The sequence below is a fragment of the Leptospira ellinghausenii genome (assembly GCF_003114815.1).
In the GTDB taxonomy this organism is placed as follows: Bacteria; Spirochaetota; Leptospiria; order Leptospirales; family Leptospiraceae; genus Leptospira_A; species Leptospira_A ellinghausenii.
In genome coordinates this window covers 114,641-229,983 of the sequence record NZ_BFAZ01000005.1, presented here as the reverse complement: position 1 = coordinate 229,983, position 115,343 = coordinate 114,641, and the positions used below count along the sequence as shown (strand labels likewise).

Here is a 115,343-nt window from a genome sequence, read left to right as displayed (position 1 = left end):
AATGTTACTTGTATCAAGAGTTAATGTAGGAGAAAATTTACTCCAATATTTTAATGATACTTTAGGTTGTTTGGTGGAGGCAGGATTTTCCTATAAACAAGCAGACCAAATGATCATTGCCATTGATGCCCATATTTATGGATTTACACTACAGGAATTGAATTTTCCATTTAAAATAGAAGAGTATTCGGAAAAAGCGAGTGAATACTTACCAATGATCTCAAAAGATCAGTTGCCATACTTTTACCAACTAACAAAAGCTGTGGCAACTAAGAAATACAATGGAAAACATAATTTTGAATTTGGGTTGGACTTAATCTTGGATGGATTCAATCCAGATCCCAAATCTTAATTACTTAAATAGCAAATACAGTTTGAAAGGTGAAAAAACTTGCATTTGGTTTGAAATCATACCTATGGTAAGGGTCAGCCTGGTAAGGATTGTTTTTTTGGTTTCGAATCGCATCTCCAGCATAAAGTGAACTTGCTCCAAACCAAAAGGATACGTTTTCAAATGGTGTAATGATATAAATCAGATTGATTTCTGTAGCAACGTGTTTTCCCAGTTTTGGTCGATTCGGATTGTAAGCTTCTGTGTTATAAAAATCTTCCGTAGATGCGGTTTCACCCGTTGCCTTACTTCCTGCCACATAGTTATTGTTTTCATAATAACCATCTTGTAATTTTGTTTTGTAATACCAGTGAGGGTTGATGATAAACGTTCCCCATTTTGGTGATTCGTATTTGATGTGAATGGAATAATCTTTTATATTTTGCCAAAACACTAAACCCGAATTTCCATTTCCTGCAAAAGGAATGGCTCCCCCCGCCATCCTTCTTGTGGCAAATAAAGGGTTGTATGTGGCAACACTTCCATCGTTACGATTTGGATCACCAGAAGCTTGCACATACTGAATCCCAATTCTAAATTCTTTTACAGGAGTGTAACCTAACTGAACTGCTACGATATTTGCCTTATAACGAACTGGATCAGAAAAAGGAGGAAGGGCACCTGTTGTTTTATTGGTTTTTAAAGCACCGTTTTGATTGATCCAATCGGGTGATACTCTTTCTCCGTTAAAACCTGTTTGCCAAGCCGCTTCCACCATCCAATCAATCCCAGTTTCTTTTGGTAATGAATTACTTTTTGTACGATTCGTTAATCGGAATCCTGTTGTATTCAATTGGTCAGGATCGCGGTAATAAATTTCAGATCCATACGGAGTTGTATTGGTTGCCTTTAACCTTTGTTTGTATAATGTAAAGTTATATACTTCTATACCCAACCATTCCCAAGGTTTGACACCATAATGTACGCCATAATAGGATGCATTCCCTGGACCATTTAACCTAGTCGAATTATTGGAAACCATACTGTTTGCATTGTTTTCGGAACTGACTATGGCTCCAAACACATCTAATGTTTGTTTTTGAATGGTAAGAGTTGTTCTTACAGCATCAAAAGAGTTTCCATTTAAACTGTCATTCCGTGCACCAAGGATTCTACCATCACCGAAGTCTAAAATTTGACGTCCGGTTCTCACACGAAACATTTGGTTTGTTGTTTTTAGGTCTAAAAAGGCTTCTCTAAATCCAGTATAATTGTTTAAAGTAACTTCTCTCTGCCTAGTTGTATCAATTGTTGTTCCACCATTTGAAATCACACCAAGTCTTTGTTCAGCTGTCCCATTTGTGATTTCACCTCCCCATAACCTTACATCTTGGAAAGTGAGTTTAAATGTGATATTAGGTGATACGTCTCCAACCAAATAAAATTGTGTTTGGTTTGTCACCGTGTTTCTGTTATCCGCCGTCGAACGATCGAAATCGGTATTGGTCAAGGAATCTGCCTTGGGGCGTAAACCAAATCCCACACGGAAACGATCGGCAAACCATAAACTTTTGTTTTCTTGGATGGCTTTTTTTTGTTTATTCGTGATCTGAAAACTTCGGAAATATTCCCCCGATAGATTCCCTTTCATGGGACTTACATACTCGGCTGGTTCTTCTGGAACAGCTGGAGTTTCTTTTGTTGGTTCCTGAGGAGGTGATACCTGTGGCGGAGCGGGTGGCGGATTCTGTGGTTCTGGTGTTTCTTTTTTAACAGGTGTAATGAACTGAGCTTCTATCTCTCCTGTACCAAAAAAGAGAGTTGTGCTGATAAATAGTCCGATGATGAGTTTATAAAATTGCCTGTACATTTGGTACTCCCGTGATTTTTGCCAGTGAATATGAGACCTAACCTGTTTCCTATCCATAAATTTATAGATGCGTAGGACACCTTATTTTAAAGTTGGAATTTGTACAGTTTATTGAAGATTTTGGATACTATTTTTTTAGTTTTGCTAAGAGACATACTAATGATTGAAAATTAGGCAGAGGGGGGAAAGCTTCGTAAAACCACTAATATTTGGTTTACTCCACTTTTGTTCCCAAAAATCATTCTCTTAGTTGTATTTTATGCCAACTTCTTATTCTTCCTATTTTTATCCATTGCTGAAAAAACATACTACCGAATCAGAAATAAAGTGGTTGGACTCGATTCCGAAAGACAATCCGAATGCACTGATGACTGCCTTTGTTAAAGCACCAAGGTTTCTCTCGAAAACCATCATCCAAGAAGATGTAGAAGATCAAAACTTGATTCCAAATCTCCCTGGATTTCAAGTGAATCATTGGAATTTAGTTCGTTTAAGCCGTGTTTGGTTCCTCGGTTTTCTAGTAACACTTTCAAAAGACGAATTGATCGAAAAAATTGAGACCTTATTTGATACTGCGGAATTAAATGAATTGGTTGCCTTGTTTTCTTCCTTACCGATTCTCCCATACCCACAAGTTTGGTTACCGAGAGCAACGGATGCAGTTCGATCGAATATGGGATTTGTTTTTGATGCAATTGCTTTACATAACCCTTTCCCGTACCAAGAGTTTCCAGAGTTAGCTTGGAACCAATTGGTTTTAAAAACGATCTTCAATGAAAAACCAATCCAAATGATTTATGGATTGTCAGAAAGAAAAAACCAAAATCTATCAATCAGTTTAATCAGTTTTGTGAAAGAAAGGTGGTCAGCAGGAAGAGAAGTGCCTGCCAATGTTTGGCAATTACTGGTTCCTTATCTTTCAGAAGGAGAACTCTACCTTGTCGAAACCTTATTCAAATCAAGAAGAGAAGAGGATGTGCTGGCAGCTAGTTTAATTTGTTCACAATCAGAATTGAACTCATACCAATTATTAGGAACAAAACATCCAAAATTCCTCGAAGAAATTAAAAATGGGAAATGGGATTGGTCTAAATTAGGAAACAATCATTAATTTTTTATGTGTGAAAAAAAATCAGATCTAACAACGAATCCTTCCCACTTTGAGAATCAAAACAAAACAAAAGATACACCAACGCATATGGATTTGCAATGGAATGACTATAAAGATAAAATCAAAGGATTCAAATTTTTTGACCCTCATATTCATATGGTTTCTCGGACAACTGATGATTACCAAAATATGGCACAAGCAGGGATCGTTGCTGTCATTGAACCAGCATTTTGGGTAGGTCAGCCTCGCACAGGGCTCTCGAGTTTTAAAGACTATTACAGTAGTTTAGTTGGTTGGGAACGGTTTCGCTCTTCTCAATTTGGAATCAAACATTATTGTACCATTGGTCTAAATTCGAGAGAAGCAAATAACGAACGATTGGCGGAAGAAGTCATGGAGATTTTACCACTTTATATTTATAAAGAAGGTGTGGTTGGGGTTGGTGAAATCGGATTTGATGACCAAACGGAATTAGAAGAAAAATACTATCGTTTACAATTGGAATTAGCAAAAGAAGCCAAATTACCGGTGCAAATCCATACCCCTCATCGAGATAAAAAAAGAGGAACTGAAAGGAGCATGTCGATCGCCATTGAACATGGATTAGATCCTTCTTGGGTCATTGTGGATCATAATAATGAAGAGACCGTTAAGTCGGTGTTAGACCAAGGATTTTATGCTGCCTTCACAATCTATCCATTTACTAAAATGGGAAACAAGAGAATGGTATCCATTGTAGAACAATATGGTGCTGAAAGAATTATGATCAATTCAAGTGCTGATTGGGGCATATCGGATCCACTTGCCATTCCAAAAACTGCTGCACTTATGGTAAATCGTGGGATACCACATGATGTCATTCGTAAGGTGACGTATGAAAATGCAATAGAAGCATTTGCCAAAAGTGGTCAAATCCAAGTATCCGATTTTGAATCGAGTACCCCTTCGGATCCGAATGAAAAATTCCATGGCAATTCTGTTTTGCGAGGGGGGCAACTTCCCAAATGGAATCAAAACTCTCTCTACATCGATTAAATGAATTTTAAAAGTTATCTCATTTTATTAAGACCAGCAAATCTTGTCACTGCCGTTGCTGATATTTTAGCGGGTATGGCCATCGTTTCCTTCCCTTGGGTAAAAGGAGGGAGTTTATTAATACTCGCTAGTATCTGTTTGTATGCTGGTGGTGTAGTACTTAATGATTATTTTGATCGGAATATCGATTCAATCGAAAGACCAGAAAGACCCATCCCATCAGGAAAAGTACCTTCCAAACATGCATTGTATATGGGAATTTTCTTATTTGGTATGGGACTTCTTTTCTCTTTCCTATACAGTGAAATTAGTTTTATCATTTCAATTTCGATTGTGGTATTTGTCATTACTTACAATCGATTTGCGAAACACCATTTGGTTTTGGGTCCCTTCGTAATGGGATTATGCAGAGGCCTTAATTTGGTATTAGGAATGACAATCCTAAAATCAATTCCATTGACGTTTGTTAGTTTATCGGTTTTGCCGATTTTTTATATAGCTGCAATTACAACCATTAGCCAAAATGAAGTTTTTGGTGGTGGTAAGATTCGATTTTTTATCGCGGGATTTTTGTATCTGGGTGTTTTTTGTTCACAAATTATCTATTCCATTTACAATCACTACTTTCTTTATACATTTCCTTTTATCACACTACATTCTTTGATTTTATTCCCAACACTTTGGCGAGCCATCCAAAATCCTTCACCTACTTTGATCGGGAAGTCAGTAAAAACGGGCGTATTAACATTAATTCTTTTGAACGCCAGTTTTGCTGCCGCTTCTGGGGTGATACCAATTGCAATTCTCATTCTTTTTTTGTTACCTTTGTCATTTTTAATCGCAAAGTATTTTGCAGTCACGTAACAGAAAAAATGGAAAATCGATTTAAAAGGCTTCAATCTGAGTTTCAAGTATCATATCGATATGAAGTATTTTTCACAAAACATTTGTTTGCTTTAGAAAATTTGGTTCTACGAAATTTCTTTGGTTTACAAGAACAAAAAGGATCCAAAAAGAAAGTTTTGGTTGTTGTAGATGATGGAATTCTGTTGCATCAGAAACACTTTCGAGAGTCCATACAATCCTATTTTGAATCAAATGTAACATCTGTTCAATTGGTAAAAAATATTTTGACAATCCCTGGCGGAGAAAATTCCAAAAACAAAAATGAATTTTGGGAATTGGTTTCCTCTGGCATCAGTGAGTATGGGATAGATAGGCACTCCTATGTGATGGCGATTGGGGGTGGTGCCTTTCTTGATATGGTAGGATTTGCAACTGCAGTATCTCATCGTGGCATTCGTTTGTTAAGAGTTCCAACAACTGTCCTTTCTCAAAATGATTCGGGAGTCGGAGTTAAAAATAGCATCAATTACTTTGGGAAAAAAAACTTCTTAGGTACTTTTGCACCACCCATTGCTGTGTTTAATGACTCATCGTTTCTTATTTCTCTGGATGATAGAGATTGGCGTTCTGGGATAGCAGAAGCTGTAAAGGTATCTTTGATTAAAGAGGAATCTTTTTTTCGTTGGATAGAATTGAATGTGAATTCACTCGTGAACCGAAACATTGATGTGATGGAACAGTTAGTCTTCGACTGTGCGAGGCTTCACATGGAACACATCCGTAGTGGGGATCCTTTCGAATTTGGTTCTTCAAGGCCTTTGGATTTTGGGCATTGGTTTGCACATAAATTAGAATACCTTTCCAATTTTTCCATTCGACATGGAGAAGCAGTGGCGGTGGGAATTGCACTCGATTCGATCTATTCCTTTTTGTGTGGTGATTTAAAAGAATCCGAATATTTACGGATTTTACGTTTGTTATTGGGACTCGGGTTTACCTTGAATTTCCCGATTTTATTAGAGAAAGGAAAAGAAAATTTAGAAATTGCCTTAGAAGAGTTTAGAGAACATCTAGGTGGTAAACTCACATTGTTAATGTTAGATGAAATAGGGAAACCGAAAGAAGTGTATTCCATGGATATATCAATTTTAATGTCTGCTTTTGATACTTTGGTCAATTTCCGTTGAAAACAAAATATGGACACATAACCTATTGTTCCAATATCCATGTTGGAGAATCATGGGAAGACCATTTTCAGGAATTAAAAAATTATCTTCCTAAAATCAAAACACAAATTTCACCGAATGAACCTTTTGGAATTGGTCTACGTTTATCCAATGAAGCTTCGCTAAACCTTTCTCAAAAAGAAATTCTTTTAGAATGGAAAAAATGGCTCAAACAGGAATCGATGTATGTGATTTCAATCAATGGATTTCCGTATGGAGGATTCCATTCTGAAGTAGTGAAAGAAGGTGTTTATCATCCCGATTGGTCAACGAACGAAAGGTATGAATATACAAAACGATTGTTTTTACTATTAAATGAAATGTTGCCTCTAGGAGAAGAAGGAGGTGTTTCCACCCCTCCGCTTTCGTATCTCTATTTTGAGTCCAATGAAACGGATTTTTTAAAAAGGAAAAATAAGTGTAATCATTTCATCATTCAAACACTAGTCGACTTGATCCGAATTAAAAAAAAGGAATCACGAATCCTACACTTAGACATTGAACCAGAGCCGGATGGTTTCCTCGGAACTTTTGCAAATTTGGTCCATTGGTATGAAAATGAACTTTTGCCTATGGCACTACCAATTTTAAAAAAAGAGTTTGGATTTGATCAAACAATTGCCATTCAAAATACCAAAGAACACATTCGATTTTGTTTGGATGTGTGCCACCTAGCAGTCACACACGAGATGAATGATGTATTGTTTTCAGAGTTAAAACGGACTGGAATTAAAGTGGGAAGGATCCAAGTGAGTTCCGCTTTAAAGGTGGAATTTTCTGGATCGATCGAAGAAAAACTCAATTTATTAAAACCTTTTGATGAAAAAAAATACTTACACCAAGTTGTGTCAGTGAAACGAAATGGAGCGATACTCTCGTATAAAGACTTAGGGGAAGCAATCCTTAATGGTGCTGAGATGGGCGAAGAATGGAGAATCCATTTTCATGTTCCGATATTTTTAGATTCGTATGGTGAGTTTTTGTCTACACAAGAAGAATTGGTTACAGTCTTGAAAATTCAGAAACAATCGCCCTTTACAAATGTATTGGAAATTGAAACATACACTTGGAATGTCCTTCCCACACCCTTACAAATTTCTTTAGAAGCATCCATCGTAAGAGAACTTGATTGGTTACAAACAATGATGAGCGATAAGATAAACGATCCAAAATGAAACAAACAAAATCAAAATTGCAAAAAACAGTAGTCATCAATATAGTGGGGCTTTCGAAAAGTGTAATTTCGGAACACACTCCCTTTTTAAAACAATATCTCAAATTAAATAACCATACTCTCATTGAACCAATGTTACCTGGTGTCACTACAAGCGTACAAAGCACCTACCTAACTGGTAAATGGCCAAATGAACATGGAATTGTGGGGAATGGATGGTATGACCGAATTGATTCCGAAGTGAAATTTTGGAAACAATCCAATCATTTGGTCTATGGAGAAAAACTTTGGGAAAAAGCCAAAAAAATTGATCCTACATTTACATGTTCCAAAATGTTTTGGTGGTACAATATGTACTCTTCTGCAGATTATTCTGTTACACCAAGACCACAATACCATGCAGATGGAGTCAAGGCACCTGATTGTTATTCCCATCCACCTGAATTAAGAGACGAACTACAAAATAAATTTGGAGCTTTCCCACTATTCCATTTTTGGGGACCAAATGCAAATATTCGTTCTACAAAATGGATCAAAGATGCCACTCTATATGTAGACCAAAAATATGATCCTACATTGACACTAGTGTATTTACCCCATTTGGATTATGGGTTACAAAAGGTTGGTTCTAACGTATCCAAACTAAAAAAGGAACTATCAGAACTGGATCAGATTGTAAAAGAGTTAGTGGAATCCTACCAAAAGAAAAATGCCAAAGTGATTTTACTTTCTGAGTATGGAATTAGTGATGTTCACACACCCATTCATATCAATCGAGTTTTAAGAGAAAACAATCTAATCCAAGTAAGAAAGGAACGTTGGTACGAACTTTTAGATCCAGGTGCATCCCAGGCTTTTGCAGTATCTGACCACCAAGTCTCACATATTTATTGTAAAGATGTGGAAACCATACAACGTACAAAAAAAATCGCCAAACAAATACCAGGTGTTGCATTAGTCCTTGATAAAAGAGAACAAAAAAAATACCACATTCACCATGAAAGATCGGGAGATCTTGTTTTAGTTGCAAAAGACGGCTTTTGGTTTACTTACTATTATTGGATGAACGACAAAGAAGCTCCAGATTACGCTCGCTTGGTGGACATCCATCGAAAACCTGGGTATGATCCTGCAGAACTCTTTTTAAACCCAAGTCAAAAGTTTGTAAAATGGAAGGTGATTTGGACATTAATCAAGAAAAAACTTGGCTTTCGTTACTTAATGGATGTCATTCCATTAGATGCTGGTTTGGTAAGAGGTTCCCATGGTGGATTTCCAAAGAGTCCAGAATTTTACCCTATTTTTTCAGCAGAAATCCCTCTCCCTAAGAAAAATATTTCTGCTATAAAAGTGTACGATTTCATCTGGGAGCAGATGACTTCGGAGATTTAAATGTTTGACTCGTACCTTTATAAATCATTTTTTTTAATTCAGTGTCCGTAGAAGATATCAAAATTGTAACATACTCGAAAGGGGCAGCCATTGTTGTCCAAAATTCCGTCAATACTGGGAATTTTTTCATCGTTAAATCGGGCCGGGTTTCGGTTGATTCCGAACACATCGTAGTAGACCATGAACTAGCTTATTATGAAGCAGGGGATAGTTTTGGTTTGGTTTCTGCACTCACTGAACATAGGTTCCTTGTCACATTGTTTGCTGATACAGATGTAGAATTGGTGCAAATTCCAATCCGCCTGCTTGGTTCTTACCTAAAAGAACGTAAAGAACTTGCAATGAAGATTTTAGGTCTTTATTCCAGAGAATTAAGAACCCTTCAAAAACATCTATCAAAAGCAAATAAACCAGCGGATCGCGAATACCATCCTGAACGTTTGGTACAAAATGCACGGACTTATCTTTCTTGGCAAAAACCAAATCTGGCAGCTTATTCACTACAAGCCTTTCTCAAATGGTCCAAAGAAAACAATTCCACAGACAATGTACAGGAAGCGTCCGACTTATTTAAGTCAGTTGCAACTTCCTATAAACCATTTCCTTGGGACAATATGCAGTCCACGTTGGAAGCAGGCGAAGTTCTTTTTGTCGAAAGCGAAAAGAGTAACGAGATCTACGTTGTGTTAGAAGGGAATGTAAAACTATTTGGAATTGTCCGTGGATTTGAATACGTAATCGATGTCCTCGGGCCAGGTGAGATTTTTGGCGAAATGTCCCTCATTGACAATGCTCCGAGGATGGCATCTGCGATCACCGAGACCAAGAGCAAAATGCTAAGAGTGACTCCAGAGAATTTATTTGAGTCAGTAGGACCGTCGTTACTGCAAAAGATTTTTGAAAGTATCGCACGTCGAATTTGGTTTTCCCACCAAAGACTGGTCATATTGCGTTTGAAAACTCCAGTCACCAGACTTTACGCGTATTTGTACAATTCAATCCGTGACCAGGACATTCGACTCGGTCGAAATTTAGATGTAAGTTTATCCACTCCCCATACGATATATATCCAGATGGAAGAGTTGTGTAATATGTGTGGGATCATCAAACTAAAACAGGAAAGTATCGATGAATTCAAAGCAGATACAAATCTTGTGATCGAACCCAACCGAATTACCATCAAAAGCAGAAAACGTTTGGAAGAAAAATTGGGCCACTTCAAATCAAAAGAGGGTCAAATTGTTGCCTAATCCTTCTAAAATTTGTATCAATTTTTCCAATCTGTGATTTAGTTCGGTGATGAAAAAGTTTTTCGTGTATTCCCTCGCTTTGTTTTATATAGTCGCAGGCACAAACCATTTTTTTTCACCTGAATTTTACCTGGAAATGATGCCTGACTATCTACCGTTTCACGAATTACTCAATGTCACCAGTGGACTTTCTGAAATCACTCTTGGCCTTCTTGTTTTATACGAAAGGATGAGAAAATTGGCATGTTATGGAATCATCCTACTCCTCCTCGCGATTTATCCTGCTAATATCAATATGTTATTAGAAGCGTTAGACGGAAAGGACTTTGGATTTCCGATTTGGGCATTATATGTTAGGTTACCATTTCAATTTTTGTTTATATATTGGGCATGGGCCGTTCGTGATTTCAAATTGTCTGAATCTACATAATCGAAAATTAAGGTTCTAAGATCGAATGACAAAAGACTTAAAACGGAAACCGAAAGAAAGTCCTAAAAAATTAGGACAATGGACGTTTTTATCAAATCACGCTCACGTACTCATTTGTTTGAGTAAGGACCCAGAAATGCGTCTGAAGGATGTAGCAGTGCTTGTTGGGATTACGGAAAGAGCTGTCCAAACCATTGTGAAAGATTTAGTGGATGCGTCTGTATTACAGAAAAGTAAAGATGGGCGCCGGAATCAATACATCATCCAAACGGATCAGAAACTTAGACACCCTGTCGAAGCCAATCATACAATCTCCGAACTTTTGAAATTAGGAAAGTAATTCCCAAATCTGTTACGAGGGGAATTCACTTTCTATTTTCAATACTTCATTCACAATCCTTTCATTCGCGGGAACTGGTAATCCGATTTTAATGGCTTCACTTACGACTTCGCCATTGATAAATTCAATTTCTGTTTTTCGTTTATGATCTAGGTCCTGGACCATTGAGGTTCTGATTCTAAAATACTTTAATCCCAGTAAGATCAGAACCAAATGGCGAATCCAAAGTGGTAATGATCCTTTCCCTCCACCAAGTTTTTGGATGGGAAATGAACCAGGAACCACTCCTTCTTTGATTTGCAACTTGGACATCAATTCTTTGATTTCAGTGAGAACCGTAATTGCTTGGTTGCGTCCTTTTCGATTTAAAAATAATTGTCCCAAACTCAATTGTTTGGAAGCCGCAAGTCCATTGATGATGGAATTGATGGCAAGTTTATGCCACCTAAATCCAGTAATGTGCTCGGTGAGTACAACATCGATCCAAGGATTAAGTAGTGTTTCCCAGATCGAATTTGGTTTGGTTTGGTCCGATCCACCGAGTACTAAACTACCTGGATTGGACTGAAAGTAGATTCCATTTTCTAACAGTTGTGTGTTCCATCCAACAACCCCAGAAATGATTTTGTTTTTAAGATTCGAAAAATGTTCTTCGGGTAAGCCGTTTTGAATTAAGAACCATTTCCCGTTTGGGTTTAAATGGTTTTTTGTGAGTGTAAGGTAATCTTTTAATAATTGATTTTTACATCCTAAGATGATGTAGTCAAATGTTTCGGTGTTATCTTGAATTAATATTAAATGGTCTATTAAGTCTATATCGGTAGTAACACCATTTGGACCTTTGAATTGGATTGGTTTTTCCTTTAAGGAAAAAAGTCTGTTTTGGTCTTTGCAAAGGATTTTATAAGGAACTTTGTTTTGGTGAAAGGCATGTACTATGGTAACAGTAACAGAGCCAATTCCACAAATTGCAATCGAAGGATATCCATCGTTCATATTTAAAACGATTCTATGCCATCATAAAGAAAAATCTGCTCTTTTTTATTGACTCTTTTTTGAATTTCAGTAAAAAAAGAAATCCATCAAAAAGGGGTTTAAAATGAAAAAGTTTCTGTTTCGCATTTTACCATTGTTGTTAGTTGGTTCCTTACTTGGGAATTGTGTCTATTCAGAGTTACGTACGCCAGGTCTTGCTGCCAACATGACTCAGTATGTTATGAATTCTGATGACTACCAAATCATTGGTCCGGTTGAAACCCAAGGTGAATTCGTAACTTGGTTTTTAGTCGTTTTAACGGGAGAAACTGGTTACAGTGATTTATTAAAACAAGCGAGAGAAAAAGGTGGAGATGATATCATCAACTATCGGTTTGAAATTAGACAAAAAAGTATCTTGCTTGTTGTTTGGAATCGAGTGATATGGAATGCATCCGCACTTGCGATCAAATACCGAGATAAAGTTAAAAAATAAGATTCAGAAAGCCTTGGGGGAAATTTATTTCCCTCTTAAGGTAATGACAAGTTTTGGGTTTTGTAATTCTTTTCCAGTTTTCTGAAAATAACTTTCCTTCAATTCTGCTAGAACCTTTTCCTCCAGAGAATCATTGAGTTCTATGTCAACAATCTCTCCTGAAGTTTCATCCAGTGCATGGTGGTGGACACCCATATTCGAGTCAAAATGAGTGACACCTGCCTTTAGTTCTAAAGTTCCGAGCAAACCTCTTTCCGCGAATAATTTTAGGTTATTGAAAATGGTAGCACGTGATGCATGGGGAAAGTGAGTATTCACCAAATGGAAAACTTCTTCGGCAAACAAATGTTGGTGTTTCTCAAGGAGTAGGTGTGCCATTTCCAATCGTTGGGAAGTAGGCCGAATTCCATGGGATTCCAAAAGTTCCTTTGTTCTTTGGTAACTTAAATCCATTACCATTTCAATTTCTCTCCCTACCTAATTTTGTCAATAATTAGACTAAGTCTAAATGTAAAAGTCGCCTCTTTTCATGCGAATTTCTTGCCAACTTGTGAAATTTACTACAAAACCACTGTACCTTTCCGAGACCCATTCGGTTTGAAAAGGATTTGGAAATCTTTCCGATTGGACATCTGAATTTAATATTCGACTAACATTGGTTAATGCAAACAATCGCGTATGATTATTTGTGATGGTTTTTTGGTGAGTGGGGATTCAATTTGTGAGTCTGCCAAGTGGAAAAAAATCCTTGCACTTCCCAAGAATCACATTTCAATCCTCTCGGTGTTCCAACCAAGTACCATGATGAAGTACCTTTTGTGTGTATTCTTGTTTAGTGTTTCCCTTTCGGCGGAAATGATTCCCTTGGAATCTGGTTGGACATTCCAATTAGAAGGAGAATCAAATCCTAAACAAATTCAGGTTGGAGTACCACTTGTCGAACAAGGATATAAAGTACCACTGAAAGGGAAATACCATCTAACAATTCCCATCACAAAATTACCAGAATCTTCATTATCAGTGTATTTAGATCGTGTCCATTCCGCAGACCAAACTTTTTGGAATGGAAAACGAATTGGTACGACGGGTGGTTTATCACCAAATTATTATGCGTATTGGCATAAGGTTCGTTATTATGAAATTCCAAATTCAATTATATTGTTAGGTGAGAATCATCTAGAGGTGGAAATTGAATGTAGAGAAACCCAATTCCGTTGTGGATTGTTCAGGTCAACTCCCATGTTTGGTACTCAAAATGAGATCAAAGACAAAATGATTTACGAAGATGTAAATCAGATAGTTATGGCGGCCTTATTTTTTGGCATTTTTTTACAACAAGCAATTGGATATGCCTTAAATCGTTCTTCTAAATCTGGATTGTATCTAGCGGGAACTGCTATTTTTTTTGTATGTTGGCGTTTACCTGCCTTAAACAAAATTCACTTTTTAGGGATCAATCCAGAAATATTGGTGAGGTTACTTTTCTTTTGCCAATTTATCTTCCCCGTATTTATCATGTTATTCGTTCATACATTATTTGAACGAAGGATTACAAAGATTGCCTTCCTAACCTTTTTATTCGATTCTATTTTGGCGTTGATCCAATTATTGGAACTCAATCCGGATGTTCGGTTTTATTTTGTGTATGTTTGGTATATTTTACTTGGAATTAAAGTACCAATTTTAGTCCAACTGCTTGCTCGAAATTATAATAAATCACCAGAAGCGATTGTTGTCTCATTGGGTGCACTACTTGCTACATTTTTTGGAATTGCTGATGTATTAACAGATTTCATCACAGGAAAAAATGCATACTTAACCCAATATGGAATATTAACATTTTTATTTTCCGGAGTTCTTGCCATTGCCTTACAAAGTTCGAGAACCAAAAGAGAGCTACGTAATTTAAATGAATCCTTGGAGATGATTGTAACTCTCAGAACACAAGAATTACAAAAACAATATAAACTTTTACATGATGATTTGGTCATGGCAGCAAGTCTACAATCCAAGTTAATCCCACCTATGGAATTTCAATACCAAACTCTAAATGTAGCCTCTATGTTTATGCCTATGGAAAAGATTGGTGGGGATTATTTTGATTACTACATTCACGAGGATGGTTCACTTACTTTTTTGTTATGCGATGTTTTAGGGCATGGGATTGCTGCTGCACTCATTGCAGGGATGTTAAAAGTGAATTTTCTGGAAATTGCACCAAAAATAAAAGATCCATCTCAATTTTTAACTGAATTAAATTTAAAGATGTTACCAGTTGTTGAGAAAAACTACATCACGGCAGTAGCAAGTCATTTTGACTTGAAAAATCAAGTGTTTCAGTATTCTGTTATGGGACATCCAAGTCCATTCCACCAAAATCGAAAGGAAAACACATTGGAGGCATTAGGTGGTCGTGGGCCAATCATGGGTTGGAAAAAGGATGTGTTTTTAGAAACATTTACACATCCACTACTACCAGGAGATCGATTCTTTTTTTATACGGATGGAATCACAGAAAGTCATAACCGAACAAAGGAAATGTTCGGAGAAGCCCGACTTCGATCCCAACTGATAGAAGGAATTGCATTAAGTCCTAAGGAACTAAACGAAAAAATCAAATCGGAAATCAAAAAATTTACTTTTCGATTGTCAGATGATGTAACTTACTTTACGATCGATTTCCTATGAAATTGGTTTTCCGAAAAATTGGGTTACGGTATTTACTCAACTTAGGAGTCAATCACCAATTGGACCTACAAACTTCGGTTAGGGTACAGTTGGCCAATTTAATCGCTATTTTAGGCATTTTATCCAATATCCAATATTCCATTTTCTTTGTAGTCGCTGGTGCACCAAATGTTTGGATTATGAACTGCATTCATCTTTCCGTTATCTGCATATTTTCTTATATACTATATTTGAATTATAAAGAACGGTATTCACTTGCTAGGATTTTCTTGATTTTTACAATTTCGATTCCGCTGGTATTTGTTTCTTTTATTAGTTTTGGGAATTCAGGTGGTTTTTATTATTATTTTTTGGTTTTTGCTTTAGCCCCATTTGTCTTGTTCTCTTACGAAGATAAGTTTTGGATCCTTCTTGTTTTTTTGACCAATAATCTATTTTATATTTGGTTTGAATTTTTTGGAACACCAGGAAAATTCCAAGAAGGCACATTATTGTATGATCCCAAAATCCAAGAATTGTTTCGAGTCAATTCGGTTGCATCTTGTTTGTTCTTTGTTGCCCTCATCATGTTTTATTTCTTACGCAACACCAATCGTATCCAACAAGAGATGATACGAACTAACGAACATAAAGATCGAATTTTTTCGATATTAGCCCATGACTTAAAAGGTCCGATGGGAACAATGAATTCCTATTTAGGATATTTAAACGAAACATTGCCGGACCGTGAAGAATTACTAATTGCACTTAAAGAATTAAAAAAAAGTACAAACCAATCTTATTTGGTCTTAGAAAATTTACTTGATTGGGTAAGAAATGAATCCAAAAAAATTCCCACTCATTTAGAATTCATCAACTTATGCGCAGTGACCCAAAATGCAAAAGACATTTTGGAATTACAAGCAACGGATAAGGGAATCCAATGGCAGATCCAACTTTCAGATCCTTTAATGGTGTACTGTGATGAGAGAATGATTAGCACAGTCATTCGGAATTTATTTTCCAATGCGATTAAATTTTCCCATCCCAAAGGAACAGTTACCATCACCAGTGTGACGGGACCAAAATTTGTAGACTTGAGTATAGTCGACATGGGAATTGGAATGTCAATGGATCAAATTCGGCAGATTGGGGAAGGGAAACCATTTCCAACAGCATTTGGTACCCAAGGTGAAAAAGGAACTGGACTAGGCCTTTTAGTTTGTACGGAAATGTTAAGGAACCAGGGATGTACGATGAATGTGACAAGTTCAACAAATCATGGGACAAAAATCACAATCAGAATTCCTAACTCACCTTAAATTAGTTTCTTTTTTTTCGAACCACATGTCCAATACAATGGTATGTGGCCACAAGTTTATTTTAATTGGTTAAAAAACTCATCTCCCACTGGTGAAGTGGAAATTTACCCAGAATTATCGGACTCCTATGAAACAAATTTACCGAATGTATTTGTGATTGGGGATTTAACGGGTGTTCCGCTTTTGAAAATGGCTACAGAAAGTGGTGTACAAGTATGGAATCACATTCCTAATTTTAAAAATGATCGTTATGATGTAGTGATCATTGGTTCAGGTCCTTCTGGTGTGTCTTGTGCTTTAGAAGCAAAACGATTGGGTAAAAAGTATATCGTTTTAGAATCGAATTTACCTTTCCAAACCATTCAGAGTTATCCCAATGGTAAACCAATCTTTGCTGAACCAAGTGATTTTGTTGGAAGTTCTGCAATCAAAATTGTAGATACAACGAAGGAAGGTCTTCTAAAAGATTTAAACCAGTTTTTAAAACAAAATCCAATTCAAATTGAAACAAACCAAAGAGTTGTCCGCATCCAAAAAGACCAGATTGGTTATACTTTGGAAACAGAATCTGGCTCTAAATACCAAACGAATTCTGTTGTGATTGCGATGGGAAAATCTGGTGATCCAAAAAAATTAGGAATCAAAGGAGAAATGGGTTCGAATGTTTTATACCGTTTGATTGATCCAAAAGATACCAAGGACCAATCAGTTGTCATTGTAGGCGGAGGTGATACGGCATTAGAATCTGCCATTATGTGTTCTGAATATGCAAAAGAGATCACACTTATTCATAGAGGGAATGAATTTAATAAAGCAAAATCTGAAAATGTTAAAAAGATATTAGCCCTTGCAACACAAGGGAAAATTAAAATCCTCTATAACGCAACACTAACAGAAATTAACCAAACGAATGTTTTTGCGAAAGTAAAAGAATCAGCTCTCAAAATCAAATCGGATCTAGTATATATTTTAATTGGTAATTTGCCTCCTCTTCATTTTTTTCAAAAAATTGGTGTTAAGTTACAAAACCAAAAGAATTTTTTGGATTGGTTGGGATTTTCGAGCCTTATGAGTTTTGCATTCACTGCTTATTTTGGAAAAGCCTCTTTTTATGGTCCTTTTTGGTTTTCTGCAGTGGCCTCCACATTTGCCGTTTATTCAGTATTGAGTTTGATTTTATATGTTACTATTTCTCTTACCAAAAACAAACAAAAGTTTGATAAATGGAAAATGTTTAAAGTTACTTATTTCCTTTTTGCCTTTTTGTATTTTTTGTCAGTTTATTTTTTGGCAACCTACCAACAGTTCCAATTGTTTGGTAAATTTCCTTCCTTCCATTATACATTATTGTATTCACTCACAATTCTGATCTTTGGAATTAGAAGGATGATGGTTCGAAAAACACAATACATATTATACCAAACATTGTCTTTAATTGGAATCCAGATTTTCTTTTTATTTCTATTGCCTGAATTGATATTGCCAATGTTAGGCGATCTTGGGTACTTGGGTGGCCCAGAAGGGTTTATGAGAAGGGAAATTTTTCCTTCTGATGCGTATTGGAAGGCGTATGGATTTATTTTAGCATGGCCTCTCAGTATAGGTGTTTTGTATGACGGTGGGATCACCACATTTTGGTTGTTTTATGGATTGTCCTTTAGTTTTGTTTTGATTCCTTTATTAGTGTATCATTATGGAAAAGGTGTGTATTGTGGTTGGATTTGTTCTTGTGGTGGGCTTGCCGAAACTCTAGGAGATGAACATCGTCAAAAAATGCCACATTCCACAACGGCGTATCGATGGGAACATACGGGTCAATACATTCTCTTGTTAGCCTTTCTACTTACATTCTTAAAACTCTTAAGTGTATATGGGAAGTCGTTGTTTCCTTTTTTGACATTAGGAGAAATGATTGCTGATTCCATCAAATTGTATTATGACATTTTTGTTGATATTGGACTCGCTGGTGTTGTCGGTGTTGGTTGTTATTTTTTATACTCGGGCCGAGTTTGGTGTAGGATGTTTTGTCCGCTTGCATCGCTTATGCATATTTATGCGAGATTTAGTAAGTTTCGAATTTTTTCAGAAAAAAAGAAATGTATATCATGTAATATCTGTACAAAAAATTGCCACCAAGGAATCGATGTGATGGGTTATGCGAGTCGTGGGATTCCCATGGACAGTGTACAATGTGTAAGATGTTCTGCTTGTGTTTCTTTGTGTCCAACTGATGTATTGAGTTTTGGTAAACTTAATGGAAATCAAATCACCTTTGACCTACTGGATGCAAAAACTAGGAAATAAGAATCTTGAAAACGATTCGAGATGACATTCTTTATTTATTCCAAGAGGGGATAAAAGCGGCAAGTCCGAAGGAATTGTTCCGGTTATTTAGTATAGAAAACATCAACTTGGTGGAAAAACTATCTGACAAGTCAAAAAAACAATTTGTATTTTCATTGGGTAAGGCAGCTTACTCCATGGCTGAATCTTTCTCTGATTTATTTCCAGTAAACAAAGGTTATGTTCTTACGAAGTACAATCATTTACCATTTGAACTTAATGAGATGGGGAAGGATAAAATTTGGACTTATCGAGAGGCTTCTCATCCTATACCCGATGAGAATTCAATTCGGTATGCTCTCGAAGTTTTAGACCAATTAAAACAATTGGGTAAGGATGATCGACTTGTGGTATTACTTTCTGGAGGAGGATCTAGTTTATTCGAAATTCCTGTTGATGGCCTGTCAATACAAGAACTTACGAACATTCAAAATCAATTATTAAAGAGTGGGAAATCCATTCGGGAAATCAATTCAGAAAGAAAAAAATATTCGAAAGTGAAAGGAGGAAAACTTTTAAAAGAACTAAACCAAAACTTGGAAGTGTATACCTTGGTCATTTCGGATGTAATCGGAGATGATCCAAATTCGATTGCTTCAGGACCAACCTACCCAAGTAAAAATTATTTTATTATAGGAAATCTTACTCGTTCCATCCATCATATTTTAGAAGTAGGAAACAAATTAGGATACCAGACTAAATTGTTAAGTGATACTTGGTCAGGTTCTTCAGAAGAAACATCGTATCTCTTTGAAAAGGAATTTCTATCAGCTTTAGATTCACCGATGAGTCAAATGATTGTGTTAGGTGGTGAAATGGTTTGTCCTGTTTTGGGCGATGGTATTGGTGGACGAAACCAAGAAACGTCACTTCGGGTTTCGATATTACTCAAGGAACATCCTACGGAACGGGAATGGATGTTTTTGTCTGGTGGAACGGATGGAACAGATGGTCCAACCGAGGTTGCAGGTGGACTTGTTGGGAATGATTCCATTCATAAAATGGAAAATAAAGGTTGGAATCCAAAAAAAGAATTACTCAATTCCAATTCTTATCCAATTCTTAAGGACATAGATGCCTTGGTATCTACTGGACCCACTGGCACCAATGTAAATGATATTTTGATACTGTTAGTTGGACGTGCGAAATCCTAGTTTTCGATTTTGGCTATTCCAATAGAGTTGAAAAATAGGATTTTGCCATCGGCTCTTACCTATTTTTGCATCAATTAATTCATCATCTATTTTTTTCAGAATGTTAACATGGTCCTTCAAAAACCTCCATTGGATCTCCTCCTTTTTTTGCATGGAAAGAGAATCTTTAGTCAGTGAATAAATGGAATCTTGTAGTCCAACAAGTGTTGGAAGAAGAATGGATCTTACACCTTGGTAATCAAAATTAGATTTTCTTGCTATTGATTCATGTAACCACCATAATGTGTCTGAATAGTTTCCATTGGAATCTAAACTAGATGCATTGATGAAGTTTTTTGTACCAAAAAAGAATGGTTTGAATAAACTCAAACATGGAGTCGAAGTACCAGTGTAAAAAATTCGTAATGGGTCTTGGTTAGTTTCTGAAGTATCCCATTCAACAACCAAACTTCCATTTGTTTGGTTAGGTGTTGTTGGACCTGTTGCATGTAAACAGAGTGACTTCATGGATGAAAAACATGGTTCAAATTCATTGGTATCTATGAGATGTGTTTTTAAAGTTTCGATTGCCAATTTTGAATCGTAAGTAGAATGAATGTTTTGAAACTGTTCTGCGGTTTTTTGGTGTAACTGTCTCCTTTCATGGCAATGGCTCATATAAGTGTAAAAAGAATCACTAAAAAAAGCTTTGAAGGAAAAATCTTCTTTGGATTTATATTTTAATTTTTCAATTAAATTTGTAGAACAATATTCGAAATCTGTTTCGATCGTTAGTCCATTGGAAATTGCGTAGTACGAATCAATTTTTTTTGCTACCCAATATCGATCTGCAGTTTCTAAAACATAGCCATCAGTTCTGTCAGCAATGATGAAACTATTGTGGTAGAAAAATGATTTGTTTTCATATCCACCACAAGCGTCCTGACCATATGTTTCTAAAAGTTCTGTAATCAAAAATAAGGCATCTTTTGCTGTTTTTGATCTTTCTAAAGCCAAACGAATTAAATCCATTCCCGTTAAGCCATTATTCTTCTTATGAATTTTGAGATTTGTAAATACGGCTTCGTTTCCAATACAAACCCCAAATTCATTTACACCCATTTCGGCGCCCCACATATGGAACGGTTTTGATAAAAAAACTTCATAAGTAACGGATGTTTGTGGTATTTCAATGAAGGTGGTTTTAAGGAGTGAATCTTTTGGATACTCCATTCGAGGCATATGAAGAATCGATTGGGCTTCATTTGGTTCCCTATCTGAGTTTTTCGCAAAGATCCTTTTTTGCGTTTTTGTAAATTTTTCAGTCGCAAGAGATGTATCGCACATTCTAGAATGTTAATCTGAAATATTAAAAATTCAAACCAAAATTCGAACCAAAATGCAATCAATACCAAAACAAATTTCTGAATACATCACAATGGGTCTCTCCTTAGACATGGTAAAAAAGAACCGTTCAGTCTATGGGGCAAACGAAATTAGCTCCTCCAAAAGAATTGGTTTCCTTCGAATGTTGTTTGGAGTAGTGACAGAACCAATGATTCTGCTTCTCATTTCCATTAGTATCGTATATTTACTATTGGGAGACCGAGGTGAAGCCTTGTTATTGTTAGGTTCAGTTATCGGAATTGTTTGTATCACATTTTACCAAGAGAAAAAAACCGAAACAGCAATTTCTGCATTACGGTCTTTAGCAAGCCCACGAACGAACGTTATTCGAGATGGCCAAATCATTCGAATTGAAGGGAAAGATGTTGTGTATGGAGACTTACTCATTCTAAATGAAGGAGACCGAATTCCAGCTGATGCCGAATTGTTATCTGACAGATTGTTTTCATGTGATGAATCGTTATTAACGGGAGAATCGATCCCAGTGAATAAGGGAATGGGTCAATCGGTATATTGCGGAGCTCTTGTGGTTGGCGGGGAAGGTGTTTGTAAGGTAAACGCAGTTGGAAATCATACTGAAATTGGTAAAATAGGAAGAAAGATAGCAGATGAAACAGTTGGAAAAACACTGCTGGAAATTGAGGTAGCGAGGTTAGTTCGAAATTTATTTCTCGTTGCTGCTGGTTTATGCATCTTACTTGCTCTTTATTTTGGAATTGTGAAATCCCTTTGGTTACAAGGCTTATTGTCTGGGTTAACGCTTGCTATAGGTTTAATGCCGGAAGAATTGCCGTTAGTAATGACAATCTTTTTTGCTTTGGGTGCTTATCGGTTGAGTACTAAAAATGTATTGGTAAGAAGATCATCAATCATTGAAACTTTGGGTGCTGCAACGGTATTATGTTCTGATAAAACAGGCACAATTACAAAAAATAAAATGAAAGTTGGAAAAATTACAACAAAGGGGGTCGAAGAAAATTTAGAACATGTAAATGAAGTCTCTGATATTTCAAAGACCATAATACAAATTGCATACTTTGCTTCAAAACATCCAAGTTTTGATCCTATGGACATCGCTATAACTGATTGTATGAATGTTTTTCATCAAAATGGTAATTTATCATTATTGTCTATAAAAGATTTTCCGTTAACACCTGAACAATTAACTATGATTCGAGTTTTAAAAGAAGAAAACGAATTTTCATGTTATGCGAAAGGATCACCTGAGGCAGTGTTTGAGTTATGCCAATTGGATACGGAAAATGTGCAATATTGGACAAACAAAACAAATAAATTAGCAAAAGAAGGGTATCGTGTACTTGCAGTCGCAAAATCTAAAATACCTTTGAAAAATATTCCGGAAGAAAGAAATGGCGCTCTGTATGAAATGTATGGTTTAATATCTTTTTTGGATCCAATTAGAGAAATTGTACCAAGTGCCGTAAAAACAGCTTATGAGTCTGGAATCCGCGTGATAATGATCACAGGAGATTATCCAGAAACAGCAAAGAATATTGCTAAACAAATTGGATTGAAGAATTCAGATTTAGTTTATACTGGAAAAGATTTTTCAAATTTAGAGGACAAGGAATTCAAAAAAGTATTAAAAGAATGTAATGTTTTTTCCAGGGTTAGTCCAGAGGATAAATGGAAATTGGTTAGATTTCTAAAGTCGGAAGGTGAAATAGTAGCGATGACAGGAGATGGAGTTAATGATGCTCCCGCATTAAGAACTGCAAACATTGGTGTAGCAATGGGAAAACGTGGAACCGATGTCGCAAGGGAAGCTGCCGATATAGTATTGTTAGATGATTCCTTTTCCTCTATATTAGAATCTGTTCGTATTGGTCGTCAAATTTTTGATAATTTGAAAAAAGCTCTTGGGTATTTAATTGGAGTGCACATCCCGATCGTTGGAATCACATTTTTACCAATCTTATTGAATTGGCCAGTGGTTGTACTTTCAGCAATTCATATTGTATTTATGGAAATGGTAATCGATCCAACATGTACGATCGTTTTTGAAAAAGAGGATGCCGAATTTGATTTAATGAAACGGAAACCAAGAGTATCTTCGGAACCTCTATTGGATAGAGAACTGTTCGTTACATCATTAATCCAAGGAGCTTTCTCCTTGTTGTCAGTTGTTTCTACTTATTGGTTTATTCATATGTTTTTAAATCATGATTCTAACAACCAAGTGGTAAGTACTGCCTCCTTTGTTACTTTAGTATTTTCGAATTTGTTTTTAATATTAGCGAATCGTTCCTTGCATGAATCGATGTGGAGTCGGATGAGAATTCGAAACTCAATGATCAATATTGTATTTATTGGAACCATTGCGGTTTTACTTCTGTCGATCTATTTGCCTGGATTGAACAGTTTGTTTCGATTTGTCCCACTCAATTTTCTACAATTTTCTTCAGCGATACTGGTTGCTTTTATAGGAGTTTTGTTTTATGATATAACAAAAGTATCCGTATCAAAATGGTTTCGAAACGTTTAAAAAGGTATCTTAAATTCTACTTATGATTGAACTGATTTTTCCTAAAAAATATTCGGCGTTATGTTTAAAGTCTGCTTTTTTTGGTTTTTTTGCTCACACGGGTTTTGTAAGAGGTTTGCAAGAAATTGGTTTTAAGCCAGCCATTGTTACTGGATCAAGTTCAGGTGCCATGATTGGTGCACTTTATGCCACTGGAAGAGAGATGGTAGATTTTGAATCCGTTGTATTGGGTCTCAAAAAGAAAGATTTTTGGGAAGGTAATTCATTAACCTTGCTTGGTCGTCTCTTAAAAAAGGGATGGAACCAATCTAGCGGAGTTTTGACAGGGAAAGCAACTCGTAAAATTTTATATCCATACTTAGGGAATAAAAAATTTTCTGAATTACCTATCAAATTGGGGATTGCAGTTTCTAATTTATCAAAAAACAAAAGAGAGTTAATCACTGAAGGAAATGTATTAGATGCGGTAATGGCATCAATTGCTTTTCCATTCCTTTATGAAGTGCAAGAATTCCAAGGACAAGAGTTTTTAGATGGAGGTATTGGTGATGGAGAACCTATTAAAGAATTAATTTTAGATCCAAGCATCGATCGAATTGTTATTCATCAAATTAACAATAATAGGCCAGTTAGTAAAAACATGATGAAGCGGGCGTTAGATGCTTCAGTACAAATCATTGAAACCGAAACGGAGGATTTAAAAACACTTTTGGCGAAAGAGAAAGGTAAAAAATTAATCCGATTAGAAACAAATACTCCTTATTTATCCCCCAATGATTTTTCGAAAGGCAAGTTTGCTTTAGCAGAAGGTCGAGGTACTGCATATAAACATAAAGCCGAGATTTTAGGAGATATGGAATTGCCCATATTTGGATTGTTTAATTAAAAATTTCTATTATGGATAACCAAAGAAAAATAAATGTCTTAGTTGTAGAAGATTCAGTTGCTTCTTACAAGGCTATTGTATCTGTATTAGAAAATTTTGGATTCATCGTCTCGTCAGAAAGAGTCGAATGGAAAATTGAATTTGAAAAGTCCATTTTAGATAAGTCCTGGGATCTTGTGATTTCAGATTATTATTTACCAGATTTTGATGGCAAGTATGTGATTCATCGCATCAAAGAATTAAATCCTGAATTGCCAGTCATACTCGTTACAGAATTCATTCCTGAAGAAGCTGCTTCAGAATATTTAAATTTAGGAGCAGTTGAATTCCTTCCTAAATCATCCATTATCAAACTTCCGTTTGTCGTCAATCGAGAGTTAGAAGCTCTTAGGTTAAAACAATCTCAGAAAAAAGCTTGGGAGATGTTGGTTCATGGTGAAGAAATTTTAACTAGATCACAAAAGATTTCTCATTTAGGACATTTTGAAGTGATATTTCCTGAAAATAATACCCTTTGGTCATTAGAACTGTATCGTATTTTGGGTTATGAGTTTAATGAAATTCCTTTGATGGAAAAGGTATGGAATTTATTAGATTTCGATGAAAGGAAAAAAATTGAATCAATTTGGCAAGAAGTAACCAGCGAAAATACTTCAAAAGAATTTATATTGCATTTAAATACGAAACACGGTCGCAAAAAAGTAAATTTATGGTTGGAAGCAGAGCGATTTGATGAAAATCGTTTTCGTATTTTTGGAACCATTCATGACATTTCTGATGTATCTGACTTAGAAAATTCTATCCAACTCAATGAACAATTATTCAAGGGGATCTTCAATAATTCATCACAAGCTATATTTTTATTAGATCTGCAAGGTCACATCATACGTATGAATCGAAATTCAGTTTTATCCTTTGAACGTAATGAATCAGATGTTCAAGGTTTAGAATTGATTAGTTCTATCTTCTCCGATTCAAATGAAGATTCTATCAAAAAATTAACTTATGGGATGAAGTTAGCATTAAAAAATCAAACGTTTGAAGTATTTGTATCTTATCGATTGAGAGATGGACGTGAAAAATACTTTGATTGCGATTTTTATCCATTAAATGATGCTAATGGCAAAATAATATACATCGTGTTAGAAGCCAAAGACATCACCGAAAAAATTGTATTAGAAAGAGCGTATGCACAAGCTCAAAAATTGGAAGCTCTTGGTACATTCGCAGGTGGAATTGCGCATGACTTTAATAATTTATTAACACCTATGATGGCTTATATTTCCTATTTGAATGCGGAGTGGTCAAAAGAATCCTCAAATGAAATGATCGAAAGGTCCCTCCCCGCGATCGAAGGAATTTCCAAATCTTTGGAACGAGCAAAAAATTTAATCCAACAAATTTTAACTTATTCTAAAATTGAACATGTTTCTTCCAAACAATTAGATTTGAGAGAACAACTTTTACAGGTGTTAAACGAAGTTAAATTTGTTTCTGCTAATAAAGTGACTCTATTCACTGATTTAGGAAACGAATCTGCATTTATTGAAGCTGATCCAATTCAGATTTTTCAGATTTTGTCAAATTTATATGAAAACTCTTTATTTGCATTACAAGATTCACAGAATCCTAGAATCACAATTTCGTTAACAAAAGTTTCATATGAGAAATCAGAACTTTTTCATGTTGGCTTTTTGAAAAACACAGAATATTGGAAACTGAGTTTTATTGACAATGGAAACGGGATACCTAAGGAAATATTGGAAAAAATATTTGATCCATTTTTCAGCACAAAAGGTGGAAAAGGGACTGGACTTGGTCTTTCCATCATTTATGGAATTTTAGCCAAAATGGGAGGAACCATATTAGTTGATTCCAAGGTAGGGGTTGGAACACAATTTGATTTGTACTTCCCAGCTTGGAAAGCTATTGTTTAAACAATTGACAAAATAGTTCATTCGAATATGAAAATAGATCCAACCAATTGATTAGAGGTTTTGGAATTAGTTGCGAACCAACCAACCAACAAACCAATTGATTTGATTCGAATGGACCTACATATTCCAGAAATGGATGGTTATAGTGCAACAAAGGAAATCAGAAAAGAATCACGTTGGAAAAAACTTCCGATTATCGCATTAACTGCATCTGCGGAGCTCGAGACAAGAGAACAAATCAGAGCTGTCGGTATGAATGACTTCATATCAAAACCATTTAATCCTAGTGATATTTTAAACCAACTTCACGTTTGGCTCGGAACATGGGCTTTCGTTTCTATTCATTCGAAATTATTTTCTGTATCCAATGATAATGCTAAAATCGTAATATCATCATCTGATCGTTTGGTTTTTTGAAATTTTTGAACTTCTTCGATTACAGAATCACAGATGATTTGTGGGTGTTTTTTGGCAAGAGTTTGGATTAAACTGTAAAATCGTTCTTCACCGAATAGTTCTCCGGTATTGATATTTCTTGCTTCGATGACACCATCAGTAAATAAAATGAAGGTTCCTTCTTTTGGAAGTGGGAAACTTTTTTCGATCATATCTGATTTAATGAATTCATTGATGGCTCTACCGTAACTTGTATACGTAGTGATTTTTCCCTCTCGGTCTAGGTGAAGGAGGGGTAAATGGCCTGCATTTGCAATGCGGAGTGTGTTTTCTTTTGGATTGATATATACAAAAAATGCACTCAAAAAATGGCCAGATAAAGAACTTAATAGAGATTTTCTGATTTTTTCAGCAGCTAATGCTGGTTTGTCTAGTGTATCATTCCAAATTTCTAATGAAACTTTGGTCATGGAAGCAATCATCGCTGCAGGAATTCCATGCCCTGATACATCGCACAAAAATAATCCAAGTTCATTTTCTTTTACAATGATTTCGACAAAGTCTCCACCAATATCTGTTGCGGGTAAATATCTAAAACCAAGTGGGTATTCTAGTGCATGAGTTCTTTTTTTAGGTAACAATCCATTTTGTAGTTTCTGAGCGATTTTAAGTTGTAAGTCAATTTCTTGTTTTTGTTCGTTTGACTTTCTATAATCTGATACCCTTAAAACGAGTGCAAGTGAGAGAAAAAATACTTCCATTGCTGAGCCCAACGGCAATGAGTAAGATGCAAAATGAAATGGTTTGATAAAACCTTGAACAGTAAAAATATAATAGGATGCTCCAATTAGTAATGATCCAAAAGCCAAAAGGAATAATATTACTTCTATTTTCCTATTACTTTTCAACAGAGTCATGATTGAGATGATGATTGTGAAAAAAAGCGATATGGTAACTAATACAACCGTAAGTTGCATGAAAAATCGTAAATCCAAAACGGAAATTGTTGGGATTACGATTAATAAGAAGAGAATGTAACTTGATGTTACTTTGAATAGTTTTGTGTATTTGTTTTTGGTTTCTAAAAATTCTAAAGTAAAAAGTAATCCGAAAATCGATGAAAAATAAATTGTAATCGGGAACAAATAATTTTTCCAAGCATTGGAATTACCGAATTCTAAGTATTGTATGAATCCTGTAGAGTAAGTGTTTAGAAATAAGACTGTCGCAAGATAAAAGAAAAAGTAAAAGAACTTTTTATATCGTAGGGTATGTGCCAAAAATAGACTAAAAAGGAACATCATAAATCCTGCTCCAAAATAAGCGGCGAAGAATATATCTTGTTTTTTGGAATAAGCGATAAAGGTTCTCGAATTATAAATGGATGCAAAACTAAAGATTGGATTGTCCGATCTGATCTTTAGATAAATAGTCCTAGTTTCATTTGCTGACAACGTAATCGGGAAGGCTGATAAATGGGAATAAATTGGCTTATTCTTTTGTAATACCTGTTCACCTGACCATTGTGTGTTCCACTTTCCATTGATTTCTGTATGCAATTCGAAAAGGTCCACTACAGGATTGGATAGATGTAAAAAGAAAGTGTGAGGAAAGTTGCCATAATGGATCAATGTCACTTTGATCCAAACTGGGTTTTTGGATCTTGGGAATGAAATTACATTTTTAGGATTGGTTCTCCAAATTGTTTCCTGTTTTAAAATTTCATCTAGGGTAACTTCTGGGTTACTTGGGATCGTAAACTCAAAATACCTTCCAATGTCTCTATAATTCTTTGTTTCCTCGATGGAGAGGGGTAGGGCTCCTATTGGGATCGTATAAAGGAAAAGAATTACAAACCAGTATGTTTTTCTAAAAAAAGGCACTAAAATCCCATCTCCTAATTTTGTGGTTCCAGTTGTTACAAGAGGTTTGGTTCCAATCTTCCTGCTGACTTCACTAGAATTGGACGAAGAAAGCATCTTAGAAAGCCCTTTTCAAAAAAAACTTGTAGTAAGAACGTAAAATTAGCAGTCTAAGACTCAGAGTGCTAAAAGTGAGGAAACACTATGAAACAATATGACTCAAACGTCCAAGGAGCTTTGGACATTGCACAGACAGAAGCAATTCGCAGGCAAAATACAGAAATCACTCCTTATCATTTGGTTTGGGGATTTATGACCTTACCAACTTCTGTTTCAGGAAAAGCGTTATTGAAATATAAATCTACAGTTGATGAATTTTTAAAGAAACAAGCACGGGCATCAGGAGAGATCCCTTTCGAATCACTTCGTACATCTCCCAAACTTGCCCAATGGTTTACGATGGCATCTTCTAGAGCTGCGGAGAATGGAAGGGAAGAACTGAAAGAGGCAGATTTTCTAAAATTTTTACCTCAGATTTTACCTGAGTTAAAGATCAACTATGAAGATTTGAACATCAAAGAGACTGATGAAGAAGTACCAAATTTTCTTGTGAATCTCAATGATTTGGCAAAAGAAGGAAAATTGGATCCTGTGATTGGCCGAAGTAAAGAAATCAGATCAGTAATGGAAATTTTGGGTAGAAGGTCCAAAAACAATCCGGTGTTAGTTGGTAGTGCTGGAGTTGGAAAAACAGCGATTGTCGAAGGTCTTGCTGAACAAATTGTAAAGGGAAGAGTACCAGATGTATTAAAAGGAAAAACAATTTATTCACTTGATATGGGCCAATTGATGGCTGGAACAAAATACAGGGGAGAATTCGAAGAAAAACTAACAGCACTTTTGCGGTATATCAAGGGACAGGCTGGTGAAGCAATTTTGTTTATCGATGAAATCCACCAATTGGTAGGAGCAGGGAAAACAGAAGGCGCAATGGATGCAGCCAATCTTTTGAAACCAGCACTCGCTAGAGGTGAACTCCATTGTATTGGCGCAACGACAGGTGATGAATTTCAAAAGTACATTCTTGGTGACCAAGCGTTAGAAAGAAGATTTCGTGCCGTACCTGTAAACGAACCAAGTAAAGAGGATGCCATTGAAATTCTAATGGGAATACGTGATAAACATGAAATTCATCATGGGATTAAAATTTCTGACGAGGCTATTTATGCATCAGTTCTTTTGTCCGACCAATACATCACTGATAAGTTTTTGCCAGACAAAGCGATCGATTTAGTTGATGAAGCTGCATCTGCTTTAAAACTTTCCGCAGAAGCAATGCCAACAGAACTTGTGGAACTAGAGAGTGAAATCCGCTCAAAAAAAATCTACGCTCAAGTAGAAAAGAAAAACGAGGATATTCTTAAGGAAATTGAAGTTTTAGAGAAAAAGTTCCATGAAGGAAAACAAGTTTGGGAAAAAGAAGTAAATTCATTAAAACAAATCGCTTCGATTAAAAATAAAATAGATCGAGTGAAATTTGATTTAGATGCCGCACAACAGCGAGCAGATTATACGGAAGCTTCTCGATTAAAATACGCAGTTTTACCTGAATTGGAAAAAGAACTGAGTGGATTTCAGAATAGTTGGATTTTAGAACGTAATCATATCGCTGCTGTTATCGCTAGGCAAACTGGGATTCCAGTAGAAAAAATTCTAAAAACCAAACAAGAGAATTTACTCCACTTGGAAGATGATTTAAATTCAGTTGTGTATGGTCAAAAAGAATCAATTCGTGAAATTGCCGATACTTTGTTAACTTCCTATGCAGGTATCTCTTCGGAAACAAGGCCTCTTGGATCATTTTTGTTAAAGGGTCCAACGGGTGTAGGTAAAACTGAAACAGCTAAGGCAATTGCGAAGTTTTTATTTGACCAAGAAACCAATTTGGTACGTTTAGATTTGAGTGAGTATTCAGAAAAACACTCTGTTGCGAAACTGATTGGTGCTCCTGCTGGGTATGTAGGGTATGATGAAGGTGGAATACTAACAGAAGCCATTCGAAGAAAACCTTACTCAGTTGTGTTATTCGATGAAGTAGAAAAAGCACATCCAGACTTTTCCGATATATTACTTCAAATTTTAGATGAAGGTAGACTTACCGACAACAAAGGTAGAACCATCAATTTTAAAAACACAATTGTGATTCTGACTACCAATTCAAAAAATATTGAAGCCGACTTTAAACCAGAAGTACTTGGTAGGTTGGATGCAATTCTAACCTATCATTCGTTGGATTCTTCCATCATGGAAAAATTGATCGAAAAACAACTACGTTTGTTAAACGAGCGATTGAAAGTGAAGGGAATCACTGTCGAACTTTCGGAAAGTACAGAACATATTCTGAGAGAGCAGGGTTTTGATCCAAAATTTGGGGCACGACCATTAGGTAGTGTCTTCAATCGAATTGTGAATCGACCTTTAGCGAAAGCAATCCTATCGGGAACACTGGCGGAGGGAAGATACCGAGCAGATTGGAATGGCGATGATTTGCAATTTGCTCCAATCCCTGAGTTCGTAGGATCCAAAAAATAAATCCAAATTAAAAATTTGAACCCTACCATGGCAAACCTATGGTAGGGTCTTTTCGTCTAAGACATACACATGTCTGAATTAAAAATTACTTCAACAATTGCGACAAACCAATCGATTTCTGTACCCTTACTTGGCTTAGGTGTTTGGAAGTCTCGACCCAAAGAATGTTATGAAGCAGTAAAAGTCGCTCTGGAATCAGGTTACCGTCACATTGATACTGCTGCTATATATGGAAACGAAGCAGATGTTGGAAAAGCCATTGGAGATAGTGGTATCCCTCGAAGTGAAATATTTTTAGTCACAAAATTATGGAATGCAGACCAAGGATTTGACGAAGCTCAAAAAGCGATTGATGTATCGTTAAATAAACTGGGAACAGATTATGTAGATATGTATTTGATCCATTTTCCTGTTTCAGGGAAACGGAAAGATTCTTGGAAAGCTTTGGAGAAAATCCAAAAAGAAGGGAAGGCAAAGTCAATTGGGGTAAGTAATTTTATGATCCCTCACTTAGAAGAATTATTACAAGATTCCCAAATTGTTCCAGCCATGAACCAAGTCGAATACCATCCCTTTTTACAAGACTTACCGTTAAAAGAATACTGTGAAAAAAATGGGATATTGTTAGAAGCATATAGTCCTCTAGCACATGGACAAAAATTAGAAGATGAAAGGGTCACGAGATTAGCGAAAAATTACAATAAAACTAATGCACAGATTCTGATTCGGTGGTCGTTACAATCCGGAAATGTTGTCATACCAAAATCAAAAAATCCAAATCGTATCAAAGAAAATGCAGATGTGTATGATTTTAGCTTAACACCAGAGGATATGAAAGAGATCAATCATTGGAATGAAAACTTTAGAACTTGTTGGGATCCAACAACTGTAGTGTAGAATCCCTTTTTGCAGTTTTATTTTTTTTCAAACACAAGGACAGCAGATTGCCTGTTGTCCTTAGTTCCTAAAAAACCGTATCCAAATGGGAAAGGTAATATTTGGTCATTAGTCTCTTTGCTTAGTTTGATTAACTCTGGTTGATTTTCTGGAGCAACTGCTCCCGATAAATTCCAAGATTTTTCGTATCTTCCAAACAAACTTCTTTTCCAAGATTCTTCTGGAAACAATCGGACTGGAAATCCAGATTCGTCTTGTACAACAAATTTCGCATTTTTAAGAAGTAAATCCCGGAAAGATTTTCGTTTTTCACCATGAAAGAGATACTCAGCTGATTTTGTGAAAACACCGATCTCGCCTAAATTGGAAAAATATTCATACAATCCATCACCAGGAATGCCTTCATTACCAATTAAGAATATTTTAAAATATGTAAGTGATTCCTTTTTGTTTAGTTTGGTGTCGTATAAAAGTAATGTGAATCCTTTGTATGTGATTCCGTTTCCAGAAATGGTTTCTTCTTTTGATTCCAGAATTTCTTTACCCATGCGTTTCAAGAACGCAACAAATACGGGATAAGCACCATTTAATTCTTTTTTCTTAGTTTCCTCTTTCATTTTACGATAGGTAAAATAATTTCTACCAGCTAAATGATCGGATAAATTTCGTATCCCAGTCTTAACAATTGATTTCTCTTTTTCCGACAACTCACTGTATTTTGTTGGGTATCCTGGATCTTCTAATCCGAAGAGTATGTAGTTTTGGCATTGAGGAAAAAAGGAAAATAAATTTAATACATCAATTCCACTAAAAGGATAAACAACAGTTTTAACATTTGGATGGTAGTCTTTTTGTTTTAAATACTCAGTGATCAATTCTTTAGTAGTGATTAATTTGTTCCAACTAGTATCCATTTCTTTTTTATGGATAGGATCATCGGTTGATAAACCCGCCCATTCGGAAAACTCATTTGATTCTAGTTGAGTACCATTTTGTTTGTTACTAACAACTTGGCATTGCAAAGTGAATAATAAAATGCATAGGAAATATTTTGGATTCATAAATTAGAAACTCGAATTCTGAAGGATAGGATACTGTGGATAGGATTTGATTCCTATGAATTTCATATATCTTTTTTCGAAAGGAAGAATGTGATAAAAAAGGTAAAAAAAAACCGGCCCGGGAAACCCCGAACCGGTCAATGGTTCCTAAAAAGAAAGCCTGTTTATTTTCATTCGCCTACGGCGATGTCTCCGTCCCCTTCGGTAGAGAAACTGACTGGTTGTTTTGATTTTGTTTCTTTCGTTTCCTTTGGATCCCTTTCAATTGATTTCACTTCGCGTGTTTGGATCTTCGCTTGGTCGAGTAATGGCAACCCATTGAGGTCTCTCACCTGGTTTTCAATTTTAAAAGCGATGTCTGGATTTTCTGAGAAGAAGTTCCTTACTTGTTCCTTACCTTGGCCAATTTTTTCACCATTATAAGAATACCAAGATCCAGCTTTTGCGACTAGGTCATGGCGAACTGCCAGGTCAATGAGTGAACTTTCACGATTGATACCATTTGCATACATGATGTCAAATTCCGCCTGACGGAATGGAGGTGCACATTTATTTTTGACCACCTTCACTCGTACACGGTTACCAACTGGTTCTTCTTTTTCTTTGAGTGTTTCAATGCGACGAATGTCGAGTCGAATCGATGCATAGAATTTTAATGCATTACCACCAGTAGTGGTCTCTGGACTTCCGAACATGACCCCAATCTTCATACGGATTTGGTTGATAAAGATAACAGTTGTACTAGATTTGGAAATGGTTCCTGTTAATTTACGGAGTGCTTGCGACATGAGTCGAGCTTGCAGACCCATATGAGAATCACCCATATCCCCTTCAATCTCCGCCTTTGGTACGAGCGCAGCAACAGAGTCGATGACGATGAGATCAATCGCATTGGAACGAACGAGTGATTCGCAGATTTCAAGTGCTTCTTCCCCATTGTCTGGTTGGGCGACGAGAAGGTCGTCTACGTTGACACCCAGTTTTTTTGCATAAGATGGATCAAGTGCGTGTTCTGCATCGATGAAGGCAGCAATGCCTCCTTTTTTTTGCGTTTCTGCGATCGCAGATAAGGTAAGAGTCGTTTTTCCCGAAGATTCTGGACCGTAGATTTCAATGATTCTTCCAGATGGAAAACCGCCGATCCCCAAAGCAATGTCGAGGTCCAAAGATCCAGTGGAAACCACATTCATCTCAGCCATACGTGTGTCGGCACCGAGACGCATAATGGATCCTTTTCCAAATTGTTTCTCAATTTGGCCTAGGGCCGCATCAATGGCCTGTTTTCTTTGGTCGGTCTCTTTGTCTTGTGCTTTGTCAGCTTTCTCTTTTTTCATGAATCAATCTTTCTCCTAAGTCGGTGTTCCGAAAGACTAGGTAGGGGACTTGGCCAGTTGGTTTTAAAAAATCCGTCTGACTCTCTCAAGGATGAACCCATCCCTTCCGAATTCCACTCTTTTTCTCTTCCGAAGTGACTCCATTATGCATTAGGCCTGGGACAAATTAGGAAGAGAGGGGAATTTTTCTGGATTATGTCTTTTTTTTTCCGTTTTCAACACTAAACAAAATGTAAGTACTTGTATAGTATTTTTTTAGAGAAGGAGAAAGAAAACTTAGCCGATAGGTTTCTTGTATGACCCTGCCAGCCCTCGAAGTCCAAATTCCCGAGCATTTTCCCCAAGTAATGGCGGATTTATTTCGCAGTTACCGCACCTACTTAAAAATTGAAAAAAATTATTCAGAGCATACCTTATTTGCCTATTTACGAGATTTAAAATTTTTCTTTGAGTTTTGTTTAAAAGAAGAAATTGATATATTGAGTGTTGATGTTTTGGACGTGAGGGCTTACTTTTCTGATTTAAAATCCACGAAGAAACAAGACAAACGAACACAAAGTCGCAAACTTTCTTCCTTACGTACATTTTACAAATTTTTATTCCGGGAAGAAAAAATTGGAGCCAATCCAATCTTACAGGTGAGTTTCCCAAAAACCAAAAAGAAATTACCAAAAAATTTCACACCGATTGAAACAGAGGACATTCTAGATTACGAAGATCCTGAAAAAAAAGAAGTCCTTGGAAAACGGGACAAAGCCATCGTCGAAGTTTTGTATAGCACAGGCCTTCGTGTATTCGAATTAGTCAATGCAAAGTTAAGCGACTTGAATGAGGAGTTAACATCGCTTAAAGTGATGGGAAAACGAAGGAAAGAAAGATTTGTTTTCATTGGACCTGAAGCAAGAGAAGCTCTAAAAGATTATTTGGAAGAACGTGGGAATAGTGCTCCCGATGAAATCTTTTTAAACCAACGAGGTGGAAAATTAACAACTCGTGGAATTCGTTATATTTTATCGGAACGTAGGTCAGTGATGGGTATGGAAAAAGCAATCACTCCACACAAGTTTAGACATACATTTGCTACTGACTTATTGAATGCAGGTGCTGATATTCGCGCCGTACAAGAGTTACTTGGCCATTCTTCTTTGTCATCTACGCAAGTGTATCTAAGTGTTTCGAGAGACCGATTGAAAGAAGTGTATCGAAATGCGCATCCACATGCGAAGAAGTAGTGGGGTGTGAATTTAATATCCCCGCCCTGAATTGGGTGGGGTTCTAGACCCGCCACCCAATGGTGTCCATCTACTACAATTTCAAAAATTCCTCAATCTCAACTCCAACAAATACAAAAAAATTTTAAATAAGTTCATACTTTCGTTATTTATTCCTAAAAAAATAGAGTTGACTATAAAAATAGAGTCAGCCCTATGAAATTATGAATGCTAAAGTGGCTCCAAAATTAGATCCTTTGGTTCAATTCCCTTTAAAAGAACGAAAATTTGCGAGGACACGCACAAAACTTACATTTGGTTTATTGGAATTATTGGAATCAAAACCATATAATGAAATCAAAATCACCGAACTTTGCCAATATGCAGAGATTTCTGAACCAACATTTTATAATTATTTTCCTGAAAAAGACGAACTAATCTTACATTATATCCAAATATGGAGCCTCCAAGTGACAGTTTTTGCTGAAAAAAATAAAATGGCTAATTCAGGTTATGGATTGATACAATCTTTGTTTCGTTATACGGCAAAAGAATCCAAAAAAAATCCAAGAATCCTTTTGGAGATAATTTCCTTCCAAACTAAGTATAAAAAAAGACCCCAAGCTAAGGAGTTAACTTTGGCTGAACGATATTTACTTTTCCCAAATCATTCCGCTATTGGAACATTGCCCATTGGTGGCATTGAATTGATCTTAGAAAATTCTATGAAATTGGCAAAAGAAAACAAGGAGCTTCCCAAAGATACAAATTGGAAAAGTCTATCACTTGCAATTGCAAGTTGTTTTTTTGGGATCCCCATATTAGCTTTTCAGTTGAACGAAAATCTAGAATCACTTTGGATAGATTCGTTAGACTATTTATGGTTTGGTGCTGGTTCGAATCTTAAGTTAAATAAAAAAGTGAGAATGTAATGAATTTAATTTTAAATCAATGGTTTTTGCTTACAATTGGTGGAATCTTCGTTGGATTCACTGGAATGAAATGGAATATTCCAATTTTTGGTTGGTTTGTTTTTATCCCATTCTTGAGATACATTCGTTTGGGTTACTCTTTTAAAATACTTATCACAAGTTTGATTTTATTCCAAATCGTATCTACTTTTCGTATCGTGAGTGAGCCATTTCACATTTGGATTGCTTTTCTCTCTGGAATCCAAGCTGGAATCGTATTTTCAATTTTACTATGGATATGGAATTTCATTCGTACTCGCTATAAAAATAACATATCTCCTATTTTGTTTTTTGCTTTTACCTGCACGATATTAGAATGGATCGATGCTTATCATTCAGACTTGGGTGTTTGGGGAATGTTAGCAAATAGCCAAATCGGGAATTTAGTTTTCTTACAGTCTGCTTCCCTATTTGGAGCCACTGGCATTAGTTTCGTTATATATCTGTTTAACGCATCTTTTGAACAACTCATCAGTGAACAAATAGATCAAAAACAAATTTCAAAATCTACAACATATTATTTCTCATTCACAATCATTCTTATCATACTTTTATATTTTTATGGATCGATTCGATTGAGTTTACCAATTCCTGGAAAACAAATAAAAGTTGCTACTATAACTTCAAAAATGGACATCCAAACAATTTGGAAAAATCCCATCGAAAATAATATAAACACTCAATTAACTATAGAAAAAACAAAAGTTGCAGCAAAGCAGGGTGCAAACGTTGTTGTATGGAATGAAGGCGCGATTCTTATTTCAAGAGAAAATGAATTAGAATTTTTGAACTCTCTAGTTTCAATCGCAAAGGAAGAAAATATCGAGCTCGTGGCAGCTTATATCATCCAACACAACGAAAATGAATTCTATTTTGATAATAAATTAGTTTGGTTTTCTAATGAAGGACAAATAAGACAAACCTATTATAAACAATTTATTGTACCATTCGAGCCTATTTCAAAAATACATTCTGAAATCAAATCGATCGAAACGAATTTTGGCAAAATGTCAGTTGCTATTTGTTATGACTTCGATAGTTTACATGTAACAGAAATCCATGCCCAAAGTGGATCAAACATCACCTTAATTCCTGCTTCGGACTGGAATGGAATTAATCCTTTTCATACGGAGATGGCTACCATTCGAGGGATCGAGAATGGATCATCTATTGTCCGTTCTACGAGGAATGGATTATCCGGAATTTATGATGCATTTGGAAGGGCAAAAGGAACACTTGATTATTTTGAAGAAAATGATGGGATTCTCATTTCATCAGTATCTCCTTTAAAAATCAAAACCGTATATTCACAATATGGAAATTGGGTTGTTGGGATTGGTATATTCTATTTGGTTTTTTCTTTATCCCAAATTCTTCAATTTGTCCTAAAAAATCGGATAAAAAAACAATTAGGATAAATCCTTGAATATAAGAAGATTAGAAAATTTCTAAATTATTGATTGAATTTAAAATTCAGTCGGTCATTATTTGGAGTTCTGTATTTTTTTTCGATTTTGATAAGAAATACAAAAGGATGAATGATGACCGTCATAGCAGACAAATCCATCTTACTTGTGGAAGATGAAGCTATTTTAGCTCTCTATGAAAAAAAACAATTAGAGCAAGGTGGATACAAAGTAACACATGTTCCAAGTGGTGAAAATGCAATTCAATTGGTGATCAAGGATGATAATCCTTTCGATTTGATTCTCATGGACATAGATTTAGGAAAAGGATTGGACGGAACAGAAACTGCAACTCATATCCTAAATCACAGAGAAATCCCCATTGTCTTTTTATCTTCCCATACTGAAAGGGAAATTGTTAAAAAAACTGAAACGATCACTTCGTATGGTTATGTAGTGAAAAATTCTGGATTCACTGTATTAGATGCATCTATCAAAATGGCCTTCAAACTTTTTGAAGCCAATGAACTTACAAAAAGTAAAAAAGAACATTTAGAGACCGTATTACACTCGATTGGTGACGGAGTGATCGCGACTGACCAGGATGGCAAGGTCATCAGAATCAATCCAGTTGCTGAAAAATTGACAGGTTGGAGTCATGAAGATGGACTTGGACATGAGATCAATGAAGTATTTAATATCATCAATGTTAAAACTCGCCAAAAAGTAGAAAATCCAGTTGAGATCGTTTTAAAAACAAATTCTGTCGTAGCTTTAGCCAATCATACGGTATTGATTGCTAAAAATGGATCAGAATTCCAAATTTCTGACTCAGGTTCTCCTATTAAAGATTTAAATGGCGATACAAAAGGAGTTGTGTTAGTTTTTCGAGATATCACTGCCGAATACAATGTACAGAGTCAGATCGCCAAACAAGCGAATATGTTGGACAATGTATTGGATGCGGTGATAGGAACTGATTTTACTCAAAAAATCAATTATTGGAATAAAGCCGCAGAAAAAATTTTTCTTTGGAAAGCAGAAGAAGTTTATGGGAAAAATATTTTAGAGATACTAAAAACAAAGTATGATACTCTCTCAAACCAACAAGTGATCGAAAAAGTAAATTTAGAAGGAAGTTACATCGGAGAAGTAGTCCAAGAAGCAAAAGATGGAAGTAACCGAAATATTGAAATTAATTTAGTTCTTTTGAATGATGAATCGGATCTTCCGATAGGTTATATATTTGTTGCAAGAGATATTTCCGATCGTTTAAAGGCTCTCAAACAAATCCTTGAATCAGAAGCAAAATTAACTCAGATCATCGATTCAGCAATGGATGCTATCATCAGTATCGATAATTCAAAAAAAATCGTTTTGTTCAATGGTGCAGCAGAAAAAATGTTTGGTTACGAATCGAAAGAGATCATGGGAAAACCATTAGACCAACTCATTCCAGAAAGTTTCCGGAAACAACATGATAAACATATTGATCAGTTTGGTGAAACGGGTGTTAGTAGAAGGGCGATGGGAGCATTGGGTCAAATTAGTGGGCTTCGATTCAATGGTGAAGAATTTCCAATTGAAGCTTCTATTTCGCAGATATCTGTTAATGGCGAAGCATTATATACTGTAATTTTAAGAGACGTTAGCGTACGGACAATATCCGAATCTAGAATCCAGAGATTGTTACACGAAAAAGAAAACATCCTAAAAGAAATTCACCACCGTGTAAAAAATAATATGAGTTCTTTGTTTACTTTACTTACATTACAAGCAAAATCACAGGATAATCTTTCAGTCCAAACAATTCTATATGAAGCTGCCGGTCGAATCAAAAGTATGATTGTGTTGTATGATAAACTCTATCATTCAGAAACAGACAATAGTGTCTTCATTCAGGATTATTTTCCTTCGATTTGTACAGAAATTGTATCAATTTTTCCTAAGAATGTGGAAGTGAAACTTGATATACTACAAGAAACGATCGAATTAAATGCAAAATTACTATCTTCAGTTGGAATCATTTTAAATGAACTGATTACAAATTCAATGAAACATGCTTTTGCTGAAACTTCAATGCCTGAAATCCGACTGAGAATTTTTAAATCACAGAATCAATTAGTTTTGGAATACTCTGATAATGGCACGGGGATCCCTGATACGATTTCATTTCAGAACACTCCTGGTTTTGGTTTACAATTGATTGGAATGCTTGTAGAACAAATCGAAGGCAAGATACATATTGAACGAATCAATTATCCCAAGTTTGTATTAAAACTTAAGCTTTAAATTTAAATTTTTTTAGAAAATCATTTAGAATATTAGTTTACCTTCTATAGGATTCTACTTCTATTCAATTCATGGGCAAACTTCAGTTTTTTGTCGTCTTATGTTATGCAATTCCTGTTTTAGTAATCCTATTTCCGATTGGTCTGACTTTTTCTTATCTATTTAAGATCACAAAACTGGATCGATGGTCCAACCGAATTAACAATTTTTTAGGATATTTTTGGTATCGTTCTTTTTTCATTTTAACTGGAAGAAAACTTGATTTTTCACAAGGAAGTTGGGATCCAAATGGGAACAATCGATTTCTGATTTGTAACCATACGAATGCATTAGAAGTACCTTTAATTGTATCGTTACCATATCTCACCAAATCGAAGGATGTTAGACTCTCATACTTAGGTGGTGATATCATTCAAAGGTATAAAATCATTCCACTCATGATGCATAAAACAATCGTGGAAGCGGTTATTTATTCAGAGAAAAAACCAAATTTTCGAAATTTTAAAACTGATGTTTTACGTGTTTTAAAAACTAGATCCATTTTTTTATATCCAGAAGGGGAACGAACTTTCACGGAAGAGATCCAACCATTTCAAACTGGAGTGATGAAAATTGCTTATAAATTTAATATTGATATAGATGTGTTTGTTGTCAGTGGTTTTATGGGATATTCCAGTTTGCCGAAATACCAACACCTAACAAAATCAAAAACGATATATTTTCATTATTGTGGTTCAATATTAGCAAAAGATTATCCAACCTTTGAAGAATATCTCGCTAAGGCCGAAACCTTGATGAAAGAAAAAAAACAAATTTTGGAAACAAAGGAAAAAACATTCATCCTACAAAATTAAAATGTCTGGTTTCCTAAGAGATTGGGAAACCTAACATTGTTGGGCCATTTTCTGTAGAAATGATCAGTTTTTGTATAATCCTTATTTTTACATTCGATGAAAAATAGTGCTCTCTGCATTTTTTCACTTTTTCAGAAAGTACAGAGCACAAATTCTCGTATTAGAATTCTCTCTTGAATTAAAAGTTGGTGACCTTTGGTGATGGATAAGAATCGTTTCGCACGAATCAATGAATATTTTCCTTTTGTGGTTCGTTGGTCACTGATCATCATAACAATCTCTTGTATTGTGGGTAGTATCTCTGCTTTCTTTTTACATGCCTTAGAATATGTCTCCGAGGTAAGAGAAAACCATATTCAACTTTTATACTTTTTACCAATAGCAGGGTTTATCATTGGTTGGTTTTACCACCACTTCGGTTCAAACGTTAATAAAGGAAACAATCTACTATTAGAAGAAATCCATTCGCCAAGTTCCGTGATCCCCATACGGATGACTCCATTTGTGTTAGTTGGGACTCTCATCACTCATTTATTTGGTGGATCGGCGGGTAGGGAAGGGACTGCCGTACAAATGGGTGGTTCCATTGCCCACCAAGTGGTTCGGATCATCCCAATGACTAGGAAAGAACAAGAAAGTTTGGTTATTCTCGGCATGAGTGCTGGATTTTCTGCAGTATTTGGTACACCAGTTGCCGCTGCCATTTTTTCCATAGAAGTGATTTTGGTTGGTTCCTATCGGTGGAAACTTTTATTGCCATCACTCATCACCGCATGGATATCACACGAAGTGTGTTTGGCTTGGAAAGTAACTCATTCCCTCTTTCCAAAAGTTTCCTTTGATTGGAATTTTACATCTTTGGTAAGTATTTTTTTACTGGCGATTGTTTCTGGTTATGTTGCCAAAAGTTTCATTCATCTCCTCCATTTCTTTTCTTCATTTGGAAAAAGATGGATTTCCTACCCTCCCATTCGTCCTATTTTCGGGGGATTCCTCTTAGTTGGATTTTTTGTGTTCGGATTGAGTTTGGATTATTTTGGGCTCGGTGTAAAAACCATACAAAACGCATTTGTAGAATCATTACCGAAGGACTCCTTTGTTTGGAAACTCCTCTTAACTACAATTACGATTGGATTTGGATTCAAAGGTGGAGAAGTAACTCCTCTTTTTTTCATAGGAGCAACACTTGGAAATTTATTTGCTACACTTGATCCAATCCATCTAGCATTATTTACGAGTGTTGGTTTTATCTCTGTTTTTTCAGGAGCAACCAATACTCCTTTAGCCTGTGCCATAATGGGGATGGAATTATTTGGATATGAATGTGGGATCCTCTACTTGGTCGTAACGCAGATTGCTTTCATCATTTCTGGTCACACAAGTATCTATTCCTCACAAATCATAGCCAAACAGAAATTATTTCATTCTCCAAAGGATGTTGGGAAACGAATTTCGGATTTGTAAGTTCACGATAATGTTTTGTCTAGGATCTAATCGACAAAAAACCCCTGTTTGATGGTGGGAATCATTTTTGTTCCGAGATTTATTCGGAAATTCCTTCCCAAAATGGGAATATGAACCTTCCCACACCCACTTTTTTTTAAAAATGTTTTACCTTTTCTGAGAATGTGCCTATTTTGATCTGTTGAGTCTTACAGAGACACATTTGGAAACACATATGAAAAAATTGGTTATTCTCTTCCTCCTCACTTTCACTTTCTCCCAATGTCAGAAATTTTCGTTTGGGCAAAAAGATTCAAAAGATGAAACTGCCGGTGCGGTTGTTACCTTCTTACAAGGCCAAGTGGTCCTCATGAAGGAAGGTAAGGAAACGTATGCAAGCCTAGGTGATGTGGTAAAACCTGGTGATCGGATTTTATCAAAACTTGGGAAAGTTGACTTACAAACCTACCGTGGTGAAATCATTAGAATTAAGGAAAATTCCGATGTATTATTTCGAGATTTAGCAGGTGACAAACAACCGAATACCGACCTCTACATCTTGGCAGGAAATCTCTTAGTCAAATCTGTAAAATTAAAAGCGAATCAAAATTTATCCATCTCATCTCCAACCATGGTGGCGGGGGTAAGAGGAACTGTCTTTTCATTTGAATTGGAGAATGGTTCTGTTCCAAAGGTGAAAGTATATGAAGGGGCAGTTGCTGTTGCTTTTAAAACAGGTCCAAAACTTGTAGAACTCAATGATGGACTTTCCAAAGAAAACTATGACCAATTGGTGAAAACCTTAGAAGAAAATGAAATTGTTTTAGAATCAGGTGAAACCATGGAAGTGAATCCTTCCTTAAATGAAATGGTTTATATCATCAATGCAAAAATGGCAGCATCCTCCATCACAAAAGATGAGTTAGCTGGATTGACCGATTTATACAAAGGGATCTCAAAAGTTGAAAGTCCAGTGACTCCAAAAGAAAAAGCGGAAGCAGAAACCCTTGTTGCCATTGATAACTCACTAGTTCAAAAACAAGTCGAAAACAAAGCAGAAAACCAAGCTGTAACCCAAGAAATTGTAGAAAACATTGAAAAAGAACATGAGAGCAAACGTAACGAAGCGTTGACTAACATTACCACAGAAGCAGAAAAAATGGGCCTTCAAAATGAAGAAGACATTCAAAATCATTACAGTGTTTTAGAAACCATCCATAAATCAAATGGAGAAGTTTTATCAGGTGCAGTAGTGGCTCAGTTAGGTGACATTTTTATTGTGCATTCCACCAAAGGAGTTTTTCAATTAAAAGTGGATGATATTGAATACGTAGAATATAAAAATTTCAAAGTGCTAACAAAAACCAAAAAATAACCCCTCGATCAAAGTCACGATTCCTCTGAATAGAGGGTCGTGCATTATGTATCTTACCTCTTTCACTCAGAAAACACTGTTTATTTAGGCTGTAAATTTCCAAAACAATTACGCGAAACAATTTACAAAAATTTCCAAACACATAAGATCGATCCCTATGAGTATACGCCAGAGGGTTTCTCTTTTCATTGCTGGAATTTTATTTGTGGGATTTACGATCCTGACGTCGTTTCAAATCTACAGAACAATCACTGACCTTCGCTTAGAAATCCAAGAAAATGCAAAAATCACATCCGAAAAATGGTCTTATCAGATCCAAGAACATTTGAATGCGATGATGGGAGTCATTCGTGGTTATCGATTTGCATTATTTTATGCTTCGCCACCTAGAGAAGCAATGGTGAGTAGTCTTCGGGAAATTTTAGAAAGGAATGATAATATTTTTGGAATTTGGCTTTGTTATGAACCGAATGCCTATGAAGGAAGGGATGCGGCTTTTGTTTTGAAACCCGGGCATGATAAAACGGGAAGATTTATTCCTTATCTCCACCACACTCCCGATGGAAAAATCAATTTTGAACCACTTGTCGATTATGATAATCCAAATGGTGCAGGCGATTTTTATCTCCAGGTGAAAAAGACAAATAAGGCCAAAGTTTTTGGTCCCTATGAATACCTTGCTGGAGGTAAAAAAATCCAAATGATTTCTTTGGTTGTTCCCATTTATCCCAAAGGAAAATTTTTAGGTGCAGCAGGAATTGATTTAGATATTGGAACACTGCAGGAAAAAATTGGGGACAACCGGCCATTTCGTGGTCAGGGATACATTTCCTTCATTTCAGATAACGGAACTTATGTGATGTATGGGCAAGACAAAGAGAAACTTGGGAAAAAAATCCAAAATCCAGAACATCTCAAAATTTATTTAGAAAAATTGAAATTAGGAAAAATGTTTACCATCCAACATGATGGATACACAGATTATTTTACTCCATTTCATATTGGAAAAGATCCACAATTTTGGGCATTACAGGTCAGTATTCCTGATTCTATTCTCACCGAACAAGTAACAAAAGTGATCATTAGTTCTGTGACAATCTCTTTACTCATACTTTTTGTTGTTTTGTTTTTCTTAAATTTTGTTTTTAAAAATTTGATTAGTAACCGCTTAAACAAAGCAATTCAATTTTCCTCTCAAATTGCAAGTGGAAATCTATCAACATCTGCGGACGAAATCAATACTGATGAAATAGGTAGTTTGTTAGAATCGATGAATCAGATGAGAAATAGTTTGGTATCAATCATTGGAGATATCAAACAAACAGTGGAAAAATTGGGTAACCAATCAAAACAAATGGCATCAACTTCTCAAAACTTATCGGATATATCTCAAACACAGGCAAGTGCTGCGGAAGAATCTTCAGCTGCAGTAGAAGAATTGTCTGCTTCTGCTGATAATGTTGGTAAATCAATGGAAGAAGCTGTTCTTAAGATGAAAGAAATTGATAAGTCCGTTTTAACACTTCGGGAAGAAGTACAAAACATCAATAAAGAGATGGAATACTTAGCTAAGTTTGCATCGGAATCACGAGAACACGCTGTTGTTGGTGAAACTGCCATGAACGATTCCACAAAGGCGATGGAAGACATTGGTGAAAAAGCGGAACGAATCAGTGAAGTATTGGATATCATAACTGAAATCTCAGAAAAAACCAATTTATTAGCACTCAATGCTGCAATAGAAGCAGCAAGAGCAGGGGATGCAGGACGCGGATTTGCAGTCGTAGCAGAAGAAATTGGAAAACTTGCGTTACAAACTGGTACTTCCGTGAAAGAAATTGGAGATTTAGTTATTTCTACGAATTCAGCTGTAGAAAATGGAAACCAAAAAGTAACAGAAGCCGCTCAAGTATTAAATCTATTGAATAACAGAGTCAAAGAATTTGAAACTTCCGCAAAGCGCGTATTAAATTCAGTTCTCTTGCAGGAAAATAATGCAAAGGACATTGCACAAAATTCAAATTTACTTACTAATCTAAATTTACAAATTGAAGAAGCAGTGTTTGAGCAAAAACGGGCAACTGAAGAAATTTCCAAAACGATCATTAGTATTTCCAATGGCACTCAGGATGTTGCCTCGGGATCTGACCAACTAACAATAGTTTCTGCTGATATTGCCTCACAAGCTTCTTATCTTTCAACACAGGTAGAGAAGTTCAAATTGAAGTAAAAAAAAGCCCACTTTTAGTGGGCTTTTTCAATAAAATCTCTATTTAGATTTAAAAACTATTTCGAGAAAAATCTTTTTTCAACTTCGTCTGGAAGTTTTTGTCCTGTGAGTTTTGCTCTTTGTACTAGTTCCCAGAAATAACGGTAAGTTGCTCGGTCATGAAGATCTCCATCATGTTGGATTGGTCCCCAATCAGCATCTTGTGCTTTGATAAGAATATCACAAGCAGTTTGAGTTTCTGCAAAGTTAGGTGCCATCGCATCTAAAATCGATTGGATTTGTGCTGGATAAATTGACCACATACGTAAGAAACCAAATTCATCATGAGCACGTTTTGCATCTTGGTAAGTTTGGTACGTGTTTTTTAAATCCAAAGTTACGTTGTGCGCAGGGATCACTCCATTCATAAGTGCTGCAGCGACCATAGTTGATTTCGCACGTCTTAACAATTCGTGATCAAACTGACCTGGTGACTTCATACATGAAGCAGGGATTGCACCATGGTGACCAGAAATAAAATCCATAAGTCCAAAATCCAAAACTTGTAACCATGGAAGGCTTGCAATTTCGAATACGTCGTTTAATGCTCCGTGAGTTTCAATCAATACGTGAATTGGAATTTCTCTTTTGATTCCTGCTTTTTTGCAAGCATCTTGGATGTAAGTGATTTGTTCTTTCACTTGGCTTGCTTTTGTTGGTTTTGGAATTGTGATATAAGCGATTACGTTTCCAGCACCTGGAACGATGATATCAATATCACCTCGCCAATGTTCGTTGGTATAGTCATGAATCCGAACACCACTCATTTTGTGTTTGTTAAGTTCAGAGTTTTGAATACGAACAATCATTTCTGCGTGTTCTTTTTCTTTCCCTGTTTGAGCACCGTCTTCACAGTCCATCGTAATGTCGAAAAGTCCGCCAAGTTTGTTTTGTAACTCGAGAGCCTTTGTGATGAGTTTTTCAGATCCAGCGAAGTGTTCACAAGCAGGAATGATAGGGAAAGGTTTTTCTCCTGCAAAGAGAGCTGATTGCGGGTGAGTCAGTGCCATTTAGTATACCTTTTTCGGATTTTTTTACCAAGTTTTGTGAATTTTGCCTGTCGTCCAGGATTTAATGGCAAAATCTGAACTGCACTAAGCTCCTAGAAACCGTTTCAGCAATTTTACATGGATGGTATTTCTCTCATCGTTAAGAAATTTCTGGGCGAACCCTTTGTGCCAAAGGGCCGGGCCAGTCCGGGCTCCGCCTTCGGCTCCGGTCGAAAATCGACTTCCCCTGCCTGTCCCTTTCGCAAATCTGGAAATTGATTTGGATCCAAACGATATTTACACTCCACCAGGCGGACCACCGCCGACCAATCCCAATGTGAAACATCTATTCGAAAAATGGGGAGAAACAAACATCCGCCAGTTAGTTTCCGATTTTTATGATTTAATCCAAACCTCCGAAATTCGTTGGATGTTCAAGGGAAATTGGGATTTGGCAAAAGAGAAACAAGCTGATTTTTTAATTCAGGTGTTAGGTGGTCCAAGTTATTATATAGAAAAATGGGGTCCTGCAAGGATGAGGATGCGTCATTTTGTATTTCCCATCTCAGAAAAAGAAAGGACAACCTGGTTTCAATGTTATGATGAGGCCTTACAAAAATTTGATTTCGATCACGATGACAAAATCGACTTTCTATATTTTCTCGATGGTTTTAGTGGTTGGATGGTGAACCGAAAAGAACCACCATGGGAAAAGTATTCTGAATCTGATACCCAAGAGAGTGGGTAAAATACAATTTCGTACATTTCCTAAAAATTGATATTGAATGTAATTACGAAGTCTCGATCGATTTATATCGCAGATATTGATGCGTATATTGCAAATGGATTAGTTATGATTTTCTAGTAGTTTTAAGATGACTGCTTTTTGAGCATCGAGTCTATTTTCAGCTTGAGTGAAAATAATCGATCGATCACTTTCTACCATCTCTCTCGTGATTTCATAACCTGCGTGGATCGGCATGTCGTGCATCACTTTGGCTTTTGTGTGTCTCATAAGTTCTGCATTCACTTGATACGGCATCATCATTTGGATTCGTTCTTCTTTTTCATTTTGAAACTTTGGATCATTAAAAAATTCCATATCCACCCACGTATCAGTATATACATAATCAGCGTTAGATACTGCTTTTTTTACATCCATTTCCCAAGAAACAGTTCCTTTTGTCTTTGCTCTTTCCATTGCATTTGTAACAATAGATTCTTTGGTTGCGATGGGTGTAACAAGTATTAAATGAATGCCTAGTGCAGCCGTAATCTCTACAAGTGAATTGGCTACATTATTATGAACTCCAATATAACATAAGGTTTTCTTTTTCCAATCATTGGGTGAGTCCATTACAATTGTAAGAATATCTGCTAAGGATTGACATGGATGAAATAAATTACAACAGCCATTGATAACGGGGACAGTCGACCCCGATTTTAGTACTAATAAATCTTCGTGTTTTTTTAAACGTGCCATAATGATGGCAACATTACTCGAAAGATACCTTCCTTCAAAATCAATATCGGAAAGTAAAAAATTGGATGCCATCCAATCTAAGAAAATTGCATGTCCACCAAGTTCCGTCATACCAGCTTCAAAAGATACTCTGGTTCGCGTGGAAGTTTTTTGGAACAACATTGCCAGAGAACGTCCAGACATATGCCCTGAAAAGTACACCCGATTTTTCTTTACATACACTGCAAAGTCGAGAAGTTCTTGGATTTCTCCATCGGACCAATCTTGCCAGGATATCAAATGTTTCACTTGGGACATAGCTTCCTTACAAGTATCGGATTGTATAGTTCCTAAATCGAGAGGAAAGTCTTCCGATTGGAACGAAGAAATCGTTTTTTTATGCTGCCGATTCCGCCATTGATCTTGCGATGATAAAATTGGGTAAAATTAACTCCTCGGCAAATTTGATCCCAAATTGGATCCCATCTTCAGTTTCTTTCATCCAAGCGATTTTTCCTCTGAAGGATATTCTAGACCGTGTTAAATCACTTTCAATGACCCCAGTTACCTGATCTTTTTCTTTTAATCCAATTTCGTGTTGGATCCAACTACTGACTCCAAGCTCAGATATGTTACCTATTTTTGTTACCAGAAACTCTGGTTTTTCATTGATAGAAAATAATTTTAAGACTAGGTCATCCCATTCGATCGATGGTATTCTTTCTGTTCTTCTCGTGTTTAACATAATAAGCCCCCTAACGATTGTACCAACACTATTCTGCAAAAATCGTGCCAATGGGCTTGGTTAGGCATTCAGTGGTATTTTCATCGATAAAGCACAACTATGCCATGCATTTGCCTTCGAATGCCGATTCTATTAGCATCCCCAAAGGAACAAAAGAGGAAAAATGCCTTCATTTTACCAAGTGTTAACAAGGAAAGGTGGAGTTCCTATTTCCCTTTTCAATGCTTGCAGGATAAATCTCACTTGCCCAGATAATTGATTTCTCGGTATATAGCCGATAGAGGAAAGACATGCTTAAACAAATACTTACACCTTTTCTAATGACAGCTGTACTCTTTTCTTTGGTCTTTTGTGGTCCTTCAGAAGAAACAAAAGAAATCCAAGGAAAAGCGAAACAAATCATTGGTGCTTTACCCGAAAAAATGCCTGGATCTGAAAATGATTCTGAAAAACTCATTTCACTCGGTAAAAAACTATATTTTGAGAAAAAACTTTCGATGAATGAATCTCAGTCCTGTAACTCCTGTCACAATATTGAAGGAAAATCCGCAGGTGTAGATAATCTTCCCACTTCACCTGGTGCATACGGCAAAAATGGAGATCGGAATTCACCAACAGTGTTAAATGCTGGATTTCACTTTGTTCAATTTTGGGACGGAAGAGCTGCGGACCTAAAAGCACAAGCCAAAGGTCCTATTTTGAATCCTGTGGAAATGGCAATGCCTTCCGAAAAAGAAGTTCTAAAACGAATCAATGAAGACGCTGAATATCCAAAATTATTTGCGGAAGCTTTCCCTAATGATAAAGATCCAGTTACTTATGATAATCTTGCAGGAGCAATTGCTGCTTTTGAAAGGACATTGGTGACTCCTTCCAGATTTGATGACTTTGTAAAGGGAGATTTTAAAGCAATGAGCAAAGCGGAACAAGAAGGGTTTAAGAGTTTTCTTGCTGCTGGTTGTACATCTTGCCACTCTGGAAATTTACTCGGAGGGAATTCTTACAGAAAAGTCGGTTTAGTAAATGAATACAAAACTGAAGATTTGGGGCGTTTTAATGTTACCAAAAAACCCGAAGATAAATTTGTTTTTAAAGTTCCAAGTTTAAGAAACATCACTCTAACAGGGCCTTATTTCCATGATGGAAAAATCGCTACGATTGAGGAAGCTGTTCAAAAAATGGCTTACCACCAATTAGGAATTAATCTTTCTGAAGAAGAAACAAAAAAGATCGTATTGTTTTTAGGAACATTGGCTGATAAAAATCGAGCCAATTAGTCGATTTTCTGAAGATGGTCCCGGATCCCCGAAAGTAAATCGAGGGATTTTAGGGTCCATTTTTCTAATGCCCGGTAACGAAGTGCCATGGGGATTGGTTTTAAATAGTTTTTAAAATCCTTTGAACCAAGTGTCTTTAGTACAGACACCATTTGGCAAGCAATCACCCGTAAAGTTGGTTCGAATTCAGTATGACCAAATTCCAATTGTAAAGCATCGGTAATCCGCTTCTCATAATTTTCCCATAACTGAAGATACCTTTGTTCCAAAGCAGGTTCATCCATCCAAGAGTGAAATCCAGGTAATGATTCGATGAGCTGATCAGGGTCGATAGAATGTATGAGTGACCAAATAAATTCTTGGAAAGCATCAAAAACAGACTGATTTTCCTTTCGAGACAAAAGGCTAAGGATGAGTTGGTCACAGAATTGAATTTCATCTCGAAACGCTAATTCTTCCTTCGCGCCAAAGTAATTGAAAATTGTTTTTACTGAGACATCGGCTTCATCTGCAATTTCAGGAACAGTGACCTTAGAGAATCCCTTTTTTTGAAACAATTGTTTCGCAACGAAAAGAATCATTTCTTCGGTATTTTGCTTTTTGCGCATTCGAAGTGGTAAGCGGTTCAACATCTTCTTTTCCATAGTTACCTTTCTGTCCGTTTTGGTTCTAAAAAATTTTCATTTCAGATGGAATCAAAAAAATTGTCATTTTTATCTTTTCCAGAATCCATTGGCAGACACAAAATTCCAATTGATGGCATCTCAATTCCAGATTTGGAATGAATGAAAATAAATTAAGACAATATTTATGTCTAAAGTAAATTTACTGTCAATGTAATTTTACATTCCATGTAAAATTACATTGACGATAAAATGAGATGTCATTATACAGCCTCAAATCTCGATAGAAGGCAATTTGATGTTAAAATGGTGGCAGGTACTCTCTGGATATGCAAAAAGCATTGGCCTTAGACATTAGCTTTCCTGAAAATTGAATTTTAATTCCTAAAAATCAGCATCTCCGTTAACGGAGGGGAAATTCTCCAAAACTTGGACTTTTAAAATTTGGTATTCAACACGATACAGAGAAAATAATTAGAATATGTCCCATACTTATCGTGATCAATTATTTTCATGGATGAAAACCCATGTGTATCGTTTTTCCGAAACACCCTTTCGCCTGGCGAGTGGATTGGAATCTCAACATTATTTTAATTGTAAAGAGGTAACTCTACATCCAGAACGATTAGCAATCATCGCAGACTGTTTCATTGATGAAATTATTCCAAAATTAGATGTAGAATTCCAAGCGATTGGCGGCCTTACTCTTGGTGCGGATCCGATAGCATATGCTATTTCCTTGGCTTATGGAAAGAGGGGCAAAACCATTTTTCCACTCGTTGTAAGAAAAGAGTCCAAGGGACATGGAACAGGTCAACAAATCGAAGGGTTTTGGAAAGAAGTAAAATCTTGTTTGGTTGTTGATGATGTGATCACAACTGGTGGTTCCACTTTAAAAGCTGTTAAAGTTTTGAGGGATGCAGGAATTACGGTCACAAATGGAATTTGTATTCTTGATCGTGAGGAAGGTGGACGGGAAAATTTGGAAAAAGAAAATGTTTCGATGGCTTCCATTTTTAAAAAGAGTGAGTTTTTCTAATGAGTGAAAAAAAGACATTTATCTACGATGTAACATATTTTCGAAAAAAACTACTGACCCGCACCTGGACGATCGTAGTATTATTTCTACTATTTGTAGTTTATAATAGTCTACAAATTCCAGCTGAGGGACGAGTTCAATTTTTCACTTTATTTGTGCCATTACTGGCTCTTTTTTTTTGGTTTCTTCGTAGGAATTATTTGAAACAAATAGAAATTCTTTCGAGTGGGAAAGTGGAGTTAGATGGTGGATTACTGAATCAGTTTGATTCAAATGGCAATTGTGCATCAATTCGTATCAAAGATTTGGAAAAAATCACATTAGATAAGTTCCGTGGTTATGATCGTGTTATTTTGGAAACGAAGGAAAAAATTCATCCAATAGTAAATCTTAAAAATCGAGAGGAATTGATTTCGATCTTAGAAAAGACTTCGGGAATTAAGAAAGAAGAAGATTTAACGGAAGATAGTTTGTGGAATCGAAAAACTCCTATTTATTTTATTCCTAGTGTGGTTGTGCTTGTGATGCTCTACATTCCTCTAGTAAAAGTTAAATTTCCAATTCTAAATCCAGAGTTTCTTGGATTATTTTTTAATGTCAATTTGATTATCTACTTATTATATGCTCCAGAAAAGGAAAATCATATCGATAGTAAGTTTTCGTTGAAACGAAGATTGATTTTTATAAGTTTAGTTGTATTTTTCTTTCAAGTATACACTCAACTTGATAAAGTAGGTTGGTTTAAGAGTTAATTCTTGTCCTATTTACGGTCACTGTTTTGATCCAACTCCTTGGCGAATCATGTTTAATTTAGCTTGGGCATAACGCCTTAGTTCTATCATTTCATTGGCATATCGTTTTAATAGATTGTCTTGTTCCATTCTACTTTCCATTAATTGGATTGTATCTCTGACATATTTGATGTCTTTTTCTTCCTTTAGTTTTCCACTTTGAATTAATTTTTTTACAATATCAAATTCATACTTTCTGAAATGAACTCTAAGTAAAAACTCTGTTGAAAAGTTATCTTTTGCTTTTACCCAATTCGAATCAATTTTCTCTTTCGGTGCTTGGTCCTTTAATTGGTCAATTGCCCTTTTCGTTGGGTCATTTTCTCTAAAGTTTGCATTATTTGCTAATTCCTCTGCAACTAATACTTCGTCTTTATAAATTTCTTGAAGTTTGTTTCTTCGCCATTGGTCAGTATATTCGTAACTTTGAGCGGTTAACATCCGTTGGAATTCTTCCAACATCACAGATAAGTTAATCGAACGTCCTAAAGGAGTGTTATTAAATTCTTTTATTTTTGGAAACAGCTCTCGAGTGATCTGAAAAGCAGATTTGCGTTTGTAATTACTCGCTTCATAAAGTTTTTCTAATGATTCTTCTGAATGTTTTTTTAGTTCATTCAGAATGAATGGTTCTGCAAATACGTAAGCATCCTCACCATATACAAACAAATTTGGGTCTGGTGATACAATTGAAACTATAAATATATAGTGGCTATCTCGAAGTGAAGTTAAAAGTTTTCTGATATCTTCTTCGGTGCGAGCAAGTTGAGAGGACCAAACTCGTAAATGAGTATCGGATGTTGGGATTTTTTCTCGAGATTCTAAATTCTCCTTTCGAATCATGTCTGCGAGATCCAAACAAACTTTAATACTTCCGGCCATGTCTTAAAATTAAGTAAGGTATATTTTTGGTAAAGAATTATTCGTAATTCAACTCATTTGAAATCTTCATTCTGTAAACAAAATAAAATGGGATAATCGTTATAATGGTTGTATACAAAAGTATTAAGATCGGTAGAATTGCTACAAAGTGAACTGGGAATGTAAATATCAAATCCCATCCGAAAGCATTTCGGTTAATTCCAAATATGACAATTGGTGAAAGGATTAGACTATTTATTAGTCCAGAAGTCATTCCAGCGACTAATAGAAAACTAGTCTGGTAAAATAATAGTAAAAATATTTGTAAGAAATTCATACCGATAGCCTTTAAACCAGCTAGTATTCGAGATTTTTCTCTTACATAATAAAAAATTGATGTACCTAATGATAATAGAGAAATAAGAATCGCTGTGAGTTTTAGCGAATCAAGTACAGAAAACACCCGATTCATACCTGTTATATATAGTTCTTTCAGTTTTTTTTGATCCAAGTAAATGAGTTCATTTTCGCTAGCAAGCTGTTCTATTGTATTTAAGGCCTCATTTTTATTAGATAAATCTGAGATGGTTAATCGGATAGAGTTTAATTCTTGGATTGGAAATAACGCATTGTATAACGAAAAATCCATAATAATCGTCCCTCTCTCAGAGAAAAAATTTTCTTTTTCGTCTTGTACTTTTAGGAATACCTCCCCTTTATAGGGAGTGCTGATTTTTAATCGATTTCCTTTGCAGATTTTTTCAAGATAACATAAGTTCTTTGAAACAATAATTTCATCTTTGTTTTCATTTTCTCGAAATTTCAAAACATGTAGTGTGAAATAGTTGCCATTTACAATGAATTTGGAATTAATAAAAAATGGTTCTACTTGGCTAAATAAATTTGTTTTTTCTAATTTATCTAATAGGTTAATCGAGACTCCTGGTTCACCCGAATTTAATTTTTTTTCGTTAATTAACGAAAAATCAGATTGGTTCTCTTCATGAATCCATCTCTTCAGGGAACTCTCATAACTTAATGTCAAACTTGATAATGTAAATACTAGGGACGTTGCCAACATGATTGTAGAAATTGTTAAACCATTTTTCCATGATTCCATTTCAATTTCTTTAATTGCTAAAAGGAAACTGGTTGATATATTGAGTTTTTTTGAAAATTTTGAAATTCCATTCACTATCAATGGAATTGATATATAATTAATCAAAATGAAACCAAGTAGAACAAGAGATACTCCAACTAGGCCTGGTAGTATCTGTTTTTGGATTTTAATGTTCCCAATGATAATGCCTAAAAATATGAATAGAAACGATAAAAACCATTTTAATCGTATAGTGGATTTGGGATTTGATGTTGATTCATTCTTGTCTTTAAGTAATTCTATAGGTAAAATGTGGTAGGCCTTCATTGCATTAAATAAGGCACTTATTGTTGAACCGGCTAGGGATAAGAATATCCCATAGAATAAAATTACACTTGGGAATTCTTTATATGATTCTAGTTGTGATGAGTCAGTAAGTGTATTCGATGTTTGAAAAAAATTATATTTTGCTAGTATAATCCCAAGAAATGTCCCTATAATCCCGCCAAACAAACCTAATAGCAATGCGAGAGTCATAAATAGTAGAAAGTTATTTAAACGAGTCCCACCTATTGAAAGTAAGATGCCAAATTCAATTTGGCGGGATAAGAATATCCCGGTATATATATTCGAAACCATAAAAAAAGAAATAAGGACAGAAACTAGAGAAATGATGGTTAAATTTATTTTCAAAGAACCAAGGGCGACTCCAGCCCTTTCTTTGATCTCATTCATTGATTCAAATTTCCAATTTTGATTTCTGAATAATTGGGAGAAGTTTACAATCCAAGATACATTTTCTGCTTGGTTTTGGACTAAGATGTTGATCGTAGTATAAGTGTTTTTAAACCCACATAAAGTTTGTAGTCGTTCGATATCTGTTACAACAAATAACCCATCACTTTCAATTGGTAAAATTTCATCCTTCTTTATCGTTAGGGTTTGATTACATAAATGAATGGAAACATCTGGTTTATTGTTTAATGTTTTTTGCAATAAAGAATTGCTAATAAAATACTTAGGAAAATTTTTTCTATTATTTTGATTCTTAGAGGTGATATTGAACGTAATTAGATCTCTGCCGATGATAGGAAAACTTAGTGATTGATTATCCGCAAGCGTAATAAACCCGTTTATGAATAACTCAGGTTCGATTTGGAATGCTTCTGGTAAATTCGAATCCAAGGAAAATAATGTATTTGTATCAATTTCACCTTGTGTTGCGTTTGGTACATATCTCCCGATCAAATTTTGAGAATTGAAACCTATTGTTTGGTCTACTAAACTTTTTTCAGCTTTCCAACCATTAATCTGAGTGCTGACGAATAATGCGATACCAAGTGTGATACTGACTAAATTAAAAAATACTTTGCTTAGATTATTTTTTAAATAGCCAAAAATGAAATTCAAATATAAATGAATCATTTTTTGATCAAAGATCCATCTAACATATGATAGTTTGAGTTTCCTGATTTTCCTATTTCTTCATTGTGAGTTACTATGAAAACTGTGATGCCTAAATCAGAGACACACTTTTGGAATAATTCTAATACTTGTTCGGAGGATTTTGAATCTAGGTTTCCTGTAGGCTCATCTCCAAAAATGATCTTTGGTTCATGAACAATGGATCTAGCAATCGATACTCTTTGTTTTTCACCTCCTGACATTTCTTTAGGTGTAAAATTCCACCGATGGTTTAAACCTACGATATCCAGAATTTCCTTTGATTTTTTCTCAGCGTATTGTTTACTCTTTCCTGCTAGAAGGAGTGGGATTGAAACATTTTCCACAGCAGTGAGGTAGGGAAATAAATGAAAAAACTGGAAAACTATTCCGATTTTGTCTCTCCTGTATTCCGTTAGCTTACTTTCCGTTGCACCTACCATTTCTTGGCCAAAAATTCGAACACTTCCCTCATCAGCCGTTTCGATGGCTGAAAGGATATTCAAAAGAGTGGATTTTCCACTCCCAGAAGGTCCCATGAGTGTAACGAATTGTTTTGCAGGAATTTGTAGGTTGATGTTCTGTAACACGGGAATCATGAGAGAACCTTGCTTGTAGCTTTTTTTCAGATTTATTACATCAACTGCATAATTCATTTTTGATTAGCCAATTTCATCGTTTAATCTAGATTCATTTCCCTAATATAGGACAGATAAAAACGTCATTTGGATCGGAAACGAAGAGTGGTATTTTGTTTTTTGATCCATTTTTGGGTTTTCAAAGTAGAGGAGTGTCCATTTTGTTATGATTCTAAAATCGTCTTCGGATTTCTCTGTTTTTTTTCCGTCAGTGAAAAAATCAAAAAATTCGTTTGTGAATATGGAACAGATATGACCTTTATAGGCTAAGAGGTAATTTTACTCAATTTTTGGCGTTCCCATGTATTTTTACTCCAAGAGAATTTGGAAAATGGTACTTTCGCTCGTCCCAAATAAGTTTAGAATAACCCCTAAAAATCAAATGATTCTCTATCCAGGATTTGAATTTTGGTCAACTTATGTTAGAAGATAAACGTATATCAATATTGAGATCTTTCGTTGTTGGGATTGCTGCATTATCACCACTTCTCATTTTGATCATAAGTAATGAAGATATTTTATCAGTCGACTTTCCTATATTAGTTGGACTTTTTATCCAAGCCTACATTGGTTTTTCTTCGTTTATGCTTGTTCAATCTTATGAACCCAAGGAAAAAAATAAGGTAACAGTTGGGTATGCTATTTTTTGGTCTGCTTTGGGTATTTGTTATATATCTGGTAAATCATTAATGATGCCCATAGCCCTTGAAATTACCTCATTTTCGACCATCCTGATTTATTCCGGTACAGAATATGGGAAAAAACAAATCGAGAGTTTAGGCTCTTTGCTTTTGGCTTCGGGTATCGCAGCTTTATTTTTATCGGCTTGGGTGATGTTACCTGATGGTGATAATATTGGAATTTTACTATTGTTAATCGGACTATTAATCAAATCCGGATTTTCTGGTTTTCATATTTGGTTGCCTAAGGTTAATGAAGGAGGGCCATCTCATGCTCTCGGATCTTTTGCAGGTGTCTTAGAAATATTTCCTTTATTACTCTTTTATCGTTATGTACTACCGAATCAGTTGGATCCAATCATCTATCAAGTATTATTTCCGTTAGCTGCTTTAGGTATATTTTTTGGTGGAATCACAAGTTTCTTTCACAAGGATCCAAAAATATCTTTAGCCTATAGTTCGATCGAATCACTTAATTTTTTATGGTTATGTTTGATTATAACTGGGATGTTTCAGTTTTCTGGTGATATCGATTTAATGAATTTAAGTAATTCATTTAGGATTTTGTTTTTTTTAAGCTTATTTCATCATTCTTTCTCGAAAACATTTCAACTTTTTTCAATAGGAATGGTTTCAAGACTTATAAATTCAAACAATAGTGATGAATTGAAGGGTATTGGTAGATTACTCGGAATATCTCCATTACTATTAGGAGCTGGAACTTTTAGTTATGCTGTATTGCCAGGGACGATCGGTTTTGTTTCGGAAGCTACATACTTTTATTTAAATGTAAGGATATTAGATCTACCAATAGGTCGTTCTGTGTTTTTATTACCTTCAATGATATTCATATTCTTTGGAATTGTTCTTGGTGGATTCACTCACATTAAATTGTATCTAACTATGTTTTTATCTATTCCAAGGAACAATATGAACTTAATTCCATTTGGAGATATGCAAAAACGATGGTTATATATTTCTCTGTTGAGTCTCGCCTTTATGATTTATCTATTTCCACTAGTATTGCCATTTTTTATTGAGTTGCCGATGTTAAAACCATTTGCGGATCAGCAATTGATCGATTGGTTTTGGAACATTTCTTTTGTATCCATGGTTACTATACTAGTTATTATCGTTTTTTATCTTTATGATCGTTGGAATCGGAAAAAAATTGCAGAGTTAAAACGAAAGACTTGGGATTGTGGTGGGGGTTATTCGGGGCACGAACTATCAGTACCTTCGACTGTTTTTTCCAGGCCTCTAAATAATTCTCTGGGAAGATATTTTGTGAATAAAATGGGAGATTCGATAGTTGACAATTTGATCATCAAATCTCTTACATTTATATTTAATTTTGGAACAAAACTTGTTTCTTCAACAAACGAGCCTAAAGAAGAAGATATAAGTAAATACCTAGCGATTTCTTCTATGTTTTTGATTTTCATTTTTTCATTATTGATATTTGGCGATTTTAAAGGATAACATCATGGAGTCTTACATTCATTTTGTTTACCTAGTTTTTTTATTTGTATGCCTTCCTTTTTTGTTAACAGGTATTTTTCGAAAAGTAAGAGCATATGCGCAAGGTAGGCGTGGACCAAGACTCATCCAGTTTTATCTGGAGATATGTAAATCTTTTTTGAAACATCCTGTTGTTAACAACAACTTTTCATCTATCTCAATGTTGGCTCCGAGAATTGTAATTTATTCATCGTTGATGATTTGGAGTATTGTTCTTTTTGAATGGGCACCTTTTATCTTAATTCCATTTTTTTTAGCCTTATATCGATTCGCTTATATTGGTTTTGCTATGGAAGGTGCAACTTCCTTTGGTGGTATGGCATCGGGAAGAGAGATTTTATTGTCAGTGATGGTGGAGCCAACTTTTATTCTCATGATACTAGCTGCACAATCACATATCGAAATTTCTGAAACTCCTCAAGGAATATTAATAGGATTACTATTTTTAACTTTATCCTTTATTACAATTCTTGCGGAATTAGCAAAACCTCCATTTGATGATCCACGAACTCACCTAGAGTTAACAATGGTTCATGAGGCAATGATTTTGGAAGCGTCTGGAAGGCAGTTGGCATTTTTTGAATTAGCAAGTTCTATCAAACTTTCTGCATTACTTGTTTTTTTGGTTAAGTTAGCATTAGAACATTCAAAGCTATTTAAATCTAATTATTTGAATGGAATCAATCAGGAATTCCTGATTTTACCTGCAGTAGTTCTTTTGGCAATTTTGATAGGTTTTTGGGAAGCAAATAGTGTTCGAAGGAAATGGACCTGGATACCTGAATTTATGGGATTAGCATTTATTGCGATTTTGATCTTAGGAACCCTGGTTAAACTTTCATAGGATAACACAATGATATACGATTTCGTTTATTTATTATTACTCTTGTCTGGGATTGTTGTCTTAGTTGAAAATCGATTAAGTCGGATTATTTTATTTTTAAGTCTTCAAGGTTTTCTGCTTATCTTTCCTGTGATTCAAACTCATGAAGGTGATTGGCAACATGCAATTTCATTAATTTTGTTAGTTGTACTTTTTAAAGGACTATTAACTCCATGGATTTTAAACTGGACTGCGGATAAATCAAAAATGAATGAGAGTACCACTCCTAGATTTGGTTACTTGGCAACACTCTTGTTTATGGTTTTAGGATTGGTACTTGCTGTTAAAATAACGGAAGGAGTTCCATTGTTGTCGATTCCTGTTCATAAAATAGCATTGATTTACGTGATTTTATTGGTATATGTAGGTATTTTGTGTTTTGTTGTTAGGCGGAATTGGTTGGCGTTAATTGCTGGATTTTGTGTATTTGAAAATGGAATATTTGTTCTAACTATGGTATTGGATAAGGGATTACCATTTGGTTTGGAGTTTGGATCATTTTTGGATGCTATATTGGTAATAGTTTCGGGAGGAATATTGCAACTATCGCCTCATATGCATGTAAAGGAAAGAAAGTTATGATGGAAATCGTATTTTATTTATCTGGTATCATAACTTTTGTTATTATATTTTTAATTTCTATTTTTGCTCCCACTAAAGGACAAACAAGGATTTGGTTGTGGAGTTTACTCAAAATTTGTTTTTTTTCTGTATTATTTTATTCTTGGTTTACGGATAATATTGTATTAAAATGGATTTTGATTGAAGCTTCAACTTTGTTTGGAGCGTTATTAATTTCGTCGAGTGGAACGGAACGATCTTTCCATGTTGGATGGAAATTTTTATTGATTAATTCCTATGCCCTTGGTTTGGCTTTTTTGGGGATTGTAATACTTCTATTTGCATCCACTCCTTTACAAAATTTAGATTTTGCTTCTCTTAAACTTGGTTTAGAAGGCCAATCGGGTCTTCTTGTGGAAACAGGTATACTTTTAACGATTTATGGCTATAGTGGGAAGTTGGGTTTGGTACCAAATCACTTTTGGGTTGGTGATACTTATGCAGAAAGCCCTAGCCAAATATCTTCTTTGATTGCGTCGTTTGTCCCTGTTAGCGTAGTTCTTGCAATTCGACCGTTGATTAAGCTGGAAAATGAATTAAATGTTCATTTGATCAATGCCTCCAATGGATTATTGTTCATTGGAATTTTAACTATTTTATATTCAACTTTGATGTTAGTATCTCGAGATGATATTCGAAGAATTTCAGCTAAGGTTGCACTTTTCCATACTGGAATGTTAACACTATTTTTATGGTTGGATGTTTCTGATGAAGTATTTTACTTTTTACTCGCGACAACAGTTTTAGTGAAACTTCTTGTCTTTTTGTCAATGGGCATATTAAGAATGGATGCTGGGAAACGAAATATTTCTCAGATCCTAAATGGAGCTAAGTTGAGCCATAAAGCATTGTATGTTTATTTATTGGCACTATTGATTGCATTTGTTTTTCCTCTTTCTCCAGTTTTTGTTTTGGATTTGAAAATCATCGAGATTGCGATCTTGAAAAAACAATTTTACTTATTTATATTTCCAATTTTGGGTTCCGTTTTCTTTTTTGTTTCTTTAAATAAAGTGTTACCAATGGTAAGGCTTGAGAACCGTGATTTTAATTCTGAAATATATGGAACATTACGTTTGCGATTTTATTTTTTTTGGATTAGTTTGCTTTTCACCATCTCTGTTGGTGCTTATGGAATGTATAATTTGATGGCAATTTACCTATGAAGAAAATTACAGGCATCACTCATTTTAACGGATCATATTTTCAATTCATTCATGAGAATCAAAATGTAGTTATGGAAGAGGAAGGGGCCAAAAAAAGTACGATTGATTTTTTATTGGATGATCAATATCCGATTTGGTTAGTTAGGCATTCTTTTGGACAAGACATGGGGCATGAAGATTATTCTGGTTTAAAGGAAGATGATTATTTGTCTGATCAGAGAGGTAAAGTTTTATCTTTACACCAAAAATCGGGAGTGATACGTGATTTAGCTTATCATGGATTGTCTGTCCCATTCTCAATCGATCATTATTCACATGCTGTTGGCCCCATCCACGCAGGTATCATAGAGCCAGGTCATTTCCGATTTGTTGTTGAGGGAGAAGTAATTCGTCATTTAACAATTCGTCTTGGTTACCAGAAACGAGGTATACAAGATATTTTAGTTGGTAAGTCGGTGGATCAGGTAATGCCATATTCAGAAATGATCTCTGGAGATACAAGTGTTGGATATGCATTAGCATTTTCAAAAATATATGAAGATTTTTATAAAATCACGGTAACAAAAGACATTCGTTTATTTCGATCTTTACTCGTAGAGTTGGAAAGAGTTGCTGTTCACATTGGGGATTTAGGTGGTATTTCGGAAGATATCGGTTATTATCCATTATATGGAGTGTGTGTTACCGATAGGGGAGCTGCACTCGGACTTATGGAGACATGGACAGGACACCGCTTTGGGAAATCAGTGATTCGTCCTGGAAAACTGTTACTCAATCATCGAATTAACGCCAAACAGGCTAAAGATGCCTTTTACCAATTAAAAAAAGTTTACCAAACTCGAATTCGTCCTCAAATTTTAAGAGCTCTTTCTATATCTACTCTTAAGGAGAGGATGCAAGGTTGTGGATTTATATCAGAATCCGATGTTCAAAAACACGGATTTATTGGAATGGTTTCTAGAATGGCAGGTGTCGTGGAAGACTTACGAATCAATCATCCAGATTACCCTGATTGGAATCCACTTCCTATAAAAGAAGAGCACCATCATTACAATGGTGATGTTTGGGCTCGGATGTACATTCGATATGCTGAAATTGAACAATCGCTACTTTGGATGGAAAAAAAAGTAGAGGAATTAGATTGGAATTCGATTTGGAATGCAAAAGAGATTGGATCATCATTAGATATAAAAGAAAAAAAAATACAACCCGGAATTTTTTATTCAACAGTGGAAGCATGGAGGGGTCCTTTGTTAGTTGCCCTTAATATTGATGACAATGGGTTTGTAATTAATTCTTATATTCGCGATCCTTCTGTATTAAATTGGCATGCACTTGAGTTAGCTGTTCGTGGAGAACAAGTGAGCGATTTCCCATTAAACAATAAATCGTTTAACCTAAGTTATGTTGGATTTGACTTATGAGTTTTTTATTTGAATTAAAGAATTTTTTCACGAAAAAAAATGTTCTCGATTTTGAGAAAACTTCCTATGTCCATCCGAACCAAAGAGGGATTCCAATACCGACAAAGGCAATGGAGAATGGATGTGGAAACTGTAAGGAATGTGAAACCCTTTGTCCAACAAAGGTAATCCAAAGAAAAGGGGATGACCTACTTACAATGGATTATGGAAAGTGCCTACAATGTGGACTTTGTGTAGAAATTTGCCCTGACGGTAAACTTCGTAATTCAGGATTTATATACACTTTCGTTTTACACCGAGAGGAATTTTACATTACTTACAAAAATGGAAAATTGGAAAGACCCAACCAATCTAAATTTACACTCACTGAAAACCAAGAACGATTTCGCCATTTAACACAAAAACGTGGGTTTTTGTATAGAGAAGTTGCAGCAGGTGGAAACAATACAGTCGAATCGGAACTGAATGCCTCCTATAATTCCGTTTTTGATTCCGAACGGGAAGGGATTCGATGTGTTGCGAGTCCCAAACATGCCGACGCCATCGTGTTTTCAGGGCCGGTCAGCGAAAATATGGTAGTTCCATTGCAAACTGCATGGGATGTCATCAGTGAACCCAAAGCATTGATTGCCTGTGGGACTGAAGCTGTCAGTGGTGGACTTTTCCCGCAAGGAAAGTTACCGAAAGAACCAGACCTTTATATTTCAGGAGATCCCCCAAGACCTGATGTCATTTTACAAGCCTTCCGTTTGTTATTAGGAAGATTTTCCTTCCAATTCCAAGAGGCGCTTCACAAATTTTTAGAGAGTGAAAAATAAGGCCCGTGGAATTAGAAAAAGAAGAAATTGTCAGAGTGTTGGTTTTAGAACCACAGAAAAAATCGTACGATACCATTTCCCAATTACTCTTAGAATGGTTTGGTGAATACATTGATTTGACATGGCGTTCTATTTTTGAGAATGGAGCCGAGGAAATTAAAAAAGTCCAGTATGACCTTCTCATCACTGAAATTCAATTCCCAGAATTAGAGGAATCTTCTGAATCTATCTTAGAAAAAATAATGGATATGGCCGGTCCTTCCGAACTTCCAGTGGTTGTGTTTACCAAGGCAGAGGGGAAACAACTACCAATCCATGCGTTTCAATTAGGTATCAATGAATACTTCAGCAAACGTAGGTTAAAGAAAAATATTTTAGAACATCGCTTCCGGAATTTGTTCCGGGAAATTTATCGTAAAAAAGTAGTATCCATCCAAATGGATGATAGTTTGAAACGTTTCCAAGATCTTTACGGGATGAACCAATCAGAAATTCAAGATTTGAATACGATGGTTAAAAAGTTTAAAAAGGAACTTGAGAAAGAATATGAAGAAAAGTTAAACTTAGAGTTTGAAAAAAAGAAAATGCAAAACGTATTTGGGATGTACGTTGACCCTATCATTGTTGAAAGTTTAATGAATAATACATTATCATTAGATCAAAAAGGGAAGGAACAAGAAGTATCAGTTTTATTTTCAGATATTCGTGGTTATACATCCTTATCTGAAAAAATGAAACCCGAACATGTAATTTCCTTTTTGAATGAATATTTTACTGCTATGACGGAAGTGATTTTGGGTTATGGTGGTATGATCGATAAATACATAGGTGATTCCATCATGTGTTTGTTTGGCGCACCAGTTTTTCAAGAAGACCATAGACAAAATGCTCTCGATTGTGCTTTAGAAATGTTGCAAGTATTCGAATTATGGCAACCAAAATGGAATCAAATTTATGGATTCACTCCGCAGATTGGAATCGGTGTGGCATCAGGGAATGTGATTGTAGGGAACGTGGGTTCGTTTCAAAAACTTTCATACACAGCAGTAGGGGATACTGTGAACATGGCTAGTCGATTGGAATCCATGGCTAAGCCAATGCATGTCTATGTTTCGGAAGGTTTATATAACCATCTACCGGAAGAGTATTCTAAAAAATACCGATATGAAGAATTGGAACCAGTCAAAATTAAAGGAAAAGAAGGTTTACACAGAATATTAAGTGTAAAACCAAATTAATGTAACTACAGGGTGCTACAAAACTGATACAATTCGTTTGTTTTCAGTTTTTCATCCTTGGTTGTTACATACACTTTCATATCTTCAATTTCTAATCCCAAAACACTTCGGTATTCTTCAAATTTTTGTATTGTTTCTGGTTCTTGTTTTCCATGGCCAGTTAGTTTGGCAATCACACCAGCAAAACCAATGATTTGTCCAAGGGAAGTTTGTTCTTTAATTGGTTTTGCTAAATCTTCAATTGAAGAAATAATAATCGAAGGCATTTTCCATAGTTTAGCTGCTGCACTTCCCATTTCATACGAGTCCACACCATACGCTTTTTTTTCCAACGTTATGAGGTTTACATCTGATGTTTGGAATTCTGTTAACACTTCTACATATTTTTTGCGATCTATAGTATTCAAAACGATACGACCTAAATCCTGCATGAGTCCACAAGTGATGGCAAGTTCGGCTTCTTTTTTGAATTTTTTTTCTTCACAGAGGATTTGGGCAAAAATTCCTTTCGCAACAGAATGATCCCAAACTTCATCCCGGAATTTTTTATAATTCCCTTGGCTAAAAAGAGAATCCGTCATCGACATTGCCACCATACTGCGAACGGTTTTAAAACCGAGACGAGTGATGACCTGCTTCATGTTGGCAACAGGATTTCCTCGGGAAAAAAAAGGAGAATTGGCTAATTTTAAAAGTCTTGCGACAAGGACCTGGTCAGATTGGACTTTTTTCTCTAACTCACCAAAAGAAAGTTCGTTATCATCTTCTAGGGAAAGTACGGAAAGTAAGACCGGCGGAACAATCGTCAGATCTTTGATTTGGGATAAGTATTCTTCCAGTGTTGCCATAAGTTTTGGGACCTAAAGTCAGAATTTAAAATCTTCTGACGATGGAAACCAAAATCTAAGCTTTATCTGGCTACGATTCTTGCGAATTCAATTCCTTTGAAATAGTGTTGTAAAATTTCTTTGTGGTTGAATTGACTTTTTGCCATTGCAAAACTTCCCCATTGTGACATTCCCACACCATGACCAGAACCTAAACCTTTCACATAAAAATCACCAGACTCTTCTTTTCGAATTCCAAACCGAGTGGATTTTAGTTTTGTGGCGCCGATTTTTTTTCGAAATTCAGTAGCCTTGATTCTTTTGGTTCCAGATGTTCCTATAATTTCTAATTCATTCACACGAGAAGTTGGAAATCGATTGGCAACGATGATATCTTGGATATCACCAACACCTAAGTCACGTAAGCTGTTATTAACATAATCGGTTTTCCATTTTTCTTCCCAAGAATATTGATCTCCATCCTTATCATATTCAGAAGGAACTGGTTTTAAATATTCAACAGAATTCCCCCAAACATTTGCGGGATCTTCCGTGTAACCGCCAGCATTCGAATGGAAAAAACTTTGGATTGGTTGGCCTTTGTGAATGAGGATCAGGCCCTCCGTTTCAAATACAGCTTCGGTTGTATTTTTATGTTCTTTGTTTTTGCCTTTGTAAACTTGAGTATTTGTTGATGTGTCCACATCATACTCTTGTTTTCTTCGATTTAACATTTCTTTCACAACATAAGTTCGTGCACAAATCGCTTGTGCTTTTAGTGCTTCTTTAGGCCAAGAAGCACTCACTTCAGATGGTACAACCGATAGTAAGTATAATTCAACGGGAACGATATTGATAATGAGAACTTTTCCATCAATAGGCTTTACTAAAATACTGCCACGGTAACTCACACCTTTGTAATCAATCCACTCAGAATTACTTTGAATGGATATAGGTGCTTTGATCGCTGTTGGATTTAAGGATAAAAAATCATATGCTTTTTTGATGGTAAGATCGTTTGCATCTTTAACTATGATTTCACCTGAGGATTTAAAAATTTCTTCATCACTCGCATAACCAAGAAGTACTCTTACTGGTCGCGATTTAAAATTGGATTCATCTGGGGCCCAGTTCGTTACCATAACACTCGCACATCCGATTTGTCCTAAAATGACGATGCAAAAAAATAAAATCGCTGTCCGTTGTTTCATAATTCCCTCCCTACTATTTTCGGAAGAAACAGAAAATCGATAAAGGGATTTTATTGATGTTTTCTACGAAAGAAAAGGACGGATTCCGTATGAGGTGTGTGTGGATAAGGATCGATCAAAATACCATCAACATAGTCATAAGCCGACAAAAATAAAGTCACATCTTCTTTTTGTGAATAAGGATTACAAGAGACATAGAATACAAATTCAGGTCCGAAGTCCCGGATCCAATGGTTCACGAGTTTTCCTGCACCGGCTCTTGGAGGGTCTAAAATCAAACTTGCATTTTCTTGTTTTTTGAGTCCGTCTGTAGAAATAAATAAATTGGCTACTTGAAAGGAATGTGATTTGTTAGGATAGACATCTTGGAATAATTGAGAAGCAGTTTCGATAGAAGATTCTGTGAGTTCGTAACCATCAACATGTTCGAAATTTTCACCGTATAACAAAGAAAAGAATCCATTTCCACAAAACAAATCAATTAAAGTAGTTTGATCCTTTGTCATCCGTTCCTTAATGAAATTTAAGATGGGTAAAAATCCATTTGGGTTAGGTTGGAAAAAAGAATCAAATGGCACTTCAAACCGATGGCCAAGGACGGATTCTGTAAAACTATCTTTTCCTCGTAAAATTTCAGGTCGGCCTACTGCCGAAACTTCTGATTTGGGACGGTTGTAACAAAAAAGCAAAGAAGGTTGTAACAATTGGGAAAGGCATAAATTTCGAAAGGATTCCATTTTGGGATCTGCTTCATACCCTTCAGTGAATGTAAAAATTAGGATTCCATCCTCGGTATTTTGTGCCTTACGAATCGTTAGGTATTTTAGTCCTCCCGCTTCTGATTTTCTGTCCCATATGACTTCTGGCATTTGATCGAGAACGGATTGTACATCCTGTAAAGCTTGGTTCGCCCATGCTGATTGGATGGAGCAATGTTTGATGGGCACAACTTTCCTAAAATTTCCACGTTGCCTTTGGCCAATGATAGGGCCTGGAAAAACAGAAAAATCCATTCGCGAGCGGTAGGAATACGTTTCTGTTTGCGAGACTGGCTTTAAGGAAATTCCTAAATCTTTTTGGAATAATTGTAAGATTGGCTGGAATTTTAACTCCAATTGGGTTTCGTATAGAATGTGTTGGCCAGTACAACCACCACAATTGCCAAACACATCACATTTCACCAAATCCCAGTTGTGGTTACGGATGATTTCATGGATTTTTAAGGATCTCTGGCGAGGTCGTCGTTTGACATATTCGACTACAAGTTCGTCACCTGGATGGACAAAAAATATGTCCACCTTTTTTCCGTTAGGTGCAGTAACGATTCCCGAAAAGTCGGAATTGAGTCCTTCTACTTTGACTTTGTCCAATGTTTTCTACTTGCCAGTTCCTTTTCTTTTGAATACGATTTCTGACATGGTTTTTTCGAAAAGACTCTTTTCCACGTTTGTTCTTCCTTTCATTCTTCTTTTTTCCTTTTCGCAAGTTTCGGCACAAGTATTACTCACGAATCAAATCTTAGATTTAAGATCTGAATCTTCCTTCGGAAAGGAAATTCATAAATGGAGTTTTAAACCTGGTGATTCACCTCGAGTGACGGAAAACACAGAGGATGATTTTTATCTGGATGAAGACGAAGGAGAAATCAAAGCACATGTTTTTTCTTATGCACAACCAAACTTAGATGAATCAGTTCGGACAGGATGGATTTCTGGTTTTCAAATCCAAACTGGTTGGGACAAGGTGACCGATGGTGATGGCGAATTGTATTTCCCTAGTTTTTTTGATTATATGGAGAAATACAAAGGTTATGGTTGGTATCGGACTGAGATCACAATCACGAGTAGTGACATTCAAAATAAATTCAAATCAAGAAATTTAAGCTTAAGGCTTGGTCAAATTAGCCAAGCAGATGCAGTGTATTGGAATGGTAAGTATATCGGTGGTACCGGATTACTTCTCGATACTGATACAAATGTCCAATTAGAAGATAAATCTCTTTATAGTGATAAAATTAGATTTTATCGAATTCCATTCCATTTATTAAAAATTGATGAACCGAACGTACTTGCTGTCAGAGTGTATGCGAAATACCCATTGAGTCCTGGTCTATCACATGATAAATTTTATATTTCCTCATACAAATATTCAGAACGAGCTGAGTATTGGAATGATTTTAAGAAAATTTTTGTCATCGTATTGACCATTTTACTTGGATGTTTTTATTTATATTGGCAGTTTTTATTTCGAAATGAAGAAAATGCAACCATATACTTCTCGTTAGGTTCAATATTTATGGCACTGAATACATTGTTCCAGAGCCAAATCATCTATTCAATATTGAGTGATGGTTTTTGGATTAAAAAATTGGAGTATGTAACATGGGTTGGTCTGGTTCATTTTTTATTTAACTTTATCGTACGTTTTGCACATGTTCGGAGTGGTTGGATTAAGTTGACCAATAGATACATTGATGGTGCTGGAATTGTATCAGCAATTGTAGTTTTATTATCACCGAATTTACTCTTTTTATCTAAATACTTTTTTTATTGGAGTTTTTTTACAATCCTTCTTGGAGGAGCATTGTTTTATATTCTTTTCCTCGGGAGAAAAATTCCTTCGATGGGAACTGTATCATTCGGTTTTTTTGCATTCATAATGCTCATGTTAAATGATATTTTTGTGGAAATGCAATGGGAATGGTTTCCAAGCCATACATATGTGAAAGATTATGCCTTTGCTGCCTTCACAATCTCAGTCGCATTGTCCATTGTGAAAAACATGATTGATTCACGTAAGATGGTGGAAAAACAAAAAGAAGAAAAAGAAAGATTATCCCGTTATTTTTCACCTGCAGTTATGGAGACAATTGTTGCTGATAACATTAAGTTAGGTGGTGAAGAGAAAGACATTGCAACTTTGTTTTCAGATATCGTTGGTTTTACAACATTTGCTGAAAAAAATCCTCCAGGAGTAGTTTTAAGTCACTTAAATACAATTTTTGAATCCTTATCGGATTTGATATTTCATTACTCTGCGACTTTAGACAAATTCATTGGTGATGCCATTATGGCATTTTGGGGAGCACCAAAACAAACAGACCTAGATGCCTATCATGCGATTGCTTGCGCAGTGGACATGCAAAAGAAAATGGTTGAGATCAATGAACAATTAGGTTTAGAACCAGGAACCTTCCGATTACGTATCGGTGTTAATTTTGGGGAAGCGATAGTCGGTAACATTGGATCAGTCAAAAGAATGGATTACACTGTCATTGGTGATGCAGTGAATACGGCCGCGAGACTGGAAAGTCATGGAATACCAGGAAAAGTCGCCGTATCGGAAGCTGCCTTCCTCGCTGCTGGCGGCGAAAAATACATCGAATATGAAGATACCAAAGAGTTAAACTTAAAAGGTAAATCAGAACCTGTAAAAGTTTACTTTGTCACCAAGGTTCTTCCCAGAGATTAGTTATCTTTTTTTAATTCTAACCACTTTTTCCTTTCTGAAGTGGTTAGTTTTTCGATTGCATAACGTAACATCGTACGAGGCATTTTTGTTGCATGATTTTTGAGAAACATCCGAAGAGTTTGGATGTCTCGTTTACCAATTTCACGTAACATCCATCCTGTTGCTTTATGAATCAGATCATGATTGTGATTTAAAAAATATTCACATAACGATAAAGTTTCTTCAAATCTACCTTTTCTGATCCAATGGAATGTACTTAGTATTGCGATACGATTTTCCCATAAATCTTTTGAGTTCTTTAGTTTTTGAATGATAACATTATTTTTATCAAAATAATAATCACCTATGATTTTATCTGCACTTACATCCACCAAATCCCAGTTATTGATGTACTTTGTGTTTTTTAGATAAAATTGGACAATTTTTTCTCTTTCTATTTCTGTTATCTTTTTGGTTTGGTATTTTTGTATGAGGACGAGAAGGGTTGTGAGACGGACTTCGTGGTAAGGGGAAACAATCAATGATTGTAAATCATCTAGACTCAGTTTTGGTGCAAACTTTTTGGCGACTAATCTTTGTTTGGGTACGGTGATACCAAGGAATTGGTCACCTTCGCCATATTCTCCAGGTCCTGTCTTAAAAAAACGAGGGAAAAATTTTGCCTTATTTAAATCTTTATGTTTGTTTAATTCCTCTAAAAAAAATTCTTTTGTCTCTTTCATACTCCATAACTCACAGTGAGATTCGCGGTTGTCATATTTTCAGCAACTGTTTCACATTCTTCCATACTCCCCTGGAAACAGATGGCTTTGCCTTTTGAATGAGCTTCCATTGCAATTTTTTTGGCATCTCGTTTTGTTTTGAAACATATCTTCATCAAACAGTCTTCAACGTACGAAAACTCATGGATGGAATCATTGAATAAAATGACAAAATAATCGTAAACCGATTCGCTTTTTAAATTGGTTTCCTCTTCAAATATCGGTTGGATCGGTTCTGTCATGGGAAGAGTGAGTTGGATTTTCCACTCAGTTCACCAATATACTCCATATAGGAATTCAATTTAAACTTCTTTTTTGTTGAATCGGAAGACATAAAACGTACATTTCCAAATACATTTCGTTCGGGAAACCATGGTCTATCAAAAAGTCCAAAACACCATAAAATTCCTGTGTATGAATTTGGATTCCTTCCGTCAAAAGCATATTTATTATTTAGATGTTCTAAGGTCGTAAAGGCTTCTTCGTAGGTCTTTGACCATTCAATGACTTTTTTCCCCCATAACATTCGCATATAGTTGTGCATTCTACCAGTTTGGACCAGTTCAGTTTGTGCAGCATTCCAAATTTCATCATGGGTATTCGCGGATTCAAATTGTTCTAAGGTATAAATATATTCCCTGTGATCTTTTTTGTGTCTTTTAAAATTTTCTTTCACCCAATCTGGTAAATGATCGAGTGTAATGTTTTTAGGTTTGTCTTTCCAAAAGAAAAGATATCCTATGTCACGCCAAGTGACCAGTTCATCTAAAAAATGATTGGTGGCAATGGATGGAGAATAAAAATTTTCCCTATCACCTGGTTTTGTATGACTCAAACGTTCAGGGTTCCATTTTCCATTGGAACTATGTTTTAACACTGCATAAAAAATTTCTTCCAGACCAATCCAACCAAAGTGTAAATAAGGGGAGAGCCCACTGGTTGCAGTTTGTTCTGGTCGATTTGGTTCCGATCGTTTCGTAAGATACAAATCCAATTTTTTTTTGATAAACTCATCTAACAATCGCAAGGCTTCTTTCCGACCACCTTTCACATCTTTTACGGGAGAAACTTGGTTTTGAAAGGAGATTGTTTTTAAGATAGAATCAATTGATTTTGGAAGTCCAATTTTTTGATTTGGTTTTGTTTTCCCAGTGATACTTGTTAGTTCTTCCTTTTTCCAAATGGGTTTACTAGGAGTAGGAAAATTTGAGTTCAGTTCTTTATGGATCCATAAACGAAGGATTCTGGCTGCACTTGCAGGTTTTTGAAACCGAGAGAAGGGAATAATTGAATTACTATCAACCGAAAGTAGTTGACAGTCTATCTTTTCTGCCAGGCTTGCTGTTTGATCCGGAATGATAAAACAAGGAAAGTCATCAGTGACAATCACACATGCGTCCTCGCAAATCTCCTTGAGTAAACCTTTTCCTAAATTTTGTGGAGTTTCGACAAAAGGCCAATAATTGATGCCTAGTTCGTCTGCTCTTGTTTGGTTTTCAAACATACCTTCCAAGATGAATTTGTGAATTCGTTCTGAATTCCATGGATAATCCATACGAAGGCCTTCGTATACAATGAGTTCTTTATTGATTTCACGAGCGAGTTTTATTGCATGTTCGAAGGCATGGTTGGCATCAAATCGTCTGTAGGCTTGCATCCAATAGAGGACATAGGTTTTTTGGTTACGAATCGGTTTGTCGTTACAGATACGGATACGTTCAGAATTCACTCCTATTAGAGGGGGAATAGAGACTGCTTGTAATGGTTTTTTGAGCAGATCTTATTCCAAAAGGCGGATTGCTTATAATTTAATCATTCTGTTTTTGAATGCATCAGATTGAGTAAGAGTTCCAGAGAAGTTGGTTTCCTTGTTGGAACAGTCAGATTAGAATTTAAGGCATATTGGAGGGTTTTTAGGCACCACTTGATTTTTTTTGGACAATTTGAGTCGATTTTTCGCATCGGGTACCAATCTTGCATTCTTATTCAGCAAATAACATGGAAAGGATACATGGCAATATGAAACAATATTTCAAATCAATCGCCTTCCTTCTCCTGGTAGTTCCGATGTTCCTTTTTGCAGATGAAGCTGCAACCGTCGTGAACCCAGCAGAAGAAACCGCAAAAGCAATCCAAACATTAACTGTAGGACTAGACACATTATGGGTATTAGTTGCAGGTATGTTGGTGTTCTTTATGAATGCTGGTTTTGCTCTCGTTGAATCAGGATTTGCACAATCAAAAAACACAGTGAACATCTTAGCAAAAAACTTTATCGTTTTTGCAGCGGCAACTTTCTCTTATTGGGCCATTGGATGGGGACTCATGTTTGGTGACGGAACTCCATTTTATGCAACAGATGGATTATTTTTCCTAGGTGGTCTTGATAACTCTCCTGCCATAGGAGATGAATACAAAGGTGTTTACTCTTCCATGAATTGGACAGGTGTTCCCCTTCTTGCAAAATTTTTCTTCCAACTCGTTTTCGCAGCGACTGCAGCTACCATTGTTTCGGGAGCAGTTGCCGAACGAATTAAGTTTCATTCCTTTTTAATATTCTCTTTTATCCTTGTTGCTGTGATGTATCCTTTCACAGGCCATTGGGTATGGGGAGGTGGATGGTTAGCAGGACTTGGTTTTCATGACTTTGCTGGTTCCACCGTTGTACACTCTGTAGGTGGTTGGGCTGCCCTTGCAGGAGCCATCGTTCTTGGGGCAAGAAAAGGAAAATTCTTACCAGACGGACGTATCAAACCAATCCTAGGTCACAACATGACTTCTGCTGCGTTAGGAACTCTAATCCTTTGGCTCGGATGGTTTGGATTTAACCCTGGTTCAACCATGGGAGTTGGTGATGGTAGCACAATGTCTCATGTCATTGTGACAACGAACATCTCTGCTGCACTTGGTGCACTTGCATCAACTGTCACTGCTTGGATCATCTTAAAAAAACCAGACCTTGGTATGATTTTAAACGGAACTCTTGCAGGTCTTGTGGGTATCACTGCACCATGTGCGATTGTTAGTCCAACATCTGCTGCAATTATTGGTGCGGTTTCTGGTGTTCTCGTCGTATTGTCAGTGTTATTTTTTGATAAAATGAAGATTGATGATCCAGTTGGAGCAACTTCCGTTCACTTAGTTTGTGGTATTTGGGGAACCTTAGCGGTTGCCATCTTTGGTTACGAAGGTGCTCCTGCCGGAGTAGAAGTTCCTTCAATCGTAACTCAACTTTATGGAATATTGGCAATCGGTGGATTCACTTTTGTAGTATCTCTCATCCTATGGTTTGTGTTAAAACTAGCAGGTGGAATCCGAGTGAGTGAAGAAGAAGAATTGAGTGGATTGGATCTTGGGGAACACGGAGCAGAAGCTTACCCAGATTTTAATATCCGAGTTCGTGGGTAAGGAAATAGGAGTTAAACATTATGAAAATGATCATTGCAATCATCCAACCACATAAGTTGGAAGAAGTTAAAGCAGAGTTAACGAAAAACGAAATTTATCGTTTAACAGTATCAGACGTTCAAGGTTACGGGCAACAAAAAGGAAAAACAGAAGTTTTCCGTGGACATGAATACACAGTAAACCTTCTTAGAAAAGTAAGATTGGAAATTGCTGTAAATGATGAATTCGTGAAACCAACTGTAGATGCTATTTTAAAAGCAGCTAAAAGTGGAGATGGAAAAATTGGTGACGGTAAGATTTTTATCACTCCATTAGAAGAAGTGATTCGAATCAGAACTGGCGAAAAAGGCAAAAGCGCCATTTAACATTCCTTACTAAAAGGAAAAATCGGAAAACGTATGGGTGTGAAAGATTCACTCATACGTTTTTTACTCGATTTGTATAACGAAAGTATTTGTTCCTTCTTTTTTATTCTTTAGAATCATTCCTTGATTCACTTTGAATCCCCCCAAACGATATGGATTTAATATTCGTTCCAAAGGAATGATAACACCATTGAAGTGAATGGAATGGATACATCCATTTTCTCTTCTAATATTGTATATAACTTCGAATTTTGTATCAAATCGATCGAAGTTGATTTTAAACCCGTCGAAATCCTTTGGCATCATAGGATCAAAAATGATTCCATCGTGGAAAAATTGTAACCCCAACAGAGACTCATAAAATAATTTTAAAAAGATTCCAGGGCCACTGGAATAAACCCTCCAACCTCCTTCGAGTGGGATATCTCCTTTCCATAACTGTTCGTAATTTTTTTCTGCATCCTCTCTATTTAAAAAAAATGCATCCGAACTTGAATAATAACAGTTGGATTGCCTGATCCGACTTTGCGGAATCCGTTTATTGATACCGATTGGGTTTGTTAGATTCAATTGTGTGAAAAATTCATTTGATTTGCCCATATAAGCAAGTGCTTCACAATACCGCAGATGAGCATGTGTGTACATGAGTCCAATTTCCCTTCCAAAATAACTGGCTGTTTCTGCCCGTTTGAAAAAGGTAGAATTTCCTTTTTGGTATGGAACTGGCTTATTGAATAAACGGACTCCATCAGGTCCAGTTAAGTGTTGTTTGATGATCTTTAAATGATATTCTGCTTCTTCTAAGGTGAAAACATTGGAAAGGATTCCATAAATCATGGGAAGGATACTGTACTGAATTTTGGTTATGGTGTCTAATGGATGTAAATATAAAATATTTTTTTCCTTTGGAGAAAATTGAACTAGTCCTGCAATAGTTCGATTTTCCATACATTCGGAATGGATTTGTTTTGTTAGAGTTTGAAAATGAATTTGGTATTCAGCTTTTTCGTCTTCCTTTCCAATCCAATCATAAAACCAGACTAGTTTTTGATAGAGTAGATTCTGTAGTTCTGCGGTCCATGTACTCACAGCTTGGGATTGAAAGAATGGTTCTTTTGGTTGCATCGAATCATTCCAATCACCATTTCCGTATTTAGGTAAAACTGTATTCTCGATGAATCGATTTTTGATTTCGCGTAAAGTGATTTCCATCCCAATTAAAATACTTCGTTTTGAAGTTCTTGTTTGGTTTGTTGTGAATTCATCTAATATGGACCTGTCATGACTTCTTTCTAAATAGGTTAAAATACAAATGATAGGCCAATATAGGATGTCCCCATGGGAATCATTGGCTCTAATATGTTTGTCCCTCCCATATAACATAAACCATTGTGGCCAATCTCCGTCTTCATTTTGTTCGCTGAATACATGGATGAGTAATTCCCTTATAGCAGAAAAATTACCAGTTGATAAAAGGAATTCAAATGCTCCTTGGCATACATCTCTTGTTCCCCATCCACCACCTGAAAATTGTTCCAATCCCCTTGGATTTAAAAAATGAATTTCAGCATTTTGTTTGAACCAAGGTAATATATCAATCATCTCTAAAAATTTTACATTGTTGAGTGTCATTGCAGAATTCAGAAGGGAATGGTGTTCGATCCCATTTTCTTTTTTTGTTAGGGAAGGGCTTACATCCACTTTTTCATCATTCAATTCTCCGTAAATTTGGAACGTTAGTTCGGAATGAATTTCTGTTTTGATTGTGAGATAAGGCAAACCAAGTGACTTGCCCTTTTCGAATAACAAACGATCATCTGAAACGAAAAATCGAGTTATCTGATTTGAACGAATTCGGAATCCTTTTCCATCCAATCGTTCGTAGAGGGAACTCTTTTGATTGGGAGTGATTAATATGGATTCGTTTTCTATGGCAATCTTCGGTGGAATTGGTAAGTCTCCGTTTTCGCCGTCAAGTCCCGTAGAAAAGGAAAATAGAACTTCCAGTGGAGAACTAAATGAATGGAAACATGATAATGAAAGAGAATCATCTGGATTGGAATTGACTTGGATTCTAATCGTTTTTCCTTCGAGAAGATACACCCATTCTAAAACATCGGGAAGGTATGTTTGGTAGGATGGATTTCCCAAACGTTTCCATACAGAATCTAACTTACAAAAAATACAAAGGCCTTTGGAAACACTCGTTCCTAAGTCACCTGTTTTACGAGATAAGAATAAGTTTAGGCTCGTGTGACCTTGTGTGAGCTGGGAAATAAAGATTCCATTAAAATAACAAGTGGCAGTCAGGGATGATTCTCTTGGAAGGTACTCATTGCCTGTTCGAAGGATTTGCCCTTGTGGTCTTAGGCAATGTATTTCTTTTTCTTTGAGTGTCACATGTTTTGATTGTTCGGTAAAAAAAGAAAGTAAAGTTCCTTCTTGGTTTAATTCAGTGTTCCGCCATGGATTCGGAAATAGTTCCTTTAATTGGCTCTTTGAGACAAGTCCACCCTCTATACTTTCTCCAAGATGGAACAAACTAACGTTTGTTTTTCTTCCATTCTCCCATTTCGTATCATCAACCTCCCAATCCAGTTGACAGGTTTTGATTGTATCGGAAAGTGAAGGTGCCCGTTCAATGGTCTCCACGTTTTCAAAGAAGAAAGAATAAAAATGACAATCTAGTGATTGGTTCTGAATTACCTCTATCCCTTCTGTTCTAAGTCCCACCATCGAATGTTCTCCCTGGCGCCTTCGGTTGGGAAACTCAGACAATTTACCTTGGTGGAAAATATCCCGGCCATCTGTCGCATAAGACGTGATTGTTTGATCTGAAAAAGTAAGGCAGGCTGGGTTTTTTCCGAACACAGATTCATTCTGTCTCGAAAGAATGGAAAGACCAAATTCTTTCGTATTATAGACTTCATGGTGGATGTATTGTGAAACAAAAGCTTCATTGAGTCTTGCACTAGAATAATCACAAAGTCCAAGATCCAATGTATTCACTAAACTAACAGTCACTGTATCATTACTTTGGTTTGTCACATTTGAATACACTCTCCAACAATTAAGATTTTTGTGTAACTGAAGTTTTGTGATGATTTGCAAACCATCAATGTTTCTTTGGATGGTAATTGCGTTTTCGGAAGTTTTGATAAGGGGAGATCCCAAAGGAGAAAATAAAGGTAAAGTAAATGTGTGAGAATTTATTTTATATTCGATCGTAAGATTGGTAAGGCTTGTTTCTAATTCATTTCCCAAATATAAATTTACGAGTATATTTTTAAAAAAAATAGAATGGAAGGAAAGATTGGACAAAATTTTAATATTCAGTCCAGATTTATTTTTGAGTAAGTACATCAATTTTCCTTTAAGAATGGGCTCAATGGATTCAATGTCCATTTACCAAAATGACCAAAGTTTAGGTGGTAATCATATTCTAGTGCAGTTTCTTCCCCTTTTGCTAGAATGATGGTAGTGATTCCGAGAGAATGAAAATTCTTTAATACTTTTGAAACTTCGAATTTTCCGACACTAGAAGTTGGTCTATCGATGACAACAAACTTGGGTTTTGCAAATTGGATTCTGATTGTTGAAATCTTGAATTTTTCGGCTAACGAAAGTTCGTCGTCCCATTCCTTGAGAGCAGACAATCCACCTAATCGTTTGACAAGAGTGTCTAAGTTATGGAATTTTAATTCTTTCATCACCCTTGAGTCTGGTATTGTATTCGCTAGAAATGTTGGAACAATGACATTTCGTAATCTTCCTGGTGGAAGGTAGGGCTGTTCTGGTAAAAATAATACTTCGTCACGGTTTGGTTTTAAGATTCTTCCTTCGTTTTCTTTGTTTAACCCTGCTAAGGTTCTAAAAAGAATCAGTTTTGTGTTTTCATCAATAGCCGTAATGAGCCAACGTTCCTTTCTTTTTATCTTAAGATTCAGGTTTTGGATGAGATACATTGATTTGTCATTTGCATACAAACTAAATTGATCAAAGATGATCTCGTCTAAATGGAAACTATCTTGTTCTCTTTGTTTTACCGTTTTAATTGATTCTTCCATTGCTGTATCTAAAGATTGTAATCGTTTTACCACAGCACTAAAGGAAGAAATTGATTGGAATTGAGTGACGATTAGAGAAAATGCATTCAATAATGTAGTAAATGCAAGTCCTGCTTGTGTGATCACTCCAAATTGAATTTCTCCTCGCATATAACTTGGTGCAATGAGTAACATTGGTATGATTTGAATGAAATAATTGTAACTATTGGTAAAAAGACTTAATCGTAAATTGACAGAGATTAACTTTTTAAAGTTTGTCACTAGTTTTTTCAGTTTTGATTTTAAGCGAACCGACATTCGTAATTCACGATGGGTAAGGGCAATGGATTCTGCATGTTGTTTGATATGAAGTAAATCAGACCGGTAATTGGCTTCTAAATCGAGTTGGTTGTAGTTGATTCGTATCAGATCTTTTCCTAAAAGAATTGTCGAAATGGTTCCAATCATCGCATAAAGTATAGCAACAAAAAATAAAATTGGATTGATGCTCCAAAGTACTCCTGCAAACGAAACAGCAGAAAAAACTCCTCCTAAAAAAAGTAAGATAAAAGACAAAGTAGTGGTGGTGAAGGCTTTCACATCATCAGTAATCCTCTGGTCAGGATTTTCGATTCCTTTTTTGTTTAGAATCGAATGGTAGGTTTTTTCACTTAAGTATGATTCTGTAAATCTCCAAGTTAACTGCTCTCTCCATAATACACCCAGTCTTTCTTCAATAAATCGATAAATGCCTCCTATACCAGATGAAATGATAAATACAATTCCATACAACAAAGCAAAATGAAAAAAAGACTTAGAGTTTTTTTGTTCCAATGCTGAAATAAAATCTCTGCCTACATAACTATTGAGAACATTGAATCCATTGAATGTTATGACAAGAAGGAGTAAAAAAATACTATATCGGATGGCCGCAGGCCCTTGTTTTGAACGAAACAGTTGCGAAATGAAAGAAAGTAAGTGTTTGACGATGGATGGTTTGTTAAGTTCTGTCAGCATGAATGAATTTTGAGTTCATTTGAATCATAAAACATAGGATGGCAAGGTTTATTTTAAGATTCTAATAATTGAATAGTGATATCGGTCCAAACTTCTTTTAAGACCAAAGAAATCTCATTGTTCCACAACTCGGAAGATGTTTCTTCCAATGAATTTAAAAATACAGAAACAAGTTTGGAGAAGTTTTCTCTCGGAATTGATAACATTTGGTAATGGTTCGCTAATTTTGAAATTACTTTTTTTAAGGTCTTCGGGTTACCCAGTTTATCAACAATCGATTCTAAAATTTGATGTAATGGAATCAAAGCTTCGTCGGTTGTTTCATTGGAATTTTCCAGATTCACTTTTTTGTTTCGAAATGATTCTAATTTGTTTTCGTAATTATGGATCCAATTTGGGTTTTTTGCATTTAAATGATCAAAGTATTGTTGGACGAAAAGGATTGGATCTTTTCCTTTAAAGCCGATCACAGAGTATGCTTTCATCACATCCGATTTCCCTCTCAGTTTTGTGATTACTTTTTTATCAATGGATAATGATGTACCGATCGTATCATAAATGACATCGGATACCAAAAAACGTGTGTTTGTTTTTTTATTTAATGCTTCTAGCCTACTTGCCACATTCACTACATCACCCAAAACAGTTTGGCTCTTAAACTCGGAATGGCCAATATCCCCATAGATAACATTCCCTGCATGTAGTCCTAATCGAATATCAAATGTAAAATTGAAACGATCTTTCATTTCAATATTGAACTTTTTTAATTGATCAAACATTCGCAAACAAGCACGAATGGCCGATTTCATTGTTTCTGTTTTGAGATTTTGCATCTCTTCTGCTTGGGATTGTTTGGATCCAGTTTCATTTGGGATTTGAAAAAATGCTAAAATTCCATCGCCAATGAATTTATCAATTTCACCACCGTTGTTGAGAATGGGTTCACTCATTTCATGAAAAAAACGATTTAATACAAAAACAACATCATAGGCTAAATTGGATTCTGTAAAAGAAGTAAATCCTTTGATGTCCAAAAACAAAATCACAGCAAAACATTCTTCGCCGGTTTTGGAAGACTTCGACTCACTTGTGACCGTTTTTAAATCTTTATTATCACGAATGATCCTTCGCAATCCAATGTCTCCAAATACTTCCGTTTGGCAGGCCAATCGAATCTCAGTAGGCCATCCTTTGCGCTCAGCGAGTAATTGTTCCCTCTCGTTTCGGTTGCTTAAATTGGAAATTCCATCCGAAACATATACGCGGCAAGTGGTACACTTTGCATTCCCACCACATAAATGATACAACGGATAATCATGTTTGAGTGCAGTTTCTAAGATGGTTGTCCCTTTTTTTTCTGATTTTAATCGGGTGGTTTCTTTGTCGTAAAATATGATCTGCAAATTTTTAAATCCAAGTATAAGGCGAATGGATTTAAAATATGGGAATTTTCGAACTGGAGCAAGTAAGAATTCTTGCTTTTAGCCAAAATTTAACCAATGGAAGTACGAAATTGTAAAAATTGATAAAAAACTAATTGCATTAGTTAAATAAACTAATTATATTAGATTTATGAAAATTCACTACCACTATTTCCCCATTTTATTACCAATTCTTATCCCATTATGCCTATGGGCTGATGATTTCTCGAAAAACGAAAAACCAATCACTTCTTATTTCGCATTAAAAGAAGGAAAAATTGCCTATACGAAGTCGGGATCAGGCAAACAGAATTTTATCTTATTACCTGGGATAGGCGATCGAAAGGAAAGTTATTCTGATTTGGTCCATTTATTAAAAAATGAAGGGAATGTATATACATTTGATCTGCGAGGTATGGGTGAATCAGATGTTAGCTTTTCTTCTTATGGGCCGAAGGAAACCGCAATGGATATTCTCTCCTTCATTCAGAGAAACAATCTGCAAAATGTTTACATCATTGCTAATTCGATGACAGCGGCATCTGCAGTGTACATCCAGTCGAAAGAGAAAAAACGAGTGTTAGGAATGGTTTTATCAGGACCTTTTGTTAGAGACAAAGAACCTATGTCTTGGGGGTTAAAATCGATATTACAAATTGCCTTTCGGGGTCCTTGGGGACCAAGTGTTTGGGCCAAATTTTATGAATCTCTTTTCCCTATCCAACCACCAAAAGATTTGGAAGAACGTAAGGAAAAACTCAAAGAAAATTTAAAAGAAGAAGGAAGGATGGCCGCACTTCGTTCTATGTTATTTGCACCAAAAGAGGAATGTGAAAATGAGCTTGTCCATGTAAAAGGGAATCACATCATCATCATGGGATTAAAGGATCCTGATTTCTCAAATCCGGAAGAGGAAACAAATTGGATACAGGATACCATTGGTGGAACGGTTTATCTTTATGAAAACGTTGGGCATTATCCGTTTTTAGAAGAACCCAATCGTTTTTATTCAGATATAAAATCATTATGGCAAAAAAAATAAAAAACAAAATCGGAAGACCCAAAAAAGGCCAAACCCAAATCAGCCGTAGTTTGATTTTGGATTTGGCGTGGGAAACCATTCAAAATGTGGGTTTTTCCGAATTTCGTTTGGCAACTGTTGCAGAGGCACTTGGCATTCGCACGCCATCACTTTATAACCATGTAAAAGACACCGAAGATATATTTTGGGAAATACAAAAGAGAGCCTTGCGACTATTAGGTGACAGATTAGAACAAAATTTAAAAAAATCCGATCCACCAAAAGAATGGATCCCAAACTTTTTAAAATCCTATCGAAGTTTTGCCAAAGAATTCCCTCATATGTACCCTCTTGTCATCGTTTCTACCGAATCGGACCCAGAGCTCAAATTACTGGGAGATCGAATTTTACAACTCTGTATGTTTGCATTCCAATTCGAAACTTTAGACAAAGAAATGGTCCATAGGATTCGGATCATTCGTTCTCTCGTACATGGATTTATTGATCTAGAACGAGAAGGTGGTTTTGGCCGTAAGCAATCAGTCGAAGAAAGTTTTTTGAAACTAACAGAATCTCTCGAAACAGGAAAACTCTGGTAAAACTTTACTTTTCGGGAGAATGCTCGTGCGAAAACCTGGGAATACACTTATGGCAGCACTTACGATTACATTACCCGATGGAAGTTCCAAAGAACTCGAATCCGGAAAGTCATTTTCTGATTTTGTCCAAAACCAACTGCCTTTCTTAAAAGAGAAAGCTCTTGCCGTTGTCTTGTCCGATGGACGGACTGTTGATTTATCCTTTGTTCCTACCGAAAATACGAGTGTCAAATTTCTAACCTTTGATGACAAAGATGGAAAAGAAGTTTTCCACCATTCCTCTGCCCACTTACTTGGGATGGCTGTCCAAAGGTTATGGCCTCATGCAAGACTCACTGTGGGTCCTGTCATCGAGAATGGTCCAGGGTTTTTCTTTTACGACATCGATTTTGGTGAAACCATCATCACGGTGGATGACCTACCCAAAATCGAAGTGGAGATGGGAAAAATTGTTAAGGAAGACCTCACTGTCAAACGATGGGAACTTTCCAAAGAAGAAGCCATCGAAAAATTTAGGAAAGAAAATGAACCTTACAAGGTAGAACTCATCCAAGGATTTGAAGCCGCCTCTGTTTCGTTATACGGTCAAGGGGAATGGTATGACTTATGCCGTGGACCACATGTGGCTCGTACTGGCCAACTGAAAGCCTTCAAACTCACTGCCATTTCTGGTGCGTATTGGAAGGGAGATTCCAAAAACAAACAACTCACTCGTATTTACGGTGTGTCATTCCCCACCAAAAAACAGTTAGATGAATATATCTTTCTCATTGAAGAAGCCAAAAAAAGAGACCATAGAAAACTGGGAAAAGAGCTCGACCTCTTTAGTTTCCAAGACGAAGCTCCTGGGTTTCCTTTTTGGCATCCAAAAGGAACCGTTCTTTGGAACACCCTTGCATCGTATATCCGTGAAGAATGTTTTAGACGTGGGTACCAAGAAATCAAAACCCCTGCGATCTTAAATTCATCTCTTTGGAAAAAATCAGGCCACTGGGATAATTTTAAGGAAAACATGTATTTCACAGACATCGATGAAAGTGAGTTCGCCGTTAAACCGATGAACTGTCCTGGGTGTTGTTTGATTTACAAATACCATATGCATTCCTATCGGGAATTACCACTTCGATTTATGGAACTAGGGAATGTGCACCGACATGAAATGTCAGGTGTTCTTCATGGACTTTTCCGTGTTCGTGCCTTTACACAAGACGATGCGCATATTTATGCGCCACTAGAAAAAGTAGAATCAGAAGTCGAAGACATCATTGATTTTACCTTTGATGTGTATAAAAAATTTGGGTTTACCGAATTCAAAACCTTCATTGCGACAAGACCAGAAAAGTCCCAAGGTAGTGATGAAGATTGGAACCTCGCCACACAAGCATTACATGATGCCTTGAAGAAAAAAGGAATCGAATACGGGATCAAAGAAGGAGACGGAGCATTCTACGGACCAAAGATAGAGTTCAATATCAAAGACTCACTTGGTAGGTTATGGCAATGTGGAACTGTTCAAATTGACTTCTCGATGCCAAATCGTTTTGAACTCGACTTTACTGCGTCTGATGGAAAAAAACATGCACCAGTCATGATCCATCGAGCCATTTATGGATCCCTCGAACGTTTTATTGGAATTCTCATCGAACACTACGAAGGAAAATTTCCACTTTGGCTAAATCCAATTCAAATTCGTGTCTTAACCGTGGCAGAAACTCATAGTGATTATGCGAAAGAAGTATATCAAGATTTAGTAATGCACGGATTTCGAGTCGAACTCGATGTACGGAATGAAAAAATCGGAAGTAAAATTAGGGATTCCATCATAAAACGGTGCAGTTATACGCTCATCCTTGGGGATAAAGAAAAAGAAGCTGGAAGTATTTCCTTTAGGCGAATGGGTGAAGAAAAAACAGAAACGGTTTCTCGTGATGGATTCCTCTCTCTCCTCAAAGGGGAACTGAACTAAAGAAATTTCTTGACTAACACTGGCGGGAACGTATGGTTCCTACCAGTGCTCAAGAGTCAATTTGTATCTACATCGAAAGAACCAGTTACTCTTTATCTGGACCTTCCGATCCAACCACCGTATGACGTCTGTGATGCGTACGATGCTATCCCGATGATAGACCTTCCCATAGCGGATGGTGTTACTCTCGGATGGAAGGTGAGTCATATGCAATTTGTGGATGGAATGGGGAAAGATGTTTCCTTTGATTGTCCAAACATTGTCATCACTGGGGGACAAAATTTAGGAAACAAAGCCGTTTCATTGTATGTAGTCGCTGCTTTTTACGATGTTTCCGATCGTTTATTGTCTTGCCAAACTTCCGAACACTGTGTCCAACCTTGGGAACGTTACGATGTCCCTGGTTTATGGAGCCGATTTCCTTTTTCCATTTCTGAAATTTCTCGCGTTTGTTTACGGATCACCTTCTCCGGTTGCGATGCAAACGATAGAATCGAATCTCCGTTAACAATCGGTTCTTCGAAACCTATGAAAAAAGAATCCAAACGAGAGTGGAAACGGGCCGAACATGTGGTCGGTACTTACGGTTTCCAAAAATGGAACCCTGGCAAAGGGGAACTTTTGTATGCCACAGAACCCCTCACCAAAGAAAATAAACTGCGATTCCGTTTGGAACGAAAAGAAAACCAAGGCTTTCATTACCTAGCGATTGTTCCTTCCACCAATCCGATTCCGAGTGACCGAAAGTATGACAACCTCATCCAATATGTTTTGTATGATGAGTCCGGTCGGATTTGCCATGGAGGATCTTGTATGGGAATGGGAAACCATGGGGAATACCTTTCCCTTGTCCCCATTTTACCTGAAATCCTCCAAAAAGAATCCCTTTCCATCGAATATGTGGTGTGGGAAGGGCCTTCAGGAACGCTTTAACCCCTGAACATCGGCATTTGCAAAGAAATGTACTTGCGTGCCTAGTTTTTCATCCGAAATTGGAAATTGAAAGAAATTTCGGAGACTGAATGCAGAAACGGCCCAACCCTAGAGGGAACCCAAACCAAGATAAATTCGCCCACATCAGAATTAACGAACAAATTACCAATGTAGCATCGATTCGGCTCGTCAGTGACGAAGGATCTGATATCGTTACTCTGGAAGAAGCGCTCAGAAGAGCAAAAGAAGCTAACCTTGATTTGGTGGAAGTCTCGGGAGACCAGGATGTTCACGTCTGTAAGCTGATCGATTTTGGAAAATACAAATTCGAACTTCTTAAAAAAACGAAAGAAGCGAAAAAGAAACAACACGTAGTCACGGTAAAAGAAATCAAAATCCGCCCGCGGATTGATAACCATGACTTCGAGATTAAGAAGCGTCATGCTTTAGAATTCTTGCAAAAGGGTGATAAAGTAAAAGTGACACTTCGATTCCGAGGCAGAGAGATGGTTCACTCTGAAATTGGAATGAATATTGTTAACCGGTTTGTCGAGGACCTAAAAGAGCATGCCTCTCCCGAAAAAATGCCGGTACACGACGGAAAGACGATAGTTGTCGTGATGAACCCACTTAGTGAAAAACCTAAAGGATAAAAAAACTATGTATAAGCTGAAGACAAATAGGGCAGCAGCCAAACGTTTTAAGTTTACCAAATCTGGTAAAATCAAACGTGGTTGTGCGTTCCGAAGACATATCTTAGAGAAAAAATCTCCTAAGATGAAACACCAAAGCCGTGGAATGCACCTCATCCATGAAACCGACTATAACCGTGTAGAAAAACTTCTACCTTACGGGGGTTAAACGATGCCACGCGCAGTCAACGGAACCATTCATAAGAATCGTAGAAAGAAATTACTTGCGAAAGCAAAAGGTTTTAGAGGTGGACGTTCTAAACTTTTCAGAACAGCAAAATCAGCTGTGATGAAAGCGGGTCAATGGGCATACCGTGACCGTAGAAAGAAAAAGTCCGAATTTCGTAAACTTTGGATTACGCGCATTAATGCTGCAGTGAGAGAAAATGGAATGTCTTATTCAAAATTCATCCATGCCCTCAAAACACAAGGCATCAACTTAGACCGTAAGACATTGGCTGATCTTGCTTACAACCACAAAGAAGTATTCAACGCCATCGTAGAAAAAACCAAAGTCGCTAAGTAAATTAGTGCTTGATAGGAATGGAATAGCTCGTCTATTCTATTCCATCGGATTGTTATCATGTTAAAAATCGAAACCATTGAAGAGCTAGAAAGTAAAGTTGTTAAGGCCCTTGAGCTCATCCAGGACCTAAGAACAGAAAATGCACGCCTAGAGACGGAAAACGAATCCCTCCGCGCGGAAAATGACCAAATGAAGCTCGCAATGGAGGAAAAAGAGCGCGAATTAAAAACACTTCGTTCTCAACTCCAAGACGCGACGGACGAATTAAACCAACTCAAAGAAAGAGAAGGTTTACTTGAATCCAAAGTCCACCAACTCCTGGGAAGATTAGATGGCCTACCGACCACTGGTAGTTCCACTCCTAAAGTAACGCAACCCGTGGATGCACCTGTTCCAACTTCGGCACCAGAAGCGACAGCTGCGGTAACACCAAGTCTCACAACAGAAGACGATGATGAAATTATCTTACTTGATGAAGATGAATCGGAATTCCACGGAGAAGATGTTTTAGAAAAAACTCCTGCCTCTGCATCCTTTGAAAAAGAAGAACTCATTGTGGAAACTGAGGACGAAGTTCCAACTGTTGAGATTGATGAGGATGACGATATCATCATCGATGATGAAGATGAAGCCATTAGTGTATTTGATGCGGATGATGATGATGATTTTCTCATCATCGAAGACGATCCTAAATAATCCATATGGCAGACTCTGCCCAAAACTCTCATAAAATCACCAAACAAATATTTGGTGAAACTTATACAATCGTAGGAGAAGCATCTTCAGGATATATTTCTGAAGTTGCTGACTACGTGGAAACACGCCTTTTGGAATTGGGGAAAGTTTTACCCAATGCATCCAAAACCAAAATTGCCGTACTTTGTGCACTGAATTTAGCCGACGAGTTATTCCAAATGCGGGATGTCACTGCCAAAGTGAATGAAAATCCAGAATTGGAAGAACGTACGAAAAAAATTATCTCTTTATTGGAAGAGGGAATCATTGGGGACCATTTTTGAATTCGATTTCCAAACAAGACGCAAGGAAGATCCTCAAAACCAATATCCCAAAACTGAGTGACCGAGAAGAGTTAGAATCAGCGATTCTCAAAAGACTATTCCCTTTATTACAGGGAAACTCCAAAATCATCACTTATGTTCCTGACTTGCAATGGGAAGTGGATGTACTGCCTATCATCGAATCATCTCCCTTACCAAAACCCACAAGTTTTATTGAATCCAGGCATTCTGCGAAGTGGTACTTTCCAAAAGTGGTCCAAGACAAAGGATTATGTTTCCTTCGTCCGTTCTCTTTTGAAAAAGGCCCGTATGGAATCTTTGAACCGATAGGAGATGAGGAGATTTCCGTAGAGGAAGCGGATTTGATCCTGGTTCCAGGTCTTGGTTACCATGAAAATGGATTTCGCCTTGGAAGAGGTGGTGGGTATTATGACCGCATTTTGCACAAAGAATCGGTGCAAAAGAAAACAATTGGGTTTAGTTTTTCTAAATTTTTTCCCGTCCCATTCCAAGTAGAAGAACACGATGTTAAAGTCGGAAAAATGATTACGGAATTTCAGATTCATTCTTTTTTCGATTGAATCCACGTAGGATTCTGACACGATTCCAAGAAGCATATGGACCAAGAAAAACTCCTCACATCCCTTGCGGAAAAAACCAAAATGGAACAAGAGTCTGATTTAGGAGACCTTGAACAATTTCTTACCTTTACGATCGAAAAGGAATTTTTTGGGATCCGTTTGCTACTGGTTCATGAAATTTTAAAACCTGTTCTAATCACTCGTATTCCTAATGTAGAAGATTATATTTTAGGAGTGATCAACTTAAGAGGGGAAATTATCCCAATTGTTGATTTGAAAAAAAGATTCCATAATACTGATTCTGACATTTATCCTATTTCGCGTATCGTAGTTGTTATGTTAGAGGAAAAACGAATTGGGGTTTTAGTGGATGAAGTCAAACAAGTTGTAAAAATCCAAAAGGATTTTATCAGTTATACAACTGATGACTTGTCGTTAAACTATAGTAAGATGGTTGAATCTGTATCACGTTACGAAGACCATTTGATTTTGAATTTGGATTTGGAACAAATTGTAAATTTTGTTTCTACCACAAAGTAAGGAATAGGGGATACGACATTGGCTGGAATTTTAGGTGAATACACAGAAGTTTTCCTGGAAGAGTCCGAGGACCAAATTGAAGAACTCAATTCCAATTTGGTAAAACTAGAGAAGGACCACGAAAATCCCGAAATCATCAACGATATCTTTCGTGCAGCTCATTCCTTAAAAAGTTCATCGGCTTTTGTTGGATTGTATAATTTATCCGACCTCGCTCACACGATGGAAAACCTTCTCCAAAAAATTAGAGAAGGTAGTTTAGAAATTAATGTTAAACTCGTAAATTTACTTTTTGAATGTTTTGATTTGATCAAACAAGTGATAGAAGGTGTTGCTAACGGTATCAAAGTGGAGACCCCTTTCACTGACATGATCCAAAAACTCCAAGATTATGAAGTATCTGTATCTGTATCTGGTGGTGGAAGTACCTCTAAATCGGCAGTCGCAACTTCTGGAACCAAACAAGGACAAGTTGGAAACCAAACATCTATTGGGAATCTGACCGAAGACGAAATTTCTGAAATCAGAACTGCACTGAAAGAAGAAGACGGCCAATCTGCATTTACTGTTGACCTTCGTTTAAAAAATGAAACTCCGATGCAAAACCTTCGGTTACTACTGATTTTACAGTCAGTCAAACAGTCAGGTGTTATTGTTCGGTGTAATCCATCCGAAGAAGCTTTGGATAATGGACAAGGTAGTTTTGCACTTTCATTTATTACTGTTACTAAATATTCAAAAGACGAACTATATACACAATGTAACATTGATATGGTGGATACTCTTACGGTAATGGAACTCCAAATCCCTCAAACGGAAATGGAAGCACTGGAAAAACGAGTCGATGTAACACCCACAGTAAACAATCCAGTAAGTTCGATTTCGAATGATACGGAAGAAAGGGTGGTGGTGAAAGGTTCTGCCAATTTTGAAAAGGCCGTAACCGATTCAAAAGTTGTGATGCGCACCATCAAGGTATCCTCTGATAAACTCGACCAACTCATGAACAATGTGGGTGAGCTTGTGATCACAAACTCTGGATTCCAAAAAATCTATGATGATTTGGTATCACAGTTCGGGGAAGATTCTTTATTCAATGAACTAAAGGGTAAAATCGACCAAATCAATCGTATTTCCAAAGACCTACAAACAGGAATCATGAACATTCGAATGGTTCCGATTGGATCTGTGTTCAATCGTTTCACTAGGCTGATCCGTGATTTGTCATTGGAAACTGGCAAACAAGTGAATTTGGTTTTACGTGGTGAAAATACAGAACTTGATAAAAAAGTCATCGATGCGATTGGAGAACCACTCATCCATCTCATCCGAAACTCAGTTGACCATGGAATTGAATCTCCGGAAGAGCGAAAACTTGCTAGTAAATCGGAAGAAGGAACTGTCGAACTCAATGCTTACCAAGGTGGCTCCAATATCCTTGTGGAAATTCGGGATGATGGTAAGGGCCTTAATAAAAATAAAATCCTAAAAAAAGCCATCGAACGTGGGTTAGTTACCGAAGCCGATTCCCAAAACTTATCAGAATCTGACATCTTTCAGTTTATTTTTGCTCCAGGTTTTTCTACAGCGGATAAAATTTCCGATATTTCAGGCCGTGGAGTTGGAATGAATGTGGTGAACAAACTCATTGAAGAGTTTAAAGGAAAAATCATCATTCATTCAGAAGAAGGAAAAGGATCTTCTTTTACTTTGTCTTTCCCACAAGCCCTTGCGATCATTCCATCCATCCTTGTGATCATGGAAGAAGAAGTGTATGCTTTCCCATTATCAGAAGTATCTGAAACGATCAAAGTGAACCTCGACCAAATCACAACTCTAGAAGGGCATGAGATCATCAACCTAAGAGGAGAAGTTCTTCCTATTTACCGACTCAATCGTATTTTGGGTCTTGCCGACAAACAAGAAATGGTGGAAGTTCCTGTCGTGATTGTGAACTACAAAACAAGGAAACTTGGTTTTATGGTCGATGATCTCATAGGAAAACATGAAACGGTGATCAAGTCACTTGGGAAAAATTTCCAAGACGTTCAAGGGTTAACTGGTGCCACCATCATGGGAGATGGAACCATCATTTTGGTCTTAGACATTCCTGGGCTAGTTGAGATTGCTGCTGATAAAGTAGATTGGACGGATAAACTTGTATCTGGTGAGATGATGAAACGTTCATCCACAATTCGTTCGCTTGAAATGTCTGATTCTGAATACATATTCAAATCAAACCACCCTACAAATCGTTATAATGCGAAACTCATTGAGTTACGGGCAAAAGACAAATCGCGAATCAAAAAAGAAAAACATAAAATCGAAAAACACATCATTGTTCCAAAAGAAGAAGTGTTTACTGAAGAACCTGTGACTAACCAAAAAATCACAACAGAAGTAACTAAAAAAGAAACTACTGTGAATGGGCACAATGAAGATCATTCTTCCGTAAACGAAACCATTACTTCAACACTTGTTTTGGATCATAAAACTGACGAGATCCATAGGCTTGCTGACGTTGCAAAAATAGAAAATGTAAAACTAACGGAAAGAGAACAAGCTGCAGAAATCATTAAAGGCTTTGTCGAACAAAAAGAAGAACGACTCAATCAAGTTGCTTCACTGAGTAATGAAGCTATCAATGAGATCATGTCTTCCAAAGACATAAAAAAATTGGAAAACATTGTCAACACTGGAATGATGAATGCTGGTGTTGTGTTGTCTCAGTTGGTAGGTAAAGAAGTAGAGTTATTCATTCCCGAAATTAAACTTACGGACCGAGATGGTTTGGCGAAAGAATTCCGTTATTCCATGGACCAATTTTTTGGAATGAAAATCCGAATGACTGGTGATCTAAACGGAAATTTACTCATGATGTTTTCGGAAGAAAATGGCTCCGAAATTGCGAGAGAACTTCTTGGTTCTGAAGAAGCAAAGTATGCAGATGGTAGCAATCATAAATTATCGGATGATATGATGTCTGTATTATCTGAAATTTCCAATATTGTTTGTTCGAGTGTTATGAACTCTCTTTCCAACAAATTGAAGAAAGAAATTTTACCTTCTGTTCCTGAAATGATCACTGGCAGTTTTATGGAAGTAGTGGACATTGTAAAACCAGAAAGAACAAAGTTTTTGTCCATGCATACTGAGTTTAACCACCAAGGTAGTAACCTAATTGGTGTTTTAGTATTCTTACCTGATTTTGACGAGTTAGTTGAGTTAATTCATAGATCATGAACAAAAAACCGACCGTTGTGATCATTGATGACTCACTTCTTGTGAGAAATATTTTAAGTGATGCACTCACTAAAAAAGAGGAAGTTTCTGTAATTGCCACTGGCAAAACAGGGATGGACTGTATTGATCTTGCTGAAAAGTTAAAACCAGATTTTATCGTTTTGGACATCGAGATGCCCATCATGGATGGATTAACTGCTCTCGCTGAAATCAAAAAGAAAAAACTTCCGAGCCATGTGATCATGTTGTCGGTTCTTACACAACATGGTGCCGATGCTACCTTTAAGGCATTGGAACTTGGAGCAGTTGATTTTATCCCAAAACCCTCGAGTGGAAATCAGTTTTCGCCAGAAGACATAGCAGCAGTTTTATCTCTCAAAATCAAAGGGTTTTCGGATTCCAAACTTGTCAGTCCGGAATTCATTTCCCGTCCTGAACGGACCGAACGGCAATTAAATAAAAGTTTTCAAAAACCGATCCAAGTAGATGCTATCGGAATTGGAACCTCCACGGGGGGACCAAAAGCATTACAAACCGTTTTTGCAGGGATTCCAGCTGATTTTGCAAAGCCCATTTTTGTTGTGCAACATATGCCAGCAGGATTTACGAAAGCTTTTGCAGACAGGTTAAATTCTTTGTCTAAAATACATGTGAAAGAAGCAGAACAGGGTGATTTGGTGCAAGCAGGAACCGCTTACATTGCCCCTGGTGACTACCAAATGAAGGTAGTTTCAAAAGGAAAAGATCGTTTCATAGAGCTTACCCATTCAGAACAAGTGAATGGACATAGGCCTTCCATTGAAGTATTGTTTGATAGTTTAGTGGAAACGTATGGAGGCGATCATTTGTTATCCATGATCATGACAGGTATGGGTAAAGATGGTTCACATGCCATTTCCAACATACACGCGAAAGGTGGTATTACTTTGGCGCAGAATGAAGCAACTTCTGTTGTGTATGGAATGAACCGTGTGGCTGTAGAACTTGGGGGAATTGATTTTGTTCTCCCAGTGGATGAATTAGTACCAAAAATGATTGAATTATTAAAGTCGAGAGGGAATTAACATGGCAAGAATTTTGGTTGTAGATGATGCAAAATTCATGAGAACGCTCGTTAAAGATGCGTTAGTTGGAGCAGGTCACGAAATCGTTGGTGAAGCAGAAAATGGTAACATTGCGGTTGAGCAGTACAAAAATCTCAAACCAGACTTAGTCACCATGGACATTACCATGCGGGAAAAAGATGGGATTGAAGCAACAAAAGAGATTATCAAATTTGATGCTTCTGCAAAAATCATCATGGTTACGGCACTTGGACAAGAAGACCTTTTAGCAAAGGCAATCAAAATGGGTGTAAAGGATTTTGTTGTGAAACCTTTCCCACCTGAAAGATTGCAACAAGCTGCCGCAAAAGCATTAGGTTTATAAATCGTGTCCCAAACCCCGGAGTTTATCGTCCGGTGGCAAAACCAGGACGGTGGGTTGACTGAAGGACCTTTGACGGTTTTATGGTCTCTGATTGATAGTTATAAGGTGGATATCTTTGAAGTCTCCCTTTCGCGTATCACATCTGATTTCATTCAATTTTTGAGAACGAGTCAATCCTTGTCCATCGAGCTCACTTCCGAGTTTGCTGTGATGGCTTCACATTTGGTATACCTGAAATCCAAGGCTCTACTTCCAGACCCTGGGTTTGAAGAAGAAGACTATGACCCACCCCTTCCCAAGGAACTTGTGGACAAACTTTTGGAACACAAAAAATTCCAAATGGCGGGACAACGATTAGCAGAACTGGACAGATTGACCGCAGGTATGTTCACACGGGAAACAAACCAAGTTTTGGATGAAACTGAAAATTGGTTAGATGTGAGTCTTGTTGATCTCATTTCTGCCTTCAATTCGATATTGGAACAAGAAAGTTCCAATGAAGCCGAAGAGCAGATACCGATTTATGAAGGGGTATCCCAATATTCGGTCGAAGACAAAATGGCATACCTGCAAAATCTCCTAGAAAAAACTGGCGAAATTCACTTCATGGATTTGTTTGAAAATGACAAACCAGAAAAAAAAGAAATCGTCGCAGCCTTCCTTGCTGTATTAGAAGTTGTTAAAATCCGAGTTTGCAAAGTGATCCAACATGCAGTTTTCGGAGAAATCAAAATAGTCAAGGTTTAGATCAATTTGGAAGAAAGAAACTATACAAAGGGCCTTCTTGAGGCACTTCTCTTTTTATCTTCAGATCCAATCAAATTATCTGCACTGGCTAAGTCTTGTGGAATTGAAAAAACAGAAGCAAGAGAACTTTTAGATGAATTGATACTTGATTACCAAGAAAGAGAAGGTGGTTTTTTACTCAGAGAAATCGCTGGAGGGTACCAATTCATTACAAACCAAAAGTACAGTGAAATTCTATCTCATATTTTTAAAGATAAAAAAAGAGAAACTCTTTCCCGGGGAACACTCGACACTCTTGCAATCATAGCCTACAAACAACCAATCACCTTGACTGAGTTAGATGAGATTCGTGGAGTATCCTCAAGGGCCATGGTGGCAAGCCTAATGTCCAAAAAATTGGTCAAAGCTGTCGGACAAAAAGAAGTTCCAGGTAGACCCACTTTATACGGAACCACAAACGAATTTTTATTACATTTTGGTTTAAGTAAATTGACAGACCTACCAACTCCAGTGGAAGTCAAAGAACTCAAATTCGAAGATTTTACTCCTGAGTCTATTATTGTAACCGATGAAACTGAAATGAATCCTGATTTTGATTTGGATTCATTACCAGAAGAATTAAAAGAAGAGAATCTAAATGAGTAATGCAGAAGAAGAATTAAAAAAACTCCGTTCTGGTATTGACTCATTGGACACTCAAATCATTGATCTCATCCAAAAACGAGCAGGGTTTGCGCAAGAGATTGGCCGTGTGAAAAAAGAATCGGGTGGTCCCATTTACCGACCTGATCGTGAAAAAGATGTGTATGAAAAAGTCACACAACTTTCGAAGGGACCTTTACCTGCTTCTGTTATACGAGCAATTTACCGAGAAATGATGTCTGGAACCATTGCCTTAGAACACCCGTTAAAGATTGGATTTTTAGGTCCAGAAGGTAGTTTTTCTCATTCCGCTTTACGTTCCAAATTTGGGACATCAATTGAAGCGGTTCCACAGACTTCGATTCCCGACGTATTCCGAATGGTAGAAGAAGAAAAATTAGATTATGGTGTTGTTCCAGTTGAAAATTCAACAGAAGGACAAGTGAGTTCCACATTGGATATGTTTCTTGAAACAGATCTCATTGTGTATTCGGAACTTTACCAAAGGATTTCTTTTTCCTTATTAGGCTTTGAAACTGACCTTGCCGCAGTGAAACGAATTTATGGGATCCGAATTGGAAATGAACAATGTCGGAATTGGATTTCAGCTAACTTACCTAATGCGGAAGTTGTGGATACTTCTTCCACTGCCATGGCTGCAAAATTAGTATCCGAACGAAAAGATGGACTGGCAATTGCATCCAAAATTGCTGGAGAAATTTACAAACTGAACGTAATCGCGGAAGGGATTGAAGACTATTCGGGAAATACCACAAGGTTTTTAGTCATTGGGAAAACAGAGTCACCAGTGACAAAAGAAGATAAAACTTCGATTGTTTTTTCCATTCCTAACCAAACAGGTTCCTTATTTCAGATACTCAAAACTTTCCATGATGCTTCCGTGAATTTAACAAAAATTGAATCTAGACCCCTCAAGCGGAATTTATGGGAGTATCACTTTTTCATCGATTTTATTGGTCACAAAGCAGATCCAAAAATTAAGTCTCTACTCGAAACAGTAAAATCTCAATGTACAATCTTTAAACTACTTGGATCATATCCTACCGCAGGATCTTTTCCGACATGAAACTTGATCGTATCCTCATTTATGGAATGGGGCTTATGGGTGGATCCTTATCTCTTGCCATTCGAGAAAAATATCCAAAGGCAGAAATTAGTGCGGTTGTTCGATCTAAAAAAAGTAAAACAACAATCCTTTCGAAAAAATTGGCAACTCATGTATTCACATTAGAAGAAAATCCAAAGATTGAATGGGATCATTTTGATTTAGTTGTATTTAGTACACCTGTTGCATCTGTTTTGAAACTCATTCCAAGTTTACCAAAATCAGGAAAGACAATTTATATTGATTTGGGATCCACCAAACAGTCGATTGTTGATCTCGTAAATATCCATTTTGGTGATAACGAACACAATTATATTTCAACACATCCAATGTGTGGTTCTGAACAGACTGGTCCGGAAGCCGCAGTGCCAAGTTTGTATGTCGATAAACTTTGTATTTTAACAAAACCTAAATTGGCGAGTCAAACAAGCTTTGATTTTGTGAAACAATTTTGGGAAACGATAGGTTCGTGGACCATTCAAATGGATGCAAAGGTCCATGATGAAACGTTGGCATATGTTTCCCATTTGCCACATGTGATTTCGACAATCCTTGTGAATGTTGCTGGTAAAAATCATACAACGATGGACCAAGTAAATTCAATCCCAAAACCAATTACGGGTGGGGGCTTTCGTGATATGTCAAGGATTGCGGGCTCAAATGCGGAGATGTGGGTTTCTATTTTTAAAGAGAATAAATCCTTTCTCATCGACTCAATTGATCAATTCATTACCCAACTTACGGAATTTAGAAATTTATTTTTAGAAGATGTTGGACTAGATGAATCAAAAATGATTTCCATTTGGGAATCAGCACTCAAGAAAAAAGAAACAATTCAAAAAAACAAATGAAGTTTCTGAAGAACATACAAAAATTAAGCGGTTGTCAGGCGGGCATTTTAACAAATCAAAGTGCCTTTGGTTATCTTGGAAAGTATCATTTTCAAACTTATTCTGAAATCTTCAATTTAAAAACTATCTTTTTGCCTGAACACGGATTGTTTGCTGAGTTGCAAGACCAAGTGAGTGGAGATGAGTTGTCTTATCTTTTTGGAGACATGCAAATTGTAAATTTGTATGGTAAGGAAGAGAGTAGTTTAGTCCCACCGAAGGAGAGTTTAAAAAATTTAGATGTAGTAATCATCGATATTAAAGATGTTGGTTCACGTTATTATACATTTTTAACGACTGCTTATTATATCTTAGAAGAACTTTCTAAATTAAAAAAAGAAACTGGTAAATCACCTGTATTTTTAGTAATCGATTCTCCAAATCCAATTGGTACAAAAGTGGAAGGAAGTCCCTTACAGGAAACTTACCAATCGTTTGTAGGTGTCAAATCAGTCCTCCACCGCCACGGTCTAACGCCAGGAGGTTTATTGACCTATTATAATGAAACGTTTCATTTGAATGTTGATGTAGTAGTTGTTCCTGTTGGTGTTTTCCATCCAACCAAGGTGACATCATTTGAATGGGTTCCTCCGTCTCCAAATATACCAACACAAAATACTTGTTATGTGTATCCGGGTATGTGTTTGTTAGAAGGGACAAACTTATCGGAAGGAAGAGGCACAACAAAACCGTTCGAAACATTTGGCGCACCTTATCTGATGGGCAAAGAAAAGTTAGAATTGGATAAACGAATGTTATCTCACCAAAAAGGTAAGTTTTTATTACGTAATTTACGTTTTTTACCTACATTTCATAAATATGCGGGAATCATTTGTGAGGGTTACCAATTAATGGTTTTGAAACCCAAACAATTCCATTCATTGTATTTCACTTTGTATTTCTTAAAACAAGTGAATGGATTGTTTCCAGATCAATTTGAGTTTTTAAAAGGTGTGTATGAGTTTCGATCAGACAGACCAGCGATTGAACTTCTAACCGGTGATTCCTATTTACTTGAATATCTCTACGGAAAACATTCCGATTCTGACCTAGAAAGGTATTTGGAAGAAAACGAAACAATTTGGAACAAGGCAATAAAACCATTTCGGTACTAATTTTTTTGACAAATTGGTGTTGCAGACCGACTAAAGGATAGGTATACAATGACCATGACAAAACTGTTTCGAACCATCATTCTATTTTCCCTCATGACAACTTTATTCACCAATTGTGGTTACAATCGAATCCAAGAGTTGGATGAAGAAGTTTCGGCTTCTTGGGCAGAAGTGCTCAACCAATACAAAAGAAGAGCTGATTTAGTTCCCAATTTAGTGTCTGCAGTAAAAGGTTTTGCAAACCAAGAAAAAGACATCATGAAAGGAATTGCAGAAGCAAGAGCAAAAATTGGATCTATCCAAGCAACTCCTGAGCTCATTAACAATCCTGAAAGTTTAAAACAATTTGACCAAGCACAAGGACAACTCGGTTCTGCATTGTCTAGACTCCTTATGATCCAAGAGAACTATCCACAGTTAAAATCAGACCAACATTTTTCTGACTTGATGGCACAACTGGAAGGAACTGAAAATCGTATCACTGTTGCAAGGAACCGATTCATTAAAGCTACAAAAGAGTTTAATGTTTACATTCGTCAATTCCCTGCAGTCTTAACGGCAAAAGCATTTGGATATGAAGCAAAAGCAACATTCACTGTCGAAGACCAAAAGACGATAGAAAATGCTCCCAAAGTTGAGTTCTAATTTAGATACCAAATCATTATAAACTAGATTTGTGTGAGAAAAAACCGGTGAAAGCCGGTTTTTCTTTTTAAAATTGGAAGTATAAAAATGGACTGGAAACTGTTACGCTATAAATGATAAACGATGTGATGTAGAGCAATATGCAAGATGGAACTAAAAAGTACAAATTGTCCGTGATAAATGCAAATCGATCTTCCTTCTTATCCTGCATGATATCAATAAAGAATAAAAATCCAACTAACACAACTAAGCTGAGGCTCATCTGAGGGAATTGGCCAACCGCGCCTGTAAACGCTCGTTCTAACATAATATTGGTGATACCCATTCCTGTGGGGACTTCTGGAGTTGCTTTCGCTCGAAAGAAAAAACAAGACAATACAAAAATGCCCACTGGGTAAATTGGTTGGATGTATCTAGGGACTTTGTTCCAGGCATTACGCATAGTTTCAAATTTAAAAACAAATTTTTCAACCACCATCATTGTGGAGTGGAGAGTACCCCAAAACACAAAAGTCCAATCTGCACCGTGCCAAATTCCAGAAACAAATGTAGTAATGAATAAATTTACATACGCTAAAATTTCACCTCTTCGATTTCCGCCTAACGTAATGTATACGTAATCTCTCAACCAGGAACTAAACGAAATATGCCATCTTCTCCAAAGTTCACTAAGGGTACCCGATAAAAAAGGTCGGTCAAAGTTTTTAGGAATATGAAATCCAAGAATTCTTGCAGTACCGATTGCAATATCTGAGTATCCGGAAAAATCACAATAAATTTGAACTGCGAATAAAAAAGCTGCAATCCACATGGCAATCCAATTGTACTCCGTTGGGTTTGCATATATTGGATCGATCACATAAGATACAGGGTCCGCAATGAATGTTTTTTTAAAGATTCCCCAAAAGAGTTGTTTTAATCCATGTTTTAGATTGTCTTTTGTGAAGTCCTTAGAATCTAAAAATTGGTGTAATACATCACTTGCGCGTAAGATAGGACCTGCCACAAGTTGTGGGAAAAATGACAAAAAAAGACCAAAGTGGAAAATGGATTTAGCTCTTTCCACAACACCTTTGTAAACATCTACCGCATACGAAACAGCTTGGAGGGTGAAAAAACTAATCCCCATGGGTAGTAAAATTCCCGATTTTTGAACAAACTCAGGATCACAGGGAGTAAAGGAAAAGGTTTGGTTCCAGACTGTAATTGAGAAATCTAAATACTTAAATACAAACAATAAACTTAAATTACTCCAAACAGCTACGTTTAACCAAAAAATCTTTTTATTTTTTGATTGGGTTTCCTCCATGTAATCGACTGCAAGTTTTGTGATGACAAAAGAGAAAACTAGTAAAATGAGAAATGGAATTCTGAAAATTGCATAAAAGTACAAACTAACAATGAATAACCATAAACCTTGGAATCGTTTTGGAATAAGGAAATAAATGAATATGACTATAGGTGCGAAGATTAAATAATGAACTGAGTTAAAGAGCATTTTACTTTATTTCCTTTAAGGCAGATCGAATGGATTCGGATGCCCAAAGATTTCCGAGTTTTGTTAGGTGGCCATCACCTGGAATATAATAATCTTGGATGCCTGCTTTTTTTGTTTTTCCATGTATGGTAAATTCACGGCCACACATTTTGTCGGTGTATGGTAAGATTTCCAAAGTTCTGATCCTTTTGGATTCTAAATATCGTTTTGCTCTGAGAGCATAATTTCCTAATCGATTGTATTTGCCAAGTTGACGGCAATAGACTTCTTCAATTTGCATCGGTAATAACACTGGAATCCATTCGAAACCTTTGTCTTTCGAAAACTGAATCATCTGGTCATAGGCTCTCGTAGTGGTTTCAGGAAGTGGTTCTAGATCATTTGTATTGATTGGAGTATCTGAGCATTGGATTTGTAAATTAGGAATGGGAGTCGGGCAAATGAATGTATCAGAATTTTCGCACTTTACCTTTTTTACAGGTAGAATGAATGCTTCTTTTAAATACTGGAGTGGGGATTCCATAATTTGATTGGAATCCATTTTCATGATGTATTTTGTTTGTGCCCATTTTACTTTTGTTTGTTCATACGCAAGTTTCAGTGCTTGTAATAGATAAGAAACACGAGTAAGTTCAAACTGAATGCGAAATTTATTTTTCCATTCTAGATCATTTTCATGAAGGGCATCATTTTCATCATCAGGCAAAATCCCTTGTGCACGTAATTCCTCAGGCATCGTAAAGTCATTGGGAGAGATAAAAAAGAGAACCTTTTTGATATTTGGGATTTTGTCAGATAAATCTTTTAGGCGTTTGTAGGATCCAAGAGAACCATAAGCATCAACTCCAAAATTTAAACTTTGGTACTGGGTTCCATTTTCCTCATATCCATCTAGTTTCGAACAAAAGGTATCTTCGTCAGAAACCCCAAACCCCATCACAAGACTATCCCCTAGGCATACGAGTTTGGGTTTTTCTGGAATGGGTTCTTCTAAGCCTCGTAGTCCGAGGGAATTCGTTGTGAATTGCCCTTGCCAGAGGTCCGCATAATGGCGGACAAATCTGCTTTCATTTGGGGCAAGTGTGACACCATAGTCGGGATGGTATGCATGTAATAATTTGACATCACGGTAATAACGTAAGGCAGGAGGGTTGGCAAGGCGAAAGATCCCTTCCAAGAACAATAAAGCGAACGGGAAAAGTAGGACAATGGCTCCCCATCGTTTCCAGTTTAAGATCATATCCCTCTAAACTTTAGAATGGGACTTAAGAATCAAGCATTTCTATTGTGACTTTTTATAGTCATTGGCGATGGCCTCTGCAAAGAGTTTTGCCAAATCTTCATCTGGGTGACCATCGTTTGGGATGTAGATTTGTTTTTTTTGAAAAAACAAAACCTCAGTCTCTGAGCGTAGGTCAATGGTAACCATTCCTTCCGATTCAAAAAATCTTTTTGCAACATTATAATTCGGATCATTTGTATCAGGTGTTCCATTCGGGGCCATTCCCCAAGAGAATAAAATCTTCCATTGTTCTTTGTTGTAGATACTATTTTGAAAGAATGTTTTTAAAAATGAATAGGTAGGGTGAGTGTTTGGATAAAGAGTCGGAATTCCATTCGTATAGACATTAGTTTGACGTGATGGTCGGAGTGAGTTATAGAGTGATGAATTTCTTGATAGGTAAAAGTGGATGGGGTATAGGTAGTTCTGTATTCCCTTTTTTTCCCTTACGTCATCAATAAAATCAGAAGGATTCCATATCCAATAGATGAAGTTTGGTTTGTTACTAGATTGATTGTAAGTATCCAAATATAAATTCGAAATTCCATTCGTGCCAATGGCATCCACAGCAACCACACGAGTTTTGATTTTGTATTTAGTTTCTAACAAAAACGCGATGGTTTGTCCAGTTGGTAATCCATAACCCATTGCCATAGAATCACCAAGTAACCAAACGGTTGTTTGATTAGTTTCTGAAAGGTTTGCATTAGTTATCCTTTCTCCCATCTCGTTTGTTTGGATGTCCCATGGCTTTCCATCTCGACGAGTGAATTCTTCCTTCACATTCGGACACAGTCGGATTTCCGACCAACCTTCCAGGCAATGTATCTTTTTATAGCGGAGTTCTTCGTTTGGAGTTTTTTGTTGGAAGCGAAAGTATCCTTCTCCCAAAAGGAGAAGGATACCGAAAACAAAACTAAATTTGAATGGTAGACTAAAGAATTTTTTCAATGAGCAAGTAGAAAAAGGATAAGTTTCCGATATAAAGAACCATCACTAAAAAACCAATGGCAATTTGGAAAAGGTAAGCGGAATAAGAAAACCCTTGGTAGGCAAGGTAGGCTGTAATTCCTAAAATCATCTCGGGAACCAGTACGTAATAAGCAACATGCCCCCACATCTTTACATTCTGAGCATACCAAGATCCAAAAATCCACATAGTTGCTTCAGACAATCCAAAGATGAATAAACTGACAAGCCCAACCCATATCCCCGTACCAATGATAGATACTGATCTTTCTTCTAGTTTGATTCCAGTATAAACACAGATAAAAAGAGGTATGACCCATAGACCTGCCATATAACCAGAGACAGTTCCTATTTTGAAAAATCCATCTTCAGGAAAAACTAATATCTGTAAAACGGCCGACAAAAACCAATCTGGAAAAACCATAAATATAGACAGTGGTAATAAAAATTTCCAAATTCGATATGGTGTATGCCAATGGAATACAATACATATGGCTACAAAACTGACATGGAAAAAAGCCGTGAGGCTTGCGATTTTCACACCAGCTTCATAGGGAGCGGAAAAAAGAACAATACCAGAGAGTATGGTAAATACAAAAAAGTACAAAGCGAGTAAAAATTCTTCAGCCAGGAACTTTGGTTTCATCGTTCTCGAATTTGAAAGGAATGGATTGGAAAGGCAAGCCGAAACTTTGTTTGGTGGTAATAAAAATAAAAAATCGGAAGGTATTACGACTGAATGTAAATAGAGATGATCTTGGGAGATACTGGGTTCGAACCAGTGACCTCTACCATGTCAAGGTAGCGCTCTAACCAACTGAGCTAATCCCCCAAGGTAAAACCACTTCACCAGAGTCTTATCCACCGTAAAGTACGATTTCGCCACTTGTTCCAGAGGGAAAATTCTTCACTCAATCGGTCACAAAGACTTTTTGGATCGGAAGTATGGTTCATAAGAACAATTAAATTGTCTTTTGCCCTAGACAAAGCAACGTAGAGAATCCTTCTTTCTTCTTCGAAGTCGATTGTACTCAGATCTTCACTCCAACCTTGGCATAAATCCACAATCACAGTTTTAAATTCTAAACCTTTTGCACTATGGATTGTCATCACCTGTTTTATGGGCACTCCCACTTGGATCCATTCGGTTTTGCGAAAATTACTACGTGTGAGTACAACCGAATCTGAATCAATCGAGTGGTATTTTTTCCATATTGTTTCTAAGAATAGATCGTTCTCTTTTTTAATTTCCAAATGGAAAAATCCTTTTTCTTTTCGAAAGGAAATCGTTTTTTTAGGAATTTTGTTTTTGTTTTGTCTGATGGGTAATAAACTTTTTTGAATGATAGCGTTCGTTGATCGGTAGTTAGTTGATAATTTGTATTGGCTTACATTTGGGAAATGATTCGGAAATTCTAAAAATGGTTTGGGAGTGGCACCCCGGAATCCATAAATTGCCTGCCAATCATCTCCCACAACTGTGATGGATTCAAACTCCATCCGTTTGATGATCTCCAATTGTTGTTCATCTGTGTCTTGGAATTCATCGATGATGAGAGATTTCCAATTTTTTTTGAGGGTTCGAGAATCTTCTGATTTTAGAAAATCTAAAAATTCTTGGATTAAATCATCAAATTCAAAGTAATTGTTCTCTCGTTTCCAGTTTTGAAAGGAAGTGATGTAGTTTTCATAGATCGCTGTTGATAGGTTTCGTAAATACTTTCCATTTTGTTTTGTGAGTATAGAAAATGGAATACCACCTATCAGTTCACGATTTGGCTCTAATATTTTTTTGGTCATTTCCCATTTTTTAGATTCTGATAGGAGTTTACTTTTGGACCAATTTTTTTGAAAATGGGAATGTTTTAAGGAATGATAACAAAACGAATGAAAGGTGGAAATATGATATAAGTGAGAAAGGCCTTTTTTCTCGCAACGTTCTTTGAATTCTTTTGTGGCTTTTTTGGTAAATGTGACAATGAGTGTTTTGTCTGGGTGGATGGTTTGGTTTTTTTCTCGTTCCTCTAATAGTCCGATCATGGTTGCTGTTTTTCCTGAGCCAGCACCAGCTATCACTTGTATAATGGAATTTTTGCTAGTGATGATTTCCTTTTGTTCCAAACTCCACATACATACTTGAGGTAATGGATTATCAGATTGGATCTATAATTGATTTGAATTGATCACCTAAAAATGGAATCGTTTAAATTTTAAAGACAGCAGAGTCTTCATCTTCTTCTTCTTTTAAATCATAATAACCATAAATAAAATGAGAACTGGCACGAACTTCCATTCCATAAAAATGTTCAGAGATCCTACCAGATTTTGTCACTTCGAGTTTGTATTCCTCTGCTAGAAATTTCATTTTATCCATGGAGATTTTTTCATTGATCTTCGGACCAAATCCAGACTCTGTTTTTGACCAATCCACGATGAATAACCTTCCACCCGCCTTCATGGAACGAATGAGCCCATCCATCGCCAAACCTGGGTTTGGGAAGGTGGATAAAGAAAGGGAAGCAAAAATGATTTCGGGAACTGGAACCCATTCTGGAAGGAGAGGGTGGTCTGATTGGTCCATATAAAAGGGGGTGAGTTGTTCAATCCCTTCCATGAGTTTTCTACGTAAGATTCGATCGATGATGTCTTGTTGGCATTCCGCAGCCCAAATCCAAACATTTGGAAACCATTTGCGGAAGTCTTGAAAATAAAACCCAAGCCCACTTCCAAAATCAACCAAATTGGTTAGGCCCTTCCAATTGAAAAATGCATACACATCTTCTGGAGGACAAACCTCTCTTCTATGGCTTGAGAGCAAATATTCTTGGTAAGTTTGGGAACGGTAGTATTCCGTTTCAGACATAATGACAAATCTTCTAGAAAAGAGGGGAAAGTACAAACGAAAAATTCAATTCGAGGGAGACAACCACCGAAAATCTAAGTATGAAGTTCTCGATTCACCTCTGGACGGTTGTACTGCTACTTTCTCAATTCCCGGTTTGGGCAGACTCCGGATTTGAGGAAAGTCGTTATCCATCGATTGCAAAAGCAATTCATGCGAGTCTTTTGCCTGACAAAAAATCCATTCGTATCGATTGGGATTCACCCAAACAAGAAGGTGAAATCATCGTTGCCAGATCCAATGTAATGATTGATAGCCCAGATAAACTGTACATTGCAGATTCACTTGGCCGTTACAAAGCATCAGGTCCTAATGCAACTCGTTTGTACTTTGATTATAATTTAAAACCAGGAACGTACTATTACGCGATTGTGATGGTTTCTGATGTTCGCAAACGTGAAGTCAAATTGTTTGCCAATCAAAACTATACGATCATACCCGTAACCATTGCTGAAGAAAATGGAACACCAGTTGTAGGGCAAAATCCAGATTTCCCTGCGTTCCCACAAGATACTAACATCCAATCAATGGTGGGTGGTGTATCTGGAATCACGGCCAATATCGAAAAACGATTCATCCGTTTGAATTGGAATCCACCACAAGGTGCGACTGCGGGAAGAACTATTTACACTGTCTATCGTTCCAACTCACCTCTCACAAGTCTTCCACTTATGCAAAAAGCAGAGAAACTTTCAGAGCTCACTCATCCTACAACTTCCTTTTTAGACCAAGACTTAAGTAAATCCCAAACCTTGTATTATGGTGTTTCTGTGAAACAAGTGGGAAGTGAAGAAACACTTCCTCTAGAAGATAAAAAATCGACACTACGTGTTTTTTATATCAAACAATCCGATAAAGCAAATGCAGAAGTAATCGTTGAAGAAACTCCTAAAAAAGAAAACCCTGAGGTTGCTTCTAATGAAGTGACACCAAACTTAACTGGAGCTTTACATGTGAGAGGATTAGGGTATGAACGTGTTGGCAAAGGAGCAGTGATCAGTTGGTTAAGTCCAGAAGCTGCTGATGAAACAACAATTTATACTTTGTATGCTTCCATTCGTCCCTTAAACCAAGGTGCATCATCCTTTAATCAAGGAACAGTTGTTAAGGTTGCAACTGTTGTTCATCCCAAAACTAATTTTTTCATCAAAGAGTTAAAAGAAATTGATGAATTGTATTTTGGTGTCACCGCAAAATCAAGTTCCGTTCCCGAAGATTATAATTTAAAAGAAAACGTATCTTATTTTAAATATGATTTTTCAAAAGATAATCTTCCAAAAGAAGAACCAGATATAGTAGCGGAATCAAAACCTAAAAAAGAACCCGAAAAATCTGAAATTTATAAAAATGAACATGTTGTAACTCCAACGGAGTTGGCTCCTCCTAAAGAAAACATTGAGCCTGTAAATGATTTTAAACAAGAAACACAAGCAACAGTTACATACGATTTAGGGCAAACAGAGTTGAATCGGATCATAAAAGAAACGGTGATCCAAAAGAAATTTGAAACAGCCGTTTATCGTTTAGAAGAATATTTAAAATATGAAACTAGTTCTTACTTAAGGGGAAAAGCAATGTTCTTCTTAGGTGTTAGTGCTTTAAAAACCGGTGACACCAAAAAGGCTTTAAAATGTTTTTTGAAAAAGGAAACCAAATCCTATTCTCCATCAAGAGTTGAATTTTGGACGAATCAAACCCTAAATCAAGTGGGTAGAGGTAATTTATGAGTCGAGTGATCGTATCCTTAGCAGGTTTGTTATTTATTGTAGCTGGACTCTCCACTGCCTATTACCAAACCAATATTTCTGCAAAAGAAGACCAGTCTCAATTGGTATTAGAAAAAATTGCAGAAGGTGAAGAGTATCTAAAACAAAGCAATCCGCATAGCAAAGAGAAGGCGATTGCTATCTTTTCTGAATTGGCTGGCAAACAAGGTTTGGAAAAATATGAATTTCAAATTAAATACAACCAAGCAAGAGCCTTGGAAAAAAATTCGGATTTTTATCCAGCATTGGACATCTACAAAGATCTCAAAAAAAATTCAAACTGGAAACAAGAGGATCGAGATAAGCTGAGTTATTCTCTTGGAAATTTGCTTTTAAAGATAGGAAATGAACCAGAAGGAAAGGCGCATTTGGAATCGGTTTTACAATCTAGTTCCGACAATAAACTTCGATCCAAAACCTTCATGGCACTCGCTGACCATTACTACAAAATTGGTCAGTATGAAACCGCTCGTAAAAATTATGTTTTGTCTTTGCAAGAAGATCCCAACCATACGGAATCAAGAATTGGTTGGGGGCGTACTTTACGTAAATTAGGAAAAGATTGGGCATCATTTGATGTATTTGATGAATACATCGAAACCCAAGATGGACTTGCTGGAGCGGATGAAAAAGTAGTTGGTGAGTATAAAGACTCAGTATTCAAAGAAGCAAAAGACAATTATACTAAAAAACAATATGCGAAATCAATTGAATTGTTTCAGAAATCCTTATCTGTGAATCCTTCTCCCAAAAAAGAAGAAGAAGCTTTGTATTTCATTGCACTTGCTTATGATGCAATAGGAAAACAAACTGAATCACTAACATATATCAATAAGGTATTGAATAATAGTGATTATTCACTAGACCAAGCTTCACTTTATAAAAAGGGAACAATTTACTTCAGACAAGGTAAGTTTGAAAAAGCAGCCGGTATTTTCCAAACCATTGTAGACAAATACCCTAAAAACCAGATTACCGACAAGGCGATTGCATGGAAAAAAGAATCTCTAGATCAGTTTACTGACCACAATGATTTAGAAGATTCTGATGTATCGTCAGATTCTAATTCAAATAAACCGAATTCTTATTCAGGGAAACCTGATTCGGGAAATGATTTAGAATTTTAGTTGGTTTCCATTAGAAACTCATTCGTATGCGTATTGAACAGAGCTTCCTCTAATCCGAAAGTTTTGTAAATTTCCGGAACAATATCAGCTAACGAATGTATATTTTCTGCGAAGCGGTCAGCATCCTTTCCATACAGGATGGTGGCCGCTGGGTTTTCTGTATGATTTTTTTGGCTTAAGTCTTCCATGTTCCCATGATCACTGGAAACAATTAACAGATCTTCGTTTGGGTTTAGATTTGTTAAAAGTCCTTTAAAAAATGACTCTAAATTTAAAATCACTTTTTCTGCTTTTTCCCAATCCATTGCATGACCCACCTTATCCGTTAAAAAATATTCATACAAAGTAAGTTGGTAGTTTGAAAATCGTTGGAAACATTTTGTACCAAGAAGGTATGGATCTCTTTTTTCTAAGAGGGGATCTCCATCTTTTAACATATCGATACCAAGTGTTCCCATAATTTCATGTGTGAGGTCCATATAAAGTCCTCTTTCATTTCGAAGGTCCTCAAAATTTTTGAGAGGCCTACCACTGGCAAGTTGGACAAGTGTGGAAGCAGAAACTAGTTTTGGTTTCTCTTCCACATGTTTTAAGTAAGGCGGCGAAAAACAGTTTAAAAAATCACTGAGGATTCCCTGTTCATTTAAAACTTTGATAAGAGAGTATTTTGCTATGATTTTCCGTAATGTAATGGTCGGAAATCCGCTGACATGACGACCTAAAACCTTGGGACCAGGAATTCCTGTCCAAAGTGCTGTTTGGCCCGTAGCTGATTGGGGGAGACCAGGAACACCCATATGGGCATCCGTTTTTACATAATGGATATGATTGGCATTGACTGGGAGATCAAGGTCGAATTTGGAAATCCCTCCAACAGGCGCTAAAAACCCTTTTGCAAAACGGCTAAATGGATTGGTTTTTGGATCATAGTTTGCGATCCCAACTCCATCCAAAAATACATAAAAAATCATTCCTTTCCTTAGACCGATTGGTTTTTGCCTATTGACAACCCGATAATAAGAATGATGAAACGAAATTTCGGAAACCTGTCTATTCTTTTTGGTCTCATTTCCGTTTCGTTATTTGTTACCTTCCTTTTTTACGGTTATTTTGAATGGATTCGTCCCATCCAAAGGAAAACGAATCTGATCACGGCTCTTCTGCGCTACGATGAAAATCGAACCAATGAGTATTTGAATACAATTGAGTTTTTTGTTCGTGACTCAGAATTGCCTTATCGTGCGAGTAAAGTCACACAACAAATTCAAAAATCCCTACATTTAGAATACGTACGATTATATGATGATTCTTTACGTTTGATTCATAGTACAAACGAAACAAACGAAATTTTCCAGGAAGAATTGAGACAAGACCCATCTGGATTATTGGAAGGCAAAATTAAAGTTTTATCTAACGGTGATTATGTGTATCGGGTTACCACAGGGAAATTTTTCATTGTATTTCCAAAATTTAATTTTTCACACGGATTTGTTCAAAATCCAAATTTAGAATATGGATATTTGTATTGGGTATTCCAACCGAATACTCAAAAAATCTTATATACCAATGATGAATCGATACTTTCTGGTGATCGTGAGAGTAACGAATTATTAGGTTTGTTCCAAGGCAAAGAAGGCCAGGAAATCACTTGGCAAATCGATGGTGAATTCTCTAAATTATTGTTAGAAACAAAGGATCGGTTTTCCATTTATTTGTTAAGACAAACAGATTCAGAAATTGAAGAAATTCGTTATGGTTGTTTTATCCTGTTTCTAATCACATTTACTGGATTATTTTATATACGTTTTGTTTGGATGGTTGTTCATTTCGAACATTTCCATTTCAAAAAACGGATTGTGATACCAATACTTGTTTATTTGGTTCTGCTTGTTTTTTACCAAAAAAGTTGGGAATTATATCCAGACTATCGTTATTACAGGCCATGGACCAAACACCGATTGACCCAACTTGAAAATACTTTGATTGGTCTTGAAAAAAACATTAGGTCAAATTATTTAAATCATACAAATGGATTTGGGATCAGTGAGTCAGTAATATCTGAAATTTATGAATGGAAAATGGAGCAGGTTGATGTTACTCTCCAAAATCGATTTGGATCTGAAATTTTTCTATTATTACAAAAGATGAAAGAAAATCCAAAATCCATTTTGATTGAATCTGAAATGGATTTAGTTTACATGATTCCCATTCAAAACAAGGAAGATAGTTTAAAAACGGTTCTTGTGACTGTTCTCAATCCTAATTTATTATATGCTAAAAAAGAAAAAGACAAAGATGAATTTTATTTTCCGTTTGTAGATATAAAATTGTCTGATAACAAAAGTAAGGAACAGGTTCTATTCAATCCTCGGTTATGGAATGGAACTCAGCTTTCAAAACTAAGGCATACTGATTCCAAAAAGGAATCGGTAGGATTTTTACACCATAAATTCCAATCCTATTATCTAGATAAAGAAAAAGGAAAACCTGGCATAGTTTCAGGATTGTCTGTGTATCGATATGCTTCCTATCCAGCTTATATGCTTAGTTTTGGATTCGTTTTTATTGGGCCCTGGGTTTTATTTGTGTTTTGGGCAAATCTAAAACGAAGATGGGCAACTACACCGATGTTAGGGGAATCCCTTCCTCGTCATGCGGAGATTCACGAAGAGAATGAATTGATAAAAAAAACTGAATCGAATCAAGAAGGAATTGAAACAAAAATAGAACCTATTATAAAGAATCAAATTCCTGTGAAAAAAATGAGTTTTAAAATTTTACCTCCTGCTGCTTGGAAACGTGTTGCCATATTAGATGCGGTCCAAAGAAAGAGAGAAACAATTTTTAATCCAGAATTAGAAAGATTGGTTTCCAATGTGACAAAACGTGAGGAAACACTCCAACCAAAACAAAGTTCCATTCCTGAAAATATCTTTACCTCTATTCCTGAAGAAAAACGATTTGAGTATAGCCTTCTTGATAAAATTTACCGTGAAAATGAAATTTCTTATGACGGCATAGTCGGATATACAAAAAACTTTATCTCCCGTTTGGGTTCACCTCGGTTTTCCTATTTGTTTTTGAATGATTCACTCGGTTCATTTCATAATCAAATTTCATCAGGTCTTGATTATAATACACGATCCAATTTGATATTTTTACACCATGATCCTTATTTACCATTTGATGAATCTGGTTTTGCTTCTTTGGAGATAGACGAAAATGTGAGACTTGATCGTTTTGTTTCAAAAAAATTCTCTTGGGAAATTTTACTGCAAACTGAGACCATCATAGCCTTTCATATGGAAACACTTGGATTTCCTGGAATATTCCTAGTACTATTGAATAAAGAAGAACGAGGAAAGTTTTTGGATTCACATAAACGAATGATCCAAGATAAGCTAAAACAAGTAATTCCCGCTTTACATGTACTAGTTGATAAAGAAGAACGAAAACCTGAATTTTTAAAAGACAGTTTGTCGTGGATGATTCGATCCTTTATGCAAGCAACCTTTGGAGGAAAAAGAGCAGCAAATGTCCTGAGAATCCATTGGCCTGAATACCATCCTTCTCCCGAATGGGAACGTAGCAAAAAACATTTTGTGGAAATGATCCAAACTTATTTGGAAAGTAAAGATCGTTTGATTGAAACTTCACCTAACATGATGTTGATCGTCTCGGCAAAGGATTTATACTTAACTGTTGTTCAAAAATTACAAGAATTACCATTCTCTCACGAACTCAAATCAATGAAATTTCCAGATGATGGACAAAACTACTATTTATATTTTTAAATTAGTATCGGTTTGTTTCGTAATCGTTACATCCATCTCTGCAGGCGGAAGTAAAAAAAAAGAAGAAACGATCGCCTTAAAAAAACAAATCTATGGTTTGCATAAAGTGGATGAAGAAACCAATTCCATTCCTTATTTGGAACGTTACCTCGAACTGAGCCAAAACGAATTGTATTTCAAATTATTATATGCAAAGGCTTTATTGTATCGGAATGATTTGTCAGTACCAAAACCGGATGAACCAGCCGAGGATAGAATCAATAAGGCAAAAATCATCCAAAAGAATTATAACTTAGCCTCAAAACTTTTCCAAGAAAATGTATTACATTTGGAAAAAGTAAGACCAAGAGACCCAAACTTAGGAAGATGGTATTATTTATGGGCTTTCAGCGAGTGGTTTTCGGATAACAAAGAAAAGTCGATCAAACTTTTTTTAAGAGCCGTAAAACTTGATTATCGATTAACAGAATCTTATTATAATATTGCATCGCTTTATGAGTCACTTGGTCAATGGAAGGACGCAAGTTTGTATTGGCGAAAATTTGAAAAAGCCGAAAAGGAATTGGAAGAAGAAGATTAATGGCAAAAATTGATAAACGTTTTCAGATTTTACTTTCAGAAGAAGAACAAAGATTACTTAAAAATGAAGCTACTCGAAGGGCGATTTCGCAAGGAGAACTCATTCGTTTGGCTTTAAAAAATGAAATCATCCAAAAATCGGAAATACTTAGGCGAAAGGCTGTGCAAAATCTCACGGAGATCTTTCCTTGAAAGTATATTTATCTGCCAGTTTTTTAGTTCCATTGCTCCAGTCCGATAAAAAGGAAACGATAAAAAACTTATTACTTACCTCTATTGATTCCAATACACGATTTTTTACTTCGGTATATTCCATTCATTTAGTGTTTACCATTCTAGGTGTTGTGAGTGCCGAAAAAAAGAAGATGATCCTACGGAACTTAGAGGATCTAACCGATCAAATTTTCCCTATTTCAATGAATGAAATTCGATCGGAGTTACTTCTGTCGGAAGGATTAGGTTTGGAACAAGTGTCTGCGTTAAATGAAGGAATGGATGTGTTTTATCATTATGGAAAGGATGAATTTTTGAATCATCCCTTACTTAAGATTCGAAACTTCCTTCGGGAAACTAATTGAAATTGGCGGGGAAAGAGCACTCCTTTGGTCTTTCGAATCCCATTCATTTAGATAACGATTGTAAGCTGAGATTCTGAAATAATACGTTAAACCTGATTGGAACAAATGCCCACGTTTTTCTTTTTTTGAAAAATCAACTTGGTCTGCCAAATTTCGGTCTTCCGGTGATTCTAATTGTCCTTCTGGGATATAAATATTTGTAATGAGCGTATCTTCATCTACGCAAAATCGTTTGTTGCGAAAACTACTATTTTCATCGTTCCCGTCAATTTTGCGAAGTTCATTCCCTTTGTTCTTTTTTACAAAAATGGATCCAACCATTCGATTCGGTAAAAGGCCATAATGGATGATGTAACCACCACCATTTTGCACTTCCTTTTCGTGATTGGAGTTCCACAAAAAACAAACTTGATCTTCTTTTGTATTGTTTGGGTCCAATCGAAACAGAGTCGGAGTGTCTGGAGGAGATTGTTCAGTATAATCGAAACTCAGTGATTGAATATTAGGAACAGTTTTTCCCATAGGATCTGGCCGAAACCAGATTTTCCATTGGTAGAATTTAAAACGAAGTTTTGGCAAATCTGAAGTAAGGGAACGAATCCTTGTCCAAGAAAGGGAACTCGATTCATTGAATTTTTGATTCGAACCTC

100 protein-coding genes and 1 tRNA gene (2 of these 101 running past the window's edge) are annotated in these 115,343 nt (G+C 36.4%); 69 read left to right on the top strand and 32 right to left on the bottom strand.

Going from position 1 to position 115,343, the window contains the following annotated elements; genetic code table 11:
* Nucleotides 1-352, top strand: partial view of a TetR/AcrR family transcriptional regulator C-terminal domain-containing protein gene (locus DI076_RS05120; protein ID WP_108958898.1) — the 3' portion only. 311 nt of this gene lie to the left of the window's left edge; only the last 352 of its 663 coding nucleotides appear in the window; the start codon falls outside the window, past its left edge; the stop codon is at nt 350-352.
* A gap of 4 nt (nt 353-356) precedes the next feature.
* On the opposite strand, the gene DI076_RS05115 is transcribed toward DI076_RS05120, so the two are convergent.
* On the bottom strand, nt 357-2,201 hold the full coding sequence (locus DI076_RS05115; protein ID WP_108958897.1) for an alginate export family protein: 1,845 nt from the start codon (nt 2,199-2,201) through the stop codon (nt 357-359).
* A gap of 259 nt (nt 2,202-2,460) precedes the next feature.
* Here DI076_RS05115 and DI076_RS05110 point away from each other — a divergent pair, with 259 nt between their 5' ends.
* Genes DI076_RS05110 through DI076_RS05070 form a run of 9 tightly spaced genes read left to right on the top strand, consistent with a single transcriptional unit; the run spans nt 2,461 to nt 11,005 of the window.
* The gene (locus DI076_RS05110) at nt 2,461-3,312 is read left to right on the top strand and encodes an EboA domain-containing protein (protein WP_108958896.1); all 852 of its coding nucleotides are present in this window, start codon (nt 2,461-2,463) and stop codon (nt 3,310-3,312) included.
* A 6-nt stretch (nt 3,313-3,318) separates the two neighbouring features.
* Entirely contained in the window at nt 3,319-4,347 is a 1,029-nt protein-coding gene (locus DI076_RS05105) for a TatD family hydrolase (RefSeq protein WP_108958895.1), read from the top strand.
* Nucleotides 4,348-5,211, top strand: coding sequence for a UbiA-like protein EboC (gene eboC / locus DI076_RS05100; RefSeq protein ID WP_108958894.1), 864 nt, complete (start codon nt 4,348-4,350; stop codon nt 5,209-5,211). It abuts the gene before it with no gap.
* An 8-nt stretch (nt 5,212-5,219) separates the two neighbouring features.
* Nucleotides 5,220-6,380, top strand: coding sequence for a 3-dehydroquinate synthase (locus tag DI076_RS05095; protein WP_108958893.1), 1,161 nt, complete (start codon nt 5,220-5,222; stop codon nt 6,378-6,380).
* Nucleotides 6,377-7,594, top strand: coding sequence for a metabolite traffic protein EboE (gene eboE / locus DI076_RS05090; RefSeq protein WP_108958892.1), 1,218 nt, complete (start codon nt 6,377-6,379; stop codon nt 7,592-7,594). Before DI076_RS05095 ends, eboE begins: the two co-directional genes overlap by 4 nt.
* A complete protein-coding gene (locus DI076_RS05085; protein ID WP_108958891.1) occupies nt 7,591-8,985 on the top strand; it encodes an alkaline phosphatase family protein in 1,395 nt (464 codons plus the stop codon). Before eboE ends, DI076_RS05085 begins: the two co-directional genes overlap by 4 nt.
* Nucleotides 8,986-9,026: 41 nt before the next feature.
* A complete protein-coding gene (locus DI076_RS05080) occupies nt 9,027-10,235 on the top strand; it encodes a Crp/Fnr family transcriptional regulator (RefSeq protein WP_108958890.1) in 1,209 nt (402 codons plus the stop codon).
* 49 nt (nt 10,236-10,284) lie between these two features.
* The gene (locus DI076_RS05075; RefSeq protein WP_174705022.1) at nt 10,285-10,665 is read left to right on the top strand and encodes a DoxX family protein; all 381 of its coding nucleotides are present in this window, start codon (nt 10,285-10,287) and stop codon (nt 10,663-10,665) included.
* A gap of 25 nt (nt 10,666-10,690) precedes the next feature.
* Entirely contained in the window at nt 10,691-11,005 is a 315-nt protein-coding gene (locus DI076_RS05070) for an ArsR family transcriptional regulator (protein WP_108958888.1), read from the top strand.
* A gap of 12 nt (nt 11,006-11,017) precedes the next feature.
* Here DI076_RS05070 and DI076_RS05065 read toward each other — a convergent pair whose 3' ends face one another.
* Nucleotides 11,018-12,001, bottom strand: coding sequence for a ketopantoate reductase family protein (locus DI076_RS05065; RefSeq protein ID WP_108958887.1), 984 nt, complete (start codon nt 11,999-12,001; stop codon nt 11,018-11,020).
* Between the two features lie 103 nt (nt 12,002-12,104).
* On the opposite strand from DI076_RS05065, the gene DI076_RS05060 reads away from it, so the two are divergent.
* Nucleotides 12,105-12,476, top strand: coding sequence for an LIC11742 family lipoprotein (locus DI076_RS05060; RefSeq protein ID WP_108958886.1), 372 nt, complete (start codon nt 12,105-12,107; stop codon nt 12,474-12,476).
* Nucleotides 12,477-12,500: 24 nt separating this feature from the next.
* Here DI076_RS05060 and perRA read toward each other — a convergent pair whose 3' ends face one another.
* Nucleotides 12,501-12,929 (bottom strand): peroxide-responsive transcriptional repressor PerRA, encoded by a 429-nt coding sequence (perRA, locus tag DI076_RS05055; RefSeq protein ID WP_108958885.1) that lies wholly within the window; start codon nt 12,927-12,929, stop codon nt 12,501-12,503.
* A gap of 351 nt (nt 12,930-13,280) precedes the next feature.
* On the opposite strand from perRA, the gene DI076_RS05050 reads away from it, so the two are divergent.
* From DI076_RS05050 to DI076_RS05035, 4 genes are read left to right on the top strand one after another with little or no spacing between them, the layout of a single operon-like run.
* Complete coding sequence (locus tag DI076_RS05050; RefSeq protein WP_439957269.1) at nt 13,281-15,164, top strand: PP2C family protein-serine/threonine phosphatase; 1,884 nt, start codon at nt 13,281-13,283, stop codon at nt 15,162-15,164.
* The gene (locus DI076_RS05045; protein WP_108958884.1) at nt 15,161-16,465 is read left to right on the top strand and encodes a sensor histidine kinase; all 1,305 of its coding nucleotides are present in this window, start codon (nt 15,161-15,163) and stop codon (nt 16,463-16,465) included. Before DI076_RS05050 ends, DI076_RS05045 begins: the two co-directional genes overlap by 4 nt.
* Before the next feature lie 42 nt (nt 16,466-16,507).
* Nucleotides 16,508-18,769, top strand: a complete 2,262-nt coding sequence (locus tag DI076_RS05040; protein WP_108958883.1) for an NAD(P)-binding domain-containing protein — start codon at nt 16,508-16,510, stop codon at nt 18,767-18,769.
* Nucleotides 18,770-18,774: 5 nt separating this feature from the next.
* Nucleotides 18,775-19,962, top strand: coding sequence for a glycerate kinase type-2 family protein (locus DI076_RS05035; protein WP_108958882.1), 1,188 nt, complete (start codon nt 18,775-18,777; stop codon nt 19,960-19,962).
* On the opposite strand, the gene DI076_RS05030 is transcribed toward DI076_RS05035, so the two are convergent.
* On the bottom strand, nt 19,939-21,288 hold the full coding sequence (locus DI076_RS05030; protein WP_108958881.1) for a C69 family dipeptidase: 1,350 nt from the start codon (nt 21,286-21,288) through the stop codon (nt 19,939-19,941). The genes DI076_RS05035 and DI076_RS05030 overlap by 24 nt on opposite strands.
* A gap of 52 nt (nt 21,289-21,340) precedes the next feature.
* On the opposite strand from DI076_RS05030, the gene DI076_RS05025 reads away from it, so the two are divergent.
* Genes DI076_RS05025 through DI076_RS05010 form a run of 4 tightly spaced genes read left to right on the top strand, consistent with a single transcriptional unit; the run spans nt 21,341 to nt 27,094 of the window.
* Nucleotides 21,341-23,854, top strand: a complete 2,514-nt coding sequence (locus DI076_RS05025; RefSeq protein WP_108958880.1) for a cation-translocating P-type ATPase — start codon at nt 21,341-21,343, stop codon at nt 23,852-23,854.
* 22 nt (nt 23,855-23,876) lie between these two features.
* Nucleotides 23,877-24,740 carry a patatin-like phospholipase family protein gene (locus tag DI076_RS05020; RefSeq protein ID WP_108958879.1) on the top strand — a complete coding sequence of 288 codons (864 nt, stop codon included), beginning with the start codon at nt 23,877-23,879 and terminating at the stop codon, nt 24,738-24,740.
* Between the two features lie 11 nt (nt 24,741-24,751).
* Nucleotides 24,752-26,677, top strand: coding sequence for a hybrid sensor histidine kinase/response regulator (locus tag DI076_RS05015; RefSeq protein ID WP_108958878.1), 1,926 nt, complete (start codon nt 24,752-24,754; stop codon nt 26,675-26,677).
* Between the two features lie 60 nt (nt 26,678-26,737).
* Nucleotides 26,738-27,094 (top strand): response regulator, encoded by a 357-nt coding sequence (locus DI076_RS05010; protein WP_245918280.1) that lies wholly within the window; start codon nt 26,738-26,740, stop codon nt 27,092-27,094.
* On the opposite strand, the gene DI076_RS05005 is transcribed toward DI076_RS05010, so the two are convergent.
* A complete protein-coding gene (locus tag DI076_RS05005) occupies nt 27,019-29,052 on the bottom strand; it encodes a SpoIIE family protein phosphatase (RefSeq protein WP_108958877.1) in 2,034 nt (677 codons plus the stop codon). The genes DI076_RS05010 and DI076_RS05005 overlap by 76 nt on opposite strands.
* Nucleotides 29,053-29,139: 87 nt before the next feature.
* Between DI076_RS05005 and DI076_RS05000 the strand changes: the two genes are divergently transcribed.
* A complete protein-coding gene (locus tag DI076_RS05000; RefSeq protein WP_108958876.1) occupies nt 29,140-31,527 on the top strand; it encodes an ATP-dependent Clp protease ATP-binding subunit in 2,388 nt (795 codons plus the stop codon).
* Between the two features lie 69 nt (nt 31,528-31,596).
* Nucleotides 31,597-32,424, top strand: coding sequence for an aldo/keto reductase (locus DI076_RS04995; RefSeq protein WP_108958875.1), 828 nt, complete (start codon nt 31,597-31,599; stop codon nt 32,422-32,424).
* Between the two features lie 17 nt (nt 32,425-32,441).
* On the opposite strand, the gene DI076_RS04990 is transcribed toward DI076_RS04995, so the two are convergent.
* Nucleotides 32,442-33,485 (bottom strand): hypothetical protein, encoded by a 1,044-nt coding sequence (locus DI076_RS04990; RefSeq protein ID WP_108958874.1) that lies wholly within the window; start codon nt 33,483-33,485, stop codon nt 32,442-32,444.
* Between the two features lie 170 nt (nt 33,486-33,655).
* Nucleotides 33,656-34,819 (bottom strand): recombinase RecA, encoded by a 1,164-nt coding sequence (gene recA / locus DI076_RS04985; protein WP_108958873.1) that lies wholly within the window; start codon nt 34,817-34,819, stop codon nt 33,656-33,658.
* A 296-nt stretch (nt 34,820-35,115) separates the two neighbouring features.
* Here recA and xerA point away from each other — a divergent pair, with 296 nt between their 5' ends.
* From xerA to DI076_RS04945, 8 genes are all read left to right on the top strand, one after another.
* Complete coding sequence (xerA, locus tag DI076_RS04980) at nt 35,116-36,051, top strand: site-specific tyrosine recombinase/integron integrase (RefSeq protein WP_108958872.1); 936 nt, start codon at nt 35,116-35,118, stop codon at nt 36,049-36,051.
* Between the two features lie 203 nt (nt 36,052-36,254).
* The gene (locus tag DI076_RS04975) at nt 36,255-36,962 is read left to right on the top strand and encodes a TetR/AcrR family transcriptional regulator (RefSeq protein WP_108958871.1); all 708 of its coding nucleotides are present in this window, start codon (nt 36,255-36,257) and stop codon (nt 36,960-36,962) included.
* On the top strand, nt 36,962-38,419 hold the full coding sequence (locus DI076_RS04970) for a nitrilase-related carbon-nitrogen hydrolase (protein ID WP_108958870.1): 1,458 nt from the start codon (nt 36,962-36,964) through the stop codon (nt 38,417-38,419). The genes DI076_RS04975 and DI076_RS04970 overlap by 1 nt, the downstream gene beginning before the upstream one ends.
* 123 nt (nt 38,420-38,542) lie before the next feature.
* Entirely contained in the window at nt 38,543-40,699 is a 2,157-nt protein-coding gene (locus DI076_RS04965; protein ID WP_108958869.1) for a PAS domain S-box protein, read from the top strand.
* A gap of 71 nt (nt 40,700-40,770) precedes the next feature.
* A complete protein-coding gene (locus DI076_RS04960) occupies nt 40,771-41,553 on the top strand; it encodes a 1-acyl-sn-glycerol-3-phosphate acyltransferase (protein WP_108958868.1) in 783 nt (260 codons plus the stop codon).
* A 201-nt stretch (nt 41,554-41,754) separates the two neighbouring features.
* Nucleotides 41,755-43,017 (top strand): chloride channel protein, encoded by a 1,263-nt coding sequence (locus DI076_RS04955; protein WP_108958867.1) that lies wholly within the window; start codon nt 41,755-41,757, stop codon nt 43,015-43,017.
* A gap of 214 nt (nt 43,018-43,231) precedes the next feature.
* Complete coding sequence (locus tag DI076_RS04950; protein WP_108958866.1) at nt 43,232-44,371, top strand: FecR family protein; 1,140 nt, start codon at nt 43,232-43,234, stop codon at nt 44,369-44,371.
* Nucleotides 44,372-44,528: 157 nt separating this feature from the next.
* The gene (locus DI076_RS04945; protein WP_108958865.1) at nt 44,529-46,601 is read left to right on the top strand and encodes a methyl-accepting chemotaxis protein; all 2,073 of its coding nucleotides are present in this window, start codon (nt 44,529-44,531) and stop codon (nt 46,599-46,601) included.
* Nucleotides 46,602-46,657: 56 nt separating this feature from the next.
* Here the strand turns inward: DI076_RS04945 and DI076_RS04940 are convergent, their stop codons facing one another.
* Nucleotides 46,658-47,650 (bottom strand): HpcH/HpaI aldolase/citrate lyase family protein, encoded by a 993-nt coding sequence (locus DI076_RS04940; RefSeq protein ID WP_100727834.1) that lies wholly within the window; start codon nt 47,648-47,650, stop codon nt 46,658-46,660.
* Nucleotides 47,651-47,909: 259 nt separating this feature from the next.
* Between DI076_RS04940 and DI076_RS04935 the strand changes: the two genes are divergently transcribed.
* Complete coding sequence (locus DI076_RS04935) at nt 47,910-48,377, top strand: globin domain-containing protein (protein WP_108958945.1); 468 nt, start codon at nt 47,910-47,912, stop codon at nt 48,375-48,377.
* A 99-nt stretch (nt 48,378-48,476) separates the two neighbouring features.
* Here DI076_RS04935 and DI076_RS04930 read toward each other — a convergent pair whose 3' ends face one another.
* Entirely contained in the window at nt 48,477-49,409 is a 933-nt protein-coding gene (locus DI076_RS04930; RefSeq protein ID WP_108958864.1) for an ornithine carbamoyltransferase, read from the bottom strand.
* A gap of 79 nt (nt 49,410-49,488) precedes the next feature.
* Entirely contained in the window at nt 49,489-49,836 is a 348-nt protein-coding gene (locus DI076_RS04925) for an LEPBI_I2431 family sigma-54 regulated protein (protein WP_108958863.1), read from the bottom strand.
* A 290-nt stretch (nt 49,837-50,126) separates the two neighbouring features.
* Here DI076_RS04925 and DI076_RS04920 point away from each other — a divergent pair, with 290 nt between their 5' ends.
* Nucleotides 50,127-51,113 (top strand): cytochrome-c peroxidase, encoded by a 987-nt coding sequence (locus tag DI076_RS04920; RefSeq protein ID WP_108958862.1) that lies wholly within the window; start codon nt 50,127-50,129, stop codon nt 51,111-51,113.
* Here DI076_RS04920 and DI076_RS04915 read toward each other — a convergent pair.
* Nucleotides 51,110-51,745 (bottom strand): TetR/AcrR family transcriptional regulator, encoded by a 636-nt coding sequence (locus DI076_RS04915; RefSeq protein WP_245918279.1) that lies wholly within the window; start codon nt 51,743-51,745, stop codon nt 51,110-51,112. The genes DI076_RS04920 and DI076_RS04915 overlap by 4 nt on opposite strands.
* 472 nt (nt 51,746-52,217) lie before the next feature.
* Here DI076_RS04915 and pyrE point away from each other — a divergent pair, with 472 nt between their 5' ends.
* Nucleotides 52,218-52,775 carry an orotate phosphoribosyltransferase gene (gene pyrE, locus DI076_RS04910; RefSeq protein ID WP_108958860.1) on the top strand — a complete coding sequence of 186 codons (558 nt, stop codon included), beginning with the start codon at nt 52,218-52,220 and terminating at the stop codon, nt 52,773-52,775.
* Nucleotides 52,776-52,975: 200 nt separating this feature from the next.
* Nucleotides 52,976-53,527 carry a hypothetical protein gene (locus tag DI076_RS04905; RefSeq protein WP_245918278.1) on the top strand — a complete coding sequence of 184 codons (552 nt, stop codon included), beginning with the start codon at nt 52,976-52,978 and terminating at the stop codon, nt 53,525-53,527.
* A gap of 18 nt (nt 53,528-53,545) precedes the next feature.
* On the opposite strand, the gene DI076_RS04900 is transcribed toward DI076_RS04905, so the two are convergent.
* The 3 genes from DI076_RS04900 to DI076_RS04890 are packed head-to-tail and all read right to left on the bottom strand — an operon-like array spanning nt 53,546 to nt 57,568.
* Nucleotides 53,546-54,448 (bottom strand): hypothetical protein, encoded by a 903-nt coding sequence (locus tag DI076_RS04900; RefSeq protein WP_108958858.1) that lies wholly within the window; start codon nt 54,446-54,448, stop codon nt 53,546-53,548.
* Nucleotides 54,449-54,485: 37 nt separating this feature from the next.
* Nucleotides 54,486-56,951, bottom strand: a complete 2,466-nt coding sequence (locus DI076_RS04895) for an ABC transporter permease (protein ID WP_108958857.1) — start codon at nt 56,949-56,951, stop codon at nt 54,486-54,488.
* A complete protein-coding gene (locus DI076_RS04890) occupies nt 56,948-57,568 on the bottom strand; it encodes an ABC transporter ATP-binding protein (RefSeq protein ID WP_439957266.1) in 621 nt (206 codons plus the stop codon). The genes DI076_RS04895 and DI076_RS04890 overlap by 4 nt, the downstream gene beginning before the upstream one ends.
* Before the next feature lie 485 nt (nt 57,569-58,053).
* On the opposite strand from DI076_RS04890, the gene DI076_RS04885 reads away from it, so the two are divergent.
* From DI076_RS04885 to DI076_RS04855, 7 genes are read left to right on the top strand one after another with little or no spacing between them, the layout of a single operon-like run.
* Nucleotides 58,054-59,769 carry a proton-conducting transporter transmembrane domain-containing protein gene (locus DI076_RS04885; RefSeq protein WP_245918276.1) on the top strand — a complete coding sequence of 572 codons (1,716 nt, stop codon included), beginning with the start codon at nt 58,054-58,056 and terminating at the stop codon, nt 59,767-59,769.
* 4 nt (nt 59,770-59,773) lie between these two features.
* Nucleotides 59,774-60,652, top strand: a complete 879-nt coding sequence (locus DI076_RS04880) for an NADH-quinone oxidoreductase subunit H (RefSeq protein ID WP_108958854.1) — start codon at nt 59,774-59,776, stop codon at nt 60,650-60,652.
* Nucleotides 60,653-60,661: 9 nt separating this feature from the next.
* A complete protein-coding gene (locus DI076_RS04875) occupies nt 60,662-61,273 on the top strand; it encodes a formate hydrogenase (RefSeq protein ID WP_108958853.1) in 612 nt (203 codons plus the stop codon).
* Nucleotides 61,270-62,478: a proton-conducting transporter transmembrane domain-containing protein gene (locus tag DI076_RS04870; protein WP_108958852.1), complete on the top strand. Its 1,209-nt coding sequence runs from the start codon at nt 61,270-61,272 to the stop codon at nt 62,476-62,478. The genes DI076_RS04875 and DI076_RS04870 overlap by 4 nt, the downstream gene beginning before the upstream one ends.
* Nucleotides 62,475-63,902: a hydrogenase large subunit gene (locus DI076_RS04865; protein WP_108958851.1), complete on the top strand. Its 1,428-nt coding sequence runs from the start codon at nt 62,475-62,477 to the stop codon at nt 63,900-63,902. Before DI076_RS04870 ends, DI076_RS04865 begins: the two co-directional genes overlap by 4 nt.
* A complete protein-coding gene (locus DI076_RS04860) occupies nt 63,899-64,720 on the top strand; it encodes an NADH-quinone oxidoreductase subunit B family protein (RefSeq protein ID WP_108958850.1) in 822 nt (273 codons plus the stop codon). Before DI076_RS04865 ends, DI076_RS04860 begins: the two co-directional genes overlap by 4 nt.
* A 5-nt stretch (nt 64,721-64,725) precedes the next feature.
* Nucleotides 64,726-65,958 carry an adenylate/guanylate cyclase domain-containing protein gene (locus tag DI076_RS04855; protein WP_108958849.1) on the top strand — a complete coding sequence of 411 codons (1,233 nt, stop codon included), beginning with the start codon at nt 64,726-64,728 and terminating at the stop codon, nt 65,956-65,958.
* Nucleotides 65,959-65,963: 5 nt separating this feature from the next.
* On the opposite strand, the gene DI076_RS04850 is transcribed toward DI076_RS04855, so the two are convergent.
* The 3 genes from DI076_RS04850 to DI076_RS04840 form a co-directional block, all read right to left on the bottom strand.
* Nucleotides 65,964-66,806 carry an HDOD domain-containing protein gene (locus DI076_RS04850; RefSeq protein ID WP_108958848.1) on the bottom strand — a complete coding sequence of 281 codons (843 nt, stop codon included), beginning with the start codon at nt 66,804-66,806 and terminating at the stop codon, nt 65,964-65,966.
* Nucleotides 66,807-66,868: 62 nt separating this feature from the next.
* Nucleotides 66,869-67,996, bottom strand: a complete 1,128-nt coding sequence (locus DI076_RS04845; RefSeq protein WP_108958847.1) for a SpoIID/LytB domain-containing protein — start codon at nt 67,994-67,996, stop codon at nt 66,869-66,871.
* Nucleotides 67,997-68,046: 50 nt separating this feature from the next.
* A complete protein-coding gene (locus tag DI076_RS04840) occupies nt 68,047-69,366 on the bottom strand; it encodes a class I SAM-dependent RNA methyltransferase (RefSeq protein WP_108958846.1) in 1,320 nt (439 codons plus the stop codon).
* A 46-nt stretch (nt 69,367-69,412) separates the two neighbouring features.
* Between DI076_RS04840 and DI076_RS04835 the strand changes: the two genes are divergently transcribed.
* Nucleotides 69,413-71,467, top strand: a complete 2,055-nt coding sequence (locus tag DI076_RS04835; RefSeq protein ID WP_108958845.1) for an adenylate/guanylate cyclase domain-containing protein — start codon at nt 69,413-69,415, stop codon at nt 71,465-71,467.
* Here the strand turns inward: DI076_RS04835 and DI076_RS04830 are convergent.
* Genes DI076_RS04830 through DI076_RS04820 form a run of 3 tightly spaced genes read right to left on the bottom strand, consistent with a single transcriptional unit; the run spans nt 71,464 to nt 73,957 of the window.
* Nucleotides 71,464-72,189, bottom strand: coding sequence for a DNA alkylation repair protein (locus DI076_RS04830; RefSeq protein ID WP_108958844.1), 726 nt, complete (start codon nt 72,187-72,189; stop codon nt 71,464-71,466). The genes DI076_RS04835 and DI076_RS04830 overlap by 4 nt on opposite strands.
* Nucleotides 72,186-72,470 (bottom strand): ATP-dependent Clp protease adaptor ClpS, encoded by a 285-nt coding sequence (locus DI076_RS04825; protein WP_108958843.1) that lies wholly within the window; start codon nt 72,468-72,470, stop codon nt 72,186-72,188. Before DI076_RS04825 ends, DI076_RS04830 begins: the two co-directional genes overlap by 4 nt.
* Entirely contained in the window at nt 72,467-73,957 is a 1,491-nt protein-coding gene (locus tag DI076_RS04820; RefSeq protein WP_167396507.1) for a cryptochrome/DNA photolyase family protein, read from the bottom strand. Before DI076_RS04820 ends, DI076_RS04825 begins: the two co-directional genes overlap by 4 nt.
* A gap of 290 nt (nt 73,958-74,247) precedes the next feature.
* Between DI076_RS04820 and DI076_RS04815 the strand changes: the two genes are divergently transcribed.
* Entirely contained in the window at nt 74,248-75,636 is a 1,389-nt protein-coding gene (locus tag DI076_RS04815) for an ammonium transporter (protein WP_108958842.1), read from the top strand.
* 20 nt (nt 75,637-75,656) lie between these two features.
* Nucleotides 75,657-76,001: a P-II family nitrogen regulator gene (locus tag DI076_RS04810; protein WP_015678663.1), complete on the top strand. Its 345-nt coding sequence runs from the start codon at nt 75,657-75,659 to the stop codon at nt 75,999-76,001.
* Between the two features lie 63 nt (nt 76,002-76,064).
* Here the strand turns inward: DI076_RS04810 and DI076_RS04805 are convergent, their stop codons facing one another.
* The 3 genes from DI076_RS04805 to DI076_RS04795 are packed head-to-tail and all read right to left on the bottom strand — an operon-like array spanning nt 76,065 to nt 82,467.
* Nucleotides 76,065-79,364 carry a GH36-type glycosyl hydrolase domain-containing protein gene (locus DI076_RS04805; protein ID WP_245918275.1) on the bottom strand — a complete coding sequence of 1,100 codons (3,300 nt, stop codon included), beginning with the start codon at nt 79,362-79,364 and terminating at the stop codon, nt 76,065-76,067.
* Nucleotides 79,364-81,064, bottom strand: coding sequence for an ABC transporter ATP-binding protein/permease (locus DI076_RS04800; RefSeq protein WP_108958841.1), 1,701 nt, complete (start codon nt 81,062-81,064; stop codon nt 79,364-79,366). Before DI076_RS04800 ends, DI076_RS04805 begins: the two co-directional genes overlap by 1 nt.
* A 53-nt stretch (nt 81,065-81,117) precedes the next feature.
* On the bottom strand, nt 81,118-82,467 hold the full coding sequence (locus DI076_RS04795) for an adenylate/guanylate cyclase domain-containing protein (RefSeq protein WP_108958840.1): 1,350 nt from the start codon (nt 82,465-82,467) through the stop codon (nt 81,118-81,120).
* A gap of 169 nt (nt 82,468-82,636) precedes the next feature.
* On the opposite strand from DI076_RS04795, the gene DI076_RS04790 reads away from it, so the two are divergent.
* The 20 genes from DI076_RS04790 (at nt 82,637) to DI076_RS04695 (ending at nt 100,198) form a co-directional block, all read left to right on the top strand.
* Nucleotides 82,637-83,527 (top strand): alpha/beta fold hydrolase, encoded by an 891-nt coding sequence (locus DI076_RS04790; protein ID WP_108958839.1) that lies wholly within the window; start codon nt 82,637-82,639, stop codon nt 83,525-83,527.
* Nucleotides 83,512-84,105 carry a TetR/AcrR family transcriptional regulator gene (locus tag DI076_RS04785; RefSeq protein ID WP_108958838.1) on the top strand — a complete coding sequence of 198 codons (594 nt, stop codon included), beginning with the start codon at nt 83,512-83,514 and terminating at the stop codon, nt 84,103-84,105. The genes DI076_RS04790 and DI076_RS04785 overlap by 16 nt, the downstream gene beginning before the upstream one ends.
* A gap of 49 nt (nt 84,106-84,154) precedes the next feature.
* The gene (thrS, locus tag DI076_RS04780; protein WP_108958942.1) at nt 84,155-86,071 is read left to right on the top strand and encodes a threonine--tRNA ligase; all 1,917 of its coding nucleotides are present in this window, start codon (nt 84,155-84,157) and stop codon (nt 86,069-86,071) included.
* Between the two features lie 9 nt (nt 86,072-86,080).
* Nucleotides 86,081-87,004 (top strand): hypothetical protein, encoded by a 924-nt coding sequence (locus DI076_RS04775; protein ID WP_108958837.1) that lies wholly within the window; start codon nt 86,081-86,083, stop codon nt 87,002-87,004.
* 89 nt (nt 87,005-87,093) lie between these two features.
* On the top strand, nt 87,094-87,657 hold the full coding sequence (gene infC / locus DI076_RS04770; RefSeq protein WP_108958836.1) for a translation initiation factor IF-3: 564 nt from the start codon (nt 87,094-87,096) through the stop codon (nt 87,655-87,657).
* Between the two features lie 7 nt (nt 87,658-87,664).
* Complete coding sequence (gene rpmI, locus DI076_RS04765) at nt 87,665-87,865, top strand: 50S ribosomal protein L35 (protein WP_002988170.1); 201 nt, start codon at nt 87,665-87,667, stop codon at nt 87,863-87,865.
* A 3-nt stretch (nt 87,866-87,868) separates the two neighbouring features.
* Complete coding sequence (gene rplT / locus DI076_RS04760; RefSeq protein WP_100727433.1) at nt 87,869-88,222, top strand: 50S ribosomal protein L20; 354 nt, start codon at nt 87,869-87,871, stop codon at nt 88,220-88,222.
* 57 nt (nt 88,223-88,279) lie between these two features.
* Nucleotides 88,280-88,918 (top strand): hypothetical protein, encoded by a 639-nt coding sequence (locus DI076_RS04755; protein ID WP_108958835.1) that lies wholly within the window; start codon nt 88,280-88,282, stop codon nt 88,916-88,918.
* A gap of 5 nt (nt 88,919-88,923) precedes the next feature.
* Nucleotides 88,924-89,241 carry a cell division protein ZapA gene (locus DI076_RS04750; RefSeq protein WP_100727435.1) on the top strand — a complete coding sequence of 106 codons (318 nt, stop codon included), beginning with the start codon at nt 88,924-88,926 and terminating at the stop codon, nt 89,239-89,241.
* Nucleotides 89,238-89,822, top strand: a complete 585-nt coding sequence (locus tag DI076_RS04745) for a 5-formyltetrahydrofolate cyclo-ligase (protein ID WP_108958834.1) — start codon at nt 89,238-89,240, stop codon at nt 89,820-89,822. Before DI076_RS04750 ends, DI076_RS04745 begins: the two co-directional genes overlap by 4 nt.
* A gap of 36 nt (nt 89,823-89,858) precedes the next feature.
* Nucleotides 89,859-90,362, top strand: a complete 504-nt coding sequence (locus DI076_RS04740) for a chemotaxis protein CheW (protein ID WP_108958833.1) — start codon at nt 89,859-89,861, stop codon at nt 90,360-90,362.
* A gap of 18 nt (nt 90,363-90,380) precedes the next feature.
* Nucleotides 90,381-93,605, top strand: coding sequence for a chemotaxis protein CheW (locus DI076_RS04735; RefSeq protein WP_108958832.1), 3,225 nt, complete (start codon nt 90,381-90,383; stop codon nt 93,603-93,605).
* Nucleotides 93,602-94,669: a protein-glutamate methylesterase/protein-glutamine glutaminase gene (locus tag DI076_RS04730; protein WP_108958831.1), complete on the top strand. Its 1,068-nt coding sequence runs from the start codon at nt 93,602-93,604 to the stop codon at nt 94,667-94,669. The genes DI076_RS04735 and DI076_RS04730 overlap by 4 nt, the downstream gene beginning before the upstream one ends.
* Before the next feature lies 1 nt (nt 94,670).
* Nucleotides 94,671-95,033, top strand: a complete 363-nt coding sequence (locus tag DI076_RS04725) for a response regulator (RefSeq protein ID WP_002975323.1) — start codon at nt 94,671-94,673, stop codon at nt 95,031-95,033.
* 3 nt (nt 95,034-95,036) lie between these two features.
* Entirely contained in the window at nt 95,037-95,780 is a 744-nt protein-coding gene (locus DI076_RS04720; protein ID WP_100727440.1) for a segregation and condensation protein A, read from the top strand.
* Nucleotides 95,781-95,786: 6 nt separating this feature from the next.
* Nucleotides 95,787-96,425, top strand: a complete 639-nt coding sequence (gene scpB / locus DI076_RS04715; protein ID WP_108958830.1) for an SMC-Scp complex subunit ScpB — start codon at nt 95,787-95,789, stop codon at nt 96,423-96,425.
* The gene (gene pheA / locus DI076_RS04710) at nt 96,418-97,509 is read left to right on the top strand and encodes a prephenate dehydratase (RefSeq protein WP_108958829.1); all 1,092 of its coding nucleotides are present in this window, start codon (nt 96,418-96,420) and stop codon (nt 97,507-97,509) included. The genes scpB and pheA overlap by 8 nt, the downstream gene beginning before the upstream one ends.
* Nucleotides 97,506-98,399 carry a prephenate dehydrogenase gene (locus DI076_RS04705; RefSeq protein ID WP_108958828.1) on the top strand — a complete coding sequence of 298 codons (894 nt, stop codon included), beginning with the start codon at nt 97,506-97,508 and terminating at the stop codon, nt 98,397-98,399. The genes pheA and DI076_RS04705 overlap by 4 nt, the downstream gene beginning before the upstream one ends.
* Entirely contained in the window at nt 98,396-99,553 is a 1,158-nt protein-coding gene (locus tag DI076_RS04700; RefSeq protein ID WP_108958941.1) for a DUF1343 domain-containing protein, read from the top strand. The genes DI076_RS04705 and DI076_RS04700 overlap by 4 nt, the downstream gene beginning before the upstream one ends.
* Nucleotides 99,554-99,607: 54 nt before the next feature.
* Nucleotides 99,608-100,198, top strand: coding sequence for a LemA family protein (locus DI076_RS04695; RefSeq protein WP_100727549.1), 591 nt, complete (start codon nt 99,608-99,610; stop codon nt 100,196-100,198).
* A gap of 67 nt (nt 100,199-100,265) precedes the next feature.
* On the opposite strand, the gene DI076_RS04690 is transcribed toward DI076_RS04695, so the two are convergent.
* From DI076_RS04690 to DI076_RS04660, 7 genes are all read right to left on the bottom strand, one after another.
* Nucleotides 100,266-101,696: an MBOAT family O-acyltransferase gene (locus DI076_RS04690; protein WP_108958827.1), complete on the bottom strand. Its 1,431-nt coding sequence runs from the start codon at nt 101,694-101,696 to the stop codon at nt 100,266-100,268.
* Between the two features lies 1 nt (nt 101,697).
* Nucleotides 101,698-102,936, bottom strand: a complete 1,239-nt coding sequence (locus DI076_RS04685) for an LA_2490 family SGNH/GDSL-type esterase (RefSeq protein WP_108958826.1) — start codon at nt 102,934-102,936, stop codon at nt 101,698-101,700.
* Between the two features lie 42 nt (nt 102,937-102,978).
* Nucleotides 102,979-103,929 (bottom strand): LA_2486 family SGNH/GDSL-type esterase, encoded by a 951-nt coding sequence (locus tag DI076_RS04680; RefSeq protein ID WP_174705021.1) that lies wholly within the window; start codon nt 103,927-103,929, stop codon nt 102,979-102,981.
* A complete protein-coding gene (locus DI076_RS04675; protein WP_108958825.1) occupies nt 103,913-104,593 on the bottom strand; it encodes a DUF6989 domain-containing protein in 681 nt (226 codons plus the stop codon). Before DI076_RS04675 ends, DI076_RS04680 begins: the two co-directional genes overlap by 17 nt.
* A 112-nt stretch (nt 104,594-104,705) precedes the next feature.
* Nucleotides 104,706-104,779 (bottom strand) — tRNA-Val (locus DI076_RS04670).
* A 14-nt stretch (nt 104,780-104,793) separates the two neighbouring features.
* A complete protein-coding gene (locus DI076_RS04665) occupies nt 104,794-106,077 on the bottom strand; it encodes a UvrD-helicase domain-containing protein (RefSeq protein WP_108958824.1) in 1,284 nt (427 codons plus the stop codon).
* Between the two features lie 73 nt (nt 106,078-106,150).
* A complete protein-coding gene (locus DI076_RS04660) occupies nt 106,151-106,810 on the bottom strand; it encodes a class I SAM-dependent methyltransferase (RefSeq protein WP_108958823.1) in 660 nt (219 codons plus the stop codon).
* 80 nt (nt 106,811-106,890) lie between these two features.
* On the opposite strand from DI076_RS04660, the gene DI076_RS04655 reads away from it, so the two are divergent.
* Entirely contained in the window at nt 106,891-108,576 is a 1,686-nt protein-coding gene (locus DI076_RS04655) for a tetratricopeptide repeat protein (protein ID WP_108958822.1), read from the top strand.
* The gene (locus DI076_RS04650; protein WP_108958821.1) at nt 108,573-109,742 is read left to right on the top strand and encodes a tetratricopeptide repeat protein; all 1,170 of its coding nucleotides are present in this window, start codon (nt 108,573-108,575) and stop codon (nt 109,740-109,742) included. Before DI076_RS04655 ends, DI076_RS04650 begins: the two co-directional genes overlap by 4 nt.
* Here DI076_RS04650 and DI076_RS04645 read toward each other — a convergent pair.
* Complete coding sequence (locus DI076_RS04645) at nt 109,739-110,713, bottom strand: alkaline phosphatase family protein (protein WP_108958820.1); 975 nt, start codon at nt 110,711-110,713, stop codon at nt 109,739-109,741. The two genes, DI076_RS04650 and DI076_RS04645, sit on opposite strands and share 4 nt — an antisense overlap.
* A gap of 51 nt (nt 110,714-110,764) precedes the next feature.
* On the opposite strand from DI076_RS04645, the gene DI076_RS04640 reads away from it, so the two are divergent.
* The 4 genes from DI076_RS04640 to DI076_RS04625 are packed head-to-tail and all read left to right on the top strand — an operon-like array spanning nt 110,765 to nt 114,693.
* Nucleotides 110,765-113,536 (top strand): hypothetical protein, encoded by a 2,772-nt coding sequence (locus DI076_RS04640; RefSeq protein WP_108958819.1) that lies wholly within the window; start codon nt 110,765-110,767, stop codon nt 113,534-113,536.
* A complete protein-coding gene (locus DI076_RS04635; protein ID WP_108958939.1) occupies nt 113,508-114,116 on the top strand; it encodes a tetratricopeptide repeat protein in 609 nt (202 codons plus the stop codon). The genes DI076_RS04640 and DI076_RS04635 overlap by 29 nt, the downstream gene beginning before the upstream one ends.
* On the top strand, nt 114,116-114,307 hold the full coding sequence (locus DI076_RS04630; protein ID WP_108958818.1) for a CopG family transcriptional regulator: 192 nt from the start codon (nt 114,116-114,118) through the stop codon (nt 114,305-114,307). Before DI076_RS04635 ends, DI076_RS04630 begins: the two co-directional genes overlap by 1 nt.
* On the top strand, nt 114,304-114,693 hold the full coding sequence (locus tag DI076_RS04625; RefSeq protein ID WP_108958817.1) for a hypothetical protein: 390 nt from the start codon (nt 114,304-114,306) through the stop codon (nt 114,691-114,693). Before DI076_RS04630 ends, DI076_RS04625 begins: the two co-directional genes overlap by 4 nt.
* Here the strand turns inward: DI076_RS04625 and DI076_RS04620 are convergent.
* On the bottom strand, nt 114,655-115,343 hold the final stretch of the coding sequence (locus DI076_RS04620) for a concanavalin A-like lectin/glucanase (RefSeq protein ID WP_245918272.1). The gene runs 1,045 nt beyond the window's last position; the window shows 689 of its 1,734 coding nt (coding positions 1,046-1,734); its start codon lies off the right edge, out of view; its stop codon occupies nt 114,655-114,657. The two genes, DI076_RS04625 and DI076_RS04620, sit on opposite strands and share 39 nt — an antisense overlap.

What these genes read in the sequence shown, in the direction of transcription:
- DI076_RS05115 (WP_108958897.1), bottom strand. Translation starts at nt 2,201, where the DNA reads ATGTACAGGCAATTTTATAAACTCATCATCGGACTATTTATCAGCACA.
- DI076_RS05110 (WP_108958896.1), top strand. Translation starts at nt 2,461, where the DNA reads ATGCCAACTTCTTATTCTTCCTATTTTTATCCATTGCTGAAAAAACAT.
- DI076_RS05105 (WP_108958895.1), top strand. Translation starts at nt 3,319, where the DNA reads ATGTGTGAAAAAAAATCAGATCTAACAACGAATCCTTCCCACTTTGAG.
- eboC (WP_108958894.1), top strand. Translation starts at nt 4,348, where the DNA reads ATGAATTTTAAAAGTTATCTCATTTTATTAAGACCAGCAAATCTTGTC.
- DI076_RS05095 (WP_108958893.1), top strand. Translation starts at nt 5,220, where the DNA reads ATGGAAAATCGATTTAAAAGGCTTCAATCTGAGTTTCAAGTATCATAT.
- DI076_RS05085 (WP_108958891.1), top strand. Translation starts at nt 7,591, where the DNA reads ATGAAACAAACAAAATCAAAATTGCAAAAAACAGTAGTCATCAATATA.
- DI076_RS05075 (WP_174705022.1), top strand. Translation starts at nt 10,285, where the DNA reads ATGAAAAAGTTTTTCGTGTATTCCCTCGCTTTGTTTTATATAGTCGCA.
- DI076_RS05070 (WP_108958888.1), top strand. Translation starts at nt 10,691, where the DNA reads ATGACAAAAGACTTAAAACGGAAACCGAAAGAAAGTCCTAAAAAATTA.
- DI076_RS05065 (WP_108958887.1), bottom strand. Translation starts at nt 12,001, where the DNA reads ATGAACGATGGATATCCTTCGATTGCAATTTGTGGAATTGGCTCTGTT.
- DI076_RS05060 (WP_108958886.1), top strand. Translation starts at nt 12,105, where the DNA reads ATGAAAAAGTTTCTGTTTCGCATTTTACCATTGTTGTTAGTTGGTTCC.
- perRA (WP_108958885.1), bottom strand. Translation starts at nt 12,929, where the DNA reads ATGGATTTAAGTTACCAAAGAACAAAGGAACTTTTGGAATCCCATGGA.
- DI076_RS05050 (WP_439957269.1), top strand. Translation starts at nt 13,281, where the DNA reads ATGAAGTACCTTTTGTGTGTATTCTTGTTTAGTGTTTCCCTTTCGGCG.
- DI076_RS05045 (WP_108958884.1), top strand. Translation starts at nt 15,161, where the DNA reads ATGAAATTGGTTTTCCGAAAAATTGGGTTACGGTATTTACTCAACTTA.
- DI076_RS05040 (WP_108958883.1), top strand. Translation starts at nt 16,508, where the DNA reads ATGTGGCCACAAGTTTATTTTAATTGGTTAAAAAACTCATCTCCCACT.
- DI076_RS05030 (WP_108958881.1), bottom strand. Translation starts at nt 21,288, where the DNA reads ATGTGCGATACATCTCTTGCGACTGAAAAATTTACAAAAACGCAAAAA.
- DI076_RS05025 (WP_108958880.1), top strand. Translation starts at nt 21,341, where the DNA reads ATGCAATCAATACCAAAACAAATTTCTGAATACATCACAATGGGTCTC.
- DI076_RS05020 (WP_108958879.1), top strand. Translation starts at nt 23,877, where the DNA reads ATGATTGAACTGATTTTTCCTAAAAAATATTCGGCGTTATGTTTAAAG.
- DI076_RS05015 (WP_108958878.1), top strand. Translation starts at nt 24,752, where the DNA reads ATGGATAACCAAAGAAAAATAAATGTCTTAGTTGTAGAAGATTCAGTT.
- DI076_RS05005 (WP_108958877.1), bottom strand. Translation starts at nt 29,052, where the DNA reads ATGCTTTCTTCGTCCAATTCTAGTGAAGTCAGCAGGAAGATTGGAACC.
- DI076_RS05000 (WP_108958876.1), top strand. Translation starts at nt 29,140, where the DNA reads ATGAAACAATATGACTCAAACGTCCAAGGAGCTTTGGACATTGCACAG.
- DI076_RS04995 (WP_108958875.1), top strand. Translation starts at nt 31,597, where the DNA reads ATGTCTGAATTAAAAATTACTTCAACAATTGCGACAAACCAATCGATT.
- DI076_RS04990 (WP_108958874.1), bottom strand. Translation starts at nt 33,485, where the DNA reads ATGAATCCAAAATATTTCCTATGCATTTTATTATTCACTTTGCAATGC.
- recA (WP_108958873.1), bottom strand. Translation starts at nt 34,819, where the DNA reads ATGAAAAAAGAGAAAGCTGACAAAGCACAAGACAAAGAGACCGACCAA.
- xerA (WP_108958872.1), top strand. Translation starts at nt 35,116, where the DNA reads ATGACCCTGCCAGCCCTCGAAGTCCAAATTCCCGAGCATTTTCCCCAA.
- DI076_RS04975 (WP_108958871.1), top strand. Translation starts at nt 36,255, where the DNA reads ATGAATGCTAAAGTGGCTCCAAAATTAGATCCTTTGGTTCAATTCCCT.
- DI076_RS04970 (WP_108958870.1), top strand. Translation starts at nt 36,962, where the DNA reads ATGAATTTAATTTTAAATCAATGGTTTTTGCTTACAATTGGTGGAATC.
- DI076_RS04965 (WP_108958869.1), top strand. Translation starts at nt 38,543, where the DNA reads ATGACCGTCATAGCAGACAAATCCATCTTACTTGTGGAAGATGAAGCT.
- DI076_RS04960 (WP_108958868.1), top strand. Translation starts at nt 40,771, where the DNA reads ATGGGCAAACTTCAGTTTTTTGTCGTCTTATGTTATGCAATTCCTGTT.
- DI076_RS04955 (WP_108958867.1), top strand. Translation starts at nt 41,755, where the DNA reads ATGGATAAGAATCGTTTCGCACGAATCAATGAATATTTTCCTTTTGTG.
- DI076_RS04950 (WP_108958866.1), top strand. Translation starts at nt 43,232, where the DNA reads ATGAAAAAATTGGTTATTCTCTTCCTCCTCACTTTCACTTTCTCCCAA.
- DI076_RS04945 (WP_108958865.1), top strand. Translation starts at nt 44,529, where the DNA reads ATGAGTATACGCCAGAGGGTTTCTCTTTTCATTGCTGGAATTTTATTT.
- DI076_RS04940 (WP_100727834.1), bottom strand. Translation starts at nt 47,650, where the DNA reads ATGGCACTGACTCACCCGCAATCAGCTCTCTTTGCAGGAGAAAAACCT.
- DI076_RS04930 (WP_108958864.1), bottom strand. Translation starts at nt 49,409, where the DNA reads ATGTCCCAAGTGAAACATTTGATATCCTGGCAAGATTGGTCCGATGGA.
- DI076_RS04925 (WP_108958863.1), bottom strand. Translation starts at nt 49,836, where the DNA reads ATGTTAAACACGAGAAGAACAGAAAGAATACCATCGATCGAATGGGAT.
- DI076_RS04920 (WP_108958862.1), top strand. Translation starts at nt 50,127, where the DNA reads ATGCTTAAACAAATACTTACACCTTTTCTAATGACAGCTGTACTCTTT.
- DI076_RS04915 (WP_245918279.1), bottom strand. Translation starts at nt 51,745, where the DNA reads ATGTTGAACCGCTTACCACTTCGAATGCGCAAAAAGCAAAATACCGAA.
- pyrE (WP_108958860.1), top strand. Translation starts at nt 52,218, where the DNA reads ATGTCCCATACTTATCGTGATCAATTATTTTCATGGATGAAAACCCAT.
- DI076_RS04900 (WP_108958858.1), bottom strand. Translation starts at nt 54,448, where the DNA reads ATGGCCGGAAGTATTAAAGTTTGTTTGGATCTCGCAGACATGATTCGA.
- DI076_RS04895 (WP_108958857.1), bottom strand. Translation starts at nt 56,951, where the DNA reads ATGATTCATTTATATTTGAATTTCATTTTTGGCTATTTAAAAAATAAT.
- DI076_RS04890 (WP_439957266.1), bottom strand. Translation starts at nt 57,568, where the DNA reads ATGATTCCCGTGTTACAGAACATCAACCTACAAATTCCTGCAAAACAA.
- DI076_RS04880 (WP_108958854.1), top strand. Translation starts at nt 59,774, where the DNA reads ATGGAGTCTTACATTCATTTTGTTTACCTAGTTTTTTTATTTGTATGC.
- DI076_RS04875 (WP_108958853.1), top strand. Translation starts at nt 60,662, where the DNA reads ATGATATACGATTTCGTTTATTTATTATTACTCTTGTCTGGGATTGTT.
- DI076_RS04870 (WP_108958852.1), top strand. Translation starts at nt 61,270, where the DNA reads ATGATGGAAATCGTATTTTATTTATCTGGTATCATAACTTTTGTTATT.
- DI076_RS04865 (WP_108958851.1), top strand. Translation starts at nt 62,475, where the DNA reads ATGAAGAAAATTACAGGCATCACTCATTTTAACGGATCATATTTTCAA.
- DI076_RS04860 (WP_108958850.1), top strand. Translation starts at nt 63,899, where the DNA reads ATGAGTTTTTTATTTGAATTAAAGAATTTTTTCACGAAAAAAAATGTT.
- DI076_RS04850 (WP_108958848.1), bottom strand. Translation starts at nt 66,806, where the DNA reads ATGGCAACACTGGAAGAATACTTATCCCAAATCAAAGATCTGACGATT.
- DI076_RS04845 (WP_108958847.1), bottom strand. Translation starts at nt 67,996, where the DNA reads ATGAAACAACGGACAGCGATTTTATTTTTTTGCATCGTCATTTTAGGA.
- DI076_RS04835 (WP_108958845.1), top strand. Translation starts at nt 69,413, where the DNA reads ATGGTTTTTTCGAAAAGACTCTTTTCCACGTTTGTTCTTCCTTTCATT.
- DI076_RS04830 (WP_108958844.1), bottom strand. Translation starts at nt 72,189, where the DNA reads ATGAAAGAGACAAAAGAATTTTTTTTAGAGGAATTAAACAAACATAAA.
- DI076_RS04825 (WP_108958843.1), bottom strand. Translation starts at nt 72,470, where the DNA reads ATGACAGAACCGATCCAACCGATATTTGAAGAGGAAACCAATTTAAAA.
- DI076_RS04815 (WP_108958842.1), top strand. Translation starts at nt 74,248, where the DNA reads ATGAAACAATATTTCAAATCAATCGCCTTCCTTCTCCTGGTAGTTCCG.
- DI076_RS04810 (WP_015678663.1), top strand. Translation starts at nt 75,657, where the DNA reads ATGAAAATGATCATTGCAATCATCCAACCACATAAGTTGGAAGAAGTT.
- DI076_RS04805 (WP_245918275.1), bottom strand. Translation starts at nt 79,364, where the DNA reads ATGTACTTACTCAAAAATAAATCTGGACTGAATATTAAAATTTTGTCC.
- DI076_RS04800 (WP_108958841.1), bottom strand. Translation starts at nt 81,064, where the DNA reads ATGCTGACAGAACTTAACAAACCATCCATCGTCAAACACTTACTTTCT.
- DI076_RS04790 (WP_108958839.1), top strand. Translation starts at nt 82,637, where the DNA reads ATGAAAATTCACTACCACTATTTCCCCATTTTATTACCAATTCTTATC.
- DI076_RS04785 (WP_108958838.1), top strand. Translation starts at nt 83,512, where the DNA reads ATGGCAAAAAAAATAAAAAACAAAATCGGAAGACCCAAAAAAGGCCAA.
- thrS (WP_108958942.1), top strand. Translation starts at nt 84,155, where the DNA reads ATGGCAGCACTTACGATTACATTACCCGATGGAAGTTCCAAAGAACTC.
- infC (WP_108958836.1), top strand. Translation starts at nt 87,094, where the DNA reads ATGCAGAAACGGCCCAACCCTAGAGGGAACCCAAACCAAGATAAATTC.
- rpmI (WP_002988170.1), top strand. Translation starts at nt 87,665, where the DNA reads ATGTATAAGCTGAAGACAAATAGGGCAGCAGCCAAACGTTTTAAGTTT.
- rplT (WP_100727433.1), top strand. Translation starts at nt 87,869, where the DNA reads ATGCCACGCGCAGTCAACGGAACCATTCATAAGAATCGTAGAAAGAAA.
- DI076_RS04755 (WP_108958835.1), top strand. Translation starts at nt 88,280, where the DNA reads ATGTTAAAAATCGAAACCATTGAAGAGCTAGAAAGTAAAGTTGTTAAG.
- DI076_RS04750 (WP_100727435.1), top strand. Translation starts at nt 88,924, where the DNA reads ATGGCAGACTCTGCCCAAAACTCTCATAAAATCACCAAACAAATATTT.
- DI076_RS04740 (WP_108958833.1), top strand. Translation starts at nt 89,859, where the DNA reads ATGGACCAAGAAAAACTCCTCACATCCCTTGCGGAAAAAACCAAAATG.
- DI076_RS04730 (WP_108958831.1), top strand. Translation starts at nt 93,602, where the DNA reads ATGAACAAAAAACCGACCGTTGTGATCATTGATGACTCACTTCTTGTG.
- DI076_RS04725 (WP_002975323.1), top strand. Translation starts at nt 94,671, where the DNA reads ATGGCAAGAATTTTGGTTGTAGATGATGCAAAATTCATGAGAACGCTC.
- pheA (WP_108958829.1), top strand. Translation starts at nt 96,418, where the DNA reads ATGAGTAATGCAGAAGAAGAATTAAAAAAACTCCGTTCTGGTATTGAC.
- DI076_RS04705 (WP_108958828.1), top strand. Translation starts at nt 97,506, where the DNA reads ATGAAACTTGATCGTATCCTCATTTATGGAATGGGGCTTATGGGTGGA.
- DI076_RS04700 (WP_108958941.1), top strand. Translation starts at nt 98,396, where the DNA reads ATGAAGTTTCTGAAGAACATACAAAAATTAAGCGGTTGTCAGGCGGGC.
- DI076_RS04695 (WP_100727549.1), top strand. Translation starts at nt 99,608, where the DNA reads ATGACAAAACTGTTTCGAACCATCATTCTATTTTCCCTCATGACAACT.
- DI076_RS04690 (WP_108958827.1), bottom strand. Translation starts at nt 101,696, where the DNA reads ATGCTCTTTAACTCAGTTCATTATTTAATCTTCGCACCTATAGTCATA.
- DI076_RS04685 (WP_108958826.1), bottom strand. Translation starts at nt 102,936, where the DNA reads ATGATCTTAAACTGGAAACGATGGGGAGCCATTGTCCTACTTTTCCCG.
- DI076_RS04675 (WP_108958825.1), bottom strand. Translation starts at nt 104,593, where the DNA reads ATGAAACCAAAGTTCCTGGCTGAAGAATTTTTACTCGCTTTGTACTTT.
- DI076_RS04665 (WP_108958824.1), bottom strand. Translation starts at nt 106,077, where the DNA reads ATGTGGAGTTTGGAACAAAAGGAAATCATCACTAGCAAAAATTCCATT.
- DI076_RS04660 (WP_108958823.1), bottom strand. Translation starts at nt 106,810, where the DNA reads ATGTCTGAAACGGAATACTACCGTTCCCAAACTTACCAAGAATATTTG.
- DI076_RS04655 (WP_108958822.1), top strand. Translation starts at nt 106,891, where the DNA reads ATGAAGTTCTCGATTCACCTCTGGACGGTTGTACTGCTACTTTCTCAA.
- DI076_RS04650 (WP_108958821.1), top strand. Translation starts at nt 108,573, where the DNA reads ATGAGTCGAGTGATCGTATCCTTAGCAGGTTTGTTATTTATTGTAGCT.
- DI076_RS04645 (WP_108958820.1), bottom strand. Translation starts at nt 110,713, where the DNA reads ATGATTTTTTATGTATTTTTGGATGGAGTTGGGATCGCAAACTATGAT.
- DI076_RS04640 (WP_108958819.1), top strand. Translation starts at nt 110,765, where the DNA reads ATGATGAAACGAAATTTCGGAAACCTGTCTATTCTTTTTGGTCTCATT.
- DI076_RS04635 (WP_108958939.1), top strand. Translation starts at nt 113,508, where the DNA reads ATGGACAAAACTACTATTTATATTTTTAAATTAGTATCGGTTTGTTTC.
- DI076_RS04630 (WP_108958818.1), top strand. Translation starts at nt 114,116, where the DNA reads ATGGCAAAAATTGATAAACGTTTTCAGATTTTACTTTCAGAAGAAGAA.